71 protein-coding genes and 2 pseudogenes are annotated in these 100109 nt (G+C 73.4%); 45 read left to right on the top strand and 28 right to left on the bottom strand.

The window, feature by feature from the left end:
- Positions 1-105: 105 nt before the first annotated feature.
- A complete protein-coding gene (locus SCWH03_RS25550; protein WP_272491128.1) occupies positions 106-906 on the bottom strand; it encodes an MFS transporter in 801 nt (266 codons plus the stop codon).
- 533 nt (positions 907-1439) lie between these two features.
- On the opposite strand from SCWH03_RS25550, the gene SCWH03_RS25555 reads away from it, so the two are divergent.
- Positions 1440-2030: a PadR family transcriptional regulator gene (locus tag SCWH03_RS25555; protein WP_173266841.1), complete on the top strand. Its 591-nt coding sequence runs from the start codon at positions 1440-1442 to the stop codon at positions 2028-2030.
- Positions 2031-2143: 113 nt separating this feature from the next.
- A complete protein-coding gene (locus SCWH03_RS25560) occupies positions 2144-3538 on the top strand; it encodes a S1 family peptidase (RefSeq protein WP_173266843.1) in 1395 nt (464 codons plus the stop codon).
- 232 nt (positions 3539-3770) lie between these two features.
- Here SCWH03_RS25560 and SCWH03_RS25565 read toward each other — a convergent pair whose 3' ends face one another.
- Positions 3771-6659, bottom strand: coding sequence for a SpoIIE family protein phosphatase (locus SCWH03_RS25565; RefSeq protein ID WP_173266845.1), 2889 nt, complete (start codon positions 6657-6659; stop codon positions 3771-3773).
- Between the two features lie 501 nt (positions 6660-7160).
- Here SCWH03_RS25565 and SCWH03_RS25570 point away from each other — a divergent pair.
- The 4 genes from SCWH03_RS25570 to meaB all read left to right on the top strand — a co-directional run bounded on the left by SCWH03_RS25570 (position 7161) and on the right by meaB (position 13301).
- The gene (locus SCWH03_RS25570; RefSeq protein WP_173266847.1) at positions 7161-7682 is read left to right on the top strand and encodes a SixA phosphatase family protein; all 522 of its coding nucleotides are present in this window, start codon (positions 7161-7163) and stop codon (positions 7680-7682) included.
- Between the two features lie 370 nt (positions 7683-8052).
- Positions 8053-9921, top strand: coding sequence for a methylmalonyl-CoA mutase family protein (locus SCWH03_RS25575; protein ID WP_173266849.1), 1869 nt, complete (start codon positions 8053-8055; stop codon positions 9919-9921).
- Positions 9922-9929: 8 nt separating this feature from the next.
- Positions 9930-12152: a methylmalonyl-CoA mutase gene (gene scpA, locus SCWH03_RS25580; protein ID WP_173266850.1), complete on the top strand. Its 2223-nt coding sequence runs from the start codon at positions 9930-9932 to the stop codon at positions 12150-12152.
- Between the two features lie 6 nt (positions 12153-12158).
- A complete protein-coding gene (gene meaB / locus SCWH03_RS25585; RefSeq protein ID WP_173266852.1) occupies positions 12159-13301 on the top strand; it encodes a methylmalonyl Co-A mutase-associated GTPase MeaB in 1143 nt (380 codons plus the stop codon).
- A gap of 219 nt (positions 13302-13520) precedes the next feature.
- Here the strand turns inward: meaB and SCWH03_RS25590 are convergent, their stop codons facing one another.
- Complete coding sequence (locus SCWH03_RS25590) at positions 13521-14831, bottom strand: diacylglycerol/lipid kinase family protein (RefSeq protein ID WP_173266853.1); 1311 nt, start codon at positions 14829-14831, stop codon at positions 13521-13523.
- A gap of 412 nt (positions 14832-15243) precedes the next feature.
- Between SCWH03_RS25590 and SCWH03_RS25595 the strand changes: the two genes are divergently transcribed.
- From SCWH03_RS25595 to SCWH03_RS25635, 9 genes are all read left to right on the top strand, one after another.
- Positions 15244-18201 (top strand): helix-turn-helix transcriptional regulator, encoded by a 2958-nt coding sequence (locus SCWH03_RS25595; protein ID WP_173266855.1) that lies wholly within the window; start codon positions 15244-15246, stop codon positions 18199-18201.
- A 304-nt stretch (positions 18202-18505) separates the two neighbouring features.
- Positions 18506-18703 (top strand): DUF8691 family protein, encoded by a 198-nt coding sequence (locus tag SCWH03_RS25600; RefSeq protein ID WP_173266856.1) that lies wholly within the window; start codon positions 18506-18508, stop codon positions 18701-18703.
- Between the two features lie 399 nt (positions 18704-19102).
- Positions 19103-19510 carry an SHOCT domain-containing protein gene (locus tag SCWH03_RS25605; RefSeq protein WP_173266858.1) on the top strand — a complete coding sequence of 136 codons (408 nt, stop codon included), beginning with the start codon at positions 19103-19105 and terminating at the stop codon, positions 19508-19510.
- A gap of 15 nt (positions 19511-19525) precedes the next feature.
- Entirely contained in the window at positions 19526-19942 is a 417-nt protein-coding gene (locus SCWH03_RS25610) for a DUF7144 family membrane protein (protein WP_173266860.1), read from the top strand.
- A gap of 517 nt (positions 19943-20459) precedes the next feature.
- Positions 20460-21428: an NADPH:quinone oxidoreductase family protein gene (locus SCWH03_RS25615; RefSeq protein ID WP_173266862.1), complete on the top strand. Its 969-nt coding sequence runs from the start codon at positions 20460-20462 to the stop codon at positions 21426-21428.
- Positions 21425-22612: an acyl-CoA dehydrogenase family protein gene (locus SCWH03_RS25620; RefSeq protein WP_173266864.1), complete on the top strand. Its 1188-nt coding sequence runs from the start codon at positions 21425-21427 to the stop codon at positions 22610-22612. The genes SCWH03_RS25615 and SCWH03_RS25620 overlap by 4 nt, the downstream gene beginning before the upstream one ends.
- Positions 22609-23730 (top strand): acyl-CoA dehydrogenase family protein, encoded by a 1122-nt coding sequence (locus tag SCWH03_RS25625; RefSeq protein ID WP_173266866.1) that lies wholly within the window; start codon positions 22609-22611, stop codon positions 23728-23730. The genes SCWH03_RS25620 and SCWH03_RS25625 overlap by 4 nt, the downstream gene beginning before the upstream one ends.
- 364 nt (positions 23731-24094) lie before the next feature.
- Positions 24095-24289 carry a hypothetical protein gene (locus SCWH03_RS25630; protein WP_017948612.1) on the top strand — a complete coding sequence of 65 codons (195 nt, stop codon included), beginning with the start codon at positions 24095-24097 and terminating at the stop codon, positions 24287-24289.
- Positions 24290-24445: 156 nt separating this feature from the next.
- The gene (locus tag SCWH03_RS25635; protein ID WP_173266868.1) at positions 24446-26152 is read left to right on the top strand and encodes a serine hydrolase; all 1707 of its coding nucleotides are present in this window, start codon (positions 24446-24448) and stop codon (positions 26150-26152) included.
- 245 nt (positions 26153-26397) lie between these two features.
- On the opposite strand, the gene SCWH03_RS25640 is transcribed toward SCWH03_RS25635, so the two are convergent.
- The 7 genes from SCWH03_RS25640 to pgm form a co-directional block, all read right to left on the bottom strand.
- Positions 26398-27186, bottom strand: coding sequence for a VOC family protein (locus SCWH03_RS25640; protein ID WP_173266870.1), 789 nt, complete (start codon positions 27184-27186; stop codon positions 26398-26400).
- Between the two features lie 263 nt (positions 27187-27449).
- Positions 27450-27818 carry a DUF779 domain-containing protein gene (locus SCWH03_RS25645; RefSeq protein ID WP_173266872.1) on the bottom strand — a complete coding sequence of 123 codons (369 nt, stop codon included), beginning with the start codon at positions 27816-27818 and terminating at the stop codon, positions 27450-27452.
- Positions 27819-28069: 251 nt separating this feature from the next.
- Positions 28070-29308 carry a cytochrome P450 family protein gene (locus SCWH03_RS25650; RefSeq protein WP_173266874.1) on the bottom strand — a complete coding sequence of 413 codons (1239 nt, stop codon included), beginning with the start codon at positions 29306-29308 and terminating at the stop codon, positions 28070-28072.
- Entirely contained in the window at positions 29305-30372 is a 1068-nt protein-coding gene (locus SCWH03_RS25655; RefSeq protein ID WP_173266876.1) for an amidohydrolase family protein, read from the bottom strand. The genes SCWH03_RS25650 and SCWH03_RS25655 overlap by 4 nt, the downstream gene beginning before the upstream one ends.
- A complete protein-coding gene (locus SCWH03_RS25660) occupies positions 30369-31256 on the bottom strand; it encodes an NAD(P)-dependent oxidoreductase (RefSeq protein ID WP_173266878.1) in 888 nt (295 codons plus the stop codon). Before SCWH03_RS25660 ends, SCWH03_RS25655 begins: the two co-directional genes overlap by 4 nt.
- A complete protein-coding gene (locus tag SCWH03_RS25665; protein ID WP_173266879.1) occupies positions 31253-31591 on the bottom strand; it encodes an antibiotic biosynthesis monooxygenase family protein in 339 nt (112 codons plus the stop codon). Before SCWH03_RS25665 ends, SCWH03_RS25660 begins: the two co-directional genes overlap by 4 nt.
- Before the next feature lie 572 nt (positions 31592-32163).
- Positions 32164-33804 carry a phosphoglucomutase (alpha-D-glucose-1,6-bisphosphate-dependent) gene (pgm, locus tag SCWH03_RS25670; protein WP_173266880.1) on the bottom strand — a complete coding sequence of 547 codons (1641 nt, stop codon included), beginning with the start codon at positions 33802-33804 and terminating at the stop codon, positions 32164-32166.
- 318 nt (positions 33805-34122) lie between these two features.
- Here pgm and SCWH03_RS25675 point away from each other — a divergent pair, with 318 nt between their 5' ends.
- Complete coding sequence (locus tag SCWH03_RS25675; protein WP_173266881.1) at positions 34123-34743, top strand: L-threonylcarbamoyladenylate synthase; 621 nt, start codon at positions 34123-34125, stop codon at positions 34741-34743.
- 199 nt (positions 34744-34942) lie between these two features.
- Here SCWH03_RS25675 and SCWH03_RS25680 read toward each other — a convergent pair whose 3' ends face one another.
- On the bottom strand, positions 34943-37000 hold the full coding sequence (locus SCWH03_RS25680; RefSeq protein WP_371872779.1) for a discoidin domain-containing protein: 2058 nt from the start codon (positions 36998-37000) through the stop codon (positions 34943-34945).
- 558 nt (positions 37001-37558) lie between these two features.
- Between SCWH03_RS25680 and SCWH03_RS25685 the strand changes: the two genes are divergently transcribed.
- Positions 37559-38695 carry a phospholipase D-like domain-containing protein gene (locus SCWH03_RS25685; RefSeq protein WP_173266933.1) on the top strand — a complete coding sequence of 379 codons (1137 nt, stop codon included), beginning with the start codon at positions 37559-37561 and terminating at the stop codon, positions 38693-38695.
- A gap of 110 nt (positions 38696-38805) precedes the next feature.
- On the opposite strand, the gene SCWH03_RS25690 is transcribed toward SCWH03_RS25685, so the two are convergent.
- A complete protein-coding gene (locus SCWH03_RS25690; protein ID WP_173266882.1) occupies positions 38806-39291 on the bottom strand; it encodes a DUF5709 domain-containing protein in 486 nt (161 codons plus the stop codon).
- 416 nt (positions 39292-39707) lie between these two features.
- Here SCWH03_RS25690 and SCWH03_RS25695 point away from each other — a divergent pair, with 416 nt between their 5' ends.
- Both SCWH03_RS25695 and SCWH03_RS25700 read left to right on the top strand, forming a co-directional pair.
- The gene (locus tag SCWH03_RS25695; RefSeq protein ID WP_173266883.1) at positions 39708-41153 is read left to right on the top strand and encodes a glyceraldehyde-3-phosphate dehydrogenase; all 1446 of its coding nucleotides are present in this window, start codon (positions 39708-39710) and stop codon (positions 41151-41153) included.
- A gap of 337 nt (positions 41154-41490) precedes the next feature.
- Positions 41491-42735, top strand: coding sequence for a cytochrome P450 family protein (locus tag SCWH03_RS25700; RefSeq protein ID WP_254077020.1), 1245 nt, complete (start codon positions 41491-41493; stop codon positions 42733-42735).
- Position 42736: 1 nt separating this feature from the next.
- On the opposite strand, the gene SCWH03_RS25705 is transcribed toward SCWH03_RS25700, so the two are convergent.
- From SCWH03_RS25705 to SCWH03_RS25725, 5 genes are read right to left on the bottom strand one after another with little or no spacing between them, the layout of a single operon-like run.
- Positions 42737-44203 (bottom strand): cytochrome P450, encoded by a 1467-nt coding sequence (locus tag SCWH03_RS25705; RefSeq protein WP_173266884.1) that lies wholly within the window; start codon positions 44201-44203, stop codon positions 42737-42739.
- A complete protein-coding gene (locus tag SCWH03_RS25710) occupies positions 44200-44802 on the bottom strand; it encodes a GTP-binding protein (protein ID WP_173266885.1) in 603 nt (200 codons plus the stop codon). The genes SCWH03_RS25705 and SCWH03_RS25710 overlap by 4 nt, the downstream gene beginning before the upstream one ends.
- A complete protein-coding gene (locus SCWH03_RS25715; RefSeq protein ID WP_173266886.1) occupies positions 44780-45142 on the bottom strand; it encodes a DUF742 domain-containing protein in 363 nt (120 codons plus the stop codon). The genes SCWH03_RS25710 and SCWH03_RS25715 overlap by 23 nt, the downstream gene beginning before the upstream one ends.
- Positions 45139-45552 (bottom strand): roadblock/LC7 domain-containing protein, encoded by a 414-nt coding sequence (locus SCWH03_RS25720; protein ID WP_173266887.1) that lies wholly within the window; start codon positions 45550-45552, stop codon positions 45139-45141. The genes SCWH03_RS25715 and SCWH03_RS25720 overlap by 4 nt, the downstream gene beginning before the upstream one ends.
- Positions 45549-46904 (bottom strand): ATP-binding protein, encoded by a 1356-nt coding sequence (locus SCWH03_RS25725; RefSeq protein WP_173266888.1) that lies wholly within the window; start codon positions 46902-46904, stop codon positions 45549-45551. Before SCWH03_RS25725 ends, SCWH03_RS25720 begins: the two co-directional genes overlap by 4 nt.
- A gap of 288 nt (positions 46905-47192) precedes the next feature.
- Here SCWH03_RS25725 and SCWH03_RS25730 point away from each other — a divergent pair, with 288 nt between their 5' ends.
- Both SCWH03_RS25730 and SCWH03_RS25735 read left to right on the top strand, forming a co-directional pair.
- Entirely contained in the window at positions 47193-48134 is a 942-nt protein-coding gene (locus tag SCWH03_RS25730) for an AraC family transcriptional regulator (RefSeq protein WP_173266889.1), read from the top strand.
- 325 nt (positions 48135-48459) lie between these two features.
- A complete protein-coding gene (locus SCWH03_RS25735) occupies positions 48460-49443 on the top strand; it encodes a haloalkane dehalogenase (protein ID WP_254077021.1) in 984 nt (327 codons plus the stop codon).
- Between the two features lie 217 nt (positions 49444-49660).
- On the opposite strand, the gene SCWH03_RS25740 is transcribed toward SCWH03_RS25735, so the two are convergent.
- From SCWH03_RS25740 to SCWH03_RS25775, 8 genes are read right to left on the bottom strand one after another with little or no spacing between them, the layout of a single operon-like run.
- A complete protein-coding gene (locus SCWH03_RS25740) occupies positions 49661-51079 on the bottom strand; it encodes an NADH-quinone oxidoreductase subunit N (RefSeq protein WP_173266890.1) in 1419 nt (472 codons plus the stop codon).
- Positions 51076-52581 carry a complex I subunit 4 family protein gene (locus tag SCWH03_RS25745; protein WP_173266891.1) on the bottom strand — a complete coding sequence of 502 codons (1506 nt, stop codon included), beginning with the start codon at positions 52579-52581 and terminating at the stop codon, positions 51076-51078. The genes SCWH03_RS25740 and SCWH03_RS25745 overlap by 4 nt, the downstream gene beginning before the upstream one ends.
- A gap of 5 nt (positions 52582-52586) precedes the next feature.
- Positions 52587-54458, bottom strand: a complete 1872-nt coding sequence (locus tag SCWH03_RS25750) for an NADH-quinone oxidoreductase subunit 5 family protein (RefSeq protein WP_173266892.1) — start codon at positions 54456-54458, stop codon at positions 52587-52589.
- Positions 54455-54760, bottom strand: a complete 306-nt coding sequence (nuoK, locus tag SCWH03_RS25755; RefSeq protein WP_173266893.1) for an NADH-quinone oxidoreductase subunit NuoK — start codon at positions 54758-54760, stop codon at positions 54455-54457. Before nuoK ends, SCWH03_RS25750 begins: the two co-directional genes overlap by 4 nt.
- The gene (locus SCWH03_RS25760) at positions 54757-55320 is read right to left on the bottom strand and encodes an NADH-quinone oxidoreductase subunit J (protein ID WP_173266894.1); all 564 of its coding nucleotides are present in this window, start codon (positions 55318-55320) and stop codon (positions 54757-54759) included. The genes nuoK and SCWH03_RS25760 overlap by 4 nt, the downstream gene beginning before the upstream one ends.
- 8 nt (positions 55321-55328) lie before the next feature.
- Complete coding sequence (locus SCWH03_RS25765; protein WP_173266896.1) at positions 55329-56261, bottom strand: NADH-quinone oxidoreductase subunit H; 933 nt, start codon at positions 56259-56261, stop codon at positions 55329-55331.
- Positions 56254-57663 (bottom strand): hypothetical protein, encoded by a 1410-nt coding sequence (locus SCWH03_RS25770; RefSeq protein ID WP_173266898.1) that lies wholly within the window; start codon positions 57661-57663, stop codon positions 56254-56256. The genes SCWH03_RS25765 and SCWH03_RS25770 overlap by 8 nt, the downstream gene beginning before the upstream one ends.
- Complete coding sequence (locus SCWH03_RS25775) at positions 57654-58013, bottom strand: NADH-quinone oxidoreductase subunit A (RefSeq protein ID WP_173266899.1); 360 nt, start codon at positions 58011-58013, stop codon at positions 57654-57656. The genes SCWH03_RS25770 and SCWH03_RS25775 overlap by 10 nt, the downstream gene beginning before the upstream one ends.
- Before the next feature lie 333 nt (positions 58014-58346).
- Here SCWH03_RS25775 and SCWH03_RS25780 point away from each other — a divergent pair, with 333 nt between their 5' ends.
- The 8 genes from SCWH03_RS25780 (at position 58347) to SCWH03_RS25815 (ending at position 67561) form a co-directional block, all read left to right on the top strand.
- Positions 58347-59744 carry an alanine racemase gene (locus tag SCWH03_RS25780; protein ID WP_254077022.1) on the top strand — a complete coding sequence of 466 codons (1398 nt, stop codon included), beginning with the start codon at positions 58347-58349 and terminating at the stop codon, positions 59742-59744.
- 44 nt (positions 59745-59788) lie between these two features.
- A complete protein-coding gene (locus SCWH03_RS25785; RefSeq protein ID WP_173266901.1) occupies positions 59789-60772 on the top strand; it encodes an ornithine cyclodeaminase in 984 nt (327 codons plus the stop codon).
- Complete coding sequence (locus SCWH03_RS25790) at positions 60769-62322, top strand: MATE family efflux transporter (protein WP_254077023.1); 1554 nt, start codon at positions 60769-60771, stop codon at positions 62320-62322. Before SCWH03_RS25785 ends, SCWH03_RS25790 begins: the two co-directional genes overlap by 4 nt.
- On the top strand, positions 62319-63470 hold the full coding sequence (hisC, locus tag SCWH03_RS25795; protein WP_173266903.1) for a histidinol-phosphate transaminase: 1152 nt from the start codon (positions 62319-62321) through the stop codon (positions 63468-63470). The genes SCWH03_RS25790 and hisC overlap by 4 nt, the downstream gene beginning before the upstream one ends.
- A complete protein-coding gene (locus SCWH03_RS25800) occupies positions 63467-64450 on the top strand; it encodes a PLP-dependent cysteine synthase family protein (RefSeq protein WP_173266941.1) in 984 nt (327 codons plus the stop codon). Before hisC ends, SCWH03_RS25800 begins: the two co-directional genes overlap by 4 nt.
- A gap of 144 nt (positions 64451-64594) precedes the next feature.
- Positions 64595-65635 carry an ABC transporter substrate-binding protein gene (locus tag SCWH03_RS25805; RefSeq protein ID WP_173266904.1) on the top strand — a complete coding sequence of 347 codons (1041 nt, stop codon included), beginning with the start codon at positions 64595-64597 and terminating at the stop codon, positions 65633-65635.
- Positions 65636-65645: 10 nt separating this feature from the next.
- Entirely contained in the window at positions 65646-66743 is a 1098-nt protein-coding gene (locus SCWH03_RS25810; RefSeq protein ID WP_173266905.1) for a FecCD family ABC transporter permease, read from the top strand.
- A complete protein-coding gene (locus SCWH03_RS25815) occupies positions 66743-67561 on the top strand; it encodes an ABC transporter ATP-binding protein (RefSeq protein ID WP_173266906.1) in 819 nt (272 codons plus the stop codon). The genes SCWH03_RS25810 and SCWH03_RS25815 overlap by 1 nt, the downstream gene beginning before the upstream one ends.
- Before the next feature lie 564 nt (positions 67562-68125).
- Here the strand turns inward: SCWH03_RS25815 and SCWH03_RS25820 are convergent.
- Complete coding sequence (locus tag SCWH03_RS25820) at positions 68126-68671, bottom strand: Fur family transcriptional regulator (protein WP_308788887.1); 546 nt, start codon at positions 68669-68671, stop codon at positions 68126-68128.
- A gap of 164 nt (positions 68672-68835) precedes the next feature.
- Here SCWH03_RS25820 and SCWH03_RS25825 point away from each other — a divergent pair, with 164 nt between their 5' ends.
- The 5 genes from SCWH03_RS25825 to SCWH03_RS25845 all read left to right on the top strand — a co-directional run bounded on the left by SCWH03_RS25825 (position 68836) and on the right by SCWH03_RS25845 (position 74172).
- Positions 68836-69057, top strand: coding sequence for a ferredoxin (locus SCWH03_RS25825; protein WP_173266907.1), 222 nt, complete (start codon positions 68836-68838; stop codon positions 69055-69057).
- Positions 69058-69201: 144 nt separating this feature from the next.
- The gene (locus tag SCWH03_RS25830) at positions 69202-70788 is read left to right on the top strand and encodes an ABC transporter substrate-binding protein (protein ID WP_173266908.1); all 1587 of its coding nucleotides are present in this window, start codon (positions 69202-69204) and stop codon (positions 70786-70788) included.
- Positions 70785-71735 carry an ABC transporter permease gene (locus SCWH03_RS25835; protein ID WP_173266909.1) on the top strand — a complete coding sequence of 317 codons (951 nt, stop codon included), beginning with the start codon at positions 70785-70787 and terminating at the stop codon, positions 71733-71735. Before SCWH03_RS25830 ends, SCWH03_RS25835 begins: the two co-directional genes overlap by 4 nt.
- Complete coding sequence (locus SCWH03_RS25840) at positions 71732-72592, top strand: ABC transporter permease subunit (protein ID WP_173266910.1); 861 nt, start codon at positions 71732-71734, stop codon at positions 72590-72592. Before SCWH03_RS25835 ends, SCWH03_RS25840 begins: the two co-directional genes overlap by 4 nt.
- On the top strand, positions 72589-74172 hold the full coding sequence (locus tag SCWH03_RS25845; RefSeq protein ID WP_254077025.1) for an ABC transporter ATP-binding protein: 1584 nt from the start codon (positions 72589-72591) through the stop codon (positions 74170-74172). Before SCWH03_RS25840 ends, SCWH03_RS25845 begins: the two co-directional genes overlap by 4 nt.
- A 58-nt stretch (positions 74173-74230) precedes the next feature.
- Here the strand turns inward: SCWH03_RS25845 and SCWH03_RS25850 are convergent, their stop codons facing one another.
- Positions 74231-75880, bottom strand: coding sequence for a (2,3-dihydroxybenzoyl)adenylate synthase (locus tag SCWH03_RS25850; protein ID WP_173266911.1), 1650 nt, complete (start codon positions 75878-75880; stop codon positions 74231-74233).
- A 257-nt stretch (positions 75881-76137) separates the two neighbouring features.
- On the opposite strand from SCWH03_RS25850, the gene SCWH03_RS25855 reads away from it, so the two are divergent.
- The 11 genes and pseudogenes from SCWH03_RS25855 (at position 76138) to SCWH03_RS25905 (ending at position 99145) form a co-directional block, all read left to right on the top strand.
- Complete coding sequence (locus tag SCWH03_RS25855) at positions 76138-82797, top strand: non-ribosomal peptide synthetase (RefSeq protein ID WP_254077027.1); 6660 nt, start codon at positions 76138-76140, stop codon at positions 82795-82797.
- A complete protein-coding gene (locus tag SCWH03_RS25860; RefSeq protein WP_173266914.1) occupies positions 82794-88349 on the top strand; it encodes a non-ribosomal peptide synthetase in 5556 nt (1851 codons plus the stop codon). Before SCWH03_RS25855 ends, SCWH03_RS25860 begins: the two co-directional genes overlap by 4 nt.
- Positions 88346-89497, top strand: a complete 1152-nt coding sequence (locus SCWH03_RS25865) for a saccharopine dehydrogenase NADP-binding domain-containing protein (protein WP_173266916.1) — start codon at positions 88346-88348, stop codon at positions 89495-89497. Before SCWH03_RS25860 ends, SCWH03_RS25865 begins: the two co-directional genes overlap by 4 nt.
- Positions 89494-91575 (top strand): Gfo/Idh/MocA family oxidoreductase, encoded by a 2082-nt coding sequence (locus tag SCWH03_RS25870; protein ID WP_173266918.1) that lies wholly within the window; start codon positions 89494-89496, stop codon positions 91573-91575. Before SCWH03_RS25865 ends, SCWH03_RS25870 begins: the two co-directional genes overlap by 4 nt.
- A gap of 8 nt (positions 91576-91583) precedes the next feature.
- Positions 91584-91916: pseudogene (locus SCWH03_RS25875) on the top strand (cytochrome P450); the annotation flags it as partial.
- Between the two features lie 95 nt (positions 91917-92011).
- Complete coding sequence (locus SCWH03_RS25880) at positions 92012-92881, top strand: thioesterase II family protein (RefSeq protein ID WP_173266920.1); 870 nt, start codon at positions 92012-92014, stop codon at positions 92879-92881.
- 37 nt (positions 92882-92918) lie between these two features.
- A complete protein-coding gene (locus tag SCWH03_RS25885; RefSeq protein WP_173266922.1) occupies positions 92919-93647 on the top strand; it encodes a class I SAM-dependent methyltransferase in 729 nt (242 codons plus the stop codon).
- On the top strand, positions 93644-95530 hold the full coding sequence (locus SCWH03_RS25890) for an ABC transporter ATP-binding protein (protein ID WP_173266924.1): 1887 nt from the start codon (positions 93644-93646) through the stop codon (positions 95528-95530). The genes SCWH03_RS25885 and SCWH03_RS25890 overlap by 4 nt, the downstream gene beginning before the upstream one ends.
- Positions 95527-97275: an ABC transporter ATP-binding protein gene (locus SCWH03_RS25895; protein ID WP_173266926.1), complete on the top strand. Its 1749-nt coding sequence runs from the start codon at positions 95527-95529 to the stop codon at positions 97273-97275. The genes SCWH03_RS25890 and SCWH03_RS25895 overlap by 4 nt, the downstream gene beginning before the upstream one ends.
- 56 nt (positions 97276-97331) lie before the next feature.
- Positions 97332-98738: a salicylate synthase gene (locus SCWH03_RS25900; protein ID WP_173266927.1), complete on the top strand. Its 1407-nt coding sequence runs from the start codon at positions 97332-97334 to the stop codon at positions 98736-98738.
- Positions 98739-98809: 71 nt separating this feature from the next.
- Positions 98810-99145 carry an ArsR/SmtB family transcription factor gene (locus tag SCWH03_RS25905; protein ID WP_173266929.1) on the top strand — a complete coding sequence of 112 codons (336 nt, stop codon included), beginning with the start codon at positions 98810-98812 and terminating at the stop codon, positions 99143-99145.
- Positions 99146-99520: 375 nt separating this feature from the next.
- Here the strand turns inward: SCWH03_RS25905 and SCWH03_RS29440 are convergent.
- Positions 99521-99979 (bottom strand): annotated as a pseudogene (locus SCWH03_RS29440) (class I SAM-dependent methyltransferase); the annotation flags it as partial.
- Positions 99980-100109: the final 130 nt, after the last annotated feature.

A 100109-nucleotide genomic window follows, 5' to 3' on the forward strand; every position in this document is an offset into this window, starting at 1 on the left:
TCGGCCGACGCCCCCGACCACCCCAGATACCCCAGACCGCTTGGATCAACGACCCGGCCAAGCGCAGGGAACCCGCACCACAAACCTCATAGCATCACAACCGTCTCATTGGACTTGAAATCTTCCGCGGTGCTCGTGGGACAGGAACAGCCCGCCGAGCAGCACGGCCAGCACGACGAACACGATCACCTGCCAGGCCTGCCGGGGTGGTCCCCCGAGCGAGACGCCCAGCATCAGGCAGGTACTGAGAGCGGCGAGGAGTCCCAGGCCGAGGTAGTCGAAGCCGCGGCGCTCCTGCCGAGGTGCGGGGATACGCAGGGCCAGGCTGCCGCCGGCGAACGCCAGGGCGCTGAGGACGGCGGTGCCGTAGAAGACCCAGCGCCAGGAGGAGTACTCGGTGAGCAGGCCGCCCGCCAGCGGCGCCAGTCCCGTGCCGACGGCGAACACCGCGTTGAGGGAGCCCTGCCGGCGTCCTCGCTCGCCGGGCGGCACCAGATCGCTCACCGTCGCCAGCGCGAGCACCACCAGTCCGCCGCTGCCGATGCCCTGGACGATCCGGAAGGCGATGAGCTGCGCCATGCTCTGGGCGGCCCCTGCCAGGACGCAGCCCACCAGCAGAGTCAGCAGGTCGGCCTGAAGGACCCGGCGCCTGCCGTATATGTCGCCGAACTTCCCCCAGAGCGGGGCGGAGACCGTAGCGGCCAGCAGGTTGGCCCCCACGACCCACACCAGGTCGTGCACGTTGCCGAGGTCGGCCACCAGGCTGGGCAGGGCAACGCCGAGAGCCGTCTGGTCGAAGGCGGCCACGAACATCCCGAGTGCGAGCACCGACATGGCCGTCCGCACCTGACGCGGCTCCCGTGTGTGCCGTTCCCGGGAGCCGAGCGCTCTCCCCGCCCACCCCATCACGCGCCACCCGCGGCCCGGCACGACCGCCGCCGCCCCGAGGGCCCGGCGAGGGCGCTGTGGCTGCGGCCGTGGCCGTGAACCCGTCGCCGGGGCGGGGAGTCGCGATGCCCGAGCACGGAGACCTCCGCGTCCATGGAAGACAGGCGCCCGGATCCATGGTGGCGCCGAGACCCTCTGCGATGACTCGAAGGCCACTGTATGAACGTTTCCCCCTGCCGGTTCCCCGTCGCACCCGCGCGTGTCGGTTTGTTCCTCCGTGAGCAGGCTCGATGACTGCGGACCATCCCCGGCAGACCCCCGGTGGGGGAGCGACCTCCGCTACGCCGCGCACCGGCTCCCTCGTCCGACGGGTATCCGTCGGAATGCGCTCGGGTGCCGGCGTCCTCGGGGTGCCGGTGAGGGCAGCGGCCTGCGGTGGCGGCCGGGCTCCCCCGCCGTCCGCTCCCGTTCTGGTGACGGAGTCACCCCGGGCCGTTGAGTAGGCTGCGCACGGTCGGCAACGGGACACGACACGGAGCGGAGGCGGGGACATGGCGCTGCGCCATGCGGTGCTCGCGGCCCTGCTGGACGGGGAGTCCAGCGGCTACCAGCTCGCCAAGGCCTTCGACCTCGGGGTGGCGAACTTCTGGCACGCACTGCCGCAGCAGCTCTATCTGGAGCTCGCGAAACTGGAGAAGGCCGGCCTGGTCGAGGGCCGCCGAGTGGTCCAGCGAACCCGCCCGCCGAAGCGCCTGTTCACTCTCACCGACGAGGGGCTGCGGGAGTTGGCGCGCTTCGCGGAGACCGCGGCGAGACCGTCCTTCATCCGTGACGACCTCATGGTCAAGGTGCAGGCCGCGGACAGCGCGCCCGTCGGCCCGGTGGTCGAGCAACTCGACGAACGCGCCGCGATGGCCGCCGCCAAGACCGACATCTTCGAGCGCTTCCTGCGGCGGCTGCGCGGCGACCTCGACGAGGAGGCCTATCTCGCCACCGCGGACCGCGTCGGGCCTTACCTCACCTGTCTGCGGGGCCTGCGCTTCGAGCAGGAGACGGCCGACTGGTGCGCACGGACGGCGGCGGTCCTGCGGGCACGGCAGTCCCGGCCCGCGGAGGGGAGCCCGCGGCGCCGGGACGACTGAGGAGTTGAACGGCGCCGCGCCGGGCCGCGTATAGACGGTGGGGCCGGGGCCGCCTCCCTGGCCGGGCCCCGCACACCTGGTGACACCGTGTCGGTACGACCTTGGGGCCGCGGATGAGGCACGCACGACGGAACCTGCAGCGGATCGCCCGGCTGGCAGCGGTCGGCGGGCTGGTCTGCGGCTCACTGATGGTCTCCGACGCGATGGCGGGGGAGACCAGGGCGCCCGGGTCCGCCGCGGCGCCCGCCGCGCCGCCCACCGCACCCGGGGGTGCGGTGCTCGAGCGCCTCGGCACGTCCCGGACCGCGGGAAGCTGGGTCGGGGACGACGGCCGCCCCGTCGTCGCCGTGACCGACCGGGGAGCCGCGGCCGAGGTGCGCAGGGCCGGCGCCGACCCCAAGGTGGTGCGCCACAGCACGGACGAACTCCACTCGGCCACCGAGACGCTGCGCGGCGCGCCGAGGGTGACGGGAACCGCGTGGGCGGTGAACTACCGCACCAACGAGGTCGTGGTACGCGCCGACCGCACCGTGTCCGCCTCCGACTGGTCGCGCCTGACCGAACTCGCCGAGGACATCGGCGGCTTCGTCCGCATGGAACGCAGCCAGGGGACCTTCACCACCCGGCTGAACGGGGCCGCACCGATGTTCGGCGGGGCCAGCCGGTGCTCCGCCGGCTTCAACGTCACCGACGGCCGTCGGTCGTTCGTCCTCACCGCGGGCCACTGCGGGCCCGTCGGTACCGACTGGTTCGGCGACCGCGGACGGAACGACCGGGTCGGCAGCACGGTCGCCGGCAGCTTCCCGGGCGGCGACTACTCCCTGGTGCGCTACGACGAGGACGCCGTGCCCGACACGGCCGCCGCCGGCATCGTGGCCATCGGTGAGGGCAGAGGTGTGCGGATCACCGGGGCGGCCGATCCCGCGGTCGGCCAGGAGGTCTTCCGCAGCGGAAGTACCACCGGACTGCGCTCCGGGCGGGTGACCGCGCTCGGCGCGACCGTCAACTACCCCGAGGGCACAGTCGGCGGGCTGATCGAGACCACCGTCTGCGCGGAGGCCGGGGACAGCGGCGGCCCGCTGTTCGCCCAGGGCATCGCGCTCGGAGTCACCTCGGGCGGTACCGGAGACTGCGACAGCGGCGGCACCACCTACTTCCAGCCGGTCACCAGCGCGATGGCGTCGCTCGGGGTGGCGCTCAGCGGGCAGCCGCCGGCACCGCCGGCCGGTGCGGACGGGCAGTCCGACGCTCCCGCCGACCCGTCCGCACCCGCCGGCGGCACCGCGCCGGGGGCGGGTACGGGGGGCGCCGCCGCGCCGCCGTGGGGCGGTACGTCCGGCCCGGGGATCGTCACCGACATCGCCGCCGGGCTCGGGCCCCTCGGCGCGGTCGTCCCCGGTGTCGGCGTCATCGGCGCGAGTCTGGTCCTGCTGGTCGTCAGCCGCTGGATCCAGACGGCGCAGGGCCGCCGGAGCTACCGGGAGTACTACTCGCAGACCTGGGCCTGAGGGCTCCGCTCCGGCGGTTCCGGGCCGGGTCCGCGGGACGCCGTCCGTCCGGCTGTCCGTCCGTCCGGCTGTCCGGCCGACCGTCCGTCCGGCCGGCCGGCCGACCGGGGGACCGTGCTGCTGTCGTCGGCCGCAGCACCGGGGCAGGCGGACGGGCGGGGTGGACGGGGCAGCGCGTGCCGTCTGCCGCAGGGCGTGCGGGGGAGCCGGGGCCGGGAGGAGGGACGGACCCTCAGACGACGGCCTGCTCGGCCCAGATGGTCTTGCCGTTCTCGGTGTAGCGCGTGCCCCAGCGCTCGGAGCACCGGGCCACCAGCAGCAGGCCCCGGCCGCCCTCGTCGGTCGTACGGGCGTGGCGCAGCCTCGGCGAGGTGCTGCTGCCGTCGGACACCTCGCAGGTCAGGACGTGGTCGCGGATCAGGCGCAGCCGAATGGGCGCATCCGCGTACCGGATCGCGTTGGTGACCAGCTCGCTCGCGATCAGTTCGGTGGCGAACGCGGCGTCGTCGAGCGCCCAGGCGGACAGCTGGCGGGTCACGAGGGAGCGGGCGGTGGAGACGACGGCCGGATCGCCTGGCAGGTCCCAGCTCGCGACCCGGCCCGGGCCGAGCGCGTGTGTACGCGCCACGAGCAGGGCCGCGTCCTGCCGCGGGTGGGCGGGCATCAGCGCCTCGGGCAGCATCCGGCAGGTCTCCCGCACGGAACCCGGGGCACGCGCGAGTATCCCCAGGAGCCGTGCCCCGGCCTGTTCCGCGGCGTCGCCCCCGCTGCTCGCGGCGGGCCCCGCACCGTCGGACGGTGCGGCCGGACCGGTCCCCTCGGCGGCCGGGGTGTTCCCGCCGCCAAGGCGTTCGTCCGGCGGGCCGTCGCCGTCGGCCCACCGGTCCGACGGCCACCCCGGCTCGTTCCCGGCGGTGCGTGGTCCGCCGGGCCCGCCCGCACCGGACGGGTCGGCCCGGCCCATGGACGCGCGGCGGGACGGGCCCGGCGGGCCCGGGGGTGCGCCGTCCGCGCCCGCCTGCAGCAGACCCGGTGTGTAGAGCACGAGCACCGCGTTCTCCGGCAGGTCGACCTCCGTCCTGCGCAGCGGCGCTCCGGGGCGTCCCAGCGGGGCGGCCGCCGGGACGCCGATGAGCCTGACCGTGCCGTCCGGGTGCGCCAGGGCCGGAGCGGGATGGCCGGCGCTCGCGACGGCGCAGCGCTGCGAGATCGGATCGTAGGTGAGATACAGGCAGGTGCACCCGGTCTCCTCGCCCGTGGCGGGGGCGCGGGCCTCGTCCGCGGCCTGGGTTCCGCTCGCCCCGGCGGGGGGCCGCTCGCCCCCGCCGGACCGCCGTCCGGCGAAGGCCTCACGCGTACCGTCGCCGCCGCCGAGGCGCCGCACCAGGTCGTCCATGCGGGCGAGCAGTTCCTCTGGGTCCAGGTCCAGGTCCGACAGGGTGTGCACCGCTGCCCGGAGCCGTCCCATGGCGGCGGCGGTGGCGACGCCGCGTCCGGGGACGCTGCCGGCCACGAGCGCGACCCGCGCCCCCGACAGCGGGACGACGTCGACCCAGTCCCCGCCGGTGCCCGCGTGCACGTACTCATGCGCCACCTCCACCCCGTGGTGGTGCGGCAGCTCCCCGGGCAGCAGGCTGCGCTGCAGCGCCAGGAGCGTGTTGCGCTCACGCAGGTACCGGCGCGTGTTGTCCAGGCACAACGCGGTACGCCCGGCGAGTTCCGTCGCGAGGGTCAGATCGTCGTCGCCGAACGGCCCCTGTGCACCCCAGCGGTAGAAGGTGGCCACGCCGAGGACGCGTTCCTGCGCCACCAGCGGTACGACCATCAGCGAGTGGACCCCGTCCTGGAGGATCCGTGCACCGCGTGCCGGGTCCTTCAGCACCCACGCGCTGTCGGCCGCCACGGAGCCGACCAGCCGCGGCCGCAGGTCGGTGAGCGCGTCGAGAGCCGGGGCGGCGGAGGGGAAGGAGCTGACCTCGCCGTCCGCGTAGACGCCGGCCGGTTCCGCCGGGCCGGCCGCCAGGGAGGCGGCACGGCGCAGCACGGCCCCGGGGCGCACCGGCCCGGGGAAGACCTCCTCGCCGGCGAGCACCTCTTCCAGGACCTCCACGGCCATGCTGTCGGCGAGCCGTGGCACCGTCACCTCCGCCAGCTCCTGCGCCGTGCGCATGACCTCGAGGCTCGTCCCGATGCGGGCCCCGCCCTCGGCGAGCAGCGTCAGCCGCTCCTGAGCCCGATGGCGCTCGGTGACGTCCACCGCGGCTTCCGCGCCCCCGAGGACACGGCCTTCGGCGTCCTCCAACCGGAACGAGGAGGTCGAGTACACATGCTCGCGGTGGGGGTCGCCGGGCGGTTTGCCGCGCTTCTCCCAGCCGATGACCGGCCGGCCGGTGCGGAGCACCCGTCCCATCACCCGCTCCGCGACGTCGGCACTGAACTCGGGCCACACATCCCTCGGCCGCTTCCCCAGCGCGGCCTCGACGGCCGCGCCCTGCATGCCCTCCGCGGCAGGGTTGACACGGATGAGGCGGAGCCGGGGGTCGACGACGAACAGGCCCACCGGTGAGCGGGTGAACAGCGCCTCGAGCAGAGCCTTGTCGAGTTCGGTCTCGGGCGCCGGTTCCGTCGCGGCCGGACCGAGCAGCACCTCCCAGCCCGCGTCGGGCCCGTCGGCCGCCGCCGGTCGGATGCCGATGCGGCAGGCGACCAGCCCGCCGTTTCCGTGCCGCAGCAGCACGGAGCCGAAGCCCGCTTCCGCAGCGGGTGGGGGGTCCGGCTCGGGTGGGAGGCCGGGCTCCGCGAGGTCGCGCGAGGCGGGCTCCGCAGCGGGTGGGGGGGCCGGTTCCGAGCCGGGACCTGCCGCCGCGGCCGGTCCGGTTCCGGTGGCCGGGGGCGCGGCGGGCGCCGGTGCCGCTCCCCGGGCGGCTCCCTCGGTTGCCGTGGCCAGCAGTTCGACGGCGGGGCGGCCCAGAACCCGGTCGGCCGGGTGGCCGAGTAGCCGCCGGGCCGACGGACTCCATCCGGTCACCATGCCCCGCGCGTCCACCACGATCGTGGCCCAGCCGCCCGCCGCGTTGTGCCCGCGTCCGACTCCGCGCCGGGGGACGCCGCCTGTGCCCATTGCAACCAGCCTCGCCTGAGTCGGAGCGCCTCGGCTTCCTGTCTCCGCGTGTGTGTTCTCCGGTCTTCGCTCCGGGGTGCCCGGACTCCGCTCCCGGACTCCGCTCCCGGTCCCTGCTCCCAGTCTCTCCCACGCGGGGGAGGCCACCACTGGGGAAGGGAGCGGTCGCCCCGGGGCTCCGCCCGGCCTGTCCGGCGAGGCGCCGTCGCCTCGTGGTGCCGGGGGAGCCCGGGGTGCTGGCCCTGGCGCCCGTCACACCGGAGAGCCGCTCCCGCCGGCTGTCCCGGGCGCCCGCCGCGGCGCCCGCCCCGCCGGGGTGCGGACCGGGCCGTCGCCCGCCACGGGCCTCCGTCCGGGAAGCACAGGAGTGCACTCCCGGTGGCCGGACCGCGGTGATCGGCGATGTGCACTGGCCCGGTCCGCCGGGGAGTGGAAAGCTTGCGGCCCAGAGACAGACTGTCGCCGCTCACCGAGGGTGGAGGCCCGACGGGTGGAGGCCCCATGACGACTCTCCGACGACTGGTCGTCCTCAGGCATGCGAAGTCCGCCCGGCCGCCCGGCGTGGCCGATGCCGAGCGGCCACTGGCCGAGCGCGGGCTGCGCGACGCCCCCGCCGCGGGCCGCTGGCTGCGGGACGCCGGCTGCGTCCCCGACCTCGTGGTGTGCTCGACCGCAGTCCGGGCCCGCGAGACCTGGGACCTCGCCGCCCGGGAACTTCCCACCGGCCCGGCGGCCCGCCATGACGCGCGGCTCTACGGGGCGGACGCCATCGACCTGCTCGCCGTCGTACGGGAAACCCCGGACGAGGTGGCGACCCTGCTCCTCGTCGGCCACAATCCGGCGCTCGAGGAGTTCGTGCTGCTGCTGGCGTCGGAAGGGCTGGGCGACACCCTCCAGCGGGTCGAGGAGAAGTTCCCGACGTCGGCCATCGCGGTGCTGACCCAGCAGACGTCATGGCCCGAGGCCGCGCCCGGGGGCTCCCTGCTCACCGACATCGCCGTACCGCGCGGCACGTCGGACTGACCGCGGCACACGCTCCCACCGCCCGGTTCGGCCGCCCGGCCCGCGAGGCGCCCGAGTGCCGGCCGGGTCGCGTTCCCGCCGTGCGCCGGGCGCGCGGGTCTGACGTGCGCTTGAGGTGTGACGAACGGCGCCGCAGCGTGCCCTGCCCGGGCCGGTAGGGCCCGGGCAGGGCACGCTGCGCGATGCCTCATGTCAGGGACGCCGTATCGTGTGCCCACGGCGGGCAGGGCGCCGGCGGTGCACAGGCGGTGTGCGTATCGGACATCGCGCGCTTGTCGGACGGTGAAGCGGCACCGAGTGCCAAATCAGCGAGCAAGGTCACAGCCGTCTCCTATCCTGCTCATCCGTAACCCTGCCCTAGCATCCGAGCATGACGGTTCTGCCTGATGACGGGCTCACGCTCGCCTCCGAGTTCCCCGACGCCACCCATGAGCAGTGGCAGCGCCTGGTCGAGGGTGTGCTGCGCACATCGGGCAAGGACGTGTCGGGCGCGGCGGCGGAAGAGGCGCTGGCGACAGCCCTGGACGACGGGCTCGTGGCGAGCCCCCTCTACACCGCGCGGGACACCGCGCCCGACGCCGGCTATCCCGGCTTCGCGCCGTATCTGCGCGGCAGCCGGCCGGTCGGCGGCTGGGACGTGCGCCAGCGCCACGGGCGCCCGGAGGCCGACCGCACCAACGAGGCCGTCCTCGGCGACCTCGAGAACGGCGCCACCTCGCTCTGGCTCACCGTCGGGGAGGCGGGCGTGCCGGTGACGGGCCTCGCCCGGGCCCTCGACGGCGTCTACCTCGACCTCGCCCCGGTCGTCCTCGACGCCGGCCCGGACACCGCGGCCGCCGCCGGCGAACTGCTGCGGCTCTACGCGGAGCGCGGCGTCCCGCGCGAGGAGGCACGGGGCAACCTCGGCGCCGACCCGCTGGGCATGTCCGCCCGCACCGGGGAAGGCGTGGACACCGAGGCGGCGGTGGAACTCGCCCGCCGCACCCGCGACCGGTACCCGGCACTGCGCGCGCTGACCGTCGACGCGCTGCCGTACCACGAGGCCGGGGCGTCCGCCGGGCAGGAGCTGGGGGCGTCGATCGCGACCGGAGTCGCCTACCTCCGGGCCCTGACCGCCGCCGGACTGGCGACCGGGGACGCCCTTCGGCAGCTGGAGTTCCGCTACGCCGCGACCGCCGACCAGTTCCTCACCGTCGCCAAACTGCGCGCCGCCCGCCGGCTGTGGGCCAGGGTGGCCGAGGCGTCCGGTGCCGCCGGGGACGCGGGCGCCGCCCAGCGCCAGCACGCCGTGACCTCGCCGGTGATGATGACCCGCCGCGACCCGTACGTGAACATGCTGCGCACCACCGTCGCCTGCCTCGGCGCGGGCGTCGGCGGCGCGGACGCCGTGACCGTGCTGCCCTTCGACCACGAACTCGGCCTGCCGGACGCCTTCGCCCGCCGCATCGCCCGCAACACCTCCTCCATCCTGCTGGAGGAGTCGCACCTCGGCCGGGTCGCCGACCCCGCGGGCGGATCCTGGTACGTGGAGCGGCTCACCGACGAACTCGCCCACGCGGCGTGGGCGTTCTTCCAGGAACTGGAGCGCGCCGGGGGCCAGGGTGAGGCCCTGCGCTCCGGACTGGTCGGCGAGCGCATCGCCGCCACCTGGGCGGAGCGCAAGCGCGGGCTCGCCGAGCGCCGTGAACCCGTGACCGGTGTCAGCGAGTTCCCGTTCCTCGACGAGCAGCCCGTCGAGCGCGAGCCCGCACCGGCAGCCGTCCGCCCGGCAGCCGTCCGCCCCGGGGGCGGACTGCCCCGGGTACGCCGCGACGAGGACTACGAGGCCCTGCGCGCCCGCTCCGACGCCCATCTGGCCGCGACCGGCACCCGCCCCCGCGTCTTCCTCGCCGCGCTCGGACCCGCCTCCGCGCACACCGCGCGGGTGGCGTTCGCCTCGAACCTGTTCCAGGCGGGCGGTGTCGAACCGGTCCACGACCCGGTGACCGTCGACGCCGCCACGGCCGCCGGCGCCTTCGCCCGCAGCGGCGCCTCGGTCGCCTGCCTCTGCTCCGGCGACGCGCTGTACGAGGAGCAGGCCGAGGAGGTCGCCGAGGCCCTCAGGTCCGCCGGAGCCCGCCAGGTCTTCCTCGCCGGCCGCCCCGGCGGGTACCCGGGCGTCGACGCCTACGTCTTCACGGGCTGCGACGCGGTCGGCGTACTGTCCTCCGTACTCGACCGCATGGGAGTGGCCCGGTGAACGGCCCGGTGAACGGACCCGATACGCAGATCCCCGACTTCTCCGAGGTCGCCCTCGGCCCGGGCACCCCCGCCGCCGGGGCCACCGAGGAGCAGTGGCGCGCCGCCGTCAAGGAGCGCACCGGCAGCAGCGCCGACGACCTGGTCTGGGAGACACCGGAGGGCATCGGCGTCAAGCCGCTCTACACCGGACGCGACCTGGAGGGCCTGGACTTCCTCGGCACCTACCCGGGCGTCGCGCCGTATCTGCGCGGCCCGTACCCCACGATGTACGTCAACCAGCCGTGGACGATCCGCCAGTACGCGGGCTTCTCCACCGCCGAGGAGTCCAACGCCTTCTACCGGCGCAACCTCGCCGCCGGCCAGAAGGGCCTCTCGGTCGCCTTCGACCTGCCCACGCACCGCGGCTACGACAGCGACCATCCGCGCGTCACCGGCGACGTCGGCATGGCGGGCGTCGCCATCGACTCGATCTACGACATGCGGCGGCTCTTCGACGGCATCCCGCTGGACCGGATGACGGTGTCGATGACGATGAACGGCGCCGTGCTGCCCGTGCTCGCGCTCTACATCGTCGCGGCGGAGGAGCAGGGCGTACCGCCCGAGAAGCTGGCGGGGACCATCCAGAACGACATCCTCAAGGAGTTCATGGTCCGCAACACCTACATCTACCCGCCGCGCCCCTCGATGCGGATCATCTCCGACATCTTCGCGTACACCTCGCAGCGGATGCCCCGGTACAACTCCATCTCCATCTCCGGCTACCACATCCAGGAGGCCGGCGCGACGGCCGACCTGGAGCTGGCGTACACCCTCGCCGACGGGGTGGAGTACCTGCGCGCCGGACGGGACGCGGGTCTGGACGTGGACGCCTTCGCGCCGCGCCTGTCCTTCTTCTGGGCGATCGGCATGAACTTCTTCATGGAGGTCGCCAAGCTGCGCGCGGCGCGGCTGCTGTGGGCCAAACTGGTCAGGCAGTTCGAACCGCAGAACGCCAAGTCGCTGTCGCTGCGCACCCATTCGCAGACCTCCGGCTGGTCCCTCACCGCGCAGGACGTCTTCAACAACGTCACCCGCACCTGCGTGGAGGCCATGGCGGCGACCCAGGGCCACACCCAGTCCCTGCACACCAACGCCCTCGACGAGGCCCTGGCGCTGCCCACCGACTTCTCCGCCCGCATCGCCCGCAACACCCAGCTGGTGCTCCAGCAGGAGTCCGGCACCTGCCGGGTGATCGACCCCTGGGGCGGCAGCGCGTACGTCGAGAAGCTCACCCACGACCTGGCACGCCGTGCCTGGCAGCACATCCGGGAGGTCGAGGCGGCCGGCGGCATGGCGCAGGCCATCGACGCGGGGATCCCCAAGCTGCGGGTGGAGGAGGCGGCGGCGCGCACCCAGGCCCGGATCGACTCCGGGCGGCAGCCGGTCATCGGCGTCAACAAGTACCGCGTCGCGAGCGACGAGGCGATCGACGTCCTCAAGGTCGACAACTCCTCCGTGCGCGCCCAGCAGATCGCCAAGCTGCGCCGCCTGCGCGAGGAGCGCGACGAGACAGCCTGCCGGGACGCGCTGCGCGCGCTGACCGAGGCCGCCGGGCGGGACTCCGGTGCCGGACTCGAGAGCAACCTGCTGGCGCTCGCGGTGAACGCGGCCCGGGCGAAGGCCACCGTCGGGGAGATCTCGGACGCCCTGGAGAAGGTGTACGGACGGCACGCGGGCCAGATCCGTACCATCTCCGGCGTGTACCGCAACGAGGCAGGGGAGTCGCCGTCCGTGGAACGGACCAGGAGCCTGGCCGACCGCTTCGAGGAGGCGGAAGGCCGCCGTCCGCGCATCCTCGTCGCCAAGATGGGCCAGGACGGTCACGACCGCGGCCAGAAGGTGATCGCCTCCGCGTTCGCCGACCTGGGTTTCGACGTGGACGTCGGCCCCCTGTTCCAGACCCCGGCCGAGGTGGCCCGGCAGGCGGTGGAGGCGGATGTGCACGTCGTGGGCGTCTCCTCGCTCGCGGCGGGCCATCTCACCCTCGTCCCCGCGCTGCGCGAGCAGCTGGCGGAGGAGGGCCGCGACGACATCATGATCGTCGTGGGCGGGGTGATCCCGCCGCATGACGTGGCCACCCTGCTGGAGATGGGGGCGACGGCGGTCTTCCCGCCCGGCACGGTCATCCCCGACGCCGCCCACGACCTGGTCGAGCGCCTGGCCGCTGCGCTGGGCCACGACGGGCTGTAGCCGCCGATGGCCAGGGAAGTCGATGTCGACGCGTACGCCAAGGGGGTGCTCGACGGGAAGCGGGCGGCGGTCGCCCGCGCCATCACGCTCGTCGAGTCCACCCGGCCCGACCACCGCGCCGCGGCCCAGCGGCTGCTGACCGAACTGCTCCCGCACAGCGGCGGCGCGCGGCGGATCGGGGTCAGCGGAGTGCCGGGGGTGGGCAAGTCCACCTTCATCGACGCCTTCGGCACGATGCTGACGGGGCTGGGGCACCGGGTGGCGGTGCTGGCCGTCGACCCGTCGTCCACCCGCACCGGCGGCTCCATCCTCGGCGACAAGACGAGGATGGAGCGGCTGTCCGCCGACCCCGCGGCCTTCGTCCGGCCGTCGCCCTCGGCCGGCACCCTGGGCGGGGTGGCCAAGGCGACCCGCGAGTCCATCGTGGTGATGGAGGCGGCCGGGTACGACGTGGTCCTCGTGGAGACGGTCGGCGTCGGCCAGTCCGAGACGGCGGTCGCCGGGATGGTCGACTCCTTCCTGCTGCTCACCCTGGCGCGTACCGGCGACCAGCTCCAGGGCATCAAGAAGGGCGTCCTGGAACTGGCCGACGTCGTCGCGGTCAACAAGGCCGACGGCCCGCACGAGCGCGACGCCCGGGCCGCGGCGCGGGAACTGGCGGGCGCGCTGCGGCTGATGCGTCCCCACGGTCTCGGCTCCGCCGGACCTGGGGGTGCCCCATCGGCCGACGTTGTCGGGGCGCGTGGTCTCGGTTCCGCCGGACCTGGGGATGCGCCGTCGGCCCACGTTGTCGGGGCGCGTGGTTTCGGTTCCGCCGGACCTGGGGATGCGCCGTCGGCCGACGCCGCCTGGACCCCGCCGGTGCTGAGCTGCAGCGCCCGCGAGTCCAGGGGGCTCGACACCGTCTGGGACCGGCTGGAGCAGCACCGCGCCCTGCTCGAAGCGGAGGGCCGCCTCGTCGCCAAGCGCCGTGAGCAGCAGGTCGACTGGGCCTGGGCGATGGTAAGGGACGAACTCCTCGGCCGCCTCCGCTCCCATCCGGGGGTCCGGGCCCTCGGCCCCTCCCTCGAACAGCGGGTGCGCGACGGCGAACTGACGGCGACCCTCGCGGCGGAGCGCATCCTGGAGGTGTTCGCGGGGGAGGGATGAACGGGGTGGCGCACCGGGGCGCCACCACGAACCGCGGAGTGACGAGTGCGAATGGGGCAGTCACGCGGTGGACGCAATGCCGGTGGCAGGCGTGGGGCGGGTGCGACGTGCGGTGTCGGTGGGGTCTGCCGTGTACGTGGGGCCTGCGGAGTCTCCGTGGACGGCCTGCCGCGGGTCCGGCGGCGAGGCACGCCCCGAGCCCCGGCCGGGTGACCTCCCTCAGCGCGCCAGCGCCAGCATCACCAGCCGTCGCCACTTCAGCCGGGGCCGGGCGTGCGGGACTCCGGGCCGGTGGCGGGGGACGCGGACCCGCAGGGCGCCGGGCCGGACGGTGCAGCGCACGGGGGCGGGCATCGTCACGGCCTCCCCGTCCACACCGACCCGCACCTCCGGCGCGTCGGCGTCGACGACGACCTCGCGGGCGGTGAGCGAGGTGAACCCGGGCGAGCGTTCGCCGCGCAGCAGGCCGGCGGCCTGGGCCGCGCTGTCCACGGTGACGGCCAGGACGCCCAGGACACCGCGGTCGAGGCGGTCCCGGCGCGCGACCGCGGTCCGGTCCCCCGCGCGGTAGGGGTTGTTGCTCACCAGGACCGCCTGGGGGGAGGCCAGTGTCGTGCCCGCCGCCCGCACCGTGAGCCTCGGGCCCGCACGGTGCGTCAGCACGTCGGGGAACAGGTCCAGGGTGGTGCCGATCTTGTCGTCGCGGTACGTGTCGCTCTGCACCACCAGTGCATAGGCCCCGAACGAGGCGTTGTTGACGAAGACCCGTTCTCCGACGGTACCGAGGTCGACGGTGAGTTCGACCCCGTCGGTCAGGGCGTCCAGCGCCTTCGACGGGTCGTCCCGGTCGAGTCCCAGGTCCAGTGCGAAGTGGTTGCGGGTGCCGGCGGGTACCACCATGAACGGCACGCCCCGCTCCGCCGCGACTCCCGCCACCAGGGCCTGCGTACCGTCACCGCCGGCCACCCCCAGCAGGTCGGCGCCGGCCGCCAGGGCTTCCCTGGCCACGGCCGCGACATCGCTCGGATGCTCCGGGTCCAGCAGGAAGACCTCGGCCCCCGCACGTTCGGCCTTCTCCCTCAGTCCGAAACCCGCCACCTTCCCCCCGCCCGACCGCGGGTTCATGATGAGGAACGGCCGCCCGGGGCGCCGTGCCGGCGCCCCGGGCCGGGCCTTGTGCCGGGCGTCCAGGGCGAGCGCCTCCCACCCGGCCGAGGCGGCCACCGCCCCGAGGACGAGGCACAGCACCATGATCCATAGCACCCCCGAACGCGCCTGCAGCCAGATGACGGTCAGCGGGGCGGCCATCGCCAGCAGAACCGCCAGCACCCGCACGGCCCCCCGCCGGGTCAGCGCCCACCAGAGAGCGGCCGCCGTCACCGCCGTCCCGCCGAGAACCAGGAGCACCATCGCGATACCGCCGAGACCGGAGGCCACCAGCAGCACCACGGCAGCGGCCGCCGCCAGAACGGCCAGCCGCGCACTCCACCGCTGCGCCCTCACCTCCCGTGTCCTGCCGTCGCCGTCCATGGCACCTCCGGTCCGTGTCCCCTCTCGGCCCACCGGGCCCCTCCCCCTCAGCCGGTGTCTCCTCGTCGCCCTGTCGGTTCTCGCTGCATCGGCACGGCACCATCCGGTACGACGGTTTCGCTGTCGCCTGAGTGCCCTGAATGCCTTCCCGCCCCCCTCCGCTCTCTTCCAGTGCCTTCCGCTTCCTTCCGGGAGTCCCTTCTTTCGTCTGCTCCTACCGTCATTGCACAACCGCATGGCGTGCGCCGCCTCTCCTGCCGCGCTTCTCCTGCCGCGCCGCGGCTGCGGCCGCCGCGGCATGGGGCCGCCCGTCCGCGGCCCCGTCCGCGACCGCCTACCGCCGCCGTTGGCGATCATGGAAGGGCGCTGGGACCATGAAGGCCGACGAACGGACGGCACGGCGGTGGAACCCATGGCCGAGGACGCCCAGCTGCACCCCAGCGGCGACCCGCTGCTGGTCGCGAAGTTCGCGGTACCCGCCGTACCGCCTGCCTTCGTGGCCCGGCGGCGCCTTCTGGAGCGGCTCACCGAGGGAGCCGGAGGCCCCCTCACGGTGATCACGGGGCCCGCGGGCGCGGGCAAGACCACCCTGGCCTCCTCCTGGTGCCAGGCGGACCTGGCGCCCGGCCCGGTGGTATGGCTCACGGTGGAGAGCGCCGACAACGCGCCGGGCGTGTTCTGGGCCTATGTGCTCGGTGCGTTCCGCTACCACCGGGTGCCCCTGCCCGACGTCGGCAGCCCGTCGAGCGCCGACAATGTCGACCACTCGTTGATCGTGCGGCTGGCCGGCGCCCTCGCTCAGCTGACCGGGCCGGTGGTGCTGGTCCTCGACGGGCTGGAACACACCGGCGTCCACGGAGTCGCCGCCGAGCTGGATTTCGTCCTCGCCCACGCCGGGCCGTCGCTGCGCCTGGTCCTCCTCGGCAGGGTCGATCCGGCGCTGCCCCTGCACCGCTACCGGGCCGAGGCGCGGGTCTGCGAGATGCGCAGGTCCGAACTGGCCTTCACACCAGGCGAGACGGCGCAGCTGCTGCGCTGCCACGGACTCACGCCCTCCCGGGAGAGCATCGGGATCCTCACCGAACGCACCCGGGGCTGGGCCGCCGGGCTCCGGCTGTGCGCCCTCGCGATGCAGCGGTCCGAGGACGCCGAGCACTTCGCCCAGTCCTTCGCCGCCTCGCAGAACGCCGTCTCCGACTATCTGACGGCGGAGGTCCTGGCGGCCCAGCCGGCGGCGACACAGGACCTGCTCGTCCGCACCAGCATCCTCTCCCACATCCACCCGGAGCTGGCCGACGTCCTCACCGGACGGGACGACGGTGAGCGCGTCCTCGGCAGGCTCGTCCGCGACAACGCCTTCGTCGAGCCGATCGGCGACACCTCCTGGTACCGCTGCCACCCGCTGTTCGCCGAGGTGCTCCGCGCGCATCTGCGCAGCCGAGGCCCGGCGCTCGCCGCGCCGCTGCACCGCGAGGCAGCCCGCTGGCTCGATGCGCACGGCAGGCTGACCGACGCGATCGAGCACGCGGCCGCGGCCGACGACTGGCCGTACGCAGCCGGCCTCCTCGTCGACCGCCTCGCCGCCGGACGCCTCCTCACCGGTTCCGAAAGCCATCGTCTCGAACGATTGTTCAGTTCGATGCCGGACGGGCTGCCCGGCACCGCGCCGGCCCTCGCCGCGGCCGCCTGCGCCCTGGCCCGCGGGGACGCCGCCGCCGGCCGCAAGCATCTCGCCGGTGCCCGTCCGAGCGGCGGCGCCGCACCGGAGGTCCTGCTCACCCGTGCGCTGCTGGGGCTCCTCGCCGGCCCGGCCGCCGGTACCGGCGCCGCGGCCCCCGGGGATCCCGCCCCCGCTGGGACCCCCGCTGAAACCGGCGCTGAGACCGGCGACGGCGGTAAGCCGGCCACGCAGGGGCGGGGGCGGGGCCCGTGCCGCGGGACCCCCGACCCGGTGCCCGGGGCACCGGACTCGGCCTCCGCCACCTCGGACCCGCACCGCGGAGTACCGGCCCCGGCCCCCGCAGTACCGGCCCCGGTCCCCGCAGTACCGGCCCCGGTTCCTGCCGTGCCGGCCCCGGTTCCTGCCGTGCCGGCCCCGGACCCCGGGACGCCGGACCCCGACCGCGAGGTACGGGCGCTGATGGGCCGGGTGGACCCGGCGCTGCTCGCCCGGCACCCCGAGATCGAGGCGCTCCGGCGATACGGCAGGGGCCGTGCCCTCCTCGCCGCGGGATACGGGCCCGAGGCGCGGGAGGCATTCGCCGGCGCACTCGGCGCAGCGACGGACGAGCAGACCTGGACCGTCCGGTACCACTGCCTCGGCGCGCTGGCCCTGGCCGAGGCCGCCGACGGGCTGCTGCGGGAAGCCGAAGCACACGCCCTGGACGGCCTGAGGGCTGCCGAGGAGCACGGCGTCCCCCTCGACCGCCGCTCGGCGCGCTGCCACCTCGCGCTCGCCATGGTCGCTGCGGACCGCGGCGACTTCACGGGCGCCGGCCGCTACCTGGACGCGGCATCGCGGCCCCGGCCGCTGCCGGCCCACGACGTACCGGCAGCGGCCGAGGCCGCGGTAGTCCGCTCCCGTATCGAACTCGCCCGCGGACGCGCCACGGCGGCGTTGTCGGCACTCGACGACGTACCCGTCTCGGCCGACGGCCCGACCGGCGGCGGGGGAGAGCCGGTCGCACGCATCGCGGTGGCCCGCTGCTCGGTCCATCTGGCACGCGGTGACCCGGCAGCCGCGCTTGCCGCACTCGGCGAGGCGCCGACCGGCGGCCCCGCCCTCACCGTCGCCACTGCCGCCGCCCGCCTCGCCTCGGGAGACGGCGGGCCGGCGGGCAGGCTGCTCGCCGGGCTGCCGGACGGTGAGCGGCTCCCTCCGGTCGTACGGGTCCGCGTGCAGCTCCTCGAAGCCCAGTCGGCGGCGGCCGGGGGGGATGCCGCGAGGGCGGTGCGGCTTGTCGCGGCCGCCGTGCGCACCGCGAGGCCGCACGGACTGCGCGGCCCGTTCACCGAGGCCGGCCCCTGGCTGCGGCGGCTGCTCGTCCGCGCGCCCGGACTCGACGAGGTCGGGGCCTGGCTGGCGGGACGCTCCGCGGACACGGCGAGGCGGTCCGGACGGGGCACCGGCAGCCGCTGCGGTCCGGGGGATCCGGCAGCCGGGGTCCCCCTGCTCGTCGAGAAGCTCAGCCCCCGCGAACGCGACGTCCTGCGGTGCGCCGCCCAGACGATGTCGACGGACGAGATCGCCGCCGAGCTGTTCCTGTCCGTCAACACCGTCAAGACGCATCTGAAGAGCGTCTACCGCAAGCTGGCGGTCTCCCGTCGCAGCGAGGCGGTGCGCCGGGCCAGGGACATGGGCCTCCTCTGACCGGACGGTCGGTCCGGCCTCGCCGGGCTCGGCGCTCCCGGACCGGCTCGGCGGGCCCGGACCGGCTCGGCGGGCCCGGGCGACCGCCGTCGCCGTGCCGCCCGCCGGGCGCGCACGCCCGTTCTTCGACCGGGGCCGGTGCCCGGGCCGCACGGGGCCCCGGTGGGACCGGCCGCGGTGCGCCGGCCGGACCGCAACGGCGCCGCGCATTCGGGCGCCGGGTCACCTCGCACGGGTGATGCGGGGCCGCCGCCGGCGGCGCCACCATGCAGCAAGAGCCCTCAGCGCACGGGGAAGTGCTCGCATGCGATACGAGTTCCGCGTCTCCGGTCATCTGTCACCGGCCGTCGCCGGTGCGTTTCCCGAGCTCGACGAAGTGACGGTGCCGGAGGAGACCGTCCTCTACGGGCCCGTCATCGACGAGGCACAGCTGTACGGGCTGCTCGTACGCTTCCAGGACCTCGGCCTCCGCGTGGTGGAACTGCGCCGGCTGCCGGACTGAGCCCGCTGCCGACCGGTCGTGCCGCGCTGTCGCACCAGACGGCCGTGCGGCCGTGCGGCTTGCGGCCGTTCGGTCCTCGGGGCTCGCCGACGAGCCGCGGTCCGTGCCCCGCAGCACGGCGGGGCCGGTGCCCGCCGCACGGTCGGATGACCGGCCCGTTGCCGCTCATCCGATCGGCGGTGTGCGGGCGGCGGGGTTCTGCGGGCCGACCGGGGCGCGGAGGGCGCAGCGGGGTCCGCGCCGGGATCCGGCGGGCCGGCACGGCGCCGTCCCTCCATGGCCGTCGGGTCGGGAAGCCCGTTGATTCACCCGTGCGGGGTGAGGGAACCGCCCGCTCGCCGCCCCACACTGACGGCGAGCGGACATCCGAGGTCCGACGGGAACGGCAGGAGGACGGAGATGGACGACGCGGTCGACCTCGCTTACGACTATCCGGTTCTGGGCGCGTTCTGGACCGTGATGTGGATCTTCCTGTGGGTCGTGTGGCTGGTGCTGCTCTTCCGTGTCTTCGTGGACATCTTCCGCGACCACGAGATGAACGGCTGGGCCAAGGCGGCCTGGATCGTCTTCATGCTCCTGATCCCCTTCCTCGGCGTGCTGATCTACATCATCGTCCGTGGCAGGGACATGGGCAGGCGCGAGATCCAGCACGCGCAGGAGCAGCAGGAAGCCTTCAACGCGTACATCCGGCAGACCGCCCAGGGCGCCGGCACGGGGGACGAGCTTGCCCGGCTCGCCGAGCTCAGGTCCAAGGGGGATCTGAGCGAGGAGGAGTTCCAGCGAGCCAAGGACAAGCTCCTGAGCTGAGGACGAGGGGACATCATGACCCAACCGACCACCGCACACTCCAAGCGCTACTTCGCCTGGGCCGGAGGCCTGACGATGTTCGCCGGAGTGGTCCTGATCATCGCCGGATTCCTGGACTTCTTCCGAGGAATCATGGGCATCGCCAACGACGACGTGTTCGTCGCGACGCCCGGCTACGTCTTCCGGTTCGACCTCACCGCATGGGGCTGGCTGCATCTGATCTTCGGGATCATCGCAGTGGCGGCCGGTTTCGCCCTCTTCAAGGGCTCTCTGTGGGCGCGGGTCCTCGGCATCGCCCTCGCCGGGGTGCTGCTGGTCGTCAACTTCCTCTCCCTGCCGTACTACCCGCTGTGGTCCCTGGTCGCGATCGCCCTCTACATCGCGATCATCTGGGCCCTGTGCGTCGGACGGCCGGAGGAGGAGAAGGCCTGACAGCGTTGCGAGCCCGCCCCGCCCGCCGGTCCACCGGGCCGGCGGGCGGGCGAGTCGTGCCTCCGGTAACCGCCGCAGCGCGGAACCTGTGCCGTGCAAGCCCGTCAGGTGTGCCTCACCCGTCCGCATGACCCCCGCCGGGAGTGCGCCCGGCCCGGGTGCTTCACCGACCCGGGGATCCAGGGATCGGACCACCCGGGGGCCCGGAAATCCGGGGACCCCCGGGAGTACGTCCGGCCCGGCGCTCCGCTGACCGCGACCGCCCGGGACGTACCGGGGCCTGTCCGCCCGGCCCGCCTGCCTGTACCCCCGGCCCGCCTGGCCTGTCCGCCCGGCCTGTTCGGTCTGGTCCCGTCCGGTCAGGCCCGGCCCGCCGAACGGGCGGGCCCCGCCGGCCGCGCGGTGCGATCGGGCAGTCCTCGCAACGGCTGGGAGAGACTGTTCCCCCGAGGGCAAGCGACCGCTTAGTATGCACCGCAGCAGTGCCAGGACGTCCCACACCCCGCGGAGGCCCCGAATGCAGGCATGGCGAGTGCACCGGAACGGCGAGCCGGGCGAGGTGATGAGCCTCGAGGACACCGGCCGCCCGGAGCCCGGCGAAGGGCAGGTCCTGCTCAGAGTGCGGGCCGCCAACGTCAACTTCCCCGACGCGCTGCTCTGTCGCGGCCAGTACCAGATGACGCCCCCGCTGCCCTTCACACCGGGGGTGGAGCTGTGCGGCGAGACCGAGGACGGCCGCCGTGTCATCGCCACCCCCGCCCTGCCGTACGGCGGGTTCGCCGAGTACGCCGTCGCCGACGTGGCCGCCGTACTGCCCGCACCCGACTCCCTCGACGACGCCGAGGCGGCGGCGCTGCACATCGGCTACCAGACCGGCTGGTTCGGACTGCACCGCCGGGCGCACCTCCAGGAGGGCGAGACCCTGCTCGTGCACGCGGCCTCCGGCGGCGTCGGCAGCGCGGCCGTCCAGCTCGGCAAGGCCGCGGGTGCCCGTGTCATCGGTGTCGTCGGCGGCCCGGAGAAGACCGCCGTGGCCCGAGGCATCGGCTGCGACCTCGTCATCGACCGGTACGCGGACGACATCGTCGCCGCCGTGAAGGACGCCACCGGCGGCCGCGGCGCCGACGTCGTCTACGACCCCGTCGGCGGCGACGCCTACGTCAAGTCGGCCAAGTGCGTCGCCTTTGAAGGCCGCATCGTCGTGGTGGGCTTCGCGAGCGGGTCCATCCCCAGCCCGGCGCTCAACCACGCGCTGGTGAAGAACTACTCGATCGTCGGACTGCACTGGGGCCTCTACGGCCGGCAGGACCCCCGGGCCGTGCTCCGCTGCCATGAGACCCTCACCGGCCTGGCGGCCAAGGGCCTGATCAAGCCGGTGGTCAGCGACCTGGTCCCGCTCGAGAGCGCTGCCGAGGCCGTCCAGCGCGTCGCCGACGGCACCACCACCGGGCGCCTCGTCGTCCTCCCGGGAGGAGCAGAGGTATGACCGAAGCAGCCGAACTGCGCCTGCGCGTAAGCGAGTTCCTCGCCGCGCACCCGCCCGCCGACACCGAGCGGGGCGCCTTCCTGAGCGCCCGCTACGACGCCGGTCTCGCCTGGGTGCACTACCCGGCCGGACTCGGCGGACTCGGCGCCGCCCGCTCCCTGCAGGCCGTCGTCGACGCGGAACTGGAGGCCGCCGGCGCCCCCGACAACGACCCCCGGCGGATCGGCATCGGCCTCGGGATGGCCGCGCCCACCATCCTGGCGTACGGCACCGAGGAGCAGAAGCGGCGGTTCCTGCGGCCGCTCTGGACCGGCGAGGAGGTCTGGTGCCAGCTCTTCAGCGAACCCGGCGCGGGCTCCGACCTCGCCGCCCTGGGCACCCGCGCCGTCCGGGACGGCGCCGACGGCGACTGGATCGTCAACGGCCAGAAGGTATGGACCTCCAGCGCGCACCTCGCCCGCTGGGCCATCCTCATCGCCCGCACCGACCCCGACGCCCCCAAGCACCACGGCATCACCTACTTCCTCTGCGACATGACCGACCCCGGGGTCGAGGTCCGGCCGCTGCGTCAGATCACCGGCGAGGCCGAGTTCAACGAGGTCTTCCTCACCGGTGTGCGGATCCCCGACGACCGGCGCCTCGGCCCCGTCGGCGAGGGCTGGAAGGTCGCCCGGACCACCCTCATGAACGAACGCGTCTCCATCGGCGGCATGCGCCTGCCGCGCGAGGGCGGAATGATCGGCCCCGTCGCCCGCACCTGGCGCGACCGCCCGGAACTGCGCACCCACGAACTCCACCAGCGCCTGCTCACCCTCTGGGTGCAGGCCGAGGTGGCCCGGCTCACCGGCGAACGGCTGCGCCAGCAGCTCGCCGTGGGCCAGCCGGGCCCCGAAGGATCGGGTATGAAGCTCGGCTTCGCCCGGCTGAACCAGGAGATCAGCGGACTGGAGGTGGAACTCCGCGGCGGCGAGGGCCTGCTGTACGACGACTGGACCATGCGGCGCCCCGAGCTGGTCGACTTCACCGGGCGCGACGCCGGCTACCGCTATCTGCGCTCCAAGGGCAACTCCATCGAGGGCGGCACCAGCGAGGTGCTGCTCAACATCGTCGCCGAACGGGTGCTCGCACTGCCCCCCGAACCACGCAACGACAAGGACGTCCCCTGGAAGGACCTCGCGCGATGAGCACTCAGCCCGACCTCCTCTACTCCGAGGCCGAGGACGACCTGCGGGCCGCCGTACGCTCCCTGGTCACCGACCGGTCCGACCATACGGCGGTGCTCGACCGCGCCGAGTCGGGAACGCCCTACGACGACGGGCTGTGGCAGTCCCTGGCCGCCGGGATCGGCGCGGCGGGACTGCTCGTCCCCGAGGAGTTCGGCGGCCAGGGCGCCGGTCACCGTGAGGCCGCCGTCGTCCTCGAGGAACTCGGCCGGACGGTCACTCCCGCGCCGTACCTCACCGGCTCGGTGATCGCCACCGAGACGCTGCTCGCTCTCGCCGGAGCGCACACCGGAGCGGACGGCGGAGGGGACGGCGGAGGGGACGGCGAGGCCGCGGGGCTGCTGAAGGAGCTGGCCGCGGGCCGGACGGTCGCGGTCCTCGTCCTGCCGCTCTCCGCCTCCGCCGGTGCAGGCCTCCCCACCGGGCCGACCGTGACGGGTGTCGCCGACGCCGCCGCAGCCGATGTGCTGCTGGTGCTCCGGGCCGACGGCCTGTACGCGGTCCGGCGAGGCGAAGCGACGGTCGAACCGCTGACTCCGCTCGACCTCACCCGCCCCCTCGCCGCCGTCACCACGGCGGAGGGCTCCGGCACCCGGCTCTCGGCCGCGGACCAGGCCCGCTTCGCGGTACGCCGCGGGCTGCTCGCCGGCGCCGGGCTGCTCGCCTCCGAGCAACTGGGCGTCGCCGAGTGGTGCCTGGAGGAGACGGTCCGCTACACACGCGACCGGTACCAGTTCAACCGCCCCGTCGGCTCCTTCCAGGCGCTGAAGCACCGGATGGCGCAGCTCTGGCTCGACGTGGCGGGGGCCCGCGCCGCTGCGCGCAACGCCGCCGACGCCCTCGCGAGCCGGAGCACCGAGGTGCCGCTCGCGGTCTCCGTCGCCCAGGCGCACTGCTCGCGGGTGGCGGTGCGCGCCGCCGAGGAGTGCGTCCAGCTCCACGCCGGCATCGGCATGACCTGGGAGCACCCGGCACATCTGTACCTCAAGCGGGCCAAGGCGGACGAGATCGCCCTCGGTACCCCGGGCCACCACAAGGAGGTGCTGGCGGAACTGGTCTCGCTGCCCGGGCCGCTGTGACGGGGCGGGCGGCCGGGCCCGGACGGAAGCGGGCCCGGCCGCCCGCGGGCCGGCGTGGGGCCGCCGGCCCCCGCGGTGCCGCCGGTCCGTCGCGGGGCGCACGATCCGCCGCTCCCGCTCCCGCTCCCGCTCCCGGTCCCGCTGCGGTGACGTACGACGTATGACGTGCGCGGCGATGGCCCCGCCGGCCCGCGGTGCTTCCGCCTCGCCCTCTCCCTTCGGCCCACGACAACATCCGAGGTCAACAACGGATTTGATGAGCACCCGATCGGCGGACACGCCAGTCGGCCGACCGGCGCGCCCACTGGGTCACACTGGCGCCCGAATGCCGCACAACCCCGGTGCGGCGGAGGGAGGCCCGGCCATGGCCGTTTCGGTTTCGGTGGTGCTGCTGCTGCTCGTCCTCGCGGTGATCTTCCTCCGCAACGGCGGGCTGAAGCTCTCACACGCACTCGTGTGCGCCCTGCTCGGATTCTTCCTCGCCGGCACGAGCATGGCGCCCACCATCCACGACGGCGTCTCCGCTACCGCCGAGGTCGTCGGCAAGCTCAGTCCCTGACGACCGGGGCCGGCGGCCGGATCAGGGCGCCGGACCGCCGCGGCTCCCGGCACACCCGGTGCTCGACCGCCAAGGACGGCGGCCCGGTCGGCCGCAGTCGGGCGGGTCGAGGGGCCACGGGGCGACACGGCCCCGATTCGGGCGTTCAATGAGTGCATGCACCCCGGGAAGGGCCCGCGGCCGAGCCGAGGCCGCCCGCTCGCCATAGCGGGCCTGGCCGCGCTGCTCCTCGCGGCGACGGCCCTGACGCCGGGTGCCGACGGTCCCCGCTCCGCCTCCGGTCCCGCACCATCGCCCTCCGAGCCCCTGCCCAAGCCGCCGTCGGACCAGCCGCCGCCGCTGCTCACGCGGGCCGACGTGGACCGGGCCGTCGCCCGCCTCGACGGCGTCGTCCGGGACATGATGAAGGAGACCGGCGTCCCCGGTGTCGCGGTGGGTGTCGTACACCAGGACCGGGTGCTCTACCTGAAGGGCTTCGGCGAACGGCACGTCGGCGAGCCCGCCGCCGTCGACCCCGACACCGTCTTCCAGCTCGCCTCGCTCTCGAAGCCGATCGGCTCGACCGTGGTCGCGGGGGCCGTCGAGGGCGAGGGCGACGAGGCCGGGGACGGCGCGGCCGGGGACGGTGCGGGGGCGCAGGGCGCGGACGAACGGGACGCCGGCTGGGACGCACCGGTCGCCCGGCATCTGCCCGGGTTCGCTCTCAAGGACCCCTGGGTGAGCGGCCATGTCACCGTCACCGACCTGCTGTCCCACCGCAGCGGACTGCCCGACCACGCGGGAGATCTCCTGGAGGACCTGGGCTACGACCAGGCGTACATCCTGAGTCATCTCCGCGACGAGCCGCTCGCCCCGTTCCGCGCCGCCTACGCGTACACCAACTTCGGCTTCACCGCCGGCGCGGAGGCCGTCGCCCGCGCGAAGGGGGTGAGCTGGCAGAAGCTCTCCGAGGACACCCTGTTCCGTCCCGCCGGCATGGACTCCACCAGCACCACCTTCGCCGACTACGAGAAGGCCGCGAACCGGGCGGTGGCCCATGTGCCCGGTCCCGACGGCACCTGGCAGGCGAAGTACGTCCGCAACGCGGACGCCCAGGCACCCGCCGGAGGGGCCAGCTCCAGCGCCGCCGACATGATGCGGTGGCTGCGGCTCCAACTCGCGGGAGGGAAGCTCGACGGCCGACAGATCATCGACGCCGAGAGCCTGCGGCACACCCATCTGCCCGAGATCGTCTCCCAGCCGCCGAGGTCCCCCGCGGGACGGACCGGCTTCTACGGGCTGGGCTGGAACGTCACCTACGATGACCAGGCCCGGCTGCGGCTCGGCCACTCCGGCGCCTTCGAACTCGGGGCCAACACCCATGTGACGATGCTGCCCGGTGAACAGCTCGGCATCGTCGTGCTCACCAACGGCAAACCCGTCGGACTGGCCGACGCCGTCGCCGAGGACTTCTTCGACACCGCTCAGTACGGCAAGCCCAGCCGTGACTGGCTCCGGCTGTTCGCCGCGCTCTACGCGCAGCTGGAGGAAGCCGGTGTGTCCCCCACGGACTACGCCGATCCGCCCGATTCCGCGAAGGCCGCCCGGCCCGGCGGCGCCTACGCGGGGACGTACGACAGCACCTACTACGGGAAGGCCACCGTCACCGACGGCCCGGACGGCCTGGTGCTCGAACTCGGCCCGGAGCCGAAGCGGTTCCCGCTGCGCCACTACGACGGCGACACCTTCAGCTTCGAGACGGCCGGCGAGAACGCCGTCGGGCCGACCGGCGCCACCTTCACGTTCGGCCGGGGCGACACGGCACGGAAACTGCGCGTCGAGTACCTCGACGGGACGGGCCTCGGGACGTTCACCCGCCACTGACGGCCGCGGCCGAGGCCACGCCGGACGTCTCGCCTCCGGCCGTCGCGACTGTCGCGACCGCCGGACGCGGCGGCCACCGACCCCCGCCCGCGGCCGCCCGCCGACGGCCCGGCACTCCCGTCCGGCGACGGGCGCCCCGCCGAGCCGGGCACCCGCGGCGGGCGGTGGCGAGCTCCGGGGCTCCGGGCGCGGGCGGGCACCTGCCCGGGGCCGGCCGGAGGCGGCCCGGGCATCCGCGCGCCCCGTCAGGTGAAGCTCGGCATCTCGCCCTCGGTCGTGGCGGTGTCGATGACGGCGAACGGCGCGCCCTGCGGGTCGACCACGGCCGCGAACCGGCCGAAGGGGGTCGTCATCGGCCCGAACACCAGCCTGCCGCCCCGTCTCCGGACCGCTGCGACCGCGGCGTCGCAGTCCGCGACCGTCCAGTAGACCTGGACGTAGGACGGCACCTCGGGCGGGGAGTCGTCCGTGGTCTCCATCCGGCCCAGGACGGGCCCCCGCCCCAGGTCGAACACCTTGAAGTCGCCCTCCGGGTCCACCAGGGCCTTCACGCCGTAGCCGAAGACCGCCGGGAAGAACGCGTCCGCTTTCCCGGGCTCACGTGTGACGACCTCCGCCCAGCAGAAGGAGCCGGGGACGTTCGTCGCCTCGAAGCCCTTGTACGTACCCCCCTGCCAGACGCCGAAGAAGACACCGCCCGGGTCCCGCGCGAGGCACATCGTCCCCAACTCGCCCACCTGCGTCGGCTCCAGGAGCACTGTGCCGCCGTTCTCCCGGATCCGCCCGGCGGTGGCGGCGGCGTCCGGGGACGCCAGATAGAGGCACCATCGGGAGGGCCCCTCCTGCCCGGGCGCGGGCGGGACCACCGCGGCGACGGCCTTGCCGTCCGCGAACGCCCGCGTGTAGCCGCCGTACTCGGGCGACGACTCCCCGAACGTCCAGCCCAGGACCTCGCCGTAGAAGGCCTTGGCCCCCTCCAGGTCCGGGAACATCGCGTCGGCCCAGATCGGTGTGCCTTCGGATGCGTCTGCCATGACGGTGACTCTCTTCCGTGCGGAATTACATGGTTCGGAGGCTCTCCTCCCCAGCCACGCTAGCGATCGCCGCTCGGTCCCGCGCGGTGATGCGGTTTTCCGCCCCTGGACGGGATCCGACGCCCGCAGGGATGGACCGGTCCCCGGTCCCCGGTCCCCGGTCCCGGGTCCCGGACCCGGAGTCCGTGCACCGTCGCGCCGACCGTGCCCGTATCCGTATCCGTCCCCGTCCCGTCCTTGCACCGGGGCGTTCCGGCACGGACTCAGGTACCGAGCACCCGGGACCGGATCAGGAACCGCACGCCCTCGGGAGCCTCCAGCGAGAACCCGCTGCCGCGCCCCTCGACCACGTCGACGATCAGACGCGTGTGGCGCCATGTCTCGTACTGGCTCGCCGACATCCAGAACGGCACCGGCGCGTCGACGCCCTCGACGGCGAGTTCCGCCAGCAGCACGTCCGAGCCGCCGGTGCGGAACTCGCCCGCCGGGTAGCACATGGGGGCGCTGCCGTCGCAGCAGCCTCCCGACTGGTGGAACATCAGGGGCCCGTGGGCTCCGGTCAGCCGCCGCACCAGGCCGGCCGCCGCCGGGGTGAGCTCCACGGGTGCGGTGGCTTCCGTCCCCCCGCTCATGACGCCGAGTCCGAGGCCCGCGCCGCCCGCCCGCTCGTTCGGTGCTCCGTATGACGCAGATACACGTGCCGCCCCTTCCTCGCCCGCGGCCCTTCCCTCAGGGGCCGCCGTCGGCGGCCCAGCCAACCACCCCGGACGTTGCGAGGGCGTTGCACCGCATCCGGCTGCAGCGTTCGCCCCGGCCGCACGGGCCGCGGTGCGAGACCGGCTCGGGGTACGGGCCCGCACCGCGGCGTCCGGGACGCCGCCGGTCAGGCGGCGGCGGGTTCGAGCACGACCGGCAGCTCGGTGAGGCCGCGGAAGGCCGGGAACGGCACCTCCATCCACGTCGGCTCCGCCCGCGGATCGGCCGGCGCGATCCTCGGGAACCGGGTGAACAGACCGCTGAGCGCGAGCTGGGTCTCCAGCCGGGCCAGCGGCGCCCCCAGGCAGTAGTGACCGCCGTGCCCGAAGCCGATGTGGGCGGCGGTGCCCTGGCGCCGCACGTCGAACACGTCCGGGTGCTCGAACTTCAGCGGGTCGCGGTTGGCGGACAGCAGCGAGATCTGCACCAGCGCGCCCTTCGGGATCCGGGTGCCGCCGATCTCCATGTCCTCGGTCGCGTACCGGAAGGTGGCGCTCTCGACCGAGCCGTCGAAGCGGACCAGTTCCTCCACCGCCGGGCCGATCAGCTCCGGGTCCTCCCGCACGGCGCTGAGCTGCCCGGGGTCGGCCAGGAAGTGGTGCACGGCGTTGCCGATCAGGTAGGCGGTCGTCTTGTGGCCCGCGAACATCAGCAGGAAGGCCGTGGAGACCAGTTCGCCGCCGGTCAGCCCGCCCTCCCGGTCCCTGGTCGCGGCGAGCGCGCTGAGCAGGTCGTCGCCCGGCCGGTCGCGCTTGCGGGCGATCAGCTCGGTGAAGTAGGCGTGGAGGTCCTCCTCCGCCTGCTGCTGGGCCCGCTTGAACTCCTCGCCGAAGCCCGTCTGCGCCACCGTCGTGGACAGCTCCTGCATCAGCGGCCGCTCCTCGGGGGGTACCCCGAGCAGTTCGCAGATCACCGTGATCGGCACCGGGAAGGCGAACGCCGGCAGCAGGTCGAACGGTTCCCCGGTCGGGCACGCGTCCAGGAGCCGGTCCACGATGTCCTCGATCTTCGGCCGGAGGGCCTCGACCCGGCGCGGGGTAAACGCGGAGTTGACGAGTGTGCGCAGCCGGGTGTGCTTGGGCGGGTCGGAGTTGAGCATGTTGTCGTCCAGCGCCACCGACGAGTCGCCGAAGATCCTCCGGTACGCGTCCATGGCCCCGTACATGTCCTTGCTCAGCCGGGGGTCCGAGAGCGCGGCGCGGGCGTCCTCGTACCGGGTGATCAGGTAGGTCTCGATGCCGTGCGGGGGTGTCATCGGGCAGACGGGAGCGGTGTCCCGCAGATGCGCGTACACCGGGTGGGGGTTGCGGCGGAACTCCGCGGTGCACCGCTCGGCTGCGGCGACGGGGTCGTGCGTCGTGGTCACGGACGGCTCCTGAGGTCGAAGAGGGCCTCGGCGTTGCCACCGAGGATGCGCTGCTGGGCCGCCCTGTCGACGGGCAGCTTCTCGATCATGCGGATGAGGTCCTCGAGGGGCACCGAGAGCGGCGGCGAGTCGGTGCCGAAGAGCATCCGTCCGGGCCCGAGCACCTCCGTGTTGAGGGCCAGATGGGCGGGGCTGAACGGGCTGGTGTCGACGTACATGCGGCGCAGCGCGGCGCCCGGGTCGGGCGACGCCTGGACGGCCGGCTCCGGGCCCCCCGCCGGAGGCCGCCCGGAGGGAGGCCGTCCCGCGGTCTCTCCGGTCCTGGTCTCTCCGGCCCCCCGCCGTCCGGCATCCGGCGGGCCGGCGGGCGGCGGGGCGGCGGGCGGCGCGCCCCCGCCCCAGTGCCGGGGGCGCGCCGCCATCTGGAGGCGCTCCGGCAGCAGGGCCATGGCCCCGCCGCCGGTCGCGCCGATCAGCCGCAGTCCGGGGTACTTGTCAAGCCACCCCGCGAAAGCGATCATGGCCATGCCCATGGTGACGTCGCCGAAGCGGCCGATCTGCTCGACGAAGGCGATGTTCTCCACCCGCTCCGTGCCGATCGGTTCGGCCGGCGCGTGCACCATGACGGGCACTCCCGCCTCGGCGGCCAGCGCGAAGAAGGAGTCCGCCCGCGGCGAGCCGAGCAGCTCGCCGTGCACGCTGGAAGTGGTGATCAGGCCGACGAAGGCGGGGTCCGCCAGTGTCTCCCGTACCCCTTCCAGATGGTCGTCGTCCCCGAACGGGTTCGCGTACACGTACCCGCGCAACTGGTCCGGGAACTTGGTGATCAGGCCCGACATCCACGCGTGGAAGCCACGCAGCCGGTCGCGCGGTTGCCTGTAGTTGTCCACGCCCGGAACCCGCGCCATCGCCCCGGCGCCGACGGGGCTGCCGATGATGGTGAGGTCGATTCCGGCCTGGGCGCGGGCGGCGAGCATGCCGTCCACATCGGTCAGGCTGGGGGGCATGGGGAAGCGTTCGGCCGCCTCCGGCGGGGACAGGTGCCCGTGGATGTCGATGATCATTTGTCGGTTCCCGGTTTCCGTGTGAGGGCGCGGGTGACCGCGGCGCAGTCCTCGTCACCGAAGCCCTGCCCGGTGGCGCTGACATGGGTCTCCGCGGCCGCCGCGGTGAGCGGCAGGCTCAGGCCGGTGGCTTCGGCCTGCTCCGTTGCGAGCATGAGGTCCTTGGCCATCAGCCGCAGCCGGAAGTCCGGCTCCTCGAAGCGCCCCGAGGCGAGGCGGCGGGACTTGAACGACATGACCGGTGACGCGAAGCCGCTGCCCGCTATGGTGCGCAGGACCTGCCTCCGGTCGAGTCCGAAGGCGGCCGCCAGCTCTGCCGCCTCGGCCATCGCCTGCACCTCTATGCCCATCAGCAGGTTGAGGAGCAGCTTCATCCGCATGCCGGAACCGAGTGCGCCCAGATGGACGACCTCCTTGGCCAGCATCTCCAGCAGCGGCCGGCCGGTGGCGAAGACCCGCTCCTCGCCGCCCACGAACAGGCGCAGTTCGCCGTCGCGGGCGTGGTCGCGGTTGCCGAGCATGCCGACGTCCAGGACGGCGGGCGCGTCGCCGGTGAGGCGGACGACCTCGTCGGGCGCGACGGTGCTGGCGCAGATCAGGGCGCCGGGGTAGCCGCCCCGGGCCAGGATCCCGTCCGGGCCGCGCAGCACGGCCCGCAGGGCCTCGCCGTCGGCGACGGTGCAGATGGCGGCGCTCGTGCCGTCGACCGCCTCGCTCGGGCGGGACGCGGCGAAGGCGCCCGCTCTGGCGAGCGGCTCGGCGCGCTCCGGGGTGCGGTTCCACACCCGCACCTGTATGCCTTGACTCAGGAGGCGTGAGGCCAGGCCGCCGCCCATGGTGCCGAGACCGAGGACGGCGACGGGGCCGTTCGTGGTGTAGGTCATGACGTCTCCTTCACGGTCTCCATGACGACGCGGAACCTCAGGGACTGCGTCGAGTCGACCCACTCGCGGAGCGGGGCCACCAGGGCACGGTGGTCGTCGCTCTGCTGCCAGGCGAAGAAGTGTTCGGGAGTCTCCCACTCGCTGGTGATCACCCACTGGCGGGAGTCGTCGACGGGCTGACCGAGCCGCTCGACGATGTGGCCGGGCGTGCCGGCGACGGACTTCCGGAGCTTGTCGTACATCTCCAGGAACCCCTCTTCGCCGCCCTCGACGACCCGGACCGCGAAGACCACGGACAGCCTGTCGTTCTGCCGGCCGTTCTGCACAGTGCCCATGTCTCCTCCTGATGGTGAGAACCGACGGGACACGCTTTCCAAGGACTCATGGCCCCTGGGGGGCTGCAACTCCGAATGGCGGACACCCCAATGGACGCAGGGGGTACCGCTCCGTGATTAGTCCATGCGGGTGAGTGACACCCGGGCCCGGACATGGGGAAGGCGAGAGTGTTCCGGGACCCCGTGAACCGGGTCGGGTTCCCCGCTCGGGCAGCGGCCGCCACACGGATCGGCCGACTGCCCCACGCGAGGTCGTGCGAAAGGCGCCCAACGGCCCAACGGCCGTACCGCCGATCGGGGCGCCGGTGGCCCGGTGGCCCGGTGGCCCGGCGGGGCGGCGGGGCGGCTCCGCCGCCGCTCCGTGGGCCGAAGGGCCGATGGCCGCCGCCCTCGCTGCGGCCGCACGCGCCGCGACCGCCCCCGCCCGTGCCGGGCGCACGTCTGCCCGGGGCGCCCGCCTGGGGGCGGCGGCAGCACGGCGCCGGACCGCCCGCACCGGGGCACCCGCGCGGCGCGGGCGGCAGGGTGCCGCCGGCCCGCCTCGCGGCGGGCGGGTGCTGCCCGGTCCGGGCTCAGCCGTGCAGGGCCGCTGCCACCACGGACCGCGCCTCCTCCTGCACCCGGGCCAGATGCCCGGACCCGAGGAACGACTCGGCGTACACCTTGTAGACGTCCTCCGTGCCCGAGGGACGCGCCGCGAACCAGGCGTTGGCCGTGGTCACCTTGATGCCCCCGATGGGTGCGCCGTTGCCCGGCGCATGGGTGAGCACGGCGGTGATCGGCTCACCGGCCAGGGTGTCTGCGGACACCTGCCCGGGAGAGAGCCGGCTCAGCACGGCCTTCTCCTCACGGGTGGCCGGAGCATCGACCCGGGCGTAGGCCGGTGCGCCGAACCGCTCGGTGAGCGAGGCGTAGTGGCGGCTCGGCGAGACCCCCGTCACGGCCAGCATCTCGGACGCGAGCAGGGCGAGGACGATGCCGTCCTTGTCGGTCGTCCACACCGAGCCGTCCCTGCGGAGGAACGAGGCGCCGGCGGACTCCTCGCCGCCGAAACCGAGCGAGCCGTCCAGCAGTCCGTCCACGAACCACTTGAAGCCGACCGGCACTTCGCGGATCTCGCGGTCCAGGTCGGCGGCCACCCGGTCGATCATGCCGGACGACACCAGCGTCTTGCCGACCGCCGCTCCGGCCGGCCACCGGGGGCGATGGCGGAAGAGATAGGAGATCGCGGCGGACAGGTAGTGGTTGGGGTTCATGAGCCCGCCGTCCGGGGTGACGATGCCGTGCCGGTCGGCGTCCGCGTCGTTGCCCGTGGCGACCTGGAACAGCTCGCGCTGCCCGATCAGCGACGCCATCGCGTGCGGGGAGGAGCAGTCCATCCGGATCCTGCCGTCCCAGTCCAGCGTCATAAACCGCCAGGCCGGGTCGGTGAGCGGGTTGACGACGGTCAGATCGAGGCGGTGCTGCTCGGCGATCCGGCCCCAGTACGCGACGGACGCCCCGCCGAGCGGATCGGCCCCGATGCGCACACCGGCGGCGCGCACCGCGTCGAGGTCGAGCACCGACGGCAGGTCGGACACATACGAGCCCAGGAAGTCGTACCGGCCGGTCGTCGCGGCGGCGAGCGCCCGCGCCCAGGGGATCCTCCGTACGTCCTTCAGCCCGCCGGTGATGATCTCGTTGGCGCGCTCCTCGATCCAGCCGGTCGCCTCCGAGCCGGCGGGCCCGCCGTTCGGCGGGTTGTACTTGAAGCCCCCGTCCGACGGCGGGTTGTGCGAGGGCGTGACCACCACGCCGTCGGCCAGGCCGGAGCCGCGACCGCGGTTGTGGGCCAGGACGGCGTGCGAGACGGCCGGCGTGGGGGTGTAGCCGTCGGCCTCGTCGATCAGCACGGTGACCCCGTTGGCGGCGAACACCTCCACCGCCGTCACCTTCGCGGGTTCCGACAGCGCATGGGTGTCGGCACCGAGGAAGAGCGGTCCGCCGACGCCCTGCCCGCTCCGGTACTCGCAGATCGCCTGGCTGGTCGCGGCGATGTGGTCCTCGTTGAAGGCCGTGGCCAGGGATGATCCGCGGTGTCCCGAGGTGCCGAAGGCGACCCGCTGGCCGGGGTCCGCCGGATCGGGGTGCAGGGCGTAGTACGCCGTCACCAGCCGGGGTACGTCGATCAGGTCCTCCGGCCGCGCCGGCTGTCCCGCGCGCTCGTTCGGCATCCGTCCACTCCTTGGCATCGGTCGGGTGCGATCAGGGTAGGCGCCATGATCGCTCGTCGGTATCCGTTCGTCCGGTTGCCCCCCGCGCTCACCTGCCGGTGGGCGCCCCCCACCCGGCATGCCCGGCAGGCCCGCGCGTACGCCTCCCCGTTCGCGATGACCCGGAACCCGGCCCGTCCCCCCCTGTGCCGTCCCCCCTGCGCCGTCCCCCTGCGCCGGCCGTCTGCGCCGCCGTGCCGTCCCCACCGTCCCCGCCCGGGATCTGCCCGGGCCGTCTCCGCCCGGCCCGGGACAGCCCTGATCACCTACACTCGCCGGATGGCGAAGTACTTCGATGTCCATCCCGACAACCCGCAGCGCCGCACTGTCAGCACCGTGGCCGACACTCTTCGGTCCGACGGGCTGGTCGTGTACCCGACGGACTCCTGTTTCGCTCTGGGCTGCCGCCTCGGCAGCCGGGACGGCATCGACCGGATCCGCTCGATCCGCAACCTCGACGACCGGCACCACTTCACGCTCGTGTGCCGGGACTTCGCCCAGCTCGGCCAGTTCGTGCACGTCGACAAGGACGTCTTCCGCGCGGTCAAGGCGGCCACCCCGGGCAGCTACACGTTCATCCTGCCGGCGACCAGGGAGGTCCCGCGCCGGCTGCTGCACCCCAGGAAGAAGACGGTGGGCGTGCGCATCCCCGACCATGTCGTCGCGCAGGCACTGGTCGAGGAACTCGGCGAACCGCTGCTCTCCAGCACCCTTCTCCTGCCCGGCGAGGACGAGCCCATGACCCAGGGCTGGGAGATCAAGGAGCGGCTCGACCACGTGGTGGACGCCGTGGTCGACTCGGGCGACTGCGGGACCGAGCCGACCACCGTCATCGACTTCTCCGGTGGTGAACCGGAGATCGTCCGCCGGGGCGCCGGCGACACCGCGCGGTTCGCGTAGCCGCGGGCGCGCGAGCGTACCCCGGAGCGGCAGCCGGGCCCCGGCGGCCGCCCCGGCCGAACGCCGCTTCGGGCTGTGCCCCCGCCCGGGCGGCTCGGCGTTCCGCGGTTCCGGCGCGGTCCGCACACCGCCCCGGAACCGGGGCCGGCCGGATCAGCCGCTCCGGCCGGCCCCGGCCACCGGCCCGCTCCGGGGCGGCTCAGCTGCCGTAGACGCCGACCTCGTACAGGGAGTAACCCCACGTGGTGCCGCGTTCCAGTCCCTGGATCCGCACATGGCGGGCCGTCGTCCCGTCGAACCGGGCCGTGTCCAGGCCGCCGTCACCGGCCGTCGTGGACCACACTTGACGCCAGTTCGTGCCGTCCGACGACACCTCGACGCGGTAGGCCTTCGCATAGGCGCGCTCCCACTCCAGGGTGACCCGTGCGACCAGGGACGGTGCGCCGAGATCGATCCGGAGCCACTGGCTGTCGCTCCAGCCGCTCGCCCAGCGCGTATGCGCCTTCCCGTCGACGGCCCTGCCGGGAGCGTAGCTCGTGAACAGGCTCCACTCCGATGAACTGGCGGAGGCCGCCGCGCCCGCGGCGAGGTTCACCCCGGCCCGGTGCCGCTCGGACGCACCCCAGGTGCCGAGGTAGGACTCGGCGCCCTTGAAGAGGTCGTCCACCACGCCCTGTCCGCCGACGATCCTGATGTCCTCCAGCCAGTCGGGGATCAGGCCGTAGTGCGCGGCGCCGTCGGTGTTGATGTCCCAGGTGCGCTCGCCGGTGGTCTGCCGGTCGAGGACGGAACCGCCGTCTGCGCTGCGGAAGGGGTAGCGCACCGGGTCGGGGGTGTCGGCGCCCCGCGGCCCCGGCCAGCCGCCGACCCCGTTCATGTCGCTGCCGTAGCCGTATCCGACGCCGTACTTCTCGCGCAGTGCGTCCGTGCGCTCGGCCTCGTCGCTGAAGCGCTCGGAGCCGTGCATGTACTGGGCGACGAACCCGCCGAGCCGGTACACCCGCTCGGTCCAGTCCATGTCCATCCAGCTGTGCGAGGAGATCACGCCGGGGTACGACGCGGCCTCCAGGATGTCGAAGGCCCGGCCGGCGGCCTTGACGCTCATATGGTCGATCTCGAGCATCATCTTGCGCTCCATCATGCCGCGCAGGGCGTACTCGCCCAGTTCGGTGAGCCCCCGGGTGTTGCACTGCGCGTCCGCGGCGTACGACGGGACCTTCACGCCCGAAGGGAGCTCCTTCTCGGCGGCGGGGGCGGCGGCGAGGCCGATGGGGTTGTCGCGCTGCGGCCCGGTGCACTTCTCCGTCTTCCAGAAGGTGCCGGTGGACAGGAACTGGCCGACGTTGATCGCGGTGCCCTGCGTGCCCGAGTCGAAACGGACCCCGCACAGCGCGTTGTCGAACTTGTGGCAGAGGAACATGCTCCGCACACCGAGTTCGTGGAGTTCGTCGAGACCGCGGTCGATGTCGTCCTTCCCGCACTGCGGGATGTCCAGGATCTGCCTGCAGCCGAACGGCTCGGAGGTCTCCACGCCGAGGACCACGGCCAGTCTGCCCTGCTCGATCACCTGCCGGGCCTGCGCGGAGTCGGTGACGATCCGGAAGAAGCCCTTGCCGGGTCCGCCGTAGATCCCGTCGATGTACGCCTGCATCGCGTACGTCTTGCGCGCCTGCAGGCGGATGGAGGTCATCTCGTCGCAGCCCCGGTCCTTGAAGAAGTACACCGAGCAGATGACACCGTTGGTGACCAGGTCGTTGACGAGGACGCGCTGCCCGCCGCGCCAGGCCCGCTCGATCCAGGCGTAGTAGTTCTGCTGGTGGGTGACCGAGTCATGGGCCGGCCAGTCCTTGAACGTCGGCCAGCCGTCGGGGTCGTGGCGTCCGTCGCCGCCCTTGGTGATGAAGTCGAACACCGCGAGGGAGCCGTCGGGGTAGTGCTCCGGGCAGTCCTTGAGGGCATCGGCGATGCCCTGCTCGGAGAAGGCCCTTCCGCAGATGAGCCGTCCGCCGAACGCCTCGTTCGACATGATGTGGTTGTGCGCGTCCACAAAGCCGCGCACCTTTCCGTCCGGGCCGGTGCCCTGGAAGGGCTCGCCCGAGACGTCGATCCGGGAGTCGGGTACGGGCCGGGCGTCGGGGACCCACCACCCGGACTCCGCGGAGGACCCGGGAGCGGTGCCGAGCACCAGGGCCAGCGCGGTGAGGAGCAGTGCCGCCACCGCGAGGGGGCCGCGGCGGCGGCGCGAGCGCCGTGTCATCGTCATCATCCAAGCCTTCGCCGAGCGGGAGGGGGCCGGGTCCGTCCGGGGCGGGGACCTTCCCGGAGATCCCCCACTTATGTCATGACCAGTACAAGCGGTGCGATGAGGGTCGCGACTGCTGCACAAAGAGTCAATAGCCGGAGGCGAGCGAACTGCTGCCCCCACCGCCCGGCCGATCGGGCCGCGCCCGGGCCGGGGTGATGGGCGCGAATCCCGCGGCCGGGGGCCGGGCCTGCCCTTCGCTGCCGTGCGATCTAGACTGTTCGGCAGCGCACCGCACCGCACCGCGCCGCGCCGTTCGCCACCGCGCCGCCGAACCCGCTGCGGACCTGCCCGCGGTTCGCCGCCTGCGGGCCGGAGGCGGCGACGCTCCGCCGAATCCCGCCGCCAGGAGACGCCGTGACCCCCGATGACGCCGTACGTCCGGCCGCCGACCCGGCCGGAGCCGCGGCTCCGGCCACCGGTCACACCGCGTCCGCAGGCCCGGCCGCGTCCGCACGCCCGGCGTCGGCGACCCCTCCGGCGCCGGCTTCCGCGACAGCCGCGGCGCAGCGGCTGCGCCGCAGACTCGAGCGACTGATCGGTGTGCCGGCGACCGAGGGCAACGAGCTGGTGCCACTGCGCAACGGGGACGAGATCTTCCCCGCCATGCTGGACGCGATCCGGTCGGCGGAGCGCACCGTCGACCTGATGACGTTCGTCTACTGGCGCGGGCAGATCGCCCGCGACTTCGCGGGCGCACTCGCCGACCGGGCACGTGCCGGCGTACGGGTACGGCTGCTGCTCGACGGCTTCGGGGCGAAGGAGATCGAACAGGACCTCCTGGACGCCATGGACGGCGCGGGCGTGCAGATCGCCTGGTTCCGCAAGCCCGTGTGGCTGTCCCCCTTCAAGCAGAACCACCGCTGCCACCGCAAAGCCCTGGTCGTGGACGAGCGCATCGCCTTCACCGGCGGCGTGGGCATCGCCCAGGAGTGGTGCGGAGACGCCCGCGACCCGGGGGAGTGGCGCGACACCCATGTCCGGGTCCGGGGCCCCGCGGTGGACGGGGTCGCGGCGGCGTTCGCCCAGAACTGGGCCGAGTGCCATGACGAGCTGTACGACGAGCACGACCGGTTCGCCGAGCAGCCCCGGTGCGGCGACTCCGTGGTGCAGGTGGTCCGCGGCTCAGCGAACATCGGATGGCAGGACATGCAGACGCTGATCCGGGTCATGCTGACCTCCGCCGAGCGGCGCTTCCGCCTGGCGACCGCCTACTTCGCGCCCGACGCGTTCTTCGTCGACCTGCTGTGCCGGACCGCGCGCCGCGGCGTGCGGGTGGAGATCCTGCTGCCCGGCCCGCACACCGACAAGCGGGTCTGCCTGCTGGCGGGACAGCACCACTACGCGACGCTGCTCGACGCGGGTGTGAGCATCCGGCAGTACCAGCCCACCATGATGCACGCCAAGATCATCACAGTGGACTCGGTGGCGTCCCTCATCGGGTCCAGCAACTTCAACCGGCGCTCGATGGACCACGACGAGGAGATCATGCTCGCCGTCCTCGACGAGTCCTTCACCGCGGCGCTCGACGCGCACTTCGACGAGGACAGCGAGCGCAGCGCGGACATCGACCCTGCCCGCTGGAACCGGCGTGCGGCCGTCCAGCGGGTCAGGGAGGCGTCGGTCGCCCCGATCCGGCGATTCCTGTAGCGCGGGGGCGTGCCCGGTTGCGGGTGTGCCGTCCGGTCGCCCGCCTGCCCTGCTCCGCGTACGGCACACCCCTCCGCCCGCCGCGGGTGCCCCGGCGGGCGGCCTTCCCGTCACCCCCCGGTGCCCGGCGGCTCGCCGAGGTCCTCCTCGACGACGATGTGCACCGCCGCCTCCTCGGCTCCGGCGGCACCCGCGTCGATGCCCACATCGCTGGCGAGGAGCTGCTTCTCCGTGTCCGGGCGGGCACCCTCGTCGGGTGCCACCAGCCGCCCGGCCCGCACGCTCCCGACCTCGTCGTCGATCGGCTCGCCCTCCCCGCCGGGCAGGTCTCCGATGCCGTCCCAGTCGTCCGCCGCGACATCGGGAAGTTCCCCCGCGAGCCGCTGGTCGAGCGTCTCGCCCTCGCGCTGCTCGGCCGCCGTCGTCCCCACCCTGTTCACGCCGAGCGGCCGCTCCGGCGGAGAGTAGCCCTGGTCGAGTATCTGGTCGTAGTCCGGCTCGTCCAGGGCGTCCTCGAGGTCCAGATGGGCCGCGTCCCCCTGCTCCTCGTGGGAGCCGGTGGGCTGGTAGACGGCATCCGCCATGCTGTCGCTCATGATCGTCTTCTCGCTCACCGGAGCTCCGATCTGCGGAGGGCCTCGCGTCCCGGTCGGAGCGCCTCTCCTGGTTCGCGGCCCGGTGGCCTGCCCGAGCCGTCGGTGACGCGATCTTGGCGGGCACCGCTCGCCTTGCCGGGCCCGCACGGTTCCCGTGCAGCCCCGTGCCCCTGCTTCCCAGCTTAGTGCCGGGGCCGGAAGGGTTCACCGGCACGCGGCGCCCGGCGCCCGCGCGCTCTGCCCGGACCGCTCGCCCCGGCCACCGGTCCCGCCGGCCCCCGCTGCGCCTTCCCGTCCCGCCGTCCAGCCGTCGCGGCGGGACGGCCGCGGCCCCGGGCACCCGACCGGGCCCCTCCGAGGGGCCGGACGACCGGCGGGTTAGCATATGAGCACCGCCTAGCTCGAAAGATAAATCTGTGACTGTCAATGAGGACTCGTTCACCAACTGGAAGCATCGCGAGGAGATCGCGGAGTCGATGATCCCGATCATCGGGAAGCTGCACCGCGAGCGGGACGTCACCGTCCTGCTGCATAGCCGCTCCCTGGTGAACAAGTCGGTGGTCAGCATCCTCAAGACCCATCGGTTCGCCCGCCAGATCGCCGGCGAGGAACTCTCGGTCACCGAGACGATGCCGTTCCTGGAGGCCCTCGCCGCGCTCGATCTCGGACCCTCCCAGATCGACATCGGCATGCTCGCCGCCACCCACCGGACGGACGGCCGCGGTCTCTCGGTGGAGGAGTTCACCGCGGAGGCCGTCGCGGGTGCCACCGGCGCCAACAAGATCGAGCGCCGTGAACCGCGCGACGTAGTGCTCTACGGCTTCGGCCGCATCGGCCGGCTCGTCGCCCGGCTGCTCATCGAGAAGGCCGGCTCCGGCAACGGGCTGCGGCTGCGCGCCATCGTCGTCCGCCGGGGCGGTGACCAGGACATCGTCAAGCGCGCTTCGCTGCTGCGCCGGGACTCGATCCACGGCCAGTTCCAGGGCACCATCACCGTCGACGAGGCGAACAGCACGATCGTCGCCAACGGCAACGAGATCAAGGTCATCTACGCCGGCGACCCGTCGGAGGTCGACTACACCGCCTACGGCATCAGGGACGCCATCCTCATCGACAACACGGGCAAGTGGCGGGACCGCGAGGGCCTGTCGACGCATCTGCGCCCCGGCATCGAGAAGGTCGTCCTGACCGCGCCGGGCAAGGGCGACGTCCCGAACATCGTGCACGGCGTCAACCACGACATGATCAAGCCGGACGAGCAGATCCTGTCCTGCGCATCCTGCACCACCAACGCCATCGTCCCGCCGCTGAAGGCCATGGCCGACGAGTACGGCGTGCTGCGCGGCCACGTGGAGACCGTCCACTCGTTCACCAACGACCAGAACCTGCTGGACAACTACCACAAGGCCGACCGCCGCGGCCGCTCCGCGCCGCTCAACATGGTCATCACCGAGACCGGCGCCGCCTCCGCCGTGGCCAAGGCGCTGCCCGACCTCAAGGCGCCGATCACCGGCAGCTCGATCCGCGTCCCCGTCCCGGACGTCTCGATCGCGATTCTCAGCCTCAGGCTCGGCCGCGAGACCACCCGCGACGACGTGCTGGACTACCTCCGCAAGGTGTCGCTGACCTCGCCGCTCAAGCGCCAGATCGACTTCATCACCGCACCCGACGCGGTCTCCAACGACTTCATCGGCTCGCGCCACGCGTCGATCGTCGACGCCGGGGCCACGAAGGTCGACGGCGACAGCGCGATCCTCTACCTCTGGTACGACAACGAGTTCGGCTACTCGTGCCAGGTGATCCGCGTCGTCCAGCATGTCTCCGGGGTGGAGTACCCGACCTACCCGGCGCCGATCGCCTGACATCCGGCGCCGGTGGTCCGGTTCCGCCCGCCCGGTACCCGGAGCCGGGCTCCGGCGGTCCGAATGTCCGGATGTCCGGATGTCCGGTTCCGCCGTCCCGGACGTGCCGTGTCCCGGTGGACGAGGACGCCCACCGGGGCCTTTGCCGGCCTGCAGGCGTGGCCGCGGTGCCGCCCCGTGGCCGCGCCGGTGCGAAGGGCCCGCCCCCCCGGCCAGTTGCCGCTGCGCGCAAGGGCCTTGCCCCGGTGCGCAGGCGATGGGGAGTATCCTCGGCCGGCCGCCCTACGGGGGAGTAGCGTCACCGAACGTACTGAAGGCCGAGCAGGGGAGGCGCCCGATGCCAGACCAGTGCCCGTTCGTGATGGACCCCGCGGGGCGGGACATCCACGGCGAAGGCGCCCGGATGCGCGAGAGAGGCCCGGTGGTGCGGGTCGAACTCCCGGGTTCCGTGGAGGCGTTCGCGGTGAGCAGCCCCGCTCTCCTCAAGCGGCTGCTCACCGACGCACGGGTGTCCAAGGACCCGCGCAGGCACTGGCCGGCCTGGATCAACGGGGAGATCCCGCCGGACTGGCCGCTGTTCACCTGGGTCGCCGTGCAGAACATGTTCACCGCCTACGGCGGGGAGCACCGGCGGCTGCGCGGTCTGGTGTCGCGTGCCTTCACCGCACGGCGCACGGCCGCGCTGCGCCCCCGCATCGAGCAGATCACGGAGCAACTGCTGGACCGGGTCGCCGAGGTGGGGCGCCGGGGCGAGGTGGTCGATCTGCGCGAGGAGTTCTGCTACCCGCTGCCCATCCAGGTGATCAGCGAACTGTTCGGCCTGCCGGGCGACAAGGCGGTCGACCTGCGCGAGGTCGTGGACGGCCTGTTCCACACCTCCGCGGAGCCCGACGAGGTCACCGCCACCTACGCCCGTCTGTACCAGGTGCTGGGGGAACTCGTCGCGGCCAAGCGGGAGTCACCCGGAGACGACCTGACCAGCGGCCTCATCGGTGCACGAGACGAGGAGGGCGGCGCCCGGCTGAGCGAGCAGGAGCTGCTCGACACCCTGGTACTCATGATCGGTGCCGGTCACGAGACCACCGTCAACCTCATCGACAATGCGGCGCACGCCCTGCTCACCCACCCCGACCAGCTCGCGCACATCCGCGAGGGCAGCGCCACCTGGGACGACGCCATCGAGGAGAGCCTGCGGGCGGACGCACCCGTGGCCAATCTGCCGCTGCGGTACGCCGTGGAGGACATCGAGCTCGGTGAACTCGGCGGCCCGCGGGGCATGGTGATCCACGCGGGGGAGGCCATCCTCGCCGCCTACGCCGCAGCGGGGCGTGCTGCCGAGCGGCACGGCAAGGACGCCGACCGCTTCGACGTCACCCGGATCGACAAGGAGCATCTGGCCTTCGGCTACGGGGCGCACCACTGCCTCGGCGCCCCCCTCGGGCGCCTGGAGGCGAGGGTCGCGATTCCCGCGCTCTTCGACCGCTTCCCCGAACTCACGCTCGCCGTACCGCCGGAGGAACTGCTGCCCGTGGAGTCGTTCATCTCCCACGGGCACCGGTCCCTGCCGGTCCGCCTTTCCTGAATCACTCCCCCCGCCACCAGGCGAGCAGCCGGGCCCAGCCGCTCGCCGGTGCCGCGGCCGCCGGTGCGCCGCGCAGCCCCCGGTCCGGCGCGCTCCCGCGCCGGACCGCGGACGTGGACGCCCCGTCGCCCGTGGGCAGCCCGGCGCCCGCGGCTCCGCTGCCCGCCGTGTCCCCTCCGCCCCCCGGGCCCCGTCCGCCCTCCGCGGCGCTGGTGACGGGGCTGTCGACGGTGCCGTCGACAGCGGTGGTGACGGCGGTGGGCCGGAAGGAGACCGGCAGAGCGGCGAGGGCGCGGTAGAACGGCCCCGGCCGCCACTGGAGGTCCTGCACCGGGACGGCGAGTTCCATGTCCGGGACACGGTCCAGGAGCTTCTCGACGGCCACGGCGGCGATCAGCCGCGCCGCGCCCTGCGCGGGGCAGGAGTGCGGGCCGGCGCTCCACGCGAGATGGGCGCGGTTGCCCGGGTGCTGCTCCCCGGCCAGCGCGGGGTCGGTGTTCGCCGCGGCGAAACTGACCACGAGCGGGTGCCCCTCCCTGAGGAGGGTCCCCTCGTACAGGACGTCGTGCACGGGGAAGTGCACGGCGTAGTTGGCCATGGGAGGGTCGGTCCACAGCACCTCGTCGAGGGCGTCCTCCACGGGCAGGCTCCCTCCCGACAGACTGCCCGCGAAGCGGTCGTCGGACAGCAGCAGGCGCAGGCTGTTCGCGATCAGGTTCTGCTCGGGCTCGGTCCCGGCGCCGATCAGCAGGACCAGGGTGTGCACGAGTTCCTCGTCCGTCAGCCGCGCGGGATGGGCGATGAGCCGCGAGGTCACGTCCCGCCCCGGCTTCTCGCGCTTCAGCGCGATCAGAGCGCTCACGGTCCGGGTGAGGAGTTCGTTCGCCTTCTCGGCGTCGACGAGTCCGAAGATGCCGGCCATGCCCTCGACCAGCCGCTCACCGTACTCGGGAGGGCAGCCGAGCATCTGGTTGAGCACCAGCAGGGGCAGCGGCTGGGCGTATCCGGCGAGCAGGTCCACCTGGCCGGAGGCGGCGAACCGGTCGATGAGCGAGTCGGCGCTCCGCTCCACGTAGCCGCGCAGCGCATGGGGCTCCACGGCACCCAGGCTCTCCGTGATCGCCCCGCGCAGACGGCGGTGCTCCGGCCCGTCGGTCAGCAGGGCGTTCGGCCGGTAGGCCATCATCGGGGCGACCGGGCAGTCGGCGGGCACGGTGCCGTCGGCCATGTCCCGCCACCGGCGGGAGTCCTTCGAGAACGTCTCGGGGCTGCGCAGCACGTGGAGCGCGGCGTCGTAGCCGGTGACGAGTGTGGCCCGCACCCCGGGCGACAGCTCGACGGGCGCCGTCGGCCCGGTCCGCCGCATCCGCCGGTAGGCGGCGGCGGGATCCGCCGCGAACTCCGCCCCGTACAGCGGCTCGGGGCAGCGGCGGCCGGTCTCGGGCACGGGGATGGGTTCGGGGGTCACGCGTGCTCCAGTTCGCTGGTGCGGGTCAGGAGGTACTCGACGAGGGAGACCAGCGCCCGGGTGGAGGAGTGCCGGTCGCGGGCGTCACAGCGGACGAGTGGGGTGTCCGGGAGCAGGTCGAGGGCTTCGCGCACCTCTTCCAGCGAGTGCCCCGGGGCGCCGTCGAACTCGTTGAGGGCAACGGCGTAGGGCAGGCCCAGCTCCTCCAGGACGCCCATGATGTCGAACGACTGGCCGAGGCGGCGGGTGTCGGCCAGGACGAGGGCACCGAGCGCGCCGCGGGTCATGTCCCGCCACAGTTCGGTGAACCGCTGCTGCCCCGGAGTGCCGAAAAGGTACAGCACCACGTTGTCGCTGACGGTGAGCCGTCCGAAGTCGAGGGCGACCGTGGTGGTCGTCTTGCCGTGGGCGCCCCCCAGGTCGTCCACCAGGGCACCCGCCTCGGTCATCACCTCTTCGGTGTGCAGGGGGCGGATCTCGGACAGCGTTCCCACCAGGGTGGTCTTGCCGACCGCGAAATGGCCGACGACGAGGATCTTGACCGCGGTGCGTACACCAGGCCGGAGATGGATGTCGTCAGAGGCGGGCGCGGAGCCCATCGAGCACCTCCTTCAGGATGCGGGCATCGGACGGCAGGGCCGCAGGGATCGGGGCGAGGGCGACGATGTGCCCGCTGTCCATGAGATCGGCCACCAGCACCTTCGTGACGCTGACCGGCAGCGACAGATGACCGGCCACCTCCGCGACGGACAGTGCCCCGGGACGGCAGAGCTCCGTGAGCCGCCGCTTCTCGGGCCCCAGGCCGCTCGGGGGCGGCCCGTCCGCCGCGATGAGCAGGGTCACGAGATCGAGGGTGCCGCGGCTCGGGTGGGCGCGGCCCTCCGTGACCACGTAGGGCCGCACCAGGCGCCCCGAGGGGCGTGGTCTGGGGGGACTCATGCCAGGCTGCCGGTTCCCTGCCGCGCCGGGCTGGTCAGCTCCCTGCCGAGCCGGTCGACCAGTTTGTGCATCCGGTAGGTGACCGCCTCCATGTCCACGTTCTCCGTGGTGGACACCGCGAGGTAGGCGCCCTCTCCGGCGGCGACGAGGAACACGTAGCCGTGGGCGAACTCGATCAGCGTCTGCCGCCACGGGGTGTCGGCGCGGTCGCAGAACTCGGCCGTGCTGCGGCTGATGGACTGAACGCCCGAGAGCCCGGCCGCCAGGCGCTCCGCGTCGTCCCTGCCGATGCGCTCCGAGTGGGCCCTGAGCATGCCGTCCGCGGAGAGCAGGATCGCGTGCAGCGCCCCGGGCACCTTCAGGACCTCATCGAGCATCCAGCCCAACTCGTTGTTCGTGGGCTCGATCATCCTCGGTTGTTCCCTTCGTCGTCATGGGAGGTGTCTCGGGCGTCTTCGCCGGCGGCGCGCCGGGCGGTGTCCCGGGGGGTGTCCTCGGCGGCGCGCCCGTTGAGGGTGCCGCGTGCGAACGCGCCGATTCTCCGCGCGGTCTCCTCGGCCGACCGGGTGCCGGCCTCGGCGGCGGCCGTCGGCGCGGGCCGTGCGGCCGCCGGACCCTGCGCGGCCCGGCGGCGGCGCCTCGGCAGTCCTCCCGCGGTCGTCGGGGCCGCGGCTCCGACGGGCGGTTCCGACGGCGGCCGGGACGCCGGCCCGGCAGCGGGGGAGCCCCCCGCGTGGGCTGCCTCGGCGGTGCCGTCCGCGGCGTCCCGGTGGGTGAGCAGCGCCCCCGGGAGGAACACGACGGCCCGGACACCCCCGTACGGAGAGTGGGTGTCCACGGAGACGCCGAACCCGTAGCGCTGGGCGAGCACCCCGACCACGGCGAACCCGAACTGCGGAGGGTCGTCCAGCCGGGTGACGTCCACCGTGTGCCGGCCGGACAGCAGCAGCGCGGCCTTCTCCAGCGCCTGCCCGTCCATGCCGACGCCCGCGTCGTCGATCACGACGCAGGCACCGTTGTGCACCGACCGGATGCCCACCTCGACCTGGGTGCTGGGCTGCGAGTGGCGCGCGGCGTTGTCCAGCAGCTCCGCGACGGCCAGGACCACGGGCTCCACCGCCCGGCTCTCGACGGCGATGTCGACCTCGCCGTGGATCCGGATCCGCCGGTAGTCGCGGATCCGGGAAGTGGACCCGCGCACCACGTCGGTCAGCGCGGAGGCCGCCCGCTGCCGCCCCGGCCAGGATCCGCAGAGCACGGCGATGGCCTGGGCGCGGCGGCCGAACTGGGCGTTCGCGTGGTCGATTTCCAGGAGATCGCGCAGGACGTCGGGGTGGTCGTGGCGGTCCTGCATCTCCGAGATGGCCACCTGCTGCTCGCTGGCCAGGGCCTGGATGGAGCGCATGGAGGACTTCAGCGCCGCCTTCGCCGACCGGTCGGCCCGGGCCTGGGAACGCCCCACGGCCTCCGCGAACCGCTCGAGCACACCGTCCAGGCACTTCGCGAAGTCCGTTTCCGCGAGTCGCGTGTCGAGCAGCCCGACACCGGGCGCGGGCCGGTGCGCCGATTCCTCCAGGGCGGGCAGCCGGACGGTGACCAGATGGCGCAGTTCCTCCTCGCGGCTGAGCAGGTCCCCGGCGAGTTCCCCGTTCCGCTTCCTCTGCCGCGCGCTGATCCCGCGCTGGCGCGCCAGGAGCACGGTGACGGCCAGGAGACCGACGGCCAGGCACCAGACCACCGCCTCCGGTATCTGTTCAGTCATGAAGTCCTCAAGACGGCTCGAGCCTGCGGGAGCCGCCGACGTTAGCCCCGGCCGGACCTGCCCACTACCTCTCACGCGCAGAGGTCTTGCCGCCGGGCGCAGAGGTTTCCGGGAGGAATCGGCCGGTCGGCACGCTCCACGTGTGCGCGCGGTCACGACGGGTAGGCGGTCCTGCTTGTCTGCACTACGATGCCCGCGCGGAGGCTGCCGGGAAGCGCGGAGCGGCCTTCGCCACGGACAGGGACGCGTGAAGGCGGAGGGGCGCTCTTGCGTGCGGGAACGTACAGCGTGGCCACACACTCGACGGCGCATGTCGAGCCGCGGGAGCGGGCCGACTTCTGGAGCGAGCAGGTCGACTCGCGCCACACCCGGCTGGACTTCAGGTACGCCCGCCGGGACGGTTTCCGCGGTGAACTGACCAGCCAGCGCAGTGCGGACTACGAGCTCATCGGCTGGCGCAGCGACCGGATCGAGTACGTCCGGACGCCCGGGCTGGTGCGCCAGGATCCCGCACCGGACTACCGCTTCCTGTTCCCGCTCGAGGGGGAGATGACGCTGCGCCACAGCGGCCAGGAGGCGCGGCTCGCCCCGGGGTTCGGCAGGCTGATGACGCTGGACGCCCCGTTCGAGCTGCTCCACGACTCGATGCTGAGCGGCGTCATCCTGTCGATACCGGCCCGCGGGATCGACGGACCGCTCAACCGCAAGGCCCCGCTGGACGCCGAACTGGACCTGACCACGGGGCTGGGACGGGTTCTGCACGGCATGCTGCTCAGCCTGCACGCCGAGCGCACGCGCCTGGACGCCGCGCAGTTCGACGCGGTCGCCGACCGCGCCGTCGAGCTGCTGTGCATGGTCGCCGCCGGTGACGACCGCCCGGACGCGCCGGACCATCTGGCGCAGGTCGAGGCCGCCATCCGCCGCTATGCGCGCGAGCACGCGGCCGAGCCGGATCTCAGCGGTGCGTCGATGGCGCACGCGCTCGGCTGGTCGCTCCGCCAGGTCCAGCTCGCCCTCCAGAGGGCCGGCACCACACCGCGCGAGCTGATCAGGGAGGAGCGGCTGCGTGTGGTCCGCGACCGCCTCCAGCGCCCCGAGTACACGCATATGACGATCAGTGAACTGGCCTGCGCCCTCGGGTTCTCCTCGGCGAGCGCCCTCAGCACGGCCTTCCGCCGGCGCTTCGGGACCAGTCCCCGGGAGCTGCGCCGCAGGTACCGGCAGGTCTGACGCGGACGCATGGGCCGATACCGGATGGCTCTGCCCGGCCCGGAGCCGCCCCGGGAGCCCTCCGGCGTACACGACAGCGCGGGTACCGGGACCACAAGGTAGAACGGGTTCCACATCTGTGGAAGGGTGGGGGCCGCGACACCTGCCGGAGTGACCGCCGCGGCGGTCCGCGGCCCGCGTCGGACCGCCGTCCCCGACGAGCGGGGGCCGGATCCTTCCTCCAGCGGGGGACGGGGCGACGACGGGCCGGTCTCCGCGCAGGAGTCGGCTGGCAACCGTGTGGCGCACAGCCGCGGTATTCGCTTCTGAGGAGACGGACGGTCCCATGCAGATCCTGCGCACACCCGACGAGCGTTTCCGGGATCTCCCCGACTACCCTTTCGAGCCGTCCTACGTGGATGTGGCGGCGGGTGACGGGAGCGACGGCACCTTGCGGGCGCACTACGTCGACGAGGGCGACGGCGGTTCCGGGGAGACCGTGCTGCTGATGCACGGCGAGCCGTCGTGGTCCTACCTCTACCGCCGTATGATCCCGGTGCTCAGCGGAGCAGGCCACCGCTGCGTCGCCCCCGACCTCATCGGCTTCGGGCGCTCCGACAAGCCGGCGGCCCGCTCGGACTACACCTACCAGCGCCATGTGGACTGGATGCGCGAGGCTCTGTTCGACCGCCTGGACCTGCGCGGGGTCACCCTCGTGTGCCAGGACTGGGGAGGTCTCATCGGTCTGCGTCTCGTGGCGGAGCACCCCGACCGCTTCGCCCGGGTCGTTGTGGCCAACACCTTCCTGCCGACGGGGGAGGGCGAACCGGCGAAGGCGTTCCTGCAGTGGCGGGAGTTCAGCCAGACCGCCCCCGACCTTCGCGCGGCGGACATCGTCGCCCTCGGCTGCCGCAGCGAGCTGTCCCGGGAGGTGAGGGCGGCATACGACGCGCCGTTCCCCGACGAGTCGTTCAAGGCCGGTGCCCGCCAGTTCCCGATGCTCGTCCCCGTCTCCCCCGACGACCCGGCCGTGGGCCCGAACCGCGACGCCTGGCAGGTGCTGGAGCGCTTCGACAAGCCGTTCCTGTGCGCGTTCAGCGACGAGGACCCGATCACCCGGGGTCTCGACCGGGTCTTCCGCGAACGCGTCCCCGGCGCGCAGGGGCAGGAGCACGCCACCGTCACCGGCGGCGGGCACTTCCTCCAGGAGGACCGCGGCCCCGAACTGGCGGCGACGGTGAACCGTTTCATCGGCTCCGGCTCCGGCTCCGGCTCCGGCTCCGGTTCTGCTTCTGGTGCGGGCTCCGGTCCCGGCCCGGACAGGGGCTGAGTCCGCGCGGTGGGTTGCCGCCGGCCGGTCTTCGGGCCGTCGGCGGCCCGGTGCGCTGACGGCTGTGGACGCGGTGGGCCGCCGCATACGGACGGCCCCTGCCGCCTCGGAGGGCTCGACCCGGCGACGGGCGTACCGCCGGCGCCGGCAGCGGCGGTGTCCGCCGCCGCCGGCGCCGGGCGCGGTGCCCCGGTGCCGCGCTCCGGACGCGCGGGGGTCAGCCGGCGAGGGCTCCGGTCATGAGGCCGAGCACCGGGCCCCCGGCAACCCCCAGGACCACCGAGGCGGCGGCGGTCACGCAGGCCAGCACGGCCGGCGGCCGCAGCGCCCGGTGGGGCGGGGACGCCTCCCCGCCGGAGACGGCGGGCCGGATCCAGCGCAGGTAGTAGAAGAGGGACGCCACCGTGTTCACGGCGGCTACCACGGCCAGCCAGGCCAGTCCGCCGTCGACGGCCGCCGTGAACACCTCGAGCTTGCCGAGGAACACGGCCGTGGGCGGAGTGCCGAGGAGACCGAGCAGGCAGACGATCAGACTGAGCGCCAGCGCCGGGTGCCGCCGCAGGAGGCCGCGGTAGTCCTCCAGGTTCCGCGCCCGGGGGAGCGAGCACACCACGGCGAAGGCCCCCAGATTGGTCAGGGCGTAGGCGGCCAGGTAGTAGAGCAGCGCGGGCTGGGCCCGCGCACTCGCGCCCGCCACCGCGACGGGCATGAGCAGATAGCCGACCTGACTGACGGCGGAGTACGCCAGCAGCCGTTTGACGTCGGTCTGGAAGAAGGCGCCGAAGTTCCCCAGCGTCATGGACAGGGCGGCCAGTACGGCCACGACCTCCGGCCAGGGCACGTCGGTGCCGGCGAGGGGCGCGGCGAGCAGCCGGTAGAGGGCGGCCAGCGCTCCGACCTTGGGCAGGGTCGTGAGCAGCGCGGCGGCGGGCGGCGAGCTGCCCTGGACGGCGTCGGGCACCCAGAAGTGGCCGGGCACCGCTCCGGCTTTGAAGAGGAGCCCGGCGAACACGCCGACCAGTCCGGTGCCGACGAGGGCGGCCGGCGCCTCGGGCAGGGCGTCGCCGAGCCGGGAGTACCCGGTGCCCCCGCCCGCCGCGAACACCACGGTGATGCCGGTGAGGAGGAGGACGCCGAGCAGCGCTCCGACCACGAAGTACTTCAGCGCCGCCTCGGTACCGGGCCCGTCCTTGAGGAAGCCGGCCAGTGCGTAGGAGGGGACGCTCGCCAGGAGGTACGCGGCGGCGACGAGGAGGAGGTCCTGGGAGCCGGCGAGCATCAGCGCACCCAGGGCCGAGAGCTGGACGAGCACGTGGAACTCGCTCTCGCGGGCCTGCCCGCGCAGGAGGGTGGTGCTCAGCGCCAGGACGACGAGCGTTCCGCCGAGGACGACGATCCGCACGGTCGAGGTCACGGGATCGACGGCGAAGGCCCCGTCGAAGGCCGTGACGCCGGCGCCCGCGGCGCCCGCCGCGGCCGCCGCGACGCCGGCCGTGCAGGCGGTGGCGCCCAGGGCGGCGACAAGCCACTGGCGGTGGCGGGGGAGCCAGGCGCCGAGAAGCAGCCCGAGCACGGCGGAGCCGCCGAGGAGCACCTCGGGCAGCAGGAAGAGCGGGTTCTCGTTCATCGCGGTCATCGGGCCAGCAGCTCCAGCACACCGCGTGAGGCCGGCTCGATGACGTCCAGCACGAAGCGCGGCACGAGGCCGAGGACGACGGCGAGGGCGAGCAGCGGCACGATGGCCGCTCCCTCGTGGGCGCGGACGTCGGCGAAGGCCCGGGAGGCACCCGCGGTGTCCGGAAGCCGCAGTGGTCCGAGGAACATCCGCTGCAGCGCCCGCACCAGCAGGGCGGCGGTGAGCAGGATGCCGGCGACGGCCAGTGCGGTCGCCACCGGGCGCGGCCCCAGGCTGCCCGCCAGGATCTGGAACTCGGCGATGAAGCCGGAGAAGCCGGGGAGTCCGAGTGAGCCGAAGACGGCCACTGCGGTGAGTGCCGCGAACAGCGGTGCCCGGGCCGCGATGCCGGAGTAGGCGGCCATGTCGTAGGTGCGGCCGCGCTCGTAGAGCACACCGGCGAGCAGGAACAGCGCCCCGGTGAGCAGCCCGTGGCTGACCATCTGGAAGGTCGCCCCGGTCACCGCGAGACGGCGGGCGTCCGCCGTGTCCGTCCCGGCTGCCGCGGCGGCGCCGACGGCGAGGACGATGTAGCCCATGTGGTTGACGCTGGTGTAGGCGATCATCCGTTTGAACTCGGTCTGGGCCAGCGCGACCAGCGCCCCGTAGAGCACGGATACCACCCCGACGAGGACGAAGGCGAGGGCGTACTCGCGCCAGGCCTGGGGCAGTACCGGCATGGCGATCCGCAGGAACCCGTAGGTCCCCATCTTCAGCAGCACACCGGCGAGGATGGCCGACCCCGCCGCGGGTGCCTCGGTGTGCGCGGGCGGCAGCCAGGTGTGGAAGGGCACGGTGGGCGTCTTCACGGCCAGTCCCACGCCCAGGGCCAGCAGCACCAGGGCTCCGTAGGCGGAACGTCCGGCGAGCGGGTTCTCGCGGGTGAGCGCCACCATGTCGAAGGTGTGCGGGTCGGCGGCGAGGTAGAGCCCGATGAACCCGAGGAGCAGGGCGAGCGACCCGGCGAAGGTGTAGAGGAAGAACTTCAGCGCCGCCTGTGCGGCGCCCCGATGGCCCCAGCCGGCGATGATGAAGTACATCGCCACGATCGACAGGTCGAAGAAGACGAAGAAGAGGATCAGGTCAAGGGCTGCGAAGAGTCCGAGGCACGTCGTCTCCAGGAGGAGGAACAGCGCCGCGAAGTCGCGCACCCGACGCGTCTCGCGCGACGCGTAGCAGGCGCACGCGAGGAACAGCACCCCGGTCATCGCCAGCAGCGGCAGCGACAGCCCGTCGACGCCGACGTGGTAGCCGATACCGGCGCTGGGGATCCACCGCGCGTACGTCTCGTACTGGATGCCCTCCCCGGCGCGGTAGCCCGCCCACACGGCCAGCGTCAGCGCGAGAACGACCGCGGAGACCGCCGCCCACACGCCGAGGTGCACGGCGCGGGGTGTGCGGCGCGGCAGGCACAGCAGCAGGGCGGCCGCGGCGGCGGGCAGCAGGACGATGGCCGTGAGCACGGCGGTCACCTCACGAGGACGAGGACGAGGACGAGGACGGCGGCGAGAACGGTGAAGGCGGCGACGGCCTGGGCGAGGTACTGGTGCAGCTGCCCGGTCTGCGGGCGGCGCGCGAGCCGCCCGAGGGCCCGGCCCGCCGCGGCCGTGCCCCGCGCCGGCCCGTCCACCGCCGGCTCCACCCCGCGGTCGGCCAGGCCGGCGAGCCGGAGTGCGCCGCGAGCCAGCCCGTCGACGCCGCGGTCCAGGACCCGGTCGTCGAAGGCGGCGAGTCCTTCGGCCAGGCGCTGGACGGGGCGCACCAGGACGGCCCGGGACGCGGCCTCCAGCCCGAACCAGCCGGCGGCCCACCGGGCGAACCGCCGTGGCACCGGGCCGGGGCGCTCGGCCCATGCCCAGACCGCTGCGGCGACGGACAGCGCCAGCAGGCCGCTGACGGCGAACTCCCACAGAAAGGGCTGCGGTTCGCCGATCGCGCCGAGTGTCCGCGCGACGGCCGCCCGCACCGGGGGCAGGACCAGGGCGGTCAGTGCCACCGCGGCTGCGGACAGCGCGGCGAACGGCACGCCCTCGGCTGCGGACACGCGTTTCGGGCCGGGCGCGCCGGGGGCGGGCCGCGGCGCGGCAGGGGGCTGCCAGACGTACCACAGCGCCCTGGTGCCGTACACGGCGGACACCGCCGCGGCCGCGAGTCCGGCCGCGTACAGCGCGGGGGAGTACGCGAGCGCCCCGGCCAGCAGGACGTCCTTGGCGGCCCACAGCGACAGCGGTGGCACACCGGCGAGGCTCAGCGCGGCGACGCTGAACGCCACCCCGGCCACCGGCGCCGCGCGGGCGGCTCCGCGCAGCCGCGGCAGCTCCTTGGTGCCGAGCAGGGTGAGCCAGCAGCCGGCGACGAGGAAGGCCAGGCTCTTCGCCGCGGCGTGGGCGATGAGCTGGAGGGTGCCGCCGACGGCCGAACCGGCACCGGCCGCGAGCACCATGAACCCGATCTGGGCGCAGCTGGAGGCGGCGAGCAGCTGCTTGAGGTCGCGCTGCGCCACGGCGACGAGTCCGAGCGCGAACGCGGTGGCCGCACCGATCCAGGCGGTGGCGCCGCTGCCCCAGCCCGAGGCGGCCAGCAGCGGTCCCGTTCTGATCAAGAGGTACGCCCCGGCGACGACCATCGTCGCGGAGTGCAGCAGAGCCGACACCGGGCTGGGCCCCTGCATCGCTCTCGACAGCCAGAAACTGAACGGCAGCTGGGCCGACTTGCCCAGCGCGGCGGCGATCACCCCCGCCGCGACCAGGTGCAGCCAGGGCCGGTCGACCTGGTCCAGGTCGGCCAGGGCCAGGCTGCTGCCCCCGGCCAGCGCGGCGCCGGCGGCGAGATAGAGTCCGAGGTCCGCGGCCCGGGTGGTGAGGAATGCGACTCCGGCGGCCTCGCCCCGCACCGGGTCGTGCCACCAGTAGCCGATCAGCGCCCACGAGGTGGCGCCCATCACCTCCCAGCCCATCAGCAGGGCGGGCAGGGTCGTCGCGGTGACGGTGACCAGCATCGCCCCGACGAACAGCAGCATCATGCCGAAGAACCTCGCCCGCGCCTGGTCCGGCCCGATGTCCGCGGTGCCGAAGAGGAGGACGAGCGCGGCGACGGCGGTGACGGTCACCACCATCAGGCCCGACAGGCCGTCCACCGCGAGACCGAACGCCGCTCCCCGCAGCAGCGGGGCGCCGGCCCGCGGCTGGGCGAAGGCCGCGGCCACGGCGAGGACGACCGAGGCGGCGGCGACGGAGACGGCGGTCGCGGGGGCGACGCGGTCGGCCCGCCGCCCCGCGAGGCACAGCAGCACACCGCTCGCCGGCGGCAGGGCGACCAGCGCCCACAGCGACGCGCTCATGCACTCAAGTCCCCGGCCTGGTCCGTCATATCGACCTCCCGGGCCCGGAACAGGGCGGTGACCACTGCGAATCCGATCGCCATCTCCACCGCCATCACGGTGATGGCGACGACGACCAGCACCTGCCCGTCGGCGGAGGCGGGGGCGAGGTGGTGCCAGACGGCCGCGGCGGCCAGGATGACGCCGCCGAGCATGAGCTCCAGACCCATCATCAGCATCACCACGGACTGCTGGGTCAGCGCACCGAACAGCCCCACGCCGAACAGCGCCGCGGCGACCAGCAGGAACAGTTCCAGGTTCACCGGCCCACTCCTCCCGGTACCGGGTCGTCGGCGCGGCGTGCCCGCAGATCGTCCCCCAGCCGGTCGTAGCGGCCCCGATGGGTGGCCAGCAGCACCGTGGCCACGATGGTCGAGAACAGGGCGAAGCCCAGGGTCATCATCGTCAGCATCTGCGGACCCATCAGGGACTCGCCCAGTGCTCTGGTCGGGTCCTCCTCCGCCGTCCCCGCCCGCGGCGGCCACGGCGCCAGGACGATGCCCAGGGCCATCAGCAGGAAGACACCCGTGCAGAGGGCCGCCGCGCCCTTCTTGTTGTGCAGCATGGACATCGGCACGAGCCCCGCCGGGTTCATCATGTACATCACCATGAACACGCCCATGATGGCCATCTCGATGGTCATCATCAGCACGATGACCACGCCGAGATAGTCGAGTCCGAGCAGGATGAGCAGACCGCCGACGCAGAGCAGCGACAGCAGCAGCGCATACGTGGCCCGCGCCATGGAGTCGAAGCGGAACACCATGATCCCGCTGCCCACCGCGAGGGCCGAGAGGACCCAGAAGACCGTGTCGTCCAGCATGCCGCTCCCTAGCGGTTCAGTACCACGACGGCGACGAACAGCGCCTGCAGCAGCGTCAGCGGCACCAGCACCATCCAGGCGAACTCCATGTAGCGATCCGCCCGCAGCACCGGCAGCATCCGCCGCGCCGCGATCAGCACCGCGAGAACGGCGGCGGTCTTCAGCAGCGTCCACGCCCAGCCCGGCAGCAGGGGCCCCTGCCCGCCGCCGAGGAACAGGGGCACGCTGAACGCCGCGGTCGCCACGAGCAGCAGCCACCGGCCGCCGAGCAGCAGGAGACGGTCCACGCCGCTGTACTCCGCGACGGCGCCGCCCGCCGCGTCCCCGCCCAGCGGGTAGCCGAACGGGCCCCAGTAGGACATGGCCGCCGCACTCAGCAGATAGACGGCGAACGCGGCCGGCATCCACACCGCGAACCACAGCCCCTGCTGGGCGCCGACCACGTCCGACACCCGAAGGGACTCCGCGCCCAGGCCGGCGGTGGTCAGCGCGAACATGTGCGGCAACTCGTAGGCGAGCCCCTGCGCGAGGAAGCGGTAGCCGCCGATCAGCGACAGGACCGAGTTCGGCCCCCAGCCCGCGAGCCAGACCGCTGCCCAGGCCAGTACCTCCATCGCGTTGAACCACACGATCCCCACCGCGGGATCGGTCACCGAAACGAAACCCCACGGCACCACCGCAGCGGCGAGGACCGCGGCCACCGGCACCAGGCCGAGGCCGACACGTCCGAGTGCCACATCGGCCGAGGGGGTGGTCCGCCGCTGCTGCGCGAGCAGCCGCAGCCCCTCCCGCAGCGGCGCCGACGCCGTGCCGAGCACACCGGAGCCGGACCGCCCGGCGCCCCCGCCCACCACCGCGTCGAAGCCGGCGGCGGCGACGGCCCCGAGGCACAGGGCCGCCGGGAGGACGAGGGCCGCCCACAGCGGCGCCGCCTCAGGCATGCCCGGCCCCCGCGAACTCGTCGGGATCCGGATCGAAACTCGCCAGGACCAGCCGCGCGCAGGCGAACTCCGCACCCGGCAGCAGCGGGAGCAGGGCGTCGAGCAGTGCCCGGGAGGGCGGCAGGCCACCGTCCAGCCGCCCTCGGGGTCCGCCGGCGTCGGCGACGGCGCGAGCATCGTCCATGCGGTGCACCGAGCACTCGATCTCCCTCAACCAGACACACAGACGGGCGTGGACGTCACCGCCGGCGGTGAGCGCCGGGCCGGTGACGCCGAGTTCCCCGGCCCGCCCGGCGGGCAGCTCCCCGAGCCCGCGCGTCAGCCAGCGCAGCGTCCGCGAACGGGCGACCCCGCGCGTCAGCCGCAGGACCTCCGGAGCGACATCGCCCGCCGCTGCTCCGTGCAGCAGCCGATCGCGCAGACCACGCGCCCGGGCGGCCGGCCGGGGCCATCCGGAAACGGCCAGGAACCGGCCCACGCTGTCCAGATGGGACGCACAGCGCCGGCGTTCCGCGGCCCCCCTGGTCACCGCCTCGCCCCCTGCCGCACGCAGCCACGGTTCGCTCCAGTACGGATACCGCCCGGCCGGAGCGGCCTCCCCCGGGTGCTCCTCGGCCGACTGGAGCACGTCTCCCTGGAGTGCGACATCCAGGACCAGGCCTGCCGGCCAGTCCGCGAGTGCCGGGCCCAGGGGAAGGTGCAGCCGGTCCAGCCGCAGGCCGTCACGGTCATCGGCACGCCCGGCCATCGGCAGCCCGGCGGTGACGCCTTCGCGATGCCCGCCCTGGCCCCCCGCTTCCCCGTGGCCGCCGTGGCCGTCCCGGCCGTGCGCGCTGTCGAGTCCGTCGCGTCCGTCGCGTCCGTGGTGGCCGCTGTGGCTGCCGCGTCCGCCCCACTCGCTCCGTCCGTCCCGTCCGTTCGTGCTGCCGTGACCTTCGCGTCCGCCCCGCTCGCCCCGTCCGCCCCGCTCGTCACGGCCTCCCGTCTCCTGGCGACGGTGCGCGCCCTGGCCGCCGCCTCGGTCCTGGCGCCCAGCACCCCGAGCTTCCCGGGGGGAGCCGGTGGAGACCGCCCAGGGCGCTTCGCCCTCACGCCCCGTGGCCAGCAACCCGCTCAGCACGCCCAGGGCATGAGACGCATCGCCGGCATGGTCGACGGCGACGTGCGCCTTCGGCCGGGGCATGCCGTGCCACAGCCCCTCCAGCCACCGCGGCCGCTCACCGCCCGGCAGGCCGGCCACGACGAGTCCCGCGGCGGCCGCCGGGCTCGCGGCGGACGGCCAGCCCCGCCGGGTGAGTTCGGCCTCCACCGCGAGCCGTTCCCGGGTGGCGCCGGGCATGGCCACCAGCAGAACGGGAGGCCGCCGGGCGACCACGCGCCGCAGCACGCCGATCAGGTCCACCGCAGTGCGCCCTCGCGCCAGGCGTAGGCGACCGCCGCGAAGAGGATGCCCAGGAAGAGGAACATCTCGATGACCGCGGGCGGGCCCATCTGGCGGACCACCCTGACCCACGGATACATGAACAGCATCTCCATGTCGAAGGCCAGAAAGATCATGGTGACCGGGTACCACCTGACGTGAAAGCGGGAGAAGGCGTGCTCACGCGGCGTCAGACCGCCCGCGAACGGCATCGGGGCGCAGACAGCGGCCCGTTGGGTCAGCAGCGCGCTCAGCCCGTAGAGGCCGGCGACCGCGGCCACGGTCAGCCCGAGCAGGACGAGTACCGGCAACCAGACGCTCACCCGGGCCATAGTGCCCAGCCGCCGCCCTCACGCCGGGAAGGCGCACAGACGGTGCCGCTCCGCCCACCGGAACGGCTCCCTCACGGGGCAACACCGCGGAGCGATAAGCACATCACCGCCCGTGCGGCACCGGCCGCGCCCGGCGGTTGCGGCCGGTACCGCCCCGCCGGGCCTCGCCGCCGCGCCCCGGCAGCGTGAGGGAGACCGCCGGAGCGAAGCGCGGCCCGCCGGACCAGACGTCGTCCGATATGCGGCGATGGGAACTCCTTTGCGCTCCGCGCGAGAGGATCTCCACCCCGATCCGTATTGAAAATGAGTGTCATAATCGTATAGAAGTACCGGGTGCTCATCTCACGACACGTGCTGGAGCGCCCGACGGTCGGAGTCCGGCCTTCGACGCTCACCGCACTCCGGCATCCCACGGTCTCCAGGCTCCTGGCGGATCACCGCGCCCTGCTGGCCGACCTCCTGGACGGCCTGGGTTCACCCCTGCACATCGTGCTGCCCGAGATCTTCGAGGAGAACGTCGCCGAACTCCGGCAGGCGTTCGCCGCGGCGGGCGCCACCGCCGACATCCTGTTCGCCAAGAAGGCCAACAAGGCCGACTGCTACGTCACATCGGCCGCCGCCCTGGGGGTGGGCGTCGACGTCGCCAGCACCCCCGAACTGGTCAAGGCGCTGGCCGGCGGAGTGCCGGGACACCGGATCGGGGTGTCCGGCCCGGAGAAGGACGACGCGCTGCACGCTCTGGCCGTTCAGCACGGCTGCCTGGTCGCCGTCGACTCGCTCAGTGAACTCCGCCGGCTCGCCGCTACCGCGCGGGCCGCGCACCGCCGGGCCGCGGTGCTGCTGCGGTGCCGCACGGCCGGCCAGCCGGGAAGCCGCTTCGGGCTGTCCGCAGCCGAACGCGCGGTCGCCGTCGGCCTCTGCGGGGAACTCGCCCACCACATCGACCTGCTGGGATTCTCCTTCCATCTGAACGGCTACTCCGCGGTGGAACGCGCCACGGCGGCGAACGAGATGATCGAGCACTGCCTCGACGCCAGGAGGCGGGGCTCGCTCTCCGCGGAACTGGTCGACATCGGCGGCGGGTTGCCGGTCCGCTATGTCGAGCCGCGGCTCTGGGAACAGTTCCTGGAGCGGAACGAGCCGGCCCACTACCACGGGGCCAGGGGCTTCAAGGACTTCTACCCGTACGGGGGGCAGTCCGCCGCCCAGGCGGTGCGCGCGATCATGGCGCACCCGGTCGACGGTGGCGAGAGCCTGTCGGCGAAGGCCGGACGCCACGGCATCCGCTTCCTCGCCGAGCCCGGCCGGGCCCTGCTGGACCAGGCCGGATTCACCCTGTACCGGGTACAGCAGGTCGACGACCGGCGGGACGGCGACGGGTACGCGATCGTCACCGTCGCCGGCAGCAGCTTCAGCCTCTCCGAACAGTGGTTCAACAGCGACTACCTCCCCGACCCGCTGCTGATGTCCGCGCAGACGGCCGCCGACGAGCTGTTCCCGGCCTGCGTCGCGGGCTCGACGTGCCTGGAGAACGACCTGGTCACCTGGCGGAAGATCGGCTTCCCGCGGCCCGTGCGGCGCGGTGACCACCTGGTCTACCTCAACACGGCCGGCTACCAGATGGACTCCAACGAGTCGCCGTTCCATGACGCCCCACTGCCGCTCAAGGCCGTTGTCCGGCTCGGTGACGACGGGGCCCCTCCGCGCTGGCGACTGGACGGAACCCGATGAGACCTCGAACTGATGCAATGCGACCACCAAGGGAGAACTCCCGTATGTCAATGTGCTACGCCCCGCCCGGACAGCTGTGGCTGCTGCCGCAGTCGCAGCAGGAAGGGCTGGACCTCGACCACCGGCAGGTGATCGAGGTCGTCGAGCGGGCCTACCGCGCGCTGCGCGAAGGCGGCGGCTCGGACAACCCCGTCAAGACCGTCATCGACGATCCCGGCCACCGCTCCCTCAGCTACTCGATGGTGGCCAGGGACGGCGGCAGCGGCACGGTCTGCTTCAAGGCCGTCTACGAGTTCGACCCGCGCCGCACCAGGGACGGCTACCGGTTCCACTCGTTCGTCTTCCTCGTCGACGACACCACAGGGCAGCCCATCGCCCTGATGGACGTGGTGAAGCTCGGGCCGCTGCGGTCCTCGGCCACCACCGCGCTGCTGGCGCGCGAGGCCTGCCCCGACGCGCGGAGCGCCCTGGTCGTCGGCACCGGCGTCCAGGGGCAGGCGGCTCTGCCGATGCTGCTCGCAGCGCTGCCGGGGCTGGAGCGGCTGCAGGTGTTCGGCACCTACCCCGACGGTCTGCGCGCCGTCCAAGACAGCGTCGACGGCCGCGACGTCGAGATCGTCAACGACCTCCGGGAGGCCGCCGGTGCGGCCGACATCGTGATCGGCGCAGCGGGTCTCTCCGCCACGGACGAGGTACGGCGCGACTGGATGAAGCCGGGCTCGGTCGCGGTACTCCTCGGGTACGGAGTACACGCCGACGTGTGCCACGGCGCGGACTACCGGATCGCCACGGACGCCGCCCAGATGCACGCCACCTGCGAGGACCTGCGGGGCGAGGACGGCAGCCTGCCGTCGGTCGACGCCCAGCTGCCGGACGTCCTGCTCGGCCGGGCACCTGCCCGGCGCCATCCGGACGACGTGGTCTTCGCCTACAACAGCGGAATGGCGGTCACCGACGCCGCGCTGGGCCGGTACATAGCCGACCTCGCCCGTGCGGCCGGGCGCGGGGAAAAGGTCAACTTCTGGTGAGCAGCACCCGAACGAACGGTAAGGCCAGTACGACCGATGCGACCGCGTCGGCCGGGACGAACGGTACGCCCGATGCGACCGCGTCGGCCGGGACGAACGGTACGCCCGATGCGACCGGTGCAACAGAGCCGGCCGGGGCCGCCGGGGCGGCCGGCCACGGCGCCGCCTGGTGGGTCGGGAACTCACGGGCGCTGCTCAGGCTCGCACTCCCGCTGATCCTGACCAACTTCGCCTATGTCGCGCTCACCACCGTGGACATCGTGATGCTGGGCAGGCTCGGCGCCGTCGAGATCGCCGCCGCCGGTCTGGCCATCGCGCTGTTCAACCAGTTGCGCACCACCGGCACCGGACTGGTCACCGGAGTCAGCAACCTGGTGGCCGAGGCGCGGGTGCGGGACGACCGGGAGCGGATCGGCGCGCTGCTGTTCGCGGGGTTCTTCTGGGCGACCGTGTGCGGTGCGGTGTTCTGCGCGGTGCTCCTGCTGATCGGCCCGTTGCTCGTCCTGCTGGGGCAGGACCCCGCGGTGGTCGGCAAGGCCGGCGAGTTCCTGGCGGTCCTGGCGCCCGGCATGCTGCCCTGCCTGTGGTTCCAGAACCTGCGGCACTTCACCACCGGCCTCAAGCGGCCCGGCCCGCTGCTGGCCATCACCCTGGCCTCGGTCGTCGTCACCATCGGCCTGAACTACGCGCTGATCTACGGCAGGTTCGGCCTGCCCGCGTTCGGCTTCGTCGGTGTCGCGATCGCCACGGTCACGGTGTTCCTGCTGTCCTTCCTGGCGTTCACCGCGGTGATCCTGCGGGACGGCGTCCTGCGCCCGTACCTCACCTCGCCCGCCGCGCGGCGCTGGTCAGGGGACGCGGTCGGCTCCGTCTGGCGCCTCGGCCTGCCGATCTCGGGCACATACGCCTCGGAGGCGGGGTTCTTCAGCGTACTCACCCTGGTCATCGGCTCCCTGGGCGTCGACGCCCTGGCGGCGCAGACGGTGCTGAACCAGATCGTGTACATCGCCTTCATGGTCTCCGCCGGCCTCTCGCACGCGGCGTCGATCCACATCAGCGAGGCCGCCGGTGCCGACGACTATGTGACGGCACGCAGAACGGGGCTCCTCGGTACGGGCTGGGGCGTCGTCGCCATGCTGGCCGTCGCCGTCGCCTACCTGGCGTTCCCGGAGCCGATCGTGTCCCTCTTCATCTCGGCCGAGCACGCCGGAAACGCGGACATCCTCGCGCTGACCGCGACCGGACTGCTGATCGCCGCCCTCATGCAGGTCTTCGACGCCGCGCAGAACATCGGCAACGGCATCCTGCGCGGGATCGGCGACACCGCCGGGCCGTTCCGGATCTCCCTGGTCGGCTACTGGCTGATCGGCCTGCCCGCCGGCTGTCTGCTGGGGCTGGTTGCCGACTGGGGCGTCGAGGGCGTGTGGATCGGCCAGACCATCGGCCTCGCCGCCACCGCGGCCATCCTGCTGGTCGCCTTCCTGCGCCGCGTCGACCGGCTCCACCGGGCGTCGGCCGGCGCACCCGTCCCGGAACCGGAGTCCTCATGAACCACGCACCCGCAGCCGCCGCTACGGCCGCCACGACCCCCCTGATCCGCGCTGAGGTCGCGGGTCTGCCCCGCTACGATCCCGGCGCCGACCCGGACGAGGTGGCCGCTCTCAGCGGCGCCCGCCGTGTGATCAAACTATCCAACAACGAGAGCCCGTTCGGGGTCTCCCCGGCCGCGGCCGAAGCGGCGGGGCGGAGTCTGGCCGACGGCCTCTCCCGCTACCCCGACCCCACCGGCAGACGGCTCGCCGAGGCCGTCGGCAGGAGCCTGGACGTGCCGGCCGGGCGCGTCGTGCTCGGCAACGGCTCGGAGAACATCCTTCAGCTGCTGTGCCAGGCCGTACTCGACCCCGGGGACCTGGTCGTCACCCAGGCGCCCGGCTTCAGCCTGCACGAGACGTTCCCCCGCGTCATGGGCGCCCGGGTCGAGAAGGTCCCGGTCACCGCCGGCTTCGGGTTCGACGCGGACGCCTGGCGTGCCGCGCTGGCCGCCGGCCCGAAACTCGTCTTCCTCGCCAACCCGTGCAACCCCACCGGCGCGGTACTCGACGCCGGCCAACTGGAAGTCGTCGTGGCCGCGACCCCGCGGTCGGCCCTGCTGGTGCTCGACGAGGCGTACGGCGAGTTCGCCCGAACCGACCCCGGGTACCCCGACGGGCTGGAGGCGCTGCGCGGCCTGGACCGGCCGTGGATCGTGCTGCGCACCTTCTCCAAGGCCTACGGTCTGGCGGGCATCCGGGTGGGGTACGGCATCGCCTCCGACACCGCCCTGATCCAGGCACTGGACCGGGTCCGCACCCCGTACCACGTCAACCGGCCGGCCCAGGAGGCCGCCATCGCCGCGCTGGGCGACCACCGGCACCTGGCGGAGACGGTCCGCCGGACCGGCCTGGAGATCGCCAGGGTCACCGGCCGGCTGCGCGCCGCGGGGCTGGGCGTGGTCCCGTCCTCGACCAACTTCCTGTTCATCGACACCGGCCGCCGCTCCGCGGGGGTCGCCCGGGAGCTGCACCGCGCCGGAGTCATCGTCAAGGCGTGGCAGGAGCCGGGATACGAGAACTACATCCGAGCCTCCCTGTCGACCCCCGGGGACAACGACGTCTTCGTGCGGTGTCTGACGGAGATCTGCGCGAAGGGCAAGCCGTGATCACCACCCGGATATCCGACCTGATCGGGCGGACGCCCCTGCTCGCATTGCCGGTCGCGGACGGCCTGGCGACCGTGGTGCTGAAGATGGAGCAGTACAACCCCACCGGCACCGCCAAGATCCGGATGGCCAGGAGCATGGTGGACGAGGCGGAGGAGGCCGGGCTGCTCACCCCCGGCGGATGGCTGGTCGAGTCCACCTCCGGCAACACCGGGCTCGGCCTGGCGCTCATCGCCGCCGAACGCGGATACAAGTTCACCGCCGTGGTGGACAACCACTCCAGCACCGACAAGCTGCGCGGCATGTGCGCCTACGGGGCCGACATACTCAACGTGGCCGGCGAGGAGGAGGGCCTGGCCACCGCCGAACGCGACACCGTGGCAGAGAAGCTCGCGGCCGAGCACGGCGCGTACTGGACCGCGCAGCACCGCAACCAGGGGAACCCCAACGGCTACCGGCCGCTCGCCCGCGAGCTGCACGACGACCTGGGCGACGGCATCCACTACCTGTACGGGGCGGTGGGCACCGGCGGTTCGCTCTGCGGCACCGGACGCGCCCTGCGGGAACGTATCCCGGACCTCAGGATCGTCGGCGTCGAGCCGGTGGGGTCCGTCGTCTTCGGCGGGCAGGGCGCGCCCTACCACCAGTCCGGTACCGGCACCCCCGAGGGCTCGGAGATCGGCGGTGTCGTCGACTACGAACTGATCGACCAGGGGCTCAAGGCCAGTGACTCGGAGGCCTTCGAGACCTGCCGCTATCTGGCCAGGAACTTCGGCATCCTGATCGGTGGTTCGGCGGGCGGCGTGGTCTACAAGGCCCTGGAGCGGGCACGGGGCGAGGAGCCCGGTACCACCATCGTCGTGCTGGTCTGCGACGGCGGCGACAAGTATCTGGACACCGTGTTCAACGACGACTGGATGGCGGCCAACGGCCTGTTCGACGAGCAGGTCGTCCGCCGGCTGGCCGCGATGCTGCGGTAGCGCCCGCACCGCCGCGGGCGGGCACCCGGCGCACCCGGTGGGCCTCACCGGGTGCGCCGGCCTGTCCCGCCCGCCCGCGGCGGTGGTTCGCCTGACCGAGCCAGGGCCCTTCACTCCCTTCCGTGACCTGGTATTCTGCCGCTGATGAAAACGAAAATGATAATCAGAATATGTGCGGCCCTGGCGGTGCTCGCGGTCGCGGGGTGCTCCGCAGACCGGTCCGCCGACGACGGTGGCCAGGACGCGAAGTCGGTGAAGGACACGGCGTCGAAGGGCGCGACGTCCTACCCGCTCACCCTCGAGAACTGCGGCCTCGATGTGACCTACGAGGCCGCGCCGGAAAGGGTCGTCACCCTCAACCAGACCGCCGCCGAGATCCTCATCCACCTCGGGGCCGGCGACCGGATCGCCGGGTCGGGCTACGAGATCGAGAAGATCCCGGACGCGGTCGCCGAGCAGTACGGGAGGATTCCGCAGCTGTCCGCGAAGGGCGACACGGTCAAGCACGAGAGGCTGCTCGAGGCCCAGCCGGACTTCGTGTACGGCTCGTTCGCGAGCTTCTACACCAAGGAGGAGGCCGGCGACCGCGAGGAACTGCACGACCTGGGGGTGCCGACCTATCTGACCGAGTTCGACTGCTCGTACCACGAGGCCGTGGCCGACGCGGACTTCGACATGCTGTTCGAGGAGTACCGCCGGCTCGGCAGGATCATGAACCTCCCCGACGCGGGGGAGAAGCTCGCGACCGAGCAGAAGGCCGTGGTGGACAAGGCCGTCGGCGAGGTCGAGAAGCGGGACGAGCCGTTGAAGGCGATGTGGTTCTACTCCACCTTCGAGGGCACTCCGTGGGCCGCCGGTCCCGGCGGCCTGCCGCAGCACATCTCGGAACTCGTCGGGATCGAGAACATCTTCGCCGACGCCAACTCCAAGTGGGCCGAGGTGAGCTGGGACGAGGTCGCCGCCCGGAACCCCGACGTCATCATCCTGGCCGACCTGACCCGGGGCGAACCCCACGACACCGCCCGGGAGAAGATCGACCTCCTCAAGAAGGACCCCCTCACCAGCAAGCTGGCCGCGGTGCAGGACGACCGCTTCATCACCATCCCCGGCACCCATATGGACCCGGGCTACGGAAGCGCGTCCGCCGTTCCCGCGCTCGTCGACGGCCTGAACGAGCTCGGATAGCCGCGAACCGATGACGACGAGTGCACTCAAGTCCGCCGCACCCACCGGGAAGCCGGCGCCGGGCCGGCCGCCGGCCCCGGTGGGCGCGCGGCGCCCCCCGACGGCGGCGCTCTCCTTCCTGGCCGCCGCCGGACTGCTGGTGTCGGTGGTCACCGCGACACTGTTCGGGAGCGCGGACATCCACGCCCTGGACGTCGTCTCGACGATCCTGCGGCACATCGGCCTGGACTCCCTCGCCCCCACCTCGCCGCTGCCGGGTCTCCATGACGCCCTGATCTGGGAGTCCCGCTTCCCGCGCGTGCTGCTGGCCGCCGCCGTCGGCATGGCCCTCGCGGTCTCCGGCGCGATCCTCCAGGCGGTCACCAGGAACCCCCTGGCCGACCCCTACCTGCTGGGAGTATCCTCCGGCGCCTCCACCGGCGCGGTCGCCGTACTCCTGCTGGGCGTCGGCGGAAGCATCTCCCTGTCGACCGGAGCCTTCGCCGGCGGCCTGGTCTCCTTCGGCGTACTGCTGGTCCTCCTCGGCGGGGGGCGCGTCGCCAGCCCGTCCCGCGTGGTGCTGACCGGCGTGCTCGTCTCCCAGTTCTTCGCCGCGGTCACCTCGGTCGTCCTCATGGTCAGCGGGGACGCCAACTCCACCCGGGGCTTCACCTACTGGCTGCTCGGCACCCTCGCCGGCGCCCGGTGGGAAGGGACGGCCGTCACCATCGTGATCATCCTGGCCGGGGTGGCGGCGGTGCAGTTCTTCGCGCCCGCCCTCGACGCCTTCACCTTCGGCTGGGACTCCGCCGAAACCCTGGGCGTCAACGTCACCGCCGCCCGGGTGTGGCTGATGGTGCTGACCTCGGTCATGACGGCCGCCGCCGTGGCGGCCTCCGGCGCGATCGGCTTCATCGGGCTGCTCGTCCCGCATGCCGTCCGCATCCTGGCCGGTCCGACGCACCGCTCCCTGCTCCCCCTGTCCGCGATCGCCGGCGCCGTCTTCCTCATCTGGGTGGACGTGTTCGCCCGGACGGCGTTCGCGCCCCACGAACTGCCCGCCGGCGTCATCACCGCGCTTCTCGGCGCGCCCGCCTTCGCGCTGGTACTGAAGCGTCTGGAGTCCTGATGGGCCGCATCACCACCACCCGAGTCTCCTGGTCGGTCAAGGGCCACCGGCTGCTCGACGGCATCGACATGGCGGCCCCCGACGGGAAGACCGTCGGCCTCCTCGGCCCCAACGGCTCGGGCAAGTCGACACTGCTGCGCCTGCTGGCCGGACTGCGCCGCCCCGACACCGGAACCGTCCGCTACGACGACGCCGGCCTGCACGACCTCGGCCGCCGGGTACGGGCCCGCCGGCTCGCCGTCGTCGAACAGGACGTGTCCGCCCACCACCACGTCACCGTCCGCCAGGTCGTGGAGCTCGGCCGCACCCCGTTCCGCGGCCGTTTCGACGCGCCGAGCGAACACGACCGGCGGATCGTCGACGCGGCACTGGAACGGACCGAGACCAGCGACAAGCAGCACCGGGGCTGGCACACCCTCTCCGGCGGGGAGAAGCAGCGCACCCAACTCGCCCGCGCCCTCGCCCAGGAGCCCCGGGAGATCCTCCTCGACGAACCCACCAACCACCTCGACATCCGCCACCAGCTCGAACTGCTCGACCTGCTGGCGCAGCTGGACGTCACCTGCGTCGTCGCCCTGCACGACCTCAACCTCGCCGCCCGGTACTGCGACCACGTCGTCGTCCTCGACCGCGGGCGGGTGGCCGCCGGAGGCGCCCCGGAGGCCGTGCTGACCCCGGACCTGATCGAGTCGGTCTACGGCGTCCGGGTACTCGTCGACCGCGAACCCGCCACCGGCACCCTCCGCATCACCTACCTGGCCGCCACCGCCGACCGGGCGGCCGCGAGGGCGAGGCAACCCGATGGCCCCCAGGGCTGACCAGCCGCCGGCCGCGGTGCACGAGCGCCGTGGCCGGCGGGGCTCGGCCCGGCCGCCGGCATCCGGGGGAACCCCGCCGCGGACCGGTTTCCCGGCCCCGTCGTACGTCGCCGTGGCCGGCGCCCTGCCTGCGCGGACACCCTGCTCCCGGGGGTTCCCCTGCTCCTCGCGGAGGGCGGACTGAAGGCGCCTGACCGGCGAAAGCCGCGGTCAGGCGCCTTCTTCCACGCTTCTAGAAGAAGCCCAGCTTCTTCGGCGAGTAGCTGACCAGCAGGTTCTTCGAGCACGGGCAGTCCTGCCGTCGTCACCGGTTGCCTCATTGCGTCGTGCCTTGCTGGGTCATCGTGCCGGCCCGAACCGGGAGCGGTCAGACGCTCACCTTTCCGCCGTTCTCTCCGCTGGCCGGAATCCCGTACTCCGCCGGGTCGTCGGCGGGGTGTGCCGCGGCCAGGGCGCGGGCCCCTGCGCCGGGCCAGCGGGGTGGCTAGCGCCGTCAGCGCGATGAACGCGCCGATGGTCAGGAGTCGCCGAGGAGACGTCGGCGCCCCGCTGTTCGGCCGATCCCTACGCGGCCGGGGTGACGTGGCAGCGGACGCAGATGCCCGTCAGTTCCACGGTGTGCTCGACCTCGGCGAACCCCGCGGTCTCGGCCACGTTCTCCGCCCAGCGTTCCACCGTCTCCGCCTCCACCACCCTGCTGAGGCCGCAGGCGCGGCAGACGAGGTAGTGCCGGTGCCCGTCGGGGGGGCGGGGACAGTACCGGCGTTCCCCGGTCCGCTCGCGTATGACGTCGACCTGTCCGGAGCGGTCCAGGGCGTGCAGCGTCCGGTACACCGTGGACAGGCCGATGGCGGTGCCGCCGGCTTCGAGGGCCTCGTGCAGATCCCGGGCGGAGGCGAAACCGCCATGGGCGTGCAGCGCGCTCAGCACGGCTTTGCGCTGGCGCGTGCTGCGCCGTGGTGCTGGTGGCTTCGTCGTCGGTGCGTCGCGCAGGACGCCCACCTCCCAAAGAGCGGGGGCCGGTTGGCCGCGTGTCGGCCGGACGACGCGGATGTCATCGCGACGGCCGTCGTCCCCCAAGGGGCCGGCGGGGACTCGGCACATCGGCATGATGCACATGATAATCGTTGCCATCTTTCGGCGGAGAGGGTGCGCTGTCTGACGGCTCGCCGGCCGAGAGGGGGCTGTCCAGTTATTGAATATGGATGTCATTATCGATTATTCTTCGGGGGTCGCATCGGCGCCGCGGGTGCGGCGACAGGGGAGGGGCCCTCATGACCTTGGCAGGGCAGGCGTCCGGAGCCGGGAAGATCAGTGTGGAACGGGATCGGTGCGTAGGGGCGGGCCAGTGTGTGCTCGCCGCGCCGGCCGTCTTCGACCAGGACGAGGAGGACGGACTCGTACGCGTCCTGGACGAGGAGCCGTCGCCGTCCCAGGCGGACGCCGTGCACGACGCCGTATGGGCCTGCCCGTCCGGCGCTCTGACCCTTCGATGACTCCGTAACCGTCAGCCGCGGCAGGGACTCGTCGGAGCGCGCATGCGCCGTTCACCGCACACCTGCCGTCGTGCCGCCCTCACGTCACGCGCCGCGGACGCCTCCCGGCGCACGGTTCAGCTCAGCAGAACGTCAAGGAGAAGCATGTCCAGACAGATCGATCGCCGCGCCTTCCTCCGCCGTGGTGCGGTGGGAGCCGCGGCTCTGGCGGTGGGACCCGGCCTGCTGGCGGCGTGCTCCACCGACGAGCCCCGCTCCGACCGCAACCCCGGATCGGGTTCCTCGCCCCGCTCGGGCGGCACACTCCGCGCGGCCTTCGTCGGCGGCGGCGCCTCCGAGACGCTCGACTTCTTCAACGGCCCGTCGGCACTCGACCTGGTGCGGGCCCGCGCCTGGCACGGCACCTTGGGCAACCTCGACCCCAGCGGTCCCGGCGGAGTGCGCTACGGCGTACTCAAGGGCATCGACATCTCCAAGGACCTGTCTACCTACACCCTGCACGTGCGGCCCGGCGTCCGCTTCACCGACGGCTCCGAGCTGACCTCGGCCGACATCCTGCACTCCCTCAGCGCCCTCGCGGCGAAGAGCAAGCTGCCCGTGTACCGGCTCGCCGCCGCCAACTTCGACCTCGCGCGCGCCAAGGCCGACGGTGACCTGAAGGTCGTCCTGCCCACCCTGCGGCCCATCGCCGACGGGCGCATGATTCTCTGCCAGGGCAACTTCCTCGTGCTCAAGGACGGGACCAAGGACTTCCGCAAGGGAATGCCCAGTTGCGGCCCCTTCCGGCTCACCCAGTTCACCGCCGGCCAGGGTTCGGCGTTCGAGCGCTACGACGACCATTACGGTCACGTGCCCCACCTGGACGGCCTGGAGCTGCGGTCGATCGCGGACTCGACCGCCAGGGCCGGTGCGCTCACCAGCGGTGAGGTCGACTTCGCCCACGACCTGTCTCCCGTCACCGCGCGCACGCTCGAGCGGAACAAGAAGGTCGAACTCGTCCCGACCAAAAGCCCCTACCTGGTCGGACTTTCCTTCCAGATGAACATGAACGTCAAGCCGTTCGACGACCCCAGGGTGCGGCAGGCGTTCAAGCTCGCCGTCGACCGGGAGGCCATGGTGAAGACCGTGTTCTACGGCAACGCCGAGGTCGGCAACGACCTCCCCTCCATCGGCTTCCCCGACTACGCCGAGGGCCTGCCCCAGCGCGCCCACGACCCGGAGCGGGCCCGTGAACTCCTCAAGGAAGCCGGGGCCGAGGGGATGAAGGTGACGCTGACGACCGGCCCCGAGACGCCGGGCATGGTGGAGATGGCCACCCTCTACGTCGAGCAGCTCAAGAAGGTCGGCGTCCGGGCCTCGGTCCGCGAACTGCCGCCGGGACAGCTCTACGCCGACTTCCCCGCGTACGCGGCGCTGCCCCTGGCTGGCTCGTACCAGATGCCCATCCCCGCGCTGTCGACCTACCAGATGAGCCTGGCGGGCGGATCGCCGTCGGCGTTCGGCTGGAAGGAGTCGGCGACCGACGCCCTCGTCGCGAAGGCCCGTGCCGAGAGCGACCCGGCCGAGGCGGAGAAGCTGAGCACCGAGGCGCAGCGCACGCGCTGGGAGGACGGCAACCAGGTGCTGCCGGTCTTCAAGCCGAACCTGAACGCGCAGGCCGATGGGGTCAGCGGCATACGCGAGGACCTCTTCGAGCAGTTCCCCGGCTTCTCCCGGGCGTCGCTGGGGTGAGCCTGCTCGCGTTCGCCGGCCGTCGCCTCGCCGGGGCGGCGGTCACGCTCGTCCTGCTGTCGGCGGTGATCTTCGCGGCAACGGCGGTCCTGCCCGGGGACGTCGTCAGCGCGGTCGCCGGAGTGGACGCCTCCGAGACGCAACGCGCCGTCGTCCGGGTCGAGCTGGGCCTGGACCGGCCGGCCGCGGAGCGGTACGCGGACTGGCTGGCGGGCGCGGTCCGGGGGGATCTGGGCCGTGGCTTCGTGGGGGACCGGCCGGTCACCGACGTCATCACCACCCGCCTGCCCAACAGCCTGCTGCTCGCCGGGCTGACCCTCGCGGTCACCGCGCCGCTGGCCGCGTCGCTCGGTCTGTGGACCGGTCTGCGCGGCGGCGGCGCCGACCGCCTGGTCTCGACATCCGCCCAGGTCCTGGCCGCCGTACCGGAGTTCGTCGTCGCCGCGCTGCTCGTCGTGGTGCTGGCGGTGTGGCTGGAGGTGCTCCCGCCCGTCTCCGTCGTCCCGCTGGGCGGTACGCCGTTCGACGTGCCGCACGCGCTTGTCCTGCCCGTGCTGAGCCTCAGCGCGGTCGGTGTCGCGGTGGCCACCCGGCTGCTGCGGGTCTCTGTCGCCGATGTGGCGGCCACCCCGTACTGCGAGGCCGCACGGCTGGGCGGGGTGCGCGGAGTACGGCTCGCCGTCCGCCACATCCTGCCCAACGCCGCGGGGCCCGCCGTTCAGGCGCTCACCCTCACCACGGGGGCGCTGGTCGGCTCGGCGGTCGTGGTGGAGAACGTCTTCGACTACCCCGGCATCGGGCGGGAGCTGCAACTGGCCGTCGCGGCACGGGACGTACCGATGGTCCAGGGCATCGCCACAGCGCTCGTCGCGGTGATGCTCGCGGTGCTGCTGCTGGGTGACATCTGCGCGCGTCTGCTGGGCGCATGGGAAGGACACGGCCGATGACGACGGTCCTGACACCACCGGGGAGGCGGGCACGCACGGCCTGTCCGGGCCCTTCCGTGCGCCGCCGGCCACCGCTGCTCACCGGAGCGGGTGCCCTGCTCGTCCTCCTGCTCGCCCTGCTGGGCCCGCTGGCCGCGCCGCACAGCCCCACCGCGCAGCTCGCCGCGCCCTTCCAGCAGCCCGACGGGCAGTTCCTCCTCGGCACCGACGTGCTGGGCCGGGACGTGATGAGCCGGGTGCTCAGCGGCGGTCGCACCCTCGTGCTCATCGCATTCACCGGGACGGCGGCGGCCGGAGCCGTCGGGATGGCCGCCGGAGTCCTGGCGGCCATGGTGTCCCGCCGACTCGGCGACCTGCTGATCCGCTGCGTCGACGCCCTGGCCGTCCTTCCCGCCCTCCTGGTGGTCCTCGTCCTGGCCGCCGGGTTCCCGGGCAGCGACACGGCCCTGGTGGCGGCGGTCGCTCTGGCCACGGCCCCCTTCTCCACCCGGGTGCTGCGCGCGGCGGCGGACACGGTCCTCGGCAGCGGCTACGTCGAGGCGGCCCTGGCTCGCGGCGACACCCGGCGGGCCGTGCTGCGCCACGACGTCCTGCCCAACATCGCCGGAACGGCCCTGATGGACACCGCTCTGCGCCTGGTCGCCTCCCTCCATCTCACCGCCACCGCGGGCTTTCTGGGCCTCGGACAGGGCGGGGCGGTACCGAACTGGGGGCGCATGGTGAGCGAGAACGTGCCCGGGGCGACCCTGGCCGCGACGCCGTTCCTCGCTCCGGCGCTGCTCCTGGTGCTGCTGTCCGTCTGCGTGGGGCTGCTGGCCGGACGGCTGGCGGACGCGGTGGGGAGGGGGCCCGCGTGACCGGCCGTGCGACCACCGCGCGAGCGGCTCTCCGCCTGCCGGGCGAAGGCACGCTCGCCGAGATCAGCGGACTGACGCTCGGGCCGGCGGCCGGCGGGCCGCCCGTCCTGCACGACGTCGGCCTCTCCCTGCCGCGCGGGCGGGTGCTGGGGGTCGTCGGCAGGTCCGGATCGGGCAAGAGCAGCCTGGCGTACAGCCTGCTCGGGCATGTCCGGCCCGGCCTGGAGCTCCGCGACGGAACCGTCCGGGTGGCCGGACTCGACCCCTTCGACGGCGCCAACTCCCGGCGGCTGCGCGGCCGGACGGTGTCCTACCTGGGTCAGGACCCCGCCGCGTCGCTCAACCCCGCGCTCCGGATCGGCACGCAGATCGCCGAGGCGGTGCGCCTGCGCTCGTCCGCGAGGCGTAGCGCGGACGTCCGCGCGCGGGTCGAGGAACTGCTGCTGTCTGTGCGGCTGCCCGCCGACCGGGCGTTCCTGCGCCGGCTGCCCCGGCAGCTGTCCGGGGGACAGGCACAGCGCGTGGGTCTCGCCGTCGCCCTGGCGGGACGGCCGAGCCTGCTGGTCCTCGACGAGCCCACCAGCGGCCTGGACCCGGTCCTGGCGGACGGGATACGCACGCTGCTGGCCGAGGTCCTGTCCGCGGGGGACCGCGCCGCGTTGCTGGTCAGCCACGACCCGGCGTGGCTCGCGACCGTGGCGGACGAGGTCATCCGCCTGGACTGCGGCCGGATCGTCGAGGGCGGACTGCCGAAGGCGTCCGTGCCCGTGCCCACGTCCCAGGGTGTCCCGGTGGGTGGCCCCCGCACCACGGCTGTCGGGGCGGAGACCGACGGCGGCGGGCTGTCCCTGCGGAGCCTGTACGCCGCCCACGGGCGGGTTCCTGTCCTGCACGACGTCTCCCTGACCGTTCCGGAGGGTTCCTGCACCGCCGTCGTGGGGCCCTCGGGGTCGGGGAAGACCACCCTCGCCCGGTGCCTCGCCGGGCTCCACCCGCCCGCGCGGGGAAGCGTCGCGTGGCTGCACGCCGACATGCCACGGGGACGCGGGAATCCCGTGCACCTCGTCGCCCAGGACGTCCGCGGTGCCCTCAACCCGCGGGAATCAGCGGGGGACGCGCTGATGCGCCCCCTCAGAGGGGTACGGGGCCGGTCGGCCCAGGAGGCGTCCGGCCGAGCCCTGCGGCTGCTCGGACTCGTCGGGCTGGACGCGGATGTCCTGCCGCGCCGGCCGGGGGAGTTGTCGGGCGGCCAGCGCCAACGCGTCGCACTGGCACGGACGCTGGCCGCGGAGCCGCGCGTCCTGGTCTGCGACGAGATCACGTCGGCGCTCGACCCGGACACGGCGGGCGGGGTGCTGAAGCTGCTTGACTCGCTGCGGGAGACGCTGGGCCTGACCGTGGTGATGGTGACGCACGACCTCGCCGCCGCGGCCGCCCACGCGGAGCGGGTCGTCGTCCTGGACGCGGGGCGGGTGGTCGAGGCCGGGCCCGTCGACCGTGCGCTGGTGGCTCCGGAGCATCCCGTCACGCGGGCTCTGCTCGCCTGCGCGGACGGTCCCGTCCTCGCCGCACCGCAGTAGCGCCCGGTACGGCCGGCAGGAGGGGCGCCGCGCGCGCGGCGCCCCTCCGCGCCGCTTTTTACGACCGGAGCAACTGCTGGGCAAGCGCCGCCTTGTCCACCTTCCCGACGGCGGTGAGCGGCAGTCCGGGCACCTCGACGACCTCGTCCGGCGTCTTGTAACCGGCCAGCCCGCGTTCCTTCAGATGGGCGGCGACCTCCCGTGCGCCGGGAGCCGGGCCCGAGCAGACCACGAAGGCCACAGTCCGTTCCCCCCAGCGCTCGTCCTCCACACCCACCAGCGCCGCCGCCGTGATCGCCGGATGCGTGAGCAACTGCTCCTCCACCTCGACCGCGGCGATCTTCTCGCCGCCACGGTTGATCTGGTCCTTGATCCGCCCCACCACCACGAGGTGTCCCGTCGGCAGCCGTCGGACCACGTCACCGGTCCGGTAATGACCGTCCGGGGTGAACGCCGTACGGTTGTGCTCCTCGGCCCGGTAGTAGCCCCGCAGGGTGTACGGGCCACGGGTGAGCAGTTCACCAGGGGTACCGTCCGGCACGGGCCTGCCGTCGGCGTCCACGACGAGGATCTCGTCGTCCGGCGAGAGGGGCCGGCCCTGTGTGGCGCAGACGAGGTCCTCGGGGTCGTTTAGACGCGTCAGGTTGATCAGTCCCTCCGCCATGCCGAAGACCTGCTGCACGGTCACCCCGAGTGCCGGTCCGAGCTTGCGGGCGTGCTCCTCGGGCAGTCGTGCCCCGCCGACCTGTACCACCGCGAGGCTGCCGAGGTCCCAGGAACCGGAGGCGGCCTCGTCCATCCAGTGGGTGACGAGCGGCGGGGTGAGGGAGGTCAGCGTCACGCCCTCCCGCTCGATGAGGGCGAACGCCGTCTGGGGGCTGGGGTCGGGGGCGACCACGACGGTTCCTCCGGCCATCAGGGTGCCCAGCACGCCGGGGCAGGCGAAGGCGAAGTTGAACCCGATCGGCAGTACCGCCAGGTAGACGGTTTCGGTGTCGAGTACGCAGACCTCGGCGCAGGCGCGGGCGTTGTAGGCGTAGTCGTCGTGCGTCCGCGGGATGAGCTTGGGCAGGCCCGTGGTGCCGCCGGACAGCAGCAGCAGGGCGACATCGGAGGGGTCGGCTCCGCCGTCGTCGGAGGCGGGAACCGGCGGGGCGTCCGCCGTGGAGGGCGGAGCCGACCGCAGTTCGTCGAACGGGACGAAGCCGCTCTCCTGACCGGGATCGCCGACCACGATGACGGTCCGCGGCGAGCGGCCCGGTCCGTGTTCCGCCCGCACCGAGCGCATCAGCTCCCGGTAGTCGAACCGGGCGTGCCGGTCGGGCACCACGCAGGCCACGGCGCCCGAAACGCGCACCAGATGCCCGATCTCCCGGCGCCGGTGGGCCGGCATGGCGTGCACCGGAACCGCCCCGATCCGCTGCAGGGCGAACCAGACGAGCACGAACTCGGCGCAGTTGGGGAGCTGGACCACGACGCGGTCACCCCGCCCGATCCCGAGCCCGCGCAGTCCCTGGGCGACGAGGTCGGCCTCGGAATCCAGTTCCGCGTAGGTCCATCGCCGGTCGCCGTCGACCAGAGCCACTCGGCCGCCGTGCTCGGTCGCTCCTTGGCGCAGGCGGGCGCCGAAGGTCACTCCCTGCCAGTGGCCGGCGGCCCGGTAGCGCGCTGATTCCGCCGCGGACCAGGTGTGTTGAGTGTCGGTCATGGGGCTCTGCCTCTCCTTGCCGGGCCACGGGATCTGGCGCCGAGGCCGGTCGTACGACGACGATAGGAAGTGTGGAAATGATAATCATTACCATATAGGGTAGGGTCGACCCCGCGTGAGGGAGATTGCGGCGTCCGCCACGATCCGACTCCCGCCCGTTCGACCGGAAGGCCCCACCAGTGAGCGATGAAGCAGTCGTCCAGGCGCGGACGGCGGAAGCCGGCAGCGACGGCGGTGACGTTGGTGTGCCGGCCGACGTGCGAGAGGCGGTCGTTCGCGCGCTGGGGGTGGCACCGGACGAGCTGGACGACGACCGCGACCTCTTCGAACTCGGTCTCGACTCACTGATGCTGATGTCTCTGGTCGGTGCCTGGCGGCGCGAGGGCAGTGCGGTCACCTTCCAGGACCTCACGCGCACCCCGACCCTCGCGGCCTGGGAGGCCCTGCTTGGGAAGGGACGTCACGGAAGGGCAGTCGCCCCCGTCGCGCCTCCCGCCCTCGCCGCGCGGCTCGGCGCGGCGGGGGCCGACGCGCAGTCGGACACGTTCCCGCTCGCCACGATGCAGCACGCCTACTGGATCGGACGCCAGGACGGCCAGCCGCTCGGCGGTGTCGCCGCGCACTTCTACGTCGAACTCGACGGCCACGACGTCGATCCGGTCCGGCTGGACGCCGCCCTGAAGGCGCTCGTTCGGCGGCACGGCATGCTGCGGGCCGTCTTCGACGACGACGGCCGTCAGCGCTTCGGCGACCCGGAAGTCGCGCTCACCATCCACGACCTGCGCGAACGCGACGCCGACGAGGCCGAGTCCGAGCTGGAGCTGCTGCGCGAGCGCAACACCCACGCCCGCCCGGACCTCACTGCCGGCCACGTCTTCCGCGCGGGCCTGTGCCTGCTCCCCGACGGCAGGACCCGCCTGCAGATCGACCTCGACATGATGGCCGGCGATGCGCTGAGCCTGCGGGTCCTCCTGTCCGACCTGCGCCGCTTCTACGACACTCCCGACGACCCGCCCCGCGAACTCACCCTCGACTACCGCCACTACCTCGCGGAGCACGACGCCCGGCGTAAGACGGAACGCGAGCAGCACGCCGCCTGGTGGCGGGAGCGACTGCCGGACCTGCCCCGCGCCCCGCGCCTGCCGACCACCGTCGACCCGCTGACCCCGGTCAGCCCGGACGACACCGCGCTCACCCACTCCCGCCGCCTGCACCACTGGCTGGGCCCCGCCGACAAGGCGGCGCTGATCGGCGCGGCCCGCCGGCACGGCATCACCCCCGCCGCCGCCCTCGCCACCGCCTTCGCCGAGGTCATCGCCGCCTGGAGCGACAGCCGGCGGTTCCTGCTCAACCTGCCGCTGTTCGACCGGGAGCCGTTCGCCCCGGAAGTCGCCCGCCTGGTGGGTGACTTCAGCAGCTCGGTCCTGCTCGACGCGGACATGAGCGCGCCCCTGCCGTTCTCCCGTCAGGCTCGCGGCCTGCAGGAACGCCTGCAGGAGGGCATCTCCCACGGGGCGTACGGCGGTGTGGAGGTGCTGCGCGACCTCGCCCGCCTGGAGGGCGCCCCGGTGCTGGCCCCGGTCGTCTACACCAGCGCCATCGGGCTCGGCGAGGTCTTCGAGCAGGATGTGCAGAAGTCCTTCGGCCACCCGTCCTGGATCATCTCCCAGGGTCCGCAGGTCTACCTCGACGCCCAGGTCACCGAACTCGACGGCGGCCTTCTCCTCAACTGGGACGTCCGGGACGGCGTGTTCGAGGCCGGTGTGCCGGACGCCGCGTTCGACGCCTACCGCCGCTTCATCACCCGCCTGATCACGGACCCCGGGGCCTGGGACCGGCCGGTGGACGGCCTGCTCTCACCCGACGTCCTGCCGAGGCGGGCGATGGCGGCCCTGCCGCCCACACCCGTCCCTGACCGCGCCCTGCACACCCGCTTCTTCCGGCTCGCCGAGACCGACCCGGGCCGAGCCGCAGTCGTCGGCACCACCGGCGACACGCTCACCTACGGCGAACTCGCCTACGCCGCCCGGCGGATCGCCGCGCTGCTGCGCGCGAACGGAGTCCGGGAGGGCGACACCGTCGCGGTCACCCTGCCCAAGGGTGCCGACCAGATGACCGCGGTCCTCGGCATCCTGGCCGTCGGCGCGGCGTACGCACCCGTCGGCGTGGAACAGCCCGCCGTACGCCGGGCACGCATCCACAAGGTCGCCGGCGCGTCCGCCGTGCTCACCGACCGGGACCACGCCCCGCTCTGCCCGGGCGTCCCAGGGGCTCCGGTGCTGCTCCTGGAGGATGCCGCGGCTCTGGAGCCCGCACCGGTCGTCCAGCCGGACCCCGCGCTGCCCGCCTACGTCCTGTTCACGTCCGGCTCGACCGGAGTGCCCAAGGGCGTCGAGGTGCCGCACCGCGCGGTCGTCAACACCGTCGAGGCGATGGAGGAGCAGCTCGGTCTCGGGCCCTCGGACCGCACCCTCGCCATCTCCGCGCTGGACTTCGACCTCGCCGCCTGGGACATCTTCACCCCGCTGTCCCTCGGCGGCCAGGTGGTCGCCGTGAGCGAGGAACACCGCCGCGACGCCCACCACTGGGCGCGGCTGGTGCCTGAGCACGGGGTGACGCTGGTGCAGTGCGTGCCCGCCCTGCTGGACCTGCTCATGGCCGCCGGAGAGGACGAGGGCCTCGGGACCTCCCTGCGCATGGTGCTGCTCGGCGGCGACTGGGTCGGTCTCGACCAGCCCCGCAGGCTGCGGGCGCTGGTGCCCGGCTGCCGCTTCGTGGCCCTCGGCGGCATGACCGAGGCCGCCGTCCACTCGACGGTGTTCGAGGTCGAGGAGACCGACCCTGCCTGGAAGTCCGTCCCCTACGGCGTTCCCCTGCGCAACATGCGGGCCCGCGTCGTGGACGGACGGGGACGCGACTGCCCCGATCTCGTCCCCGGAGAGCTGTGGATCGGCGGTCCCGGCGTGGCGAACGGCTACCGCGCGGACCCCGAGCGCACCGCCGAACGCTTCGTCGAGTACGACGGCGAACGCTGGTACCGCAGCGGAGACCTGGCCCGCTACCGGCCCGACGGCGTACTGGAGTTCCTCGGCCGCGCCGACCACCAGGTGAAGATCGGCGGCCACCGCATCGAACTGGGCGAGGCCGAGTCCGCACTGGAGGACGACCCCACCGTGCTGCACGCCGTCGCAACCGTCCTCGACACACCCGTACGGCACCTCGCCGCGGCCGTGTCCGCACACGGTGACGCGGCCGATCCGGACCAGATCCGCCAGCGGGCGGCGCAGCGCCTGCCCGCCTACATGGTTCCCGAGCGCGTCCTCGTCCTGCGCGATCTGCCGCTCAACGCCAACGGCAAGCTCGACCGAGCGGCCGTCCACCGGCTGCTGACCGAGGCCGCAGGCCAGGACGCCCCCCGCACAACGGCACCGCTCGGCCCGGTGGAGACCGCTGTGGCGGCCGAGTGGGCCGAACTCCTCGACGTGGCCGAAGTGGGCCGGGAGAGCAGCTTCTTCCTGCTGGGCGGCGACTCCCTCGTCGCGACCCGGATGATCGGCCGGCTGCGCGCCGCCGGCTTCCCCGGCGCCCGCGTGGCCGACCTCTTCGCCCGCCCCGTGCTCCATCACTTCTGCGAGACGCTCCGGTCCTCGGCCGCCACCGGCACGGAGCCGGCCCCGGCCGCCGCGCACGTCCTGGTGCCCGAACCGGAACGCGCCCACGAGCCGTTCCCGCTGACGGACGTCCAGGCTGCGTACCACACCGGCCGCGACCCCCGCTTCACCCTCGGCGGCGTCGGCACATGGCACTACACGGAGTTCGACGGCACGGACGTCGACGTGGACCGGCTGGAGCGCTCCTGGAACACCCTCGTCCGGCGCCACGGCATGCTCCGCGCGGTCGTCCAGGACGGCCACCAGCGCGTCCTGCCCGAGGTGGCGGTGGTACGCATACCGGTGGAGGACGTCCCGGACGGTGACGCAGCCGAGGCCCTGGCCGGTCTGCGCGCCCGGCTGTCCCAGCAGGTCCGCGACCCCGCCCGGTGGCCGCTCTTCGCGGTCGAGGCGGTGCGCTACCGCGCCGCGGAGAACACCGGCGAGATACGGACCCGCATCGGCATCGGCCTGGACTACCTCGTCCTCGACGCGCTCTCCATCACCACGCTGTATGCCGAACTGAACGCGCTCTACGCCGACCCGGACCTCGAACTGCCGACCGTGGACGTGACGTTCCGCGACTACCTGACCGGCCTGCCGGCGGACCCGGAGGGGGCCGAGCGCGCCCGCGCCCACTGGCGGGCCCGGCTGGCGGAACTGCCGCCCCCTCCCGCCCTGCCCTTCGACCGGGACCCGGCGACGCTCGACGCGCCCGTCTTCACCCGGCGCCGGCTGAGCCTGCCCGCCGAGGACTGGCAGGCCGTCAAGCGGGACGCGGCCCGGCACGGCCTGACCCCCTCCACCGTCCTGCTGGCCCTGTACGCGGAGGTCCTGGCGGCCTGGAGCGGTGCGGACGCGCTGACCGTCACGCTCACCCTCTTCAACCGGCGTGACGTGCACCCCCGTATCCACCGGGTGCTGGGCGACTTCACCTCCCTGTCCCTCGCGGGCCACCGGCGCGACGGGCAGTCCTGGCTCGGGGCGGCGGTCGCGCTGCAACGCCGGCAGGCGGAGGACCTCGACCATGCGGACGTACCGATCGACTGGCTGCTGCGGGAGTTCGGCCGGCGCACAGGCACGGTCGACGCCGCCGCGCCCGTGGTGTTCACCAGTGCCGTCGGCGTCGGTGACGCGACGCTCGCCGGGCCGGGCACCGGGTTCCCCGCCAAGGTCTGGGGCATCTCCCAGTCCCCGCAAGTGTGCCTGGACAACCAGGTCACCGAGGAGTCCGGAAACCTCGTCGTCACCTGGGACGCCGTCGAGGAACTGTTCCCCGACGGCGTGCTCGACGCGATGTTCGGCGCCTACGAACGGCTGCTGCGGTACGCCGTCGCCGGTGACTGGGACGCACCACTGCCCGATCTGCTTCCCGCCTCCCAGTACGAACGGCGGGCCGCCGCCGCACGGGAGGCCGCCCTGGAGCCGGTGGTCCCGCGTCCGCTGCACGAGGCGTTCTTCGCCCACGCGTCGGCCACCCCCGACCGCACCGCCCTCGTCACGACCGAAGGGGAGGAGGTGACCTATGGCACCCTCGCCGACCAGGCGCTGCGCGTCGCCACGGCGCTCGGCGGCGCGGGCGTGCGCCCGGGGGACCTGGTCGCGGTCACCCTGCCCAAGGGCACGGAGCAGATCGCGGCGGTCCTCGGCGTCCTCGCGGCCGGCGCCGCCTACGTACCGCTGAGCCTCGAACAGCCCGCCGCGCGGCTGGAGCGGGTGCACGCCACCGCCGCTTTCCCTGTCGTCGTGGGCGGTTGGCCCGCCTCGGAAGATACCGGCCCCCGCCCGCTGTCCTTCGTGGACACGCAAGGCCACGAGCCGCTGCCCGCGCCGTACGAGACGTCCCCCCGGGCACTCGCCTACGTGATCTTCACCTCGGGTTCCACCGGCGAGCCGAAGGGTGTCGAGATCACCCACGGCGCCGCCTGGAACACGATCGCGGACATCAACGCCCGGCACGGCATCACCGCGGACGACCGCGTCTTCGCCCTGTCGGCACTGGACTTCGACCTGTCCGTATACGACGTCTTCGGCCTGCTCGCCGCGGGCGGCTCCCTCCTGCTGCCCACTGAGGACCAGCGCCGTGAACCGGCCCGCTGGCCGGGCCTGCTCGACCAGTACGGCGTGACCCTCTGGAACACCGTCCCGGCCCTGCTCGACCTGCTCCTCGATGCCGATGAGCAGGAAGGAGGGGAAGGCGGCCGGATATCGCGACTGCGGACCGCACTGGTCTCCGGCGACTGGATCGGCCTCGACCTGCCCGCTCGGCTGCGGGCGCGCACGTCCCCGATCTGCGCCTTCGTCGCCATGGGAGGGGCCACGGAAGCCGCCATCTGGTCCAACACCCTCACCGTCACCGAGCCGGACCCCCGGTGGGTGTCCATCCCCTACGGACGCCCCCTGACCGGGCAGCACTACCGGGTGGTCGACCGGGGCGGGCGGGAGTGCCCCGACTGGACGCCCGGCGAACTGTGGATCGGCGGCGAGGGACTGGCCCGCGGCTACCTGGCCGACCCGGTCCGCACCGCCGAGAAGTTCGTCGAGCAGGACGGGCGGCGCTGGTACCGGACCGGTGACCTGGGCCGGTTCCGGGGCGACGGGCTGCTGGAGTTCCTCGGCCGCCTCGACAGCCAGCTGAAGATCGCCGGCCACCGCATCGAGGCCGGCGAGATCGAGGCCGCACTGGAGGCCCACCCGGACATCGCGCGGGCCGCCGTCGTGGCCGTGGGGGAGCGCACCGCGAAGCGCCTGGCCGCCTTCGTCGTCCCGCACGAACCGGCGTCCGTCGAGTCCGGCACGTCCATCGAGCCCGCCACGCCCGTGGAAAACCCCGAACTCACCGAGGCCCTCTTCGCCCTGCTGGCCGAGCGGGTCCCCGTCTACGCCGTTCCGTCCCGCATCCAGCTGCTGCCCGCCCTGCCTCTGACCGCGAACGGCAAGGTCGACCGCGGAGCCCTGGCCACTCTGGCGGGACCGGAGACGGTGAACGTGGGGGCCGAACCGCCAAGCGGCGAGATGGAGACGGCCCTCGCCGGGCTCTGGCGCGAGTACCTGCCGCACTGGGTGCCGGACCGCAACGCCAACTTCTTCACCGCGGGCGGCGACAGCCTCACCGCGCTGCGCCTGCTTACTGGGATCGAGCGCCGCCTGGGGGCCATCGTGCCCGTCCGGCGCTTCTTCGCCGCACCGACCGTCGCCGCGCTCGCCGCGGACATCACCCGAACGCTCGCGGCCCACGGGACCGCCTACGAGACCGGAGAGCTGTGAACATCGCTGAACTGCTGGCCCGTTACGCCGACGAGGGCGTGGTGCTGTGGGCCGAGGACGGGCAACTGCGCTTCCGGGCGCCCCAGGGCCGGCTCACCGACACGCACCGGGCCGAACTGCGCACGCACAAGGAAGCCATCCTGCGCCACCTGGAGGCCGGGGAGCCCTCGCTGCACGCCGACCCCGAGCACCGCCACGACCCCTTCCCGCTGACGGACATCCAGGCCGCCTACCTCATCGGCCGCACCGACGCCTACGCCTACGGCGGCGTCGGCTGCCACGCCTACGTCGAACTGGAATACCCCGACCTGGACGTCGACCGTGTCACTGCCGTGTGGCGGGAGCTGGTCCAGCGGCACGACATGCTCCGCGCCGTCGTCCACCACGACGGCTACCAGCAGGTCCTGGCCGACGTTCCCGCCCTCGACGTCCGAGCCGACGATCTGACCGCGCTCCCGCCGGCCGGGGCCGAGGCGGAGGTGGAGCGCACCCGGGCGCGGCTGTCCGCACGCGAGGAGCCCACCGACCGGTGGCCGCTCTTCGACGTGCACGTGAGCCGGACAGCCGAGCGGGCCGTGCTCCACCTATCCTTCGACATGCTGGTCGTGGACCACGCCAGCCTGCGCATCCTGCTGGCCGAGTTCCAGCGCGGCTACGGCGGCGCCGCCCTCTCGGAGGCACCGCGGATCACCTTCCGCGACTACGTCCTGGCCCGCCGCGCCGTCGCCGACACCGACGCGTACACCCGCGACCGTGCCTACTGGACAGAGCTGCTCGACACCCTGCCGCCCGCCCCCGAACTGCCCCTCGCCGAAGCCTGGCAGGCAGCGGTGAGAGACCCGGGCCAGACGGGCCGCACTCCGGCCTCCGACGGCTCGGTGACCTTCCGCCGCCTGGAGGTGCTGCTGCCCGCTCCAGACCGGGACCGCCTCACCGAGCGGGCCGCGCGACGCGGGCTGACCCTGTCCACGGCACTGCTCACCGCGTACGCCGAGACGGTCGGGGCCTGGTCGCGCACCAGCCGGTTCACGCTCAACGTGCCCACGGTGGACCGCCCCGACCTGCACGAGGACATCGACCGCCTCATCGGCGACTTCACCTCGCTCGAACTGCTCGCCGTCGACCTGGACGCCCCGGCCGGCTTCGCGGAGCGGACCAGGACCGTCGGTCAGCAGCTCCTGGAGGACCTCGCGCATCCCCTGTTCACCGGCTCGGACGTGCTCGCCGAGCTGTCCCGCAGGGCCGGGGCCCCGGTGCTGATGCCGGTCGTCTTCACCAGCGCCCTCGGCACCGGCGCCACCTCTGAGGGCGTACCCCCCGAGGTGACGTACGCCGTGACCCGGACCCCGCAGGTGTGGCTCGACTGCCAGGTCATGCACCGCGGCGACACGCTGAGCCTGTCCTGGGACATCCGGGAGGGCGCACTCGCCCCCGGCGTGGCCGACGCCATGTTCGAGGCGTACACGGCACTCGTGCGCGCCCTGGCGGACGAGGGCGAGGCCGGTGAGGCCGCCTGGGACGCACCCGCCGTCATCCCCCTGCCCGAGGCGCAGGCGGTGCGCCGGAACCTGGTCAACGCGACCGAGGGCCCCCTGCCGGACGCCCTCCTCCACGAACCCGTACTCACCCAGGCCGCCGTGACACCGGACGCGATCGCGGTCCGCACCCCCGAACTGGCTCTGACCTACCGGCAGCTCGTCACCCGGGCTAGCGCGCTCGCTGAGGCGCTGACGGCATCCGGACTGCGTCCCGGGGAACCCGTGGCCATCTGGGCGGACAAGGGCTGGGAGCAGGTCGTCGCGGTCTTCGGCATCCTCATGGCGGGCGGCGCGTACCTCCCCGTCGACACGGCCCAGCCGCCGGCCCGCCGGGACACGATCATCTCGGACGCCGGCGTCCGCACGGTCCTCACCCAGTCCTGGCTCGCCGAACTCGACGACCTCCCGGAGGGGGTCACGGCCGTCGCCGTGGACCTCCTTCCGGAAGGCACGGCAACCGCGCCCGGCACTCCGGTGCCCCGGCGCGATCCGGACGACCTCGCGTACGTCATCTACACCTCGGGCTCCACCGGCACGCCCAAGGGCGTGATGATCAGTCACCGGGCCGCCCTCAACACCGTCGAGGACATCAACCGCCGCCATGCCGTCACCGAGCGCGATCGCGTCCTCGGCATCGCGGGACTCGGCTTCGACCTGTCCGTCTACGACCTCTTCGGGCCCCTCGCCATGGGCGCCACCCTCGTCCTGCCCGCCGCCGACCGGCGCGGCGACCCCTCCCACTGGGCCGAACTCGTCCGCGACTTCGGGGTGACCGTGTGGAACTCGGTCCCCGGCCAGCTCCACATGCTGTGCGACTGGCTGCGCTCCGAGCCGCCCGCCGACGACGCCTCGCTGCGGCTCGCGCTGATATCCGGCGACTGGATACCCGTCGCCCTGCCGGACCAGGCCCGTGAACTCCTCCCGGGGCTGGAGATCATCTCCCTCGGCGGCGCCACCGAAGGCTCCATCTGGTCCATCGCCCACCCCATCGGCGAGGTGGACACCGCCCGCCCGAGCATCCCGTACGGCAAGCCCCTGACCAACCAGACCTTCGCCGTGCTCGACCGGCACCTGCGGCCACGGCCCGAATGGGTGCCGGGCGAGCTGTACATCGGCGGCGCCGGCGTCGCCCTCGGGTACTTCGGCGACGAGGCCCGCACGGCCGAGCGGTTCCTCACCGACCCCGCCACCGGGGAGCGGCTCTACCGCACCGGCGACCTCGGGCGGTACCTGCCCGACGGGACCATCGAGTTCCTGGGCCGCGAGGACGCCCAGATCAAGATCCGCGGCTACCGCGTCGAACTCGCCGAGGTGGAGGCCGCCGTACAGGCCCATCCCGAGGTCGCCGCCGGTGCCGTGATCGTCGACGACTCCGCGGCGGGCGGCCGGCGCCTGGCCGCGTTCGTGGAGACGGCCCGCAAGGACGCCGACGCGGCCGGCCAAAAGGCCGGTGAGCTCGCGGCGGCGCGGCGGGCGCGGGCGCGTACGGCCGCCGCCGACGCCGTACGGGAAGCCTCCACGGCCGTCGACGCCGCACGCCTCACGGAGTTCCTGACCGCCCTCGACGACGTCGCCCTCGCCGAGATGACCCGCGTTCTCGACGCCTGCGGAACGTTCGCCGCCGGCGCGTCGCGGACGGCGGACGAGGTGGGCACGGCGCTGCGCGCCACGCCCGGCCACCGGCACATCGTCCGGCGCTGGCTGCGCGCCCTGGCCGCCCGGGGCCGGTTCACCCACCGCGAGACCGACGACACCTACTCCGGACTGGCCCCCGTCTCCGCGGACGACGCGGAGCGCGCCTGGCGGCGGGCCGCCGAACTGGAGCGCGAGATCGGGTGGAGCACCGAGCTGCTCACCGTCATGCGCACCTGCGCCGGGCGGCTGCCCGAGCTGGTCTCCGGGGAGACGGGCATCCAGGAGCTGCTCTTCCCCGGCGCGGCGACTCAGGCCGCGGACGCCGCCTACCGCGACAACCTCGCCATCCGGCACCTCAACCGGGCGGTGGTCGCCGCGCTGCGCGAGATCGCCGCGGGCCACACCGGCGAGGAGCGGCTGCGCGTCCTCGAAGTGGGCGGCGGAGTCGGCGGCACCACCGGCGAACTGGTGCCCGTCCTCGCCGAGTACGGCGTCGACTACCTGTTCACCGACCCTTCCGCGTTCTTCCTGAACGAGGCCCGCGAGCGCTTCGCCGACCACGCCTGGGTCCGCTACCAGCGCTTCGACGTCGACGAGGACGCCCGCGCCCAGCACCTGCAGCCCAACACCTTCGACGTGGTGATCTGCGCCAACACCCTGCACGCCGCCGCCGACGCGGACGCGGCCGTGGGCCGGCTGCGGGAACTGCTCGTCCCCGGCGGACAGCTCGTCTTCGTGGAGAACACCCGAGACGAGAACCTCCCGCTGCTGGTCTCCATGGAGTTCCTGGAGGTCGCCGGACGGACGTGGACCGACGTGCGCGAGAACACCGGACAGTCCTTCCTCACCCACGCCCAGTGGCGTGAACTCCTCGACGCGCACGCCGCGTCCGAGGTCACCTCGCTGCCCGAGGCCCAGGACGCCCTGGCCCTGACCGGCCAGGAGGTCTTCTTCGCCACCCTGAAGGACGACCGGCACCACATCCCGGTAGGCGAGCTGGCCCGCACGGCGGCGAACCGGCTCCCGGAGTACATGCTTCCCTCGGTGTGGCAGGTCGTCGACACCCTGCCCCGCACGGCCAACGGCAAGACCGACCGCGCCCGCCTGCGGACCTGGCTGCCCCGCGAGAGCGCCCCGGTCGTCGTGGACGAGAAGCCCAAGGACGAGTTGGAGAACAGCCTCGCCGAGCTGTGGTCGGAACTCCTCGCGGTCGAACACGTCACCCGCAACGACGACTTCTTCGACCTCGGCGGCGACTCGCTCCTCGTCGCCCGCATGGTGGGCCGGCTGCGCGAACGCGTACCGCAGGCCGCGGACCTGGAGTGGGAGGTCGTGCTGCGCCACATGCTGCGCCGCCCCACGGTGGCCGGTCTCGCCGCTTTCCTGCGCTCCCTGGCCGGCCCCGAGGACGCGCCGACCGCCGGCGCCGTGCGCACGGACCCGATGATCCACCTGCACGGCACGCGCTCCGACGACGAGCCGACCACCGTGCTGGTGCACGCCGGAACCGCGACGATCATGCCGTACCGGGCGCTGATCACCGAGATCCGGCGCCGCTCGCCGGGCCTCGCCGAGGTCGTGGGCGTGGAGGTCCCGGACCTGAACCAGTTCCTCGCCGCCCCGCCGCACGGCCTCATCGAGCAGATGGCGGCCGACTACGCGCGGGCCCTGACGGCGGACGGCCGCCGTCGCTTCCACGTCGTCGGCTACTGTCTGGGCGGGCTGATCGCCACCGAGGTGGCCCGCAACCTCGCCGAGTCCGGCGCGGACGTGGAAAGCCTCACCGTCATCAGCAGCCACAGCCCCCGCTTCCGGCTCGACGACGAGCTGCTCGCCGAGTACTCCTTCGCCGTCATGATGGGCATCGACCCCGCCGACCTCGGTTTCCCGGACGACCAGTACCGGGTGGCCGCGGCAGCCGACGCGGTCCTGGCCGCCAGCCCCGGCGTCCTTCCGGACGGCGGACTCGCCGCGCTGCCCCAGGAGTTCGCGGACATCGCGACGCGCTTCCGGGAGATGGCCAAGGTTCCCCGCGCCACCCGCATCGCGCGGATGTGCGAGGCGGTCCCCGCCTCGGCCGGCACCTACGAACCCGACCACATGACGCGGCTGTTCCTCGCCTTCCGGCAGAGCGTCTTCGCCATCACCCGCTACGACGCCGAGCCCTACGCGGGCGACATCACCTTCCTGCGCCACGACGGCGCCTACCCCTTCCCGGGCAGCAAGGACGCCGTCACCACCTACTGGGAGGAACTCACCCTGGGCGACCTGGACATCGTCGACATCGGCGGCGACCACTACAGCTGCCTGTCCGTCGAGCACGCGCCCGGCATCCTCAAGACCCTCGGTGAGCTGACCCAGGGGGCGATCACCCGATGACCAAGCCTGTGATCGGGGTCCTGGGCGCCTCCGGCGCGGTCGGCCGGGCCGCCGTACGCGAACTGCGCGCCCTCGGCCACACCGGCCTGCGCCTGGGCGGCCGGACCGCGTCCGCCCTGTGCGCGGTCGCCGAGGAGAACCCCGCCGGCCACGACGAGACGGTCTGGGCCGACGCCACCGTGCCGGACGGCCTGCGGGCCTTCACCGAGGGCTGCGACATCGTCCTCAACTGCGTCGGTCCCACCTACCGGCTCCGCGCCACGGTGGCCTTCGCGGCACTCGACGCCGGCGCCCACTGCGTCGACGTGGCCGGGGACGACCCGGCCGCCGAGGACCTCCTCAAGAGCGGCGACCCGGCCCGCGACGACCGCACCGTCGTCCTGTCGGCGGGCGCCCTGCCCGGCCTGTCCAGCCTGCTGCCCCGCTGGCTGGCCGGGCAGGGCCTGGACAACGCCGCCGGGCTCACCGCCCACTGCGGCGGCCTGGAAACCTGTTCGCCGACGGTGGCGCACGACCTGATGCTCTCCCTCACCTCGGGAGGCGCGGACGGCGCGGCCTACGGCGAGGCCCTCGCCGCCGTCCGCGGCGGCCGGCGCAGCCCCCGCGCCCTGCGCGCCGACGAGGACACCGAACACCCGTCGTTCCCCGGCCGGGTCGCCGAACAGCCCTACCTCAGCGGCGAGAGCGAACGCCTCGCCACCGTCCTGGGCCTGGACCGGCTCGACTGGTACAACGTCCACCCCGGTCCCGCCGTACGCGCGCTGCTCAACGTCCTGCCGGGCCGCCTCGCCGCAGGCGACGACCCGGACCGGCTGGCGGAGCGGCTGATCCTCGCCGCCGACCTCGACCTGGCCGGACGCAAGCCTTACTACGTCATGGACTTCGCGCTGTCGGGCACCGCGTCCGGGGTGCCGGCGACGGCGGGACTGACCCTGCGCGCGGCCAGCAGCTACCGGCTCACCGCTGCCGTGGGCGCGCTGGCGGTGGACGCGGTGCTGCGGGGCGGGGTGCAGACGGGCGTGCACTTCGCCTGCGACGTGCTGGACCCGGACACCGTGGTGCGGCACCTGCGCTCCCACGGGGTCGCCGACCTCCGGCTCACTGGGACGGCGGCCGGCGCCGAGCAGGTGGAGGAGGGGGTCCTGTGAGCGCCTCGACGCCGCTGCGCGTGCTGGTCTGCGGGACCAACTTCGGCCGCTTCTACGCCGAGGCGGTACGCCGGCGCCCCGGTTTCACCCTGGCGGGCATCCTGAGCAGGGGATCGGCGGCCTCCCGGGCATACGCCGAGAGCCTCGGCGTCCCCTTCTACTCGGACACCGGCGACCTCCCGGCCGGCATCGACGCCGCCTGCGTGGCCGTGAGCTCATCCATCTCGGGGGGTGAGGGAAGCGAGCTGGCCAGGGCGCTCATGGACCGGGGCATCCACGTCCTGCAGGAACACCCCGTGCACCTGGCGGAGTTGACGGGCAACCTCAAGCACGCCCGCAGGCGGGGGGTGCAGTACCGCCTCAACACCCACTACCCGCACGTCGCCCCGGTCCGCGCCTTCATCGAGGCCGCCCGCCGTCTGGTCGTACGGCAGCGACCGCTCTTCCTGGACGCCGCCACCCCGGTCCATCTGATGCACCCGCTGGTGGACATCCTCGGCCAGGCCATGGGCACCCTGCGGCCCTGGCGTTTCGCGGACCCGGCGCCGCTGCCCGCCGAGATCGGGCCGCAGCCGTTCCGCTCCCTCCACGGCGTGTTCGCCGGCGCACCCCTCACCCTGCGGGTGCACCACCAGCTCGACCCGTCCGACCGCGACAACCACGCCCTGCACTGGCACCGCATCTCCCTCGGCACCGAGGGCGGGGTGCTCACCCTGGCCGACACCCACGGCCCCGTGCTGTGGAGCCCCCGGCTGCACATCGGGCGGGACGCCGACCGGCGCTTCGTCCTGGACGGCCCGGGCACCGGCCGGCTGGGACTCGGGACCACGGCGGTGGTCGGGACAACGGGAACGTTCCGTACGGTCTTCTCCGACCTGTGGCCCGAAGCGATCGGCAGCGCACTGGACGGACTCCGCGAGGCCGCCGCGCAGGGTGGCGACGCCCTGCGCGCGGGGCAGTACGACCTGGCCGTGTGCCGCATCTGGACGGACCTCGCGGCCCGGCTGGGGCCACCCGAGATCGTCCGGCCCGGCACGCCCCGCCCCCTGGCGGTCAGTGACGTCATCCCTGCGCCGGAGGGGTTCCCGCACGACACCGCTCCCCGCTCCGTACCGGCCTCGCGTTCCGGCGACCGGACCGGCGACGCAGGCCCCGGCCCCGCCGGGGAGACGGCCCGCCGCCCCTCACCGGAAGCGGGACCGCCCCGCCCCGCGGACGCCGCCTCCTACTCCCCGTCGGCCGAGTTCTTCGACCTCGTCGCCGCCGACCACACCGCGACCGCGAGCGCCCCCGCGATCGCCGCCCTCCTCGCCGACGCCGACCTGAGCACCGGTCCGGTGGTGGACATCGGCGCCGGCACCGGTCTGGTGACCGAAGCCGTCGCCCGCGCCCGGCCGGACGCGGAGATCCTCGCCTGCGAACCGTCGGTCGGCATGCGCGCCGTGCTCACCAGCCGGGTCTTCAGCGACGAGGACCTGCGGACCCGGGTCACCGTCACCGCGGACGCCGCTCCCGACCTCGACCTCCCCGACCGGATCAGCGTCGTGCTGCTCTGCGGGGTCCTCGGCCACCTCGACGCCGAAGGGCGGGCCAGGCTGTGGCGGCGGCTGACCCGACGGCTGGCACCGGGCGGGCTCGTGGTCGTCGAACTCATGCAGTTCGAGGAGCCCTTGACCCTTCCCGAGACCCGGCTCGCCACCGCCACCGCCGGACGCCACCGCTACGAGTGGTCCTTCGGCGGCGCACCGGACGCGACGGAGGACGGCGTGATGCGCCTGCACTCCACCTGGCGGGTCTACCGGGACGGCGCCCCGCAGGCGGAACGCGAGGTGCGCGACTCCTACCGCTGGGAGCCCTTCGGACTGAAGGACGTGGTCGCCGAGTCCGGCATGACCGCGCGCACCCTGCCCACCCGCCCCGGCGCACCCCCGCTGGCCGTGCTCATCCGGACGCCGGACACGTCCGAGCCGGCCGCCGGAGCGCACCTGCCGCACGCGCGGACCGCGCCCGACGGCCCGGACTCCCCAGCAGGCCCCCGCACCGCCACCCCGCTCGTCTCCTCCTCCACCGACGGCTAGGAACCTCCATGAGAACCCCCGAGACCCCGACGTCGTCCTCGACCCCGGAACACCCCGCCACCGACACCGTGCCGGACTCCGCCGCCCCGCCCCGGGACTTCCCGATCCAGCGAGGCTGCCCCTTCGCCGCACCCGCCGAGTACGACGCGCTGCGCGCCCACGACCCGGTCGCCCGCGTCACCCTGCCGACGAAGAAGGAAGCGTGGGTGGTCACCCGCTACGACGACGTGCGCGAACTGCTCTCCGACCCCCGCGTCAGCGCCGACATCCGCCGACCCAACTTCCCCGCCCTCGACGAGGCCGAACAGGAGGCCGGTGCCAGGTTCCGCCCCTCCATCCGCCGCGTCTCCACGCTCCGCCTCGCGGGGGAGCGGGACGAGGTCGCCGTCAAGCACGACTCGGCCACCTTCGGCCTCGAAGAACTGATGGTGACCTGGTGACCGCTCCCTTCCCACCGCACGCCTCCTTCCCGCCCGACGCCCACCCCTCCGCCCGGACCTCCGCCCGTGCCGCCCGCGCCGACAGCCCGTGGATCAGGCGGTGGAGCGGCGGTGCCGCGCCCCGGTTCACGCTCATCTGCCTGCCGCACGCGGGTGGCAGCGCCGGTTTCTACCGGCCCTGGGCGGCACTGCTGCCGCCCGAGGTCGAACTCCTCGCCATCCAGTACCCCGGCCGGGAGGACCGTTCCGAGGACCCCGAGGCGGCCGGCATGGACGAGCTGGTGGAGGCGGTGGCGGACGCCGTCGCGCCGCTGCTCGACCTGCCGTACGCGCTCTTCGGGCACAGCATGGGCTCCGCCGTGGCCTGGGAACTGGCGCACGAGCTGCACCGCCGCGGACTCCCGGGCCCGCGCCGCCTGTTCGCGTCGGGCCGGGCCGCACCCGGCATGGCGGTGACAGGGCAGCTGCACCGCCAGAACGACGATGTACTGAGCGCCGAACTGGTCCGGCTGGGCGGCACGAACCGAGAGGTCCTGGACGACCCCGGGCTGCGCTCCCTGATCCTCACGGCCGTACGCCACGACTACCGGATCATCGAGACCTACCGGCCGCCGGACCGGTCACCGCTGTCCTGCCCACTGCACGTCCTGACCGGCGACGCGGACCCGGAACTCGGCGAGGAACGCAGCCGCGACCGGGCAGGCGGCTGGGCGGACCTCACCACCGCCCGCACCGAGGTACGCGTCTTCCCCGGCGACCACTTCTACCTCACCCCGCGACGCCGCGAGGTGGTCACCACCGTCCTGCGCAGGCTGGACCCGTCGCTGACCACCGGCGGCCCGCACACCTGGCCGAGCACTCCGTGAGCCACTCCCGCCCGACCCATGACGTCCGGAGACCGACGTGATCGACTACTACTCGACCTCGGCCGAGTTCTACGAACTGGTCGCCACCCGGCACACCGCAAGCAGCGGCCCCCCGCTCACCGGCGTCCTCTCCGACCTGGACGTGTCCCACGGCCCGGTCCTGGAGATCGGCGCGGGCACCGGCCGCGTCACCGAGGTCATCGCCGCCGCACTGCCGGACGCGGAGATCCTGGCGGCCGAGCCGTCGGCCACCATGCGCGCCATGCTCACCTCCCGGGTCGCCCGCGACCCGGACCTGCGCCGGCGCGTCACCGTCGTGGACGGGTCCGCCCAAGACCTCGTCCTGCCCGAACGGCTCTCCGCCGTCGTCATCTTCGGGGTCGCCGGCCACCTCACCGTCACCGAACGCGTGGCCCTGTGGAAGCGGCTCGCGGACCGCCTGCCCGACGGGGCACCCATCGTCGTCGAACTGATGGGAGTCTCCTCGCCCCGCGTCATCCCCCCGGTGATGTCCCTGAGGGAGACCATCGGCTGCCAGACCTACGAGTGGTGGATCGGCGGCGAACCCACCGAGGGCGACGCCATGCGGTTCACCACCACCTGGAAGGTCCTACGCGACGGACGCACCGTCCGCGAGGTCGCCGACAGTTACGACTGGCACACCTTCGACGTCGCCCGGCTGGCCCGCGAGGCCGGCATGACCAGCCGCCGCATCACCGAGGCGGGTGGCAGGCCCATCCCCGAAATCGGAGTACTCGTCAAGTGAAGTCACAACCGTCCGAGCCCGGCCCGGCCCCGGCAGCCCAGGACACCGAAGCCGGCGGCGCGGGCACCGCCGGCACCCCGCCCCCGCTGCGCGCGCTCGCCGAGCCCGTGCGCGGGCGACTGGCCCTCGCCGTCGGCCTCCAGGCCGTCGCCGCGCTCGCCGGAGTGGTCCCGTTCATCGCCGTCTCCCGCATCGCCGGGCGCCTCACCGCAGGGTCCCCGGCCGACGGCGAGGCCCTCTGGCCGCTGGTTGCGCTGGCCTGCGCGTCGGGCTTCGTCGCTCTGGTGTGCGGCACGGCTGCCGGCGCCCTCGCCCACCTCGCCGACAACGACCTCCAGCTCGCCCTGCGCCGCCGCCTCGCCCGGCACATCGGACGGCTGCCGCTCGGCCGGCTCACCGACCGCGGCACGAGCGAGGTCAAGCAGGCCGTGCAGGACGACGTGAGCGCGCTGCACACACTGTTCGCCCACACCCTGCTCGACGTCGTCTCCGTGCTCACCGCCCCGGTGCTCATCCTCGTCTACCTGTTCACCGTGGACTGGCGGCTCGCCCTGTTCAGCGTGGTCCCGCTCCTGCTGGGCGTGTTCCTGTTCAGCCGGGCCATGGCGGGCGCGGCGGCGCAGATGGCCGAGTTCGGTGCCGCGGTGGGCCGGATCTCCGCCGCCGCCGTGGAGTTCGCCTCCGGTATCGCTGTCTTCAAGAGCTTCGGGCGCGGCCGGAAGGCCCACGAGCGTTTCGTCCGCGCGACCGAGGGCTTCGCCGACTTCTTCTCCGGCTGGGTCCGCTCCACCCTGGTCACCTCCACCGCCGCGATCCTGGTGGTCGCCCCGGCCGTCGTCCTGCTGCTCCTGACGGTGATGGGCGCGGTCTTCGTCACCCAGGACTGGATGACCGGCGCCGAACTCGTCCCCTTCCTCCTGCTCGGCCCCGCCGTCGCCGCGCCCATGGGCGTCGTGGGTCCGCGCATCCAGCAGATCCGGGCCGGCCAGGCCGCCGCCGTACGCATCACCGAACTGCTGGACGCGCCCGCGCTGCCCGAACCGGCCACCCCCGCCCTCCCCGTGGGTCACCACATCTCCCTGCGCGGGGTGTCCTTCTCCTACGACGGGCACACCGACGTCCTCAGCGGCGTCGACCTCGACCTCGTGCCCGGCACCGTCACCGCCCTCGTCGGCCCCTCCGGCTCGGGCAAGTCCACCCTGGCCTCGCTGCTGCCCCGCTTCCACGACGTCACGGCCGGCACGGTCACCCTCGGCGGCGCCGACCTGCGGGACATCCCCGCGACCGAGCTATACCGCCGGGTCGGCTTCGTGCTCCAGGACGTACGGCTGCTGCGGGCGAGCGTCGCCGACAACATCCGCCTGGGCCGCCCCGACGCCACCGACGAGGAGGGCGAGCGGTGCGCCCGCGCCGCCCGCATCCACGACCGGATCACGGCGCTGCCCGACGGCTACGCCACCGAAGTCGGCACGGCCGTCACCCTGTCCGGCGGCGAGGCCCAACGCCTGTCCATCGCCCGGGCGTTGCTCGCCGACGCGCCCGTCCTCGTGCTCGACGAGGCGACCGCGTACGCCGACCCGCACTCCGAGGCGCTGATCCAGGACGCCCTGTCCGCGCTGGCGGCCGGCCGCACCCTGCTTGTCATCGCCCACCGGCTGTCCACCATCCGCTCCGCCGACCGGATCGTGGTGCTGGAGGACGGACGCGTCACCGAACAAGGCCGCCACGACGACCTGCTGGCCGCCGGCGGCCGCTACGCCGCGCTGTGGGAGGCCCAGCGGACCGCGGGCCCGGACGAGACCGACGGCGTACCGCACCAGCGGTCCGCCCCCGTGGGGGCGGACCGCGCGGCGGACGACATCCGAGAGGGAAGTGCACGATGATCCGTCAGCTCTACCGAGTACTGGGCCCGGAGGGCTCCCGGCCGCTGAACCGGCTGCTCGCTCTCCAGGTCGGCGCGGCGATCCTCCAGGGCATCGCCTTCGCCCTCCTCGTACCCGTCCTCAAGGCCCTGCTCGGCACGGACCCCGACGGCGTCTGGCCCTGGCTGACGGCGTTCACCGGATGCGTGGTCGCCCACGCCGTACTCCAGGGCGCCGCCCTCAGCGGCGGCTTCACCGTCGGCTCCCGGCTCTCCCGGGTGCTGCACCGCCGGATGGCCGACCAGGCGCTGCGTCTGCCGCTGGGCTGGTTCACCGCCGGGCGCACGGCCGAGTTCAGCCGGCTGGCCGGACAGAACGTCATCCAGGTGATGAGCACACCAGCCCACCTGTTGCGCCCGTTCATCAGCTCCGTCCTCACCCCGGTGACGCTGGTGGCCGCCACCTTCTGCTTCGACGTCCGCACCGCCCTGGTGCTCCTGGTCTGCACGCCCGTGCTGTTCGCCGTCCAGCAGACCAGCACCTCGGTGATGCGCCGGCTCGACCTCGCCCGTGACGCGGCGATCGGCGAGTCCGCGGACCGGGTCCTGGAGTACACGCGCAACCAGCCGGTGCTGCGGGCGTTCGGCCGGACCGCGGAGGGCTACGGCGCGCTGGACGACGCGCTGGTAGCGGAGGCGCGCGCCGACCGGCGGCTCATCGCGCGTGGCCTGCCCGGCCTGGTCTCCTTCACCTTCGCCACCCGGATGGTGTTCGCCCTGCTGCTTGCACTCGGGGTCTCCTGGCACCTCGACGGTTCAGTTGCCGTGCCGACCCTGCTGGCCCTGCTGGTGCTGCTGGTCCGCCTCATCGACAGCGTGTCGTCCGCCGCCGAGGCCGGCGCGGGCATGCGCATCGCCCGCAACACCCTGGAACGGCTCGGCGCCGTCCTCGACGAGCCGCCCTTCCCCCAGCCCGCCGAGCCGCAGACACCCCGAGACGCGAGCGTGGAGTTCACCGGGGTGACCTTCCGGTACGACGCGGGTGAGGCGAGTGGGCGTCCGGTCCTGAACGACGTGACCTTCCGCCTTCCCGAGCGCAGTATGACGGCCCTGGTGGGCCCCTCCGGCGCCGGCAAGACCACGGTCGCCTCGCTGATCGCCCGTTTCCGGGACACCACGGAAGGCACCGTGCGCATCGGCGGCGTCGACGTCCGCGACATCGCCGCCGATGACCTGGCCGCCCACGTCTCCCTCGTCTTCCAGGACGTCTACCTCTTCGACGGGACCATCGAGGAGAACGTGAGGCTCGCCGCGCCGGACGCCGGCCCGGCCGAACTGGCCGAGGCCGCGGCCCTGTCCGGGCTCGACCGGGTGATCGAGGAACTCCCCGACGGCTGGGACACCGAAGTGGGGGAGGGCGGCGCACGCCTGTCCGGCGGGCAGCGCCAGCGCGTGTCCATCGCCCGCGCCCTGCTGAAGGACGCCCCGATCCTCGTCCTCGACGAGGCCACCGCCGCGCTCGACCAGGAGAACGAGGCACTGTTCGCCGAGGCCGTTCGCACCCTCGCCGACCGCAAGACGCTGCTGGTCATCGCACACCGGCTCAGCACCGTCGTCCACGCCGACCAGATCCTGGTGCTGGAGGACGGCGAGATCACCGAACGGGGCACACACGACGACCTGGTCACGGCAGGCGGCACGTACGCGTCCTTCTGGCAGCGGCGCGCCCGGGCCCACGGCTGGCGGCTGGAGGCGGCACGGTCATGACCCCGCACCCGGCACCAGCGATCCCCTCCGTAGGGACAGAGAGAAGGCACGACAGGATGAGCACCGGCACCCGGAACAGCTGGGACGCGTGGGCGGGTTCCGTCCCGCAGCTGACCTGCACGAGCACGCAGGCGCCCTGCCACGACCCCGCGGCCACCGCCACCCGTCTCGCCCGGGCCGGCCTCGCCGACCAGTACATGGTCTACGAGGCGGAGGGCGGTGCCTGGCACTTCGCGGCGGGCTCCAGCGTCAGCCTCACCGCACACGCGAACGTCATCACCGCACGGGCGGCGGGACGGACCTGGACGTCACCCACCGGCCGGCGACCACTGACGGAGTTCGCCGCCGCGCTGCGGGCCCTGTCCGCGATGCACGCGGCGGACAGCATCGGAACGCACTTCTACGGCTGGGCGGCCTTCGAACTCGCCCACCTCCTCCATGCGGACCCCGAGGCCACCGGTGAGAAACCTCTGCTGCACGCGCTGATCCCGTCCGTCGAGGTGACCCTCACCGGCGAGCACACCGTGGTCCGCGCGGTGGACGAGGCGTGGGTTCGCAAAGTCGCCGACCTGCTCGCGGAGGCACCGGAACGACAGCCCGCGTCCGGCGGGACGACGCCGGAGGGGGCCGAGCGCATCATCGCCGCCGGCACGGCCGCCTACGGCAGCGCGGTCGCCCGTACGGTCGAGGACATCCGCGCCGGGCTGTTGGAGAAGGCCGTGGTCTCCCGGAAGGTCCCGCTGCCGGCGGGGCAAACCGTGGACTTCCCCGCGACCTATCTGGCGGGCCGCCGGGCCAACACCCCCGCCCGCTCCTACCTGCTTGACCTCGGCGGCTACCGGGCGGCCGGGTTCAGCCCGGAGACCGTCCTCGAGGTCGGGGAGAACGGCCGCGTCAGTACCCAGCCGCTCGCTGGCACCCGCGCCCGCAGCGCCGACTCGGCGGAGAACGACCGCCGGCGCGCGGAACTGCTCACCGACCCCAAGGAGATACACGAGCACGCCGTGTCCGTACGCCTGGCCTGGGACGAGATGGCCGCGGTGTGCCGGCCGGGCTCCGTGGTGGTCGAGGAGTTCATGGCGGTCCGGCCGCGCGGATCGGTGCAGCACCTGGCGTCGCGGGTGACGGGCCGGCTCCGGCCGGACTCCGGGCCGTGGGACGCCTTCGCCGCCCTCTTCCCCGCCATCACCGCCACCGGCGTCTCCAAACGCGACGCCCTCCGGGCCCTTGCACGCCATGAGGAAGGCCCCCGGGGCCTGTACGGCGGCGCGGTCTTCCGAGGCGGCACCGCCGGGGCCCTCGATGCCGCCCTCGTCCTGCGCACCCTCATCGGCGAAGGCGACGAGGCGTGGCTGCGGGCGGGCGCGGGGGTCACTGCCCAATCCAGCCCCGAACGCGAGATCGAGGAGACCTGCGAGAAGCTCCGCAGCGTTGCTCCGCACCTACGGTTCGCCACGGACTGACCATGAGCGGTGCGCGGTATCGAGCAACTGCGGGACAGCCAGGGCGTCAGGACGACGTGTACGCTCACGGAGTGCCGGCCCTCGCTGCTGACATCGAGGTGCTGGCCAGGTTCGGCCGCGCGCTCGCCGATCCGATCCGCTGCCGTGTCCTGCTGCTCCTGCGGGCCGCGCCCTCCTACCCAGCCGACCTCGCCGACACCCTCGGCGTCTCCCGGACAAGGCTGTCGAACCACCTCGTGTGCCTGCGTGACTGCGGCCTGGTCGTGGCCGTGCCGGACGGGCGACGTACGCGGTACGAGATCGCCGACGAACGCCTCGGCCACGCCCTCGACGATGTACGTACCGCGGTCGTGGCTGTGGAGACCGACCGCACCTGTGGGGACTCCGGGGCCGAGGACTGCTGCTGACGGCCATCGGGACCCGTGGTGAGGTCTGCTAGGTGCAGCAGCCGGGCCGGCAAGCCGTTGCACGGCGAGCGCGGACACCATCTGCTGGTAGGGGAGCGGCAGCTCGGCCAGCAGGGGCCCCGGAAGGCTGGTGAGGGTGTGCGACGCGAGTACGCCGATCCCGGGCCGCCAGTCGGCCAGTCGGGCCGGGTCGGGACAGTGCCAGCGCATACGGGCGTCGACCTTGCTGAGGGCGTCGTGCTGTTCCTGGGTGTCGAAGAAGCCGGGCCCGGCGGTGTCGAGGGCCAGCAGGGAGCCCGGGAACCGGTCGGCGAGCAGATCGACGACCCGGCGCACGTCGGGTTCGTGCAGGTAGGGCAGCACGGCCTCCGCGACGAACAGGTATGGCCCGGCGGTGCGCGAGGCTACCTCGGTGGCCCATGCCTCGTCCGTTACCGAGGCCGCGATCATCGTCCGACGCGGAGTGTCGGTGAAGAAGGAGGCGCGCAAGTCGATCACATCGGGCAGGTCGAGTTCGAACCACCGGGCGCGGCCGTTGTCGACGCGTTCATAACGCGTGTTGAGCCCGGTGCCGAGCTCGACCACGGTTCCGTCGGGATGCGCGGACAGGAAGTCAGCCACCCACCGGTCGAAGAGAAGGGTGCGCAGCAGCGCGCCGGTGAGGCTGGGAAGATCGTCGAAGCGTGCGAAGTCGTAGTCGATCGCGGCGACGATCTCTTCGGCCCGCGCGTCGCGCAGCAGGGCGTATTCCCTGCGGTTCTCCACCGCGCGGGCGTACAGCGGGATCAAGAGTGTCTCCTGCACCGTTCCCAGGCGTGGCTTTTCCCAGTCCATGAGCGGCCTCCACAGTTGTGTACCGGGCCGGACGGTGCCGTGGCTGCGACCACCGTCCGGCCCGGAGTCTCAGTGCCCCGTCAGGCCGCCGAGCGGGACGTGCTCGTGCGCGCAGCTCTCGTCGAAGCCG

The sequence above is a fragment of the Streptomyces pacificus genome (assembly GCF_011766325.1).
Classification (GTDB): Bacteria; Actinomycetota; Actinomycetes; order Streptomycetales; family Streptomycetaceae; genus Streptomyces; species Streptomyces pacificus.

Excerpts from the sequence above, each read along its gene's own strand:
- SCWH03_RS25550 (WP_272491128.1), bottom strand. The coding sequence starts at position 906 with ATGGGGTGGGCGGGGAGAGCGCTCGGCTCCCGGGAACGGCACACACGG.
- SCWH03_RS25555 (WP_173266841.1), top strand. The coding sequence starts at position 1,440 with ATGGCGCTGCGCCATGCGGTGCTCGCGGCCCTGCTGGACGGGGAGTCC.
- SCWH03_RS25560 (WP_173266843.1), top strand. The coding sequence starts at position 2,144 with ATGAGGCACGCACGACGGAACCTGCAGCGGATCGCCCGGCTGGCAGCG.
- SCWH03_RS25565 (WP_173266845.1), bottom strand. The coding sequence starts at position 6,659 with ATGGGCACAGGCGGCGTCCCCCGGCGCGGAGTCGGACGCGGGCACAAC.
- SCWH03_RS25570 (WP_173266847.1), top strand. The coding sequence starts at position 7,161 with ATGACGACTCTCCGACGACTGGTCGTCCTCAGGCATGCGAAGTCCGCC.
- SCWH03_RS25575 (WP_173266849.1), top strand. The coding sequence starts at position 8,053 with ATGACGGTTCTGCCTGATGACGGGCTCACGCTCGCCTCCGAGTTCCCC.
- meaB (WP_173266852.1), top strand. The coding sequence starts at position 12,159 with ATGGCCAGGGAAGTCGATGTCGACGCGTACGCCAAGGGGGTGCTCGAC.
- SCWH03_RS25590 (WP_173266853.1), bottom strand. The coding sequence starts at position 14,831 with ATGGACGGCGACGGCAGGACACGGGAGGTGAGGGCGCAGCGGTGGAGT.
- SCWH03_RS25595 (WP_173266855.1), top strand. The coding sequence starts at position 15,244 with ATGGCCGAGGACGCCCAGCTGCACCCCAGCGGCGACCCGCTGCTGGTC.
- SCWH03_RS25600 (WP_173266856.1), top strand. The coding sequence starts at position 18,506 with ATGCGATACGAGTTCCGCGTCTCCGGTCATCTGTCACCGGCCGTCGCC.
- SCWH03_RS25605 (WP_173266858.1), top strand. The coding sequence starts at position 19,103 with ATGGACGACGCGGTCGACCTCGCTTACGACTATCCGGTTCTGGGCGCG.
- SCWH03_RS25610 (WP_173266860.1), top strand. The coding sequence starts at position 19,526 with ATGACCCAACCGACCACCGCACACTCCAAGCGCTACTTCGCCTGGGCC.
- SCWH03_RS25615 (WP_173266862.1), top strand. The coding sequence starts at position 20,460 with ATGCAGGCATGGCGAGTGCACCGGAACGGCGAGCCGGGCGAGGTGATG.
- SCWH03_RS25620 (WP_173266864.1), top strand. The coding sequence starts at position 21,425 with ATGACCGAAGCAGCCGAACTGCGCCTGCGCGTAAGCGAGTTCCTCGCC.
- SCWH03_RS25625 (WP_173266866.1), top strand. The coding sequence starts at position 22,609 with ATGAGCACTCAGCCCGACCTCCTCTACTCCGAGGCCGAGGACGACCTG.
- SCWH03_RS25630 (WP_017948612.1), top strand. The coding sequence starts at position 24,095 with ATGGCCGTTTCGGTTTCGGTGGTGCTGCTGCTGCTCGTCCTCGCGGTG.
- SCWH03_RS25635 (WP_173266868.1), top strand. The coding sequence starts at position 24,446 with ATGCACCCCGGGAAGGGCCCGCGGCCGAGCCGAGGCCGCCCGCTCGCC.
- SCWH03_RS25640 (WP_173266870.1), bottom strand. The coding sequence starts at position 27,186 with ATGGCAGACGCATCCGAAGGCACACCGATCTGGGCCGACGCGATGTTC.
- SCWH03_RS25645 (WP_173266872.1), bottom strand. The coding sequence starts at position 27,818 with ATGAGCGGGGGGACGGAAGCCACCGCACCCGTGGAGCTCACCCCGGCG.
- SCWH03_RS25655 (WP_173266876.1), bottom strand. The coding sequence starts at position 30,372 with ATGATCATCGACATCCACGGGCACCTGTCCCCGCCGGAGGCGGCCGAA.
- SCWH03_RS25660 (WP_173266878.1), bottom strand. The coding sequence starts at position 31,256 with ATGACCTACACCACGAACGGCCCCGTCGCCGTCCTCGGTCTCGGCACC.
- SCWH03_RS25665 (WP_173266879.1), bottom strand. The coding sequence starts at position 31,591 with ATGGGCACTGTGCAGAACGGCCGGCAGAACGACAGGCTGTCCGTGGTC.
- pgm (WP_173266880.1), bottom strand. The coding sequence starts at position 33,804 with ATGCCGAACGAGCGCGCGGGACAGCCGGCGCGGCCGGAGGACCTGATC.
- SCWH03_RS25675 (WP_173266881.1), top strand. The coding sequence starts at position 34,123 with ATGGCGAAGTACTTCGATGTCCATCCCGACAACCCGCAGCGCCGCACT.
- SCWH03_RS25680 (WP_371872779.1), bottom strand. The coding sequence starts at position 37,000 with ATGACACGGCGCTCGCGCCGCCGCCGCGGCCCCCTCGCGGTGGCGGCA.
- SCWH03_RS25690 (WP_173266882.1), bottom strand. The coding sequence starts at position 39,291 with ATGAGCGACAGCATGGCGGATGCCGTCTACCAGCCCACCGGCTCCCAC.
- SCWH03_RS25700 (WP_254077020.1), top strand. The coding sequence starts at position 41,491 with ATGCCAGACCAGTGCCCGTTCGTGATGGACCCCGCGGGGCGGGACATC.
- SCWH03_RS25710 (WP_173266885.1), bottom strand. The coding sequence starts at position 44,802 with ATGGGCTCCGCGCCCGCCTCTGACGACATCCATCTCCGGCCTGGTGTA.
- SCWH03_RS25715 (WP_173266886.1), bottom strand. The coding sequence starts at position 45,142 with ATGAGTCCCCCCAGACCACGCCCCTCGGGGCGCCTGGTGCGGCCCTAC.
- SCWH03_RS25720 (WP_173266887.1), bottom strand. The coding sequence starts at position 45,552 with ATGATCGAGCCCACGAACAACGAGTTGGGCTGGATGCTCGATGAGGTC.
- SCWH03_RS25725 (WP_173266888.1), bottom strand. The coding sequence starts at position 46,904 with ATGACTGAACAGATACCGGAGGCGGTGGTCTGGTGCCTGGCCGTCGGT.
- SCWH03_RS25735 (WP_254077021.1), top strand. The coding sequence starts at position 48,460 with ATGCAGATCCTGCGCACACCCGACGAGCGTTTCCGGGATCTCCCCGAC.
- SCWH03_RS25740 (WP_173266890.1), bottom strand. The coding sequence starts at position 51,079 with ATGACCGCGATGAACGAGAACCCGCTCTTCCTGCTGCCCGAGGTGCTC.
- SCWH03_RS25750 (WP_173266892.1), bottom strand. The coding sequence starts at position 54,458 with ATGAGCGCGTCGCTGTGGGCGCTGGTCGCCCTGCCGCCGGCGAGCGGT.
- SCWH03_RS25760 (WP_173266894.1), bottom strand. The coding sequence starts at position 55,320 with ATGCTGGACGACACGGTCTTCTGGGTCCTCTCGGCCCTCGCGGTGGGC.
- SCWH03_RS25765 (WP_173266896.1), bottom strand. The coding sequence starts at position 56,261 with ATGCCTGAGGCGGCGCCGCTGTGGGCGGCCCTCGTCCTCCCGGCGGCC.
- SCWH03_RS25775 (WP_173266899.1), bottom strand. The coding sequence starts at position 58,013 with ATGGCCCGGGTGAGCGTCTGGTTGCCGGTACTCGTCCTGCTCGGGCTG.
- SCWH03_RS25785 (WP_173266901.1), top strand. The coding sequence starts at position 59,789 with ATGTCAATGTGCTACGCCCCGCCCGGACAGCTGTGGCTGCTGCCGCAG.
- hisC (WP_173266903.1), top strand. The coding sequence starts at position 62,319 with ATGAACCACGCACCCGCAGCCGCCGCTACGGCCGCCACGACCCCCCTG.
- SCWH03_RS25805 (WP_173266904.1), top strand. The coding sequence starts at position 64,595 with ATGAAAACGAAAATGATAATCAGAATATGTGCGGCCCTGGCGGTGCTC.
- SCWH03_RS25810 (WP_173266905.1), top strand. The coding sequence starts at position 65,646 with ATGACGACGAGTGCACTCAAGTCCGCCGCACCCACCGGGAAGCCGGCG.
- SCWH03_RS25815 (WP_173266906.1), top strand. The coding sequence starts at position 66,743 with ATGGGCCGCATCACCACCACCCGAGTCTCCTGGTCGGTCAAGGGCCAC.
- SCWH03_RS25820 (WP_308788887.1), bottom strand. The coding sequence starts at position 68,671 with ATGCCGATGTGCCGAGTCCCCGCCGGCCCCTTGGGGGACGACGGCCGT.
- SCWH03_RS25825 (WP_173266907.1), top strand. The coding sequence starts at position 68,836 with ATGACCTTGGCAGGGCAGGCGTCCGGAGCCGGGAAGATCAGTGTGGAA.
- SCWH03_RS25830 (WP_173266908.1), top strand. The coding sequence starts at position 69,202 with ATGTCCAGACAGATCGATCGCCGCGCCTTCCTCCGCCGTGGTGCGGTG.
- SCWH03_RS25840 (WP_173266910.1), top strand. The coding sequence starts at position 71,732 with ATGACGACGGTCCTGACACCACCGGGGAGGCGGGCACGCACGGCCTGT.
- SCWH03_RS25850 (WP_173266911.1), bottom strand. The coding sequence starts at position 75,880 with ATGACCGACACTCAACACACCTGGTCCGCGGCGGAATCAGCGCGCTAC.
- SCWH03_RS25865 (WP_173266916.1), top strand. The coding sequence starts at position 88,346 with ATGACCAAGCCTGTGATCGGGGTCCTGGGCGCCTCCGGCGCGGTCGGC.
- SCWH03_RS25895 (WP_173266926.1), top strand. The coding sequence starts at position 95,527 with ATGATCCGTCAGCTCTACCGAGTACTGGGCCCGGAGGGCTCCCGGCCG.
- SCWH03_RS25900 (WP_173266927.1), top strand. The coding sequence starts at position 97,332 with ATGAGCACCGGCACCCGGAACAGCTGGGACGCGTGGGCGGGTTCCGTC.